This window comes from uncultured Metabacillus sp. (assembly GCF_947503125.1).
GTDB lineage: Bacteria > Bacillota > Bacilli > Bacillales > Bacillaceae > Metabacillus.
This window is the reverse complement of record NZ_CANNCR010000013.1, coordinates 1-107,565: the sequence shown is the minus strand read 5'-3', so window position 1 is coordinate 107,565 and position 107,565 is coordinate 1. Positions and strand designations below refer to the sequence as shown.

Annotated in this window: 96 protein-coding genes, 1 other RNA gene, 2 pseudogenes and 2 riboswitches; of the genes and pseudogenes, 28 read left to right on the top strand and 71 right to left on the bottom strand. The window is 37.4% G+C overall.

The features are described 5' to 3' along the window. A partial coding sequence (locus Q1B07_RS11630; protein WP_299832792.1) for a DDE-type integrase/transposase/recombinase occupies positions 1–939 on the top strand: 939 nt, incomplete at its 5' end. A gap of 360 nt (positions 940–1,299) precedes the next feature. Here Q1B07_RS11630 and Q1B07_RS11625 read toward each other — a convergent pair. Both Q1B07_RS11625 and htpX read right to left on the bottom strand, forming a co-directional pair. Further along, complete coding sequence (locus Q1B07_RS11625; RefSeq protein ID WP_299089324.1) at positions 1,300–2,649, bottom strand: TrkH family potassium uptake protein; 1,350 nt, start codon at positions 2,647–2,649, stop codon at positions 1,300–1,302. A 260-nt stretch (positions 2,650–2,909) separates the two neighbouring features. After that, complete coding sequence (htpX, locus tag Q1B07_RS11620; RefSeq protein ID WP_299089326.1) at positions 2,910–3,788, bottom strand: protease HtpX; 879 nt, start codon at positions 3,786–3,788, stop codon at positions 2,910–2,912. A gap of 152 nt (positions 3,789–3,940) precedes the next feature. On the opposite strand from htpX, the gene Q1B07_RS11615 reads away from it, so the two are divergent. Together Q1B07_RS11615 and Q1B07_RS11610 are read left to right on the top strand one after the other, a co-directional pair. Next, positions 3,941–4,675: a DUF1836 domain-containing protein gene (locus tag Q1B07_RS11615; protein WP_299089438.1), complete on the top strand. Its 735-nt coding sequence runs from the start codon at positions 3,941–3,943 to the stop codon at positions 4,673–4,675. An 80-nt stretch (positions 4,676–4,755) separates the two neighbouring features. Further along, entirely contained in the window at positions 4,756–4,956 is a 201-nt protein-coding gene (locus tag Q1B07_RS11610; protein ID WP_299089327.1) for an alpha/beta-type small acid-soluble spore protein, read from the top strand. 76 nt (positions 4,957–5,032) lie between these two features. Here Q1B07_RS11610 and Q1B07_RS11605 read toward each other — a convergent pair whose 3' ends face one another. Together Q1B07_RS11605 and sigI are read right to left on the bottom strand one after the other, a co-directional pair. Continuing rightward, complete coding sequence (locus Q1B07_RS11605) at positions 5,033–6,229, bottom strand: anti-sigma factor domain-containing protein (protein WP_299089328.1); 1,197 nt, start codon at positions 6,227–6,229, stop codon at positions 5,033–5,035. Next, complete coding sequence (gene sigI, locus Q1B07_RS11600) at positions 6,226–6,972, bottom strand: RNA polymerase sigma factor SigI (protein ID WP_299089329.1); 747 nt, start codon at positions 6,970–6,972, stop codon at positions 6,226–6,228. Before sigI ends, Q1B07_RS11605 begins: the two co-directional genes overlap by 4 nt. Before the next feature lie 635 nt (positions 6,973–7,607). Between sigI and Q1B07_RS11595 the strand changes: the two genes are divergently transcribed. Both Q1B07_RS11595 and Q1B07_RS11590 read left to right on the top strand, forming a co-directional pair. Next, complete coding sequence (locus Q1B07_RS11595) at positions 7,608–8,387, top strand: undecaprenyl-diphosphate phosphatase (protein WP_299089330.1); 780 nt, start codon at positions 7,608–7,610, stop codon at positions 8,385–8,387. 185 nt (positions 8,388–8,572) lie between these two features. Next, the gene (locus Q1B07_RS11590; protein ID WP_299089331.1) at positions 8,573–9,475 is read left to right on the top strand and encodes a Ku protein; all 903 of its coding nucleotides are present in this window, start codon (positions 8,573–8,575) and stop codon (positions 9,473–9,475) included. A gap of 323 nt (positions 9,476–9,798) precedes the next feature. On the opposite strand, the gene Q1B07_RS11585 is transcribed toward Q1B07_RS11590, so the two are convergent. Continuing rightward, positions 9,799–10,320, bottom strand: coding sequence for an HAD family hydrolase (locus Q1B07_RS11585; RefSeq protein WP_299089332.1), 522 nt, complete (start codon positions 10,318–10,320; stop codon positions 9,799–9,801). Between the two features lie 76 nt (positions 10,321–10,396). Here Q1B07_RS11585 and Q1B07_RS11580 point away from each other — a divergent pair, with 76 nt between their 5' ends. Then, positions 10,397–12,229 (top strand): DNA ligase D, encoded by a 1,833-nt coding sequence (locus tag Q1B07_RS11580; RefSeq protein ID WP_299089333.1) that lies wholly within the window; start codon positions 10,397–10,399, stop codon positions 12,227–12,229. Positions 12,230–12,396: 167 nt separating this feature from the next. Here Q1B07_RS11580 and Q1B07_RS11575 read toward each other — a convergent pair whose 3' ends face one another. The 3 genes from Q1B07_RS11575 to Q1B07_RS11565 all read right to left on the bottom strand — a co-directional run bounded on the left by Q1B07_RS11575 (position 12,397) and on the right by Q1B07_RS11565 (position 14,257). Then, complete coding sequence (locus tag Q1B07_RS11575; RefSeq protein ID WP_299089334.1) at positions 12,397–12,855, bottom strand: MarR family transcriptional regulator; 459 nt, start codon at positions 12,853–12,855, stop codon at positions 12,397–12,399. Between the two features lie 186 nt (positions 12,856–13,041). Then, on the bottom strand, positions 13,042–13,812 hold the full coding sequence (locus Q1B07_RS11570) for a nucleotidyltransferase domain-containing protein (RefSeq protein WP_299089335.1): 771 nt from the start codon (positions 13,810–13,812) through the stop codon (positions 13,042–13,044). Between the two features lie 226 nt (positions 13,813–14,038). Further along, entirely contained in the window at positions 14,039–14,257 is a 219-nt protein-coding gene (locus tag Q1B07_RS11565; protein WP_299089337.1) for a Fur-regulated basic protein FbpA, read from the bottom strand. Positions 14,258–14,428: 171 nt separating this feature from the next. Between Q1B07_RS11565 and Q1B07_RS11560 the strand changes: the two genes are divergently transcribed. The 5 genes from Q1B07_RS11560 to thiC all read left to right on the top strand — a co-directional run bounded on the left by Q1B07_RS11560 (position 14,429) and on the right by thiC (position 18,758). After that, a complete protein-coding gene (locus Q1B07_RS11560; protein WP_299089338.1) occupies positions 14,429–14,683 on the top strand; it encodes a hypothetical protein in 255 nt (84 codons plus the stop codon). A gap of 226 nt (positions 14,684–14,909) precedes the next feature. Then, positions 14,910–15,248, top strand: coding sequence for a MerR family transcriptional regulator (locus Q1B07_RS11555; protein ID WP_299089339.1), 339 nt, complete (start codon positions 14,910–14,912; stop codon positions 15,246–15,248). A gap of 384 nt (positions 15,249–15,632) precedes the next feature. Beyond that, on the top strand, positions 15,633–15,803 hold the full coding sequence (locus Q1B07_RS11550) for an aspartyl-phosphate phosphatase Spo0E family protein (RefSeq protein WP_299089340.1): 171 nt from the start codon (positions 15,633–15,635) through the stop codon (positions 15,801–15,803). A 105-nt stretch (positions 15,804–15,908) separates the two neighbouring features. Beyond that, complete coding sequence (locus Q1B07_RS11545; RefSeq protein ID WP_299089342.1) at positions 15,909–16,556, top strand: MOSC domain-containing protein; 648 nt, start codon at positions 15,909–15,911, stop codon at positions 16,554–16,556. Between the two features lie 195 nt (positions 16,557–16,751). After that, positions 16,752–16,867: riboswitch (TPP riboswitch) on the top strand. 136 nt (positions 16,868–17,003) lie between these two features. Beyond that, positions 17,004–18,758 (top strand): phosphomethylpyrimidine synthase ThiC, encoded by a 1,755-nt coding sequence (thiC, locus tag Q1B07_RS11540; RefSeq protein WP_299089344.1) that lies wholly within the window; start codon positions 17,004–17,006, stop codon positions 18,756–18,758. A gap of 117 nt (positions 18,759–18,875) precedes the next feature. Here the strand turns inward: thiC and Q1B07_RS11535 are convergent, their stop codons facing one another. Then, positions 18,876–19,304, bottom strand: coding sequence for a YmaF family protein (locus Q1B07_RS11535; protein WP_299089345.1), 429 nt, complete (start codon positions 19,302–19,304; stop codon positions 18,876–18,878). A 172-nt stretch (positions 19,305–19,476) separates the two neighbouring features. Between Q1B07_RS11535 and Q1B07_RS11530 the strand changes: the two genes are divergently transcribed. After that, the gene (locus tag Q1B07_RS11530) at positions 19,477–20,028 is read left to right on the top strand and encodes a class D sortase (protein WP_299089346.1); all 552 of its coding nucleotides are present in this window, start codon (positions 19,477–19,479) and stop codon (positions 20,026–20,028) included. Positions 20,029–20,135: 107 nt separating this feature from the next. On the opposite strand, the gene Q1B07_RS11525 is transcribed toward Q1B07_RS11530, so the two are convergent. Further along, positions 20,136–21,776 carry a thiamine pyrophosphate-binding protein gene (locus Q1B07_RS11525; RefSeq protein WP_299089347.1) on the bottom strand — a complete coding sequence of 547 codons (1,641 nt, stop codon included), beginning with the start codon at positions 21,774–21,776 and terminating at the stop codon, positions 20,136–20,138. Positions 21,777–21,827: 51 nt separating this feature from the next. Then, positions 21,828–24,602, bottom strand: coding sequence for an EAL domain-containing protein (locus tag Q1B07_RS11520; protein ID WP_299089348.1), 2,775 nt, complete (start codon positions 24,600–24,602; stop codon positions 21,828–21,830). Positions 24,603–24,979: 377 nt separating this feature from the next. Here Q1B07_RS11520 and Q1B07_RS11515 point away from each other — a divergent pair, with 377 nt between their 5' ends. The 3 genes from Q1B07_RS11515 (at position 24,980) to Q1B07_RS11505 (ending at position 26,422) form a co-directional block, all read left to right on the top strand. After that, positions 24,980–25,495: a hypothetical protein gene (locus tag Q1B07_RS11515; protein WP_299089349.1), complete on the top strand. Its 516-nt coding sequence runs from the start codon at positions 24,980–24,982 to the stop codon at positions 25,493–25,495. A gap of 211 nt (positions 25,496–25,706) precedes the next feature. Further along, positions 25,707–26,144, top strand: a complete 438-nt coding sequence (locus Q1B07_RS11510) for a hypothetical protein (RefSeq protein ID WP_299089350.1) — start codon at positions 25,707–25,709, stop codon at positions 26,142–26,144. After that, positions 26,132–26,422, top strand: coding sequence for a YxcD family protein (locus tag Q1B07_RS11505; protein ID WP_299089352.1), 291 nt, complete (start codon positions 26,132–26,134; stop codon positions 26,420–26,422). The genes Q1B07_RS11510 and Q1B07_RS11505 overlap by 13 nt, the downstream gene beginning before the upstream one ends. Before the next feature lie 121 nt (positions 26,423–26,543). Here the strand turns inward: Q1B07_RS11505 and Q1B07_RS11500 are convergent, their stop codons facing one another. Continuing rightward, positions 26,544–27,587, bottom strand: coding sequence for a M42 family metallopeptidase (locus Q1B07_RS11500; protein WP_299089354.1), 1,044 nt, complete (start codon positions 27,585–27,587; stop codon positions 26,544–26,546). A gap of 144 nt (positions 27,588–27,731) precedes the next feature. Here Q1B07_RS11500 and Q1B07_RS11495 point away from each other — a divergent pair, with 144 nt between their 5' ends. Next, positions 27,732–27,953 (top strand): hypothetical protein, encoded by a 222-nt coding sequence (locus Q1B07_RS11495; protein ID WP_299089355.1) that lies wholly within the window; start codon positions 27,732–27,734, stop codon positions 27,951–27,953. Positions 27,954–28,056: 103 nt separating this feature from the next. Here the strand turns inward: Q1B07_RS11495 and Q1B07_RS11490 are convergent, their stop codons facing one another. The 9 genes and pseudogenes from Q1B07_RS11490 to Q1B07_RS11450 form a co-directional block, all read right to left on the bottom strand. After that, entirely contained in the window at positions 28,057–28,842 is a 786-nt protein-coding gene (locus Q1B07_RS11490; RefSeq protein ID WP_299089356.1) for a DeoR/GlpR family DNA-binding transcription regulator, read from the bottom strand. A gap of 23 nt (positions 28,843–28,865) precedes the next feature. Further along, positions 28,866–30,047, bottom strand: a complete 1,182-nt coding sequence (locus tag Q1B07_RS11485; RefSeq protein WP_299089357.1) for a saccharopine dehydrogenase C-terminal domain-containing protein — start codon at positions 30,045–30,047, stop codon at positions 28,866–28,868. Further along, positions 30,044–31,156, bottom strand: a complete 1,113-nt coding sequence (gene phnW / locus Q1B07_RS11480) for a 2-aminoethylphosphonate--pyruvate transaminase (protein WP_299089358.1) — start codon at positions 31,154–31,156, stop codon at positions 30,044–30,046. Before phnW ends, Q1B07_RS11485 begins: the two co-directional genes overlap by 4 nt. A gap of 17 nt (positions 31,157–31,173) precedes the next feature. Then, entirely contained in the window at positions 31,174–31,980 is an 807-nt protein-coding gene (phnX, locus tag Q1B07_RS11475; RefSeq protein ID WP_299089360.1) for a phosphonoacetaldehyde hydrolase, read from the bottom strand. Positions 31,981–31,995: 15 nt separating this feature from the next. Then, on the bottom strand, positions 31,996–33,756 hold the full coding sequence (locus Q1B07_RS11470) for a putative 2-aminoethylphosphonate ABC transporter permease subunit (protein WP_299089361.1): 1,761 nt from the start codon (positions 33,754–33,756) through the stop codon (positions 31,996–31,998). Between the two features lie 2 nt (positions 33,757–33,758). Further along, positions 33,759–34,784, bottom strand: coding sequence for a putative 2-aminoethylphosphonate ABC transporter ATP-binding protein (locus Q1B07_RS11465; RefSeq protein ID WP_299089362.1), 1,026 nt, complete (start codon positions 34,782–34,784; stop codon positions 33,759–33,761). Between the two features lie 93 nt (positions 34,785–34,877). Continuing rightward, positions 34,878–35,957 (bottom strand): putative 2-aminoethylphosphonate ABC transporter substrate-binding protein, encoded by a 1,080-nt coding sequence (locus Q1B07_RS11460; RefSeq protein WP_299089363.1) that lies wholly within the window; start codon positions 35,955–35,957, stop codon positions 34,878–34,880. Positions 35,958–36,523: 566 nt separating this feature from the next. Then, positions 36,524–36,598: pseudogene (locus tag Q1B07_RS11455) on the bottom strand (YjcZ family sporulation protein); the annotation flags it as partial. Positions 36,599–36,703: 105 nt separating this feature from the next. Next, on the bottom strand, positions 36,704–36,796 hold the full coding sequence (locus Q1B07_RS11450; protein WP_299089364.1) for a YjcZ family sporulation protein: 93 nt from the start codon (positions 36,794–36,796) through the stop codon (positions 36,704–36,706). Between the two features lie 220 nt (positions 36,797–37,016). On the opposite strand from Q1B07_RS11450, the gene Q1B07_RS11445 reads away from it, so the two are divergent. From Q1B07_RS11445 to Q1B07_RS11435, 3 genes are all read left to right on the top strand, one after another. Further along, positions 37,017–37,574, top strand: a complete 558-nt coding sequence (locus Q1B07_RS11445) for a copper resistance CopC family protein (RefSeq protein WP_299089365.1) — start codon at positions 37,017–37,019, stop codon at positions 37,572–37,574. 3 nt (positions 37,575–37,577) lie between these two features. Then, a complete protein-coding gene (locus tag Q1B07_RS11440) occupies positions 37,578–38,660 on the top strand; it encodes a CopD family protein (protein ID WP_299089366.1) in 1,083 nt (360 codons plus the stop codon). A gap of 242 nt (positions 38,661–38,902) precedes the next feature. Beyond that, positions 38,903–40,297, top strand: coding sequence for an amino acid permease (locus tag Q1B07_RS11435; protein ID WP_299089368.1), 1,395 nt, complete (start codon positions 38,903–38,905; stop codon positions 40,295–40,297). Positions 40,298–40,363: 66 nt separating this feature from the next. Here the strand turns inward: Q1B07_RS11435 and Q1B07_RS11430 are convergent. The 5 genes and pseudogenes from Q1B07_RS11430 to proC all read right to left on the bottom strand — a co-directional run bounded on the left by Q1B07_RS11430 (position 40,364) and on the right by proC (position 45,566). Next, positions 40,364–41,681: pseudogene (locus Q1B07_RS11430) on the bottom strand (ammonium transporter). Position 41,682: 1 nt separating this feature from the next. Next, positions 41,683–42,045 (bottom strand): P-II family nitrogen regulator, encoded by a 363-nt coding sequence (locus Q1B07_RS11425; protein ID WP_299089370.1) that lies wholly within the window; start codon positions 42,043–42,045, stop codon positions 41,683–41,685. A 192-nt stretch (positions 42,046–42,237) separates the two neighbouring features. Continuing rightward, positions 42,238–43,503: a glutamate-5-semialdehyde dehydrogenase gene (locus Q1B07_RS11420; protein WP_299089371.1), complete on the bottom strand. Its 1,266-nt coding sequence runs from the start codon at positions 43,501–43,503 to the stop codon at positions 42,238–42,240. 13 nt (positions 43,504–43,516) lie between these two features. Further along, positions 43,517–44,647 (bottom strand): glutamate 5-kinase, encoded by a 1,131-nt coding sequence (proB, locus tag Q1B07_RS11415; protein WP_299089373.1) that lies wholly within the window; start codon positions 44,645–44,647, stop codon positions 43,517–43,519. Between the two features lie 67 nt (positions 44,648–44,714). Next, positions 44,715–45,566 carry a pyrroline-5-carboxylate reductase gene (proC, locus tag Q1B07_RS11410; RefSeq protein WP_299089376.1) on the bottom strand — a complete coding sequence of 284 codons (852 nt, stop codon included), beginning with the start codon at positions 45,564–45,566 and terminating at the stop codon, positions 44,715–44,717. A gap of 346 nt (positions 45,567–45,912) precedes the next feature. Between proC and Q1B07_RS11405 the strand changes: the two genes are divergently transcribed. Beyond that, positions 45,913–46,704 carry a GNAT family N-acetyltransferase gene (locus tag Q1B07_RS11405; RefSeq protein WP_299089378.1) on the top strand — a complete coding sequence of 264 codons (792 nt, stop codon included), beginning with the start codon at positions 45,913–45,915 and terminating at the stop codon, positions 46,702–46,704. 160 nt (positions 46,705–46,864) lie between these two features. Next, complete coding sequence (locus Q1B07_RS11400; RefSeq protein ID WP_299089379.1) at positions 46,865–47,647, top strand: SurA N-terminal domain-containing protein; 783 nt, start codon at positions 46,865–46,867, stop codon at positions 47,645–47,647. Between the two features lie 94 nt (positions 47,648–47,741). Here Q1B07_RS11400 and Q1B07_RS11395 read toward each other — a convergent pair whose 3' ends face one another. The 6 genes from Q1B07_RS11395 to Q1B07_RS11370 all read right to left on the bottom strand — a co-directional run bounded on the left by Q1B07_RS11395 (position 47,742) and on the right by Q1B07_RS11370 (position 53,561). Next, the gene (locus Q1B07_RS11395) at positions 47,742–48,764 is read right to left on the bottom strand and encodes an ABC transporter substrate-binding protein (RefSeq protein ID WP_299089380.1); all 1,023 of its coding nucleotides are present in this window, start codon (positions 48,762–48,764) and stop codon (positions 47,742–47,744) included. After that, entirely contained in the window at positions 48,761–49,513 is a 753-nt protein-coding gene (locus Q1B07_RS11390) for an ABC transporter permease (RefSeq protein WP_299089381.1), read from the bottom strand. The genes Q1B07_RS11395 and Q1B07_RS11390 overlap by 4 nt, the downstream gene beginning before the upstream one ends. Further along, positions 49,510–50,274, bottom strand: a complete 765-nt coding sequence (locus tag Q1B07_RS11385; RefSeq protein ID WP_299089383.1) for an ABC transporter ATP-binding protein — start codon at positions 50,272–50,274, stop codon at positions 49,510–49,512. Before Q1B07_RS11385 ends, Q1B07_RS11390 begins: the two co-directional genes overlap by 4 nt. Further along, positions 50,267–50,941, bottom strand: a complete 675-nt coding sequence (gene tenA, locus Q1B07_RS11380; protein ID WP_299089384.1) for a thiaminase II — start codon at positions 50,939–50,941, stop codon at positions 50,267–50,269. Before tenA ends, Q1B07_RS11385 begins: the two co-directional genes overlap by 8 nt. Before the next feature lie 45 nt (positions 50,942–50,986). Further along, complete coding sequence (locus tag Q1B07_RS11375; RefSeq protein WP_299089385.1) at positions 50,987–52,267, bottom strand: acetylornithine deacetylase; 1,281 nt, start codon at positions 52,265–52,267, stop codon at positions 50,987–50,989. Positions 52,268–52,394: 127 nt separating this feature from the next. Then, positions 52,395–52,498: riboswitch (TPP riboswitch) on the bottom strand. Between the two features lie 82 nt (positions 52,499–52,580). Continuing rightward, positions 52,581–53,561 (bottom strand): bile acid:sodium symporter family protein, encoded by a 981-nt coding sequence (locus tag Q1B07_RS11370; RefSeq protein ID WP_299089387.1) that lies wholly within the window; start codon positions 53,559–53,561, stop codon positions 52,581–52,583. 473 nt (positions 53,562–54,034) lie between these two features. Between Q1B07_RS11370 and Q1B07_RS11365 the strand changes: the two genes are divergently transcribed. Together Q1B07_RS11365 and Q1B07_RS11360 are read left to right on the top strand one after the other, a co-directional pair. Next, a complete protein-coding gene (locus Q1B07_RS11365) occupies positions 54,035–54,883 on the top strand; it encodes a hypothetical protein (protein WP_299089389.1) in 849 nt (282 codons plus the stop codon). A 31-nt stretch (positions 54,884–54,914) separates the two neighbouring features. Then, complete coding sequence (locus tag Q1B07_RS11360; RefSeq protein ID WP_299089391.1) at positions 54,915–55,832, top strand: VanW family protein; 918 nt, start codon at positions 54,915–54,917, stop codon at positions 55,830–55,832. Positions 55,833–55,917: 85 nt separating this feature from the next. On the opposite strand, the gene xylB is transcribed toward Q1B07_RS11360, so the two are convergent. Next, positions 55,918–57,417, bottom strand: coding sequence for a xylulokinase (xylB, locus tag Q1B07_RS11355; RefSeq protein ID WP_299089393.1), 1,500 nt, complete (start codon positions 57,415–57,417; stop codon positions 55,918–55,920). 288 nt (positions 57,418–57,705) lie between these two features. On the opposite strand from xylB, the gene Q1B07_RS11350 reads away from it, so the two are divergent. Beyond that, the gene (locus Q1B07_RS11350; protein ID WP_299089394.1) at positions 57,706–58,863 is read left to right on the top strand and encodes an ROK family transcriptional regulator; all 1,158 of its coding nucleotides are present in this window, start codon (positions 57,706–57,708) and stop codon (positions 58,861–58,863) included. Between the two features lie 93 nt (positions 58,864–58,956). Here Q1B07_RS11350 and ssrS read toward each other — a convergent pair. The 12 genes from ssrS to Q1B07_RS11290 form a co-directional block, all read right to left on the bottom strand. Beyond that, positions 58,957–59,144: non-coding RNA, 6S RNA (ssrS, locus tag Q1B07_RS11345), on the bottom strand. Between the two features lie 93 nt (positions 59,145–59,237). Continuing rightward, entirely contained in the window at positions 59,238–59,501 is a 264-nt protein-coding gene (locus tag Q1B07_RS11340; RefSeq protein WP_299089395.1) for a DUF6171 family protein, read from the bottom strand. 71 nt (positions 59,502–59,572) lie between these two features. Next, positions 59,573–61,060 carry an alpha-N-arabinofuranosidase gene (locus Q1B07_RS11335; protein WP_299089396.1) on the bottom strand — a complete coding sequence of 496 codons (1,488 nt, stop codon included), beginning with the start codon at positions 61,058–61,060 and terminating at the stop codon, positions 59,573–59,575. Between the two features lie 118 nt (positions 61,061–61,178). Next, positions 61,179–62,663 (bottom strand): L-arabinose isomerase, encoded by a 1,485-nt coding sequence (gene araA, locus Q1B07_RS11330; RefSeq protein WP_299089397.1) that lies wholly within the window; start codon positions 62,661–62,663, stop codon positions 61,179–61,181. A gap of 22 nt (positions 62,664–62,685) precedes the next feature. Then, on the bottom strand, positions 62,686–63,399 hold the full coding sequence (gene araD, locus Q1B07_RS11325) for an L-ribulose-5-phosphate 4-epimerase (protein WP_299089398.1): 714 nt from the start codon (positions 63,397–63,399) through the stop codon (positions 62,686–62,688). Between the two features lie 88 nt (positions 63,400–63,487). Then, the gene (gene araB / locus Q1B07_RS11320; protein ID WP_299089399.1) at positions 63,488–65,188 is read right to left on the bottom strand and encodes a ribulokinase; all 1,701 of its coding nucleotides are present in this window, start codon (positions 65,186–65,188) and stop codon (positions 63,488–63,490) included. 426 nt (positions 65,189–65,614) lie between these two features. Beyond that, positions 65,615–66,574, bottom strand: coding sequence for a family 43 glycosylhydrolase (locus tag Q1B07_RS11315; RefSeq protein WP_299089400.1), 960 nt, complete (start codon positions 66,572–66,574; stop codon positions 65,615–65,617). A gap of 199 nt (positions 66,575–66,773) precedes the next feature. Continuing rightward, on the bottom strand, positions 66,774–68,276 hold the full coding sequence (locus tag Q1B07_RS11310; protein WP_299089401.1) for an alpha-N-arabinofuranosidase: 1,503 nt from the start codon (positions 68,274–68,276) through the stop codon (positions 66,774–66,776). A 97-nt stretch (positions 68,277–68,373) separates the two neighbouring features. Continuing rightward, positions 68,374–68,778, bottom strand: coding sequence for a hypothetical protein (locus Q1B07_RS11305; protein ID WP_299089402.1), 405 nt, complete (start codon positions 68,776–68,778; stop codon positions 68,374–68,376). A 67-nt stretch (positions 68,779–68,845) separates the two neighbouring features. Further along, a complete protein-coding gene (locus Q1B07_RS11300; RefSeq protein WP_299089403.1) occupies positions 68,846–69,688 on the bottom strand; it encodes a carbohydrate ABC transporter permease in 843 nt (280 codons plus the stop codon). 51 nt (positions 69,689–69,739) lie between these two features. Next, entirely contained in the window at positions 69,740–70,618 is an 879-nt protein-coding gene (locus Q1B07_RS11295) for a carbohydrate ABC transporter permease (RefSeq protein ID WP_299089404.1), read from the bottom strand. A 122-nt stretch (positions 70,619–70,740) separates the two neighbouring features. Then, entirely contained in the window at positions 70,741–71,985 is a 1,245-nt protein-coding gene (locus tag Q1B07_RS11290) for an extracellular solute-binding protein (RefSeq protein ID WP_299089405.1), read from the bottom strand. 277 nt (positions 71,986–72,262) lie between these two features. Here Q1B07_RS11290 and Q1B07_RS11285 point away from each other — a divergent pair, with 277 nt between their 5' ends. After that, positions 72,263–73,165: an ArsR family transcriptional regulator gene (locus Q1B07_RS11285; protein ID WP_299089406.1), complete on the top strand. Its 903-nt coding sequence runs from the start codon at positions 72,263–72,265 to the stop codon at positions 73,163–73,165. Between the two features lie 116 nt (positions 73,166–73,281). Here Q1B07_RS11285 and Q1B07_RS11280 read toward each other — a convergent pair whose 3' ends face one another. From Q1B07_RS11280 to Q1B07_RS11260, 5 genes are all read right to left on the bottom strand, one after another. Next, positions 73,282–73,980, bottom strand: a complete 699-nt coding sequence (locus Q1B07_RS11280; RefSeq protein ID WP_299089407.1) for an HAD family hydrolase — start codon at positions 73,978–73,980, stop codon at positions 73,282–73,284. Next, complete coding sequence (locus Q1B07_RS11275; protein WP_299089408.1) at positions 73,973–75,199, bottom strand: sn-glycerol-1-phosphate dehydrogenase; 1,227 nt, start codon at positions 75,197–75,199, stop codon at positions 73,973–73,975. The genes Q1B07_RS11280 and Q1B07_RS11275 overlap by 8 nt, the downstream gene beginning before the upstream one ends. Before the next feature lie 133 nt (positions 75,200–75,332). Next, positions 75,333–76,472, bottom strand: a complete 1,140-nt coding sequence (locus tag Q1B07_RS11270; RefSeq protein WP_299089409.1) for a GntR family transcriptional regulator — start codon at positions 76,470–76,472, stop codon at positions 75,333–75,335. 127 nt (positions 76,473–76,599) lie between these two features. Further along, positions 76,600–76,752, bottom strand: a complete 153-nt coding sequence (locus Q1B07_RS11265) for a hypothetical protein (protein WP_299089410.1) — start codon at positions 76,750–76,752, stop codon at positions 76,600–76,602. A gap of 141 nt (positions 76,753–76,893) precedes the next feature. Further along, entirely contained in the window at positions 76,894–77,124 is a 231-nt protein-coding gene (locus tag Q1B07_RS11260) for a hypothetical protein (RefSeq protein ID WP_299089411.1), read from the bottom strand. A gap of 137 nt (positions 77,125–77,261) precedes the next feature. Here Q1B07_RS11260 and Q1B07_RS11255 point away from each other — a divergent pair, with 137 nt between their 5' ends. Beyond that, positions 77,262–77,519, top strand: a complete 258-nt coding sequence (locus Q1B07_RS11255) for an alpha/beta-type small acid-soluble spore protein (protein ID WP_299089412.1) — start codon at positions 77,262–77,264, stop codon at positions 77,517–77,519. 68 nt (positions 77,520–77,587) lie between these two features. On the opposite strand, the gene mmsB is transcribed toward Q1B07_RS11255, so the two are convergent. The 19 genes from mmsB to rocF form a co-directional block, all read right to left on the bottom strand. Continuing rightward, on the bottom strand, positions 77,588–78,793 hold the full coding sequence (gene mmsB / locus Q1B07_RS11250; protein ID WP_299089413.1) for a multiple monosaccharide ABC transporter permease: 1,206 nt from the start codon (positions 78,791–78,793) through the stop codon (positions 77,588–77,590). A gap of 6 nt (positions 78,794–78,799) precedes the next feature. Continuing rightward, complete coding sequence (mmsA, locus tag Q1B07_RS11245; protein WP_299089414.1) at positions 78,800–80,335, bottom strand: multiple monosaccharide ABC transporter ATP-binding protein; 1,536 nt, start codon at positions 80,333–80,335, stop codon at positions 78,800–78,802. Between the two features lie 52 nt (positions 80,336–80,387). Then, positions 80,388–81,470 carry a multiple monosaccharide ABC transporter substrate-binding protein gene (gene chvE, locus Q1B07_RS11240; RefSeq protein ID WP_299089415.1) on the bottom strand — a complete coding sequence of 361 codons (1,083 nt, stop codon included), beginning with the start codon at positions 81,468–81,470 and terminating at the stop codon, positions 80,388–80,390. A gap of 472 nt (positions 81,471–81,942) precedes the next feature. Beyond that, entirely contained in the window at positions 81,943–82,584 is a 642-nt protein-coding gene (locus tag Q1B07_RS11235; RefSeq protein ID WP_299089416.1) for a protein kinase family protein, read from the bottom strand. Between the two features lie 524 nt (positions 82,585–83,108). Then, positions 83,109–84,323, bottom strand: a complete 1,215-nt coding sequence (locus Q1B07_RS11230) for a response regulator (protein WP_299089418.1) — start codon at positions 84,321–84,323, stop codon at positions 83,109–83,111. A gap of 14 nt (positions 84,324–84,337) precedes the next feature. Further along, positions 84,338–86,146: a sensor histidine kinase gene (locus tag Q1B07_RS11225; protein ID WP_366945183.1), complete on the bottom strand. Its 1,809-nt coding sequence runs from the start codon at positions 86,144–86,146 to the stop codon at positions 84,338–84,340. A gap of 27 nt (positions 86,147–86,173) precedes the next feature. Beyond that, a complete protein-coding gene (locus Q1B07_RS11220) occupies positions 86,174–87,190 on the bottom strand; it encodes a substrate-binding domain-containing protein (protein WP_299089419.1) in 1,017 nt (338 codons plus the stop codon). A gap of 240 nt (positions 87,191–87,430) precedes the next feature. Continuing rightward, positions 87,431–88,282: an MBL fold metallo-hydrolase gene (locus tag Q1B07_RS11215; protein WP_299089420.1), complete on the bottom strand. Its 852-nt coding sequence runs from the start codon at positions 88,280–88,282 to the stop codon at positions 87,431–87,433. A gap of 238 nt (positions 88,283–88,520) precedes the next feature. Beyond that, a complete protein-coding gene (locus tag Q1B07_RS11210) occupies positions 88,521–89,639 on the bottom strand; it encodes an acetyl-CoA C-acyltransferase (protein WP_299089440.1) in 1,119 nt (372 codons plus the stop codon). Further along, the gene (locus Q1B07_RS11205) at positions 89,635–91,098 is read right to left on the bottom strand and encodes an AMP-binding protein (RefSeq protein WP_299089421.1); all 1,464 of its coding nucleotides are present in this window, start codon (positions 91,096–91,098) and stop codon (positions 89,635–89,637) included. The genes Q1B07_RS11210 and Q1B07_RS11205 overlap by 5 nt, the downstream gene beginning before the upstream one ends. 37 nt (positions 91,099–91,135) lie before the next feature. Further along, positions 91,136–91,699, bottom strand: a complete 564-nt coding sequence (locus Q1B07_RS11200) for a biotin transporter BioY (protein WP_299089422.1) — start codon at positions 91,697–91,699, stop codon at positions 91,136–91,138. A gap of 188 nt (positions 91,700–91,887) precedes the next feature. Continuing rightward, entirely contained in the window at positions 91,888–93,696 is a 1,809-nt protein-coding gene (locus tag Q1B07_RS11195) for an IucA/IucC family siderophore biosynthesis protein (RefSeq protein WP_299089423.1), read from the bottom strand. 26 nt (positions 93,697–93,722) lie between these two features. Next, positions 93,723–95,021, bottom strand: coding sequence for a lysine N(6)-hydroxylase/L-ornithine N(5)-oxygenase family protein (locus Q1B07_RS11190; RefSeq protein ID WP_299089425.1), 1,299 nt, complete (start codon positions 95,019–95,021; stop codon positions 93,723–93,725). Beyond that, positions 94,991–95,596: a GNAT family N-acetyltransferase gene (locus Q1B07_RS11185; RefSeq protein ID WP_299089427.1), complete on the bottom strand. Its 606-nt coding sequence runs from the start codon at positions 95,594–95,596 to the stop codon at positions 94,991–94,993. Before Q1B07_RS11185 ends, Q1B07_RS11190 begins: the two co-directional genes overlap by 31 nt. After that, positions 95,586–97,388: an IucA/IucC family siderophore biosynthesis protein gene (locus Q1B07_RS11180; protein WP_299089428.1), complete on the bottom strand. Its 1,803-nt coding sequence runs from the start codon at positions 97,386–97,388 to the stop codon at positions 95,586–95,588. The genes Q1B07_RS11185 and Q1B07_RS11180 overlap by 11 nt, the downstream gene beginning before the upstream one ends. After that, positions 97,366–98,889, bottom strand: a complete 1,524-nt coding sequence (locus tag Q1B07_RS11175) for an aspartate aminotransferase family protein (protein WP_299089429.1) — start codon at positions 98,887–98,889, stop codon at positions 97,366–97,368. The genes Q1B07_RS11180 and Q1B07_RS11175 overlap by 23 nt, the downstream gene beginning before the upstream one ends. A gap of 12 nt (positions 98,890–98,901) precedes the next feature. Continuing rightward, positions 98,902–100,266: an aspartate aminotransferase family protein gene (locus Q1B07_RS11170; RefSeq protein WP_299089430.1), complete on the bottom strand. Its 1,365-nt coding sequence runs from the start codon at positions 100,264–100,266 to the stop codon at positions 98,902–98,904. 286 nt (positions 100,267–100,552) lie between these two features. Next, a complete protein-coding gene (locus tag Q1B07_RS11165) occupies positions 100,553–101,755 on the bottom strand; it encodes an ornithine--oxo-acid transaminase (protein ID WP_299089431.1) in 1,203 nt (400 codons plus the stop codon). 69 nt (positions 101,756–101,824) lie between these two features. After that, on the bottom strand, positions 101,825–102,727 hold the full coding sequence (gene rocF, locus Q1B07_RS11160; RefSeq protein ID WP_299089441.1) for an arginase: 903 nt from the start codon (positions 102,725–102,727) through the stop codon (positions 101,825–101,827). Between the two features lie 383 nt (positions 102,728–103,110). Here rocF and Q1B07_RS11155 point away from each other — a divergent pair, with 383 nt between their 5' ends. Continuing rightward, entirely contained in the window at positions 103,111–103,443 is a 333-nt protein-coding gene (locus Q1B07_RS11155) for a helix-turn-helix domain-containing protein (RefSeq protein ID WP_299089432.1), read from the top strand. Between the two features lie 95 nt (positions 103,444–103,538). On the opposite strand, the gene Q1B07_RS11150 is transcribed toward Q1B07_RS11155, so the two are convergent. Further along, entirely contained in the window at positions 103,539–105,254 is a 1,716-nt protein-coding gene (locus tag Q1B07_RS11150) for an ABC transporter ATP-binding protein (protein WP_299089433.1), read from the bottom strand. Between the two features lie 218 nt (positions 105,255–105,472). Here Q1B07_RS11150 and Q1B07_RS11145 point away from each other — a divergent pair, with 218 nt between their 5' ends. Continuing rightward, positions 105,473–106,519, top strand: a complete 1,047-nt coding sequence (locus Q1B07_RS11145) for a lactonase family protein (RefSeq protein ID WP_299089434.1) — start codon at positions 105,473–105,475, stop codon at positions 106,517–106,519. 134 nt (positions 106,520–106,653) lie between these two features. On the opposite strand, the gene wrbA is transcribed toward Q1B07_RS11145, so the two are convergent. Then, a complete protein-coding gene (gene wrbA / locus Q1B07_RS11140) occupies positions 106,654–107,322 on the bottom strand; it encodes an NAD(P)H:quinone oxidoreductase (protein ID WP_299089437.1) in 669 nt (222 codons plus the stop codon). Positions 107,323–107,565 lie beyond the last annotated feature (243 nt).

Below are 107,565 nucleotides of genomic sequence, written 5' to 3'. Positions count from 1 at the left end.
TGTCCTTATTATCAAAAGAAGCTAAATGGCATGTCTTCGAAAGAAAAGAGCCAGTTTAAGAAAGACCCTCAAGCCTTTAAGCTAAGATACATTTTCCGGCAGTTTCGTATAGATTTTCAGCCATTGTCTAAATCTTCTCCCAAGAAACCGAAGGTTGACCTAGCCAGGCTTTATGTTTCGCCACATACATTGGGGCTCATTTTAACTTATCACGTCAACTATGGCCTTTCGGCCCGTAAAACAGCTGCCCTTATGAAAGATGTTCATGGAGTATCGATTTCGCATCAAAGCATTTTGAACTACGAGAATGCCGTAGCTCTTTACCTCAAGCCTTACGTTGATAACTATCCTTACGAACTATCAGATCAGTTCTGTGGAGACGAAACCTATATCAGGGTGAATGGGCGTTGGCACTACTTGTTCTTCTTCTTTGATGCCGTAAAAAAGATAATTCTGTCTTACCCCGTATCACCTAATCGGGATACTGGGACAGCAATCCGTGCCATTGATGATGTCTTAATAAAGCTCAAAAAGATACCCGAAGACCTAACATTTGTGGTGGACGGCAATCCAATTTATCTTTTAGCACAGCACTTTTTTGCCCAACATGACATTCACTTCGATATCACACAAGTGATTGGGCTTACCAATGAGGATCCAGTGTCAAAAGAGTTCAGACCACTCAAACAAGTGATAGAAAGGCTTAATCGCACATTTAAAGGCAATTATCGCTCTACACACGGGTTTGGTTCTGAACATGGCTCCGTGTCTTTTGTGACCTTGTTTGTGGCTTACTTTAACTTTTTACGGCCACATGCGGCTCTAGAAGGTAAGGTGCCTGTGCTCAATCCTGAGTTACTGCAGCTCCCAAATATGCCAGCAAGATGGTCCAAACTTATTGGTTTGGCACAAAAATGGCTTATTGAACAATCAGCCTAACTTTTTGTTTGGCAGAGCCCTTGAGCAAAACAGCAATCGGCGAAGCGAACTCTTGACAAACCGAACTTGCCAATGGTTTAAAATGGAAATAACCAAGGGCTATTTAGCATACCTTCTTTTTGTCCCCGTCGCCCTTGTTAAACAGACCGTAAACCATTGGCGTGTTTGTCAAGAGCGATTGTGTGGCCTTTCCACCAAATAAATGGAAAAGCGACTACCCACCTATTGAGTTTTCATAGAACTTTTGACACTACCATATTGTCCCAATAAAGTATAGCATAATAGCTTATTTGGAACAGTGATTCTGCTAAAAAAAGATTGACAATCACCGAAAATGGCGGTTATCAATCTTTTCTAAAACTAGCCTATAATTATTCTTTCCTTTGGATAATGGTAATTGTCCTTTTTTCGTTCCTTTGTTCCTAATAAATACAAAAAGGTAAGTATTCCAACCCTTCCAATAAACATTAATATCATAATAACGATCTTTCCTGCTGTGCTAAGATCTGCAGTAATTCCCATTGAAAGTCCAGTTGTTCCAAAGGCTGAACAAACCTCAAACAAAATTTTCGTAAATGAAAATGGTTCTGTAATCGATAAGATGACAACTGCCAAAAAACAAATTAAGAAAGCAAACATTGTCACAACAACCGATTTCATTAAATCCTCCTCATGAAGTTCCCGTTTAAAAATTTTAATGGATTTATTTCCTCTGGCAAAATGAAAAAGGAACAAGAGATTTAATGCAAAGGTTGTCGTGCGGATTCCTCCTCCAACTGAACTCGGAGAAGCGCCAATAAACATTAATGCACACATAATAAGGATGGTTGTTTCTTTGAACATACTTACATCCATTGTTGCTAACCCGGCGCTTCTGGTCGCGGTGGATTGAAACAATGAATAGAAAAACGTTTCATGCCAATTCATCCCTTTAAAAAAATAGGCATATTCCAAACATGCAATGGCAACTGTACCACCGATAACTAAAGAGAAGAAAGTAATCGATGTTATTTTTGTGAATAATGAAAATCTGTAACGCTTTTGTTTATTGAACAAAAAATCCTTTACTTCAATTAAAACCGGAAATCCAATTGCCCCAAGGATAATTAGAATAATGACAATAAATTGAATAAAGTAATCATTAGCAAAAGGAATCATTGACTGCCCGGTAATATCAAAGCCGGCATTTGTTGTTGCACTAACAGAGGTAAAAATACCGTGCAAAAATGCATCCTGCCATGTATCAAAATAATTCAGAAAGTAGACTCCTAATATCAGTCCGCCAGTTAGTTCAATCAGAAGGATTAAAATAATTATCTCCTTAATTAATTTAACAATCCCAGATAAATTTTGCTGATTTTGGTCAGCCATGATCAATTGTCGTTCTTTCAAACCAATTTTTTTCCCCATAATTAACCATACGAACGTACCGAGAGACATGACACCGATCCCTCCGAACTGGAGAACAAATATAAGAATAAAAATGCCTGTTACACTAAATGTTTCAGCTGGTGAAATGGAGGTTAATCCGGTTACACTTACTGCACTTACCGCAGTAAACAGCCCATCAATAAATGTCCATTCCACCCCAGGCTTATGTGCGACGGGCAAGCTTAATAAAATGACTGAAACTGTAACTGCTATGAAGTAATAAGATACAATCAATTGTACGGGTGTTAATGCTTGCAGCCGAAGCTTCCATTTGTTCATTTCTCATTCATTCCTTACATTTCTTTCTAAACTTTAATAATGCCACATAATTTAACCATTCCCTTTATCTTAAAGAAAAAACACATAAATTTAAAGAGTTTTTAACTTTAAAGTTGGACGCCAAAATTAGATAAATAAGAGGGGTTTCACAAAACAAAAGGGTCAGACCTTCCTAAACACAATATATAGGAACTAAGCTGTCGAAAGCTCCATATATTGGTGCATGTAAGAGAGGTCAGACCCTTTTGAAAAAGTTATAATTATTTTGCCTCTAAACGCCTAATACGATCATCCAAATCAGGATGTGTAGAAAATAAGGACATCCCTTTTTTGCTATTAATTTTCAAGGTAGCTAATGAGGATTGCTCATCCCTAACACGTGAAGAATAGTGTTTCAATGCACGTAAGGCATGTATCATTTTATCCTTGCCCGCTAAGTCTGCCCCTCCACGGTCTGCGTGGTATTCTCTATATCTTGAAAAGGCGAAAACAACAAGGCTTCCTAGTATGGAAAAGACAAGTTGGAAAATAATCACGGCAATAAAATGAACAATTGGTGCAAGATCCTCCTTTGCAAACCTCGATACTGCCCAAGCAGCAATACGGGCCAGGAAGACCACAAATGTATTGACAATCCCTTGAAGCAATGTCATCGTCACCATATCTCCATTTGCAATATGTGCAACCTCATGGGCTACAACACCCTCTATGGCGTCATCATCCATTTCATTTAATAGACCGGTTGATACAGCAACAAGGGAACGACGTTTAGAAGGTCCTGTAGCAAATGCATTTACTTCTGGAGATTGATAAATTCCTACCTGCGGCATTTTTGATAATCCCGCTGCTCTTGATAATCGTTGAACTCTTTCCACTAAATCCCGTTCAAATGGTGAGAGTGATGATTTGGGATTTAACACCTTTACTCCCATCATCTTTTTCGCCATCCAACGGGACATGGCTAATGACATAAAAGAGCCTGTAAACCCAATTACTCCGCTAAAAATAAGCAGATTTACTAAGTCAATTTGACCGGTTACAGACTGATAAGGTGAAACATTTAATAATGATAAAACAAGCCCAATCGTTGTTAACACGAGAATATTAGCTAACAGAAAAAGAAAAATACGTTTGGCCATGGCAACCTCCATATTTCAAGTTCTTTTGAACTTATATTATAATAAAATTATAGAAACTCTTTCACTACATTTCAAGAAATATTCAGGATGTTTACAAAATGCTTCACATTGGAAGCTTCACGATTGTAATTATAAATTGATCGGGGTGTCACATCATGACCATTCAATTAACGCGTAAACAAATGACAAGGTTATTATATTCATTAAAGGGAGTGTCTACCCACCTTCCTATAGATATTGTAAAGCAAGCATTAGGTACTACGATGATAAATGAGATGGAAATTCCTTCATTTTTATCTAAATCGAACAAAAGGCGCAATAGCAATCAAGAATATGGACTATCTACAAATGAGATTGTCGCACTGGCAAATTTATGTGAGCTTACTTCACTCAAGTCAACATCGATTCAAAACTGGATTAAACGAGATGTTAAAGAATTGATTGGGACACCAGAGCTTGGTAAAAAATATTCAATTGATCAAGCGGCTATGCTATTAATTGTCAAAGACTTAAAAACAGTTTTCGAATTTGAAAAAATACGTAAGCTCTTAATTGTTGTTTTTAATACTTTATCAGATCGTAGTGATGACTTAATTAGTCCAATTACCTTTTATGAAATATATGCTGACGTCATCGATTCCATTGAAACCTTGCCTTCGTTAAGCTTAAATGATCAAAAGTTGGAAATAAGAATTGTTGATATAATAAATGCTATGTCAAAGCGGTTTTCTGAGCTTTCAGAACAAGAATGGTTAAAAATTAGAAATGTACTGGTCGTTACTGTTTTATCTGTTTTAGCTTCCCATTTCCAAACAAGGGCACAGGTATATTTAAATACCCATTTTGATGAACTAAACATTACCAGTATAGAAAATCTTCGCAAATGAAACCTTATGATTAAAGCTGAAAAATAAACGCAGAGATACAATTATCAGCTTTTTAATTCTAATAAGGAGTGAGTTTTTTTATGACTAGAAGCAGTAATAAGCTACTTGTTCCAGGGATCGAACAAGCTCTGGATCAAATTAAATATGAAATTGCAAATGAATTTGGTGTTCAATTAGGATCAGATACTGTTTCACGTGCGAATGGGTCTGTTGGCGGAGAAATTACAAAACGATTAGTAGCTCAGGCTCAATCACAATTGAACGGACAAAGAACCGAATAAAAAAATATGGCAAAAAGGCTGATTCCCCTAATCAGCCTTTTTTACTATATTTAGTCCGGACCATTTCTCATAATGATTAATCATCGTCATTATCATCGTCCCGGTCTTTTTTATTTTCTTTCTTTTGCTTTTTATCTCTATTTTCTTCTTTATTATTTTTGTTTTTCCAATTCTTCTCTTTTACATCGTCGCTATTATTTTGATCACGATTTTCTTTCCGATCATTTTCATCGTCCTGATTATCGTCTTCCTGGTCATCATTTTCGTCTTCCCAGTCATCATTTCCTTGTTTTCGATCTTTTTTTTCATTATTTTTTTGATTATTCCTGTTGTTACGATTTATGTTAACTTCTTTATGTGAAGGGTTCTCTTTCTTTGCATTTTTTATATCTTGTGTTTTATTAACATTTTTTTCATTATTTGTAATGACCGTGGCATCTTTTGAATTAGATAATTGGTTGTTTCCAGGTGTAGCTTGTTGGTTTGTTTCACTTATTGTTTGCTCTGCTGCAGCTTTCTTTTCATCTTGATTCTGTTTATCAATCTGCTCACCACTGCTTTCAATAGGAGCTTTTTCTTTCTCAATCAGCTCTAGGTATTTACCAGTAGATATTCCTTGTTGTTGAGCCTTTTCTCTCGTATCAATGTCAGATTCAATTGCTTTCACTTCAATTTCGTTATGTTCAAAGGAGGTGCGGATCTCTTCAATATTTTCTGATAGTTTTGTATTACTTTTACTAACCTCATTCTTTATAACTGTAGTAATTACAATTTCTTTGCCTGGATAAACGTAGCCCTTTTCCTTAGATTCTGCTACGATAGAATCAACCACTAACTGAAAATGTTTGTTTTCCCACTCAGGAAGCTGGTCAATAAGCATTTCGGCTTCTTTATTTAATGGTTCTAGTGAAATAACCTTTAAGTTATCATCAATAGCCATTTCAAAGCTGGGATTAATATCAATTGACATATAGGCATAAACTTTATCCTGATTAAAAAAAGGGATAAAACTGATCATAAATAACATGATTGCCAAAACAGATAAAGTGCCTATCCTTACCTTACGAGATTGAAAATATGCCAATAGATTTCGTTGTTTCATTATTGATACTCTCGTAGCTGCCTCTTCACGTTTATCCATTAGAGGGAAAAAAGAAATTTCTTCTCCAATTTCGTAATTACCCTCTTTATTGCTAGCTTTTAAAAATTGCCCATCTGGGGTAAGTAGTGTAACAAAGTCATCATTATATTCTACGACGACCCCTCTTTTCATGAATGTAACACCCCTTTAATATATTCTTTTAAATAGACAAATTCCCCTGACATTATGATAGCCATTGCAATAATGTATTTTCTATTTCTCTCAATTGTTTTTCGACTTACTGCAACCTTCGCTTCAAGTTGTTTTACAGGAAGCTGTCTTTTTTGGAAAAGAAATTCCCTTAATTCGTCATCTTCTACTAATTTGGTCGCAACTAAAATGGCATTTTGTCTTGCATCAAAATGCTTTGGAGATTGTTCGACAATTTCAGCAAATGTTAGTTTAAAATCTTTTAAGCAATGCTGAAAATAGGCAATCTCTTCTCTGCGATGCTCCTGCTCAATCAATTTCGTATATTCATCAATTGATAAATCAGATTCAATTTTACTTTGAGAGAATTCACCCTCTTCATGCTCCTGCAGTTCAAAATTGACTGTGTAAGGATGACGAACTTCTTTACGAATATAATCGATTACCTTACGTTTAATGACCAATTCAGCAAAAGCAAACAATGAACTGCCTTTATCTGTTGAATATTTTTCAATAGCATCATTAAATGCAATTAGACCTATACTAAATTCATCATCATTTTCATTTATATATCGTTTACAAACGGATGAAACCGTCTTTGCAACAAATGGTTTATATTGTTCTATTAATTGATTTTGTAACTCTTTATCACCTTGTTGAATCAAAAGAACGGTATCTTCTAGTGTACGTTTTTTCTTACCTAGTCCAAACAAAAGGCTAAGCATTGAGGTTCACCTCTGTTTCCCCTATATTACTTTGTTTATCATAGCTAAATTACATAGGGTTCGCAAAGGAAGAAATATGAAAATACCTTTCTAGTTTTCTACAGAATGAAGACAATTATTACAAAACTTCATACTTTATACCTATGGTATAAAAATAGAACAACATTCTTCAACTTTTCAAATAAATTTATTTTATAGTCTAATCGAACGAAAGATCGAACATAAAAAAATGGAAATATAAAAATTTCATATCTAAAAAACCTTACTCTAATCGTATATTTTCACTGTTTCATTTACCATCTCCTTTTTTATCCCCCCAATAAATTTTCCTTTTCACTACATTGTTTCGAATCAATTTGTTTTATTAAGGGTGTATAATCAAAAAAAGTGAAACGTAAGAATTTATACCTATTTTCTGTTACGAATTTGACATAAAACTTATCGTTTTTACATAAATCGAGTCATTTTTTTATCATTTCTGTTCATATAAGTAACTTTGCTCAGGGAACCGAGATGCTCCTGCTAAAAAAATCAGTATACCATGAACATTTTAATCCATTAAGTTCTAGTATCCCAGTCATCCTACATATTCTGTAAACAGACAACCCTTGTTTATTGGATAGGAGGATGATGAAATGGATTGGCTTCAAGCCATTATTCTAGGGATCATACAAGGACTCACTGAGTTCATTCCCATAAGTAGTACCGGTCATCTCTATCTAGGACGAAAACTTTTCGGGCTAGAGGAAGCAGGTCTATATCTCGATACAATGCTCCATATTGGTACCCTTATTGCCTTAGTTGTTTTCTACAAAGATATCCTAATCAATTTATTGAAAAAACCATTTAGCAGGCCAACAGCATTACTTATTGTTGGAACAATCCCTGCAGTGATCGCAGGTGTTTTATTTAGTGATTTCTTTGATGAAATTTCAAAAACAGGTGTGACAATTGGTTGGGAATTTCTATTAACAGGCATCTTTTTATGGTTCGCCGATTCAATAAAAAATGGAGCGAAGAAAATAGACGACATTTCCCTTTTTGACTCCTTTTTTATCGGAAGCTTTCAAGCATTTGCTATTTTTCCAGCGATTTCAAGATCTGGTATGACAATCGTTGGTGCACTAATTCGGAAAATGGACAAAGAGGCAGCCGCCTATTTCTCCTTTTTACTTTCAATACCTGCAATATGTGGCGGAGTAATTTTTCAGTTGAAGGATGTCTTTTCAGGCGATGTCCCACAAATTAGCTTGTTGTCGATGCTTGTTGCAACCCTAGCTTCTGCGTTTTTTGGTTATCTTGCCGTAAAATTCATGATCTCATTTGTTAAGCGGCAATCCTTAAAAATATTTGCAGTATATGTTTGGGTACTTGGCACTCTCATTATTACCTTGCAGCTGTTAGGCATTTTTTAATTAGGCAATTTATAAGGGTCATCCCCTACTTTATATGAAGCTTTACTAGTTAAGCTTCTATATTGTGTGTAGGGAAAGACCCTTCATTTTTAATACCGGAATTTTTTGGTATCTATTACTACACATGAAAAAGCCTTAAGAAACTTATCCTAAATATAACTAGTCAATGGAGAGGAAGGAAATCTATGCATACGATGTGGAAAGGTTCAATCAGTTTTGGGCTCGTCAATATTCCGGTTAAACTTTATGCAGCAACAGAAGATAAAGACATTAAGCTCCGAACCCTTCATAAAAAATGCCATACACCGATCCAATATGAAAAAAAATGCCCAAACTGTGACGAAGAAATCAACAACGATGAAATTGTCAAGGGTTATGAATATGTAAAAGGAAAATATGTTGTTCTTACAGATGCAGAGCTTAAAGAATTAAAAGACGAGCATGAAGATAAAACCGTTGAAATTATTGATTTTGTAAAAATGGAGGAAATTGATCCGATTTATTTTAACCGTTCTTACTATATTGGACCTGGAGAAAATGGTGGAAAAGCTTACGGCTTACTTCGAGAGGCCCTGAATAAATCCGGTAAAATCGGGATTGCTCAAATGACTATTCGTTCAAAGCAACAGCTTGCTATGGTTCGTGTTTATCAAAACTGCATCGTAATGGAAACCGTTCATTACCCTGATGAAGTAAGAAATGTAAAAGAAGTACCTAGTGTTCCAGAGCAGGTCGAAGTCGGCGCTAAAGAACTTGAAACAGCCATCATGTTAATTGACCAGTTAACAACCACGTTTGATCCTGAAAAATACAAAGATGATTATCGTCTTGCCCTTCAAGATTTGATTGAACAAAAGGTTAACCAAAATGAAGGCAAAACGCCAACTGAAACAACACCAAGACAAAATGTAGTCGATTTAATGAGTGCACTACAAGCAAGTATTGAAAAAACGAAAAAGCCTCAAGGAAAAACAAAAGCTAAACCAAAAGCTCAACCGGCTAAAGCTGCAGGAGAAAACACTGGAACTATTCAGCCTCCTCCTAGTACAACAGGCAAAAAGACAAAAACAGTTCGGAAGAAAGCTTAGAAACTTTCAACTAAAAAAAGCGCAAGGCGCTTAGCATTCGGCGACAAGCATAAGGCGAACAGGAATAGAAGGTGTTCTTTACCTTCAATTCCTGTTTGACTAGACCCAAGAGGCAGTTAAAAACTAGGGCGGCCTTATCTCTTAACTGCACTTGCACGTCCTGTGCTTCGCCGATGGCGCCTGGAGCTAGATTCAGAAACGCAAGCTATGTTAAGAAAATATATAATTTTTTTCTGATATTATTAAAAAGAGGCTGTCCCTAGGTAATCACCATATGGGGACAGCCACATGTTTTTGCTAGGGAAACCTTCAGTCATCGGATCCTATTCAGCTTTCGTTAACCATTTTGCAGCCTCAAGTAATGATGCGAATTGGTAATCTGCTTCCCCTTCCTCCTCACCAATTAAGATCGTTTTTGTACCTGCTTGTTTTCCTGCCATAATGTCTACATCTCGATCACCGATCATAATGCTTTCGCTTAAATTGACATCATGCTTTTCAGCAAGCCTGCGGAGCATCTCCGGCTCAGGTTTTCTACAAACACAGCCAGCGTGAGGTTTATGCGGACAGTAAATAATATCGTCAATTTTACCCCCATGCCTGCCAATATCCTGTTTCATTTTTTCATGAATCTTCCATAACATTTCTTCCTTCATATACCCGAGTCCTATTCCACCTTGATTTGTCACAACAAATACGAAAAATCCTGCCTTATTTAATAGCTTAATGCCTTCACCAACGCCATCTAGTAAATGCATTTGTTCCGGTTTATTGACAAACTTGACTCGCTTACTTAAAACCTCATTTATAACTCCATCACGATCGAGAAAAACAGCTTTATTCAAAATTATCGCCATCCTTTCATGATTTATTGAAGAACTGTCCATATTACAAATAAGACATAATTTAAGGGTGAAGTACATGAAACCAATGCTGCCAATATTACATAGTGAAATCCCTGAGGGTGCCGATTGGGTATATGAAACCAAATATGACGGTTTTCGCGCCCTACTATATATCACGAAACAAACCATTGAATTAATCAGCAGGAATGAAAAGTCTTTAAACGATACATTTCCTGAAATCATTATTGAAGTACGTGAGCTTCAGCAAAAGCTGGAACCCTTTTTACCATTAATACTCGACGGTGAAATTGTTTATCTTACATCTATGCATTTTTCTCATTTTGAACAATTGCAAATTAGAGGCCGTTTAAAAAACAAAGAAAAAATTAACGAAGCTTCAAAGGAGTTTCCCTGTAAGTACTTAGCATTTGACCTTCTCGAAATCAACGGCAAGCCGCTTTTTAATCAACCATTAAAAGAGAGAAAAGAAAAGCTTCAAAAGCTGTTTCAAGCGACCCAACTTCCAACAACAGTTGCACCGGAACTTTCTAATCTTCTACAGTATGTTCCATATAGTAACCATTATGCAAAGGTTTGGGTAGAAATGAAGCTTGAGGATGGTGAAGGAATCATTGCTAAACAACTTAATAGCAAATGGGAGGTCGGCGTACGTACAAAGCAATGGATAAAAATAAAAAATTATAAGTATGCCTGCTTTTTTATCACAGGTTATGATAAGAAAAACGGCTATTTTCATGTAGGAGTATTTAAAGGAGAGGACATCATCCAAGCAGGAATCTTTTCTCATGGAATTTCAAGTGAAGAGCGAGAGGCATTAATAAAAATAATCAAAGATAATAAATCCAGTGAAACTCCTTCCTTTGTTGAGATTACTCCAAGCATTGTTGTTGAGATTCAATTTTTATCTTTATATAAAGGCCAATTACGGGAACCATCTTTTCTTTCTTTCCGTTTTGATAAAGGGTTTGAGGAATGCACCTGGGATCAGCTTTTATTAGCCACTGCTCCCATTCATGAAGAGGTTGTGTTTACTCATCCTGATAAACCACTATGGGAAACAATGGATGTGACAAAAGAACAGTTTTTAAGTTATCTATACCAGCTATCACCTTTTATGCTTCCATTTTTAAAAAATCGTTATTTAACAACAATCCGCTTCCCGCACGGAATGTTTGGTGAAGCCTTTTATCAGAAAAACAAGCCTGATTATGCACCAAGTTTTATCGAATCAAAAAAACATGAAAACATTGACTACATTATTTGCAATGACTTATCTACTTTGCTATGGCTTGGGAATCAGCTGGCTTTTGAATTTCATACTCCATTTCAAACAATTGATTCGAATCATCCTATAGAAATAGTTTTTGATCTCGACCCGCCGTCTAAGGAGTATTTTCACCTCGCCATTAAAGCAGCAACCGAAATGAAAAAGATTTTTGACCATTTCGGGTTAAAATCATATCCAAAGCTCTCAGGAAATAAAGGCTTACAAATTCATATACCCATTTCAAAGGATTCACTTAGCTATGATGAAACTCGGATTTTCACTTCATTTATTGCTGAGTTTCTTGTCACAAGCTTTCCTGATGACTTTACAATCGAACGAATGAAAAAAAATCGGGGGAACCGGCTATATGTTGATTACATTCAACATGCAGAAGGGAAAACGATCGTTGCCCCTTATTCCCTCCGCGGTAAAAAAGAGGGGGCCTATGTTGCTGCACCATTGCTTTGGGAAGAAGTAAATGCAGAGTTGTCCGTAAAAGATTTTACAATGGATAATGTCATTAGCCGCTCAAAGACAATAGGCTGTCCTTTTCATGACTATTTCACTTCCCCGCAAGATGAGACATTGAGGACATTAATAAAGGGTCTGACTTCAAAGTAAACCGCTCAGACCCTCATACAGTTTTCATTTTTGATAAGATAATAATCTGTTTAATCTGTTTGCAATATTGCTATTAAAATCTAATCAAGAAGCCGTCACTAAAAACAATTTGAGACAGCTCCCTTTTTTATTTCAAAGAGAATTCTCCTTCATTCTTTTCTATCAGTCTACCTAAATAGCAAATGTTGACTATGAATACCCGCCTTTTTTAATAGCGCTTTCAATTCTTTTTGCTCTTCAGCAGTAAGGCCGGAAAATGCTCTGGCCATACGAATTGCGTGAATAGGATAAATCTCATCCAAATATGCTTGACCTTTATCCGTTAATTTTGCATAAACAGAACGTTTATCCTTAGGGTCTTGTTCCCTGTAAATAAATTCATTTTTTTCAAGCTTATCAATCACATATGTAACATTACCGCTTACTAATAATAGCCTTGAACCGATTTGTTGCAGCTTTTGTGGTCCTCTCGTAAAAAGTAATTCTAATACAGCAAATTCTGTCGGATTAAATCCATGTTCCTTGCTATCACGTATAGAATGCTCTGAGATGCTTTTGAAAGCCCTTGCAAAAACTCGAAACAAATCTAACGCATTTTGTAATTCTTCTTCCGTGTATGATCTCATTCCATCGCCCTCTTGTATTCAAAATTATTCAAGGATAAACTTTTTGTCATTAAAAACATTAAATATTTTTAGTGCAAATTTTATTTTACTATGAATTTCAAAATATTTGAAGGTTTTTAACTATAATAATTTAAATAAAAATATACTTTTTCTTTGCTGACAGCAAACTAGGGTGGTTCTGCTGCATTAATAAAGCTTAATCCCCCATACTTCATATAATGTATCCAAGAAAATCCCGTTTAACAAAGGAGTCGGATTTTCAATGGTTTCATTTATATTTTTTGCATCTTCCATTAAACGCTTTATCTCACACTCAAAAAATTCATGAAGTAATGTTATATTAGTAACCTTCTTCTCACCCATTCTTTTTTTGGCTAAGATCGATGCTATTTCAGCTTTAATAGAATGATGTAATGCCGTCTTCTCAACAAGTGTTGTAAAATCCACAGGCGGAAATTTCTTATATGTTTCAATCCATTTTGCCGCAAGCAGAGGTCTAAGTACATTTAAATAATGTTTAACCTCATTACTTACCATTTGTTTTTTAGCGTTTTTTTGAGCCATATGAAGATAATGATAGAAACATGCTCTCTGTGAGAAGACATCTTGTGTATGTTTTCTTAATTTTTCAACCGTCGAGAAAGGCTGCATATAGTGGTAACGACTATGTATATATTCTAAGACGGACGGATTAGATTTCCGGTATAATTTAAGACATTTTTGTAAATCCCAACCATTAACATCAAGCAAATTATTAACAGGTAATTCTATAACATCTTTTTGTCGATCAATGGTTAAATACCAACATGGGCGATGTATGTAAATAAAACGAACATCAAAATCACTGTTCTCATTTGAATATCCCCATGCCCGAGACCCCGCTTCACATGCATATATTATTTTAATATCCTTTTCTGCCTCAATCTGCTTAAGAATCTCGTGTATTTTTTCCTTCATGATCATCACCTGCTTTACTATACACTATTCTATCCTCATTTTTATTTTTCCTTCCAGAAATCCGGCATCTTTACCAACTACTAATAACAATACCTCTATCTCCAGTATGGCCATGATAGCCCAGATACATTTTTATTAATACTAAGTAAGGACAAAACCCTTTAAATTTTGTCCTCACTGTATAACCCGTATTTTACCAATTACTCCTTTGTAAAGGAAGCATGAACTAAAAGCAGTTTTCTCCAAAATCTAATTCATTTCTATTAGATGTTGATTTTTTACGTGTTACTTTAGGAACATTGTGATAAAAATAGTTATATTCATTCTTTAATTCAGTAAGTGTCATATTCGTCAAAACTTGTGAATCATATACACCGATTGCAAGTAATTTTTGAGAGTAATATTTTCTTTGCTCATCCAGAGCATTTTGCAACATTCTGCTCATGGCGATCATCTCCATCTTCTTATTTTCTACCTCTAACTTACCTTATAATTGTTAGCGAACGGTTAACTAAATGTTAAGATTTTCTTTCGAGTTATTAAGATTGTTTTAATTCGTTTAAACAGAAGAAATAATGTCGACACTAGTTTCAACATTTAAAAGGAGTTGAAACTAGTGTCTATAAGAGTAGTAGCAAAAGAGGATCAAAATAAAACGACAAAAATTTATTTTTTAAATTTAACAGAGCCAAAGCATCAGCAATTATATATGGCCATTTTTGATGGTACAATCATAAACACCCTGACGGTTTACAACCTTAAATCAAATATGTATGAAGATGTTACTTGTTTATTCTCACAACCTTTTTTACTTAGCCTTTCCCATCAACTTTTGAAGCAGCTAAAAAGCCCTCAAGCAAAAGCTTTATGATTATTTTTTCCTCTTGTATGCGTATCGGTTGCGAATTTGCGAATTAATCCCACCTAATTTTTCATTGTCATTTCCTCACCTTTATTATATATTTTAAGCGTAATGAAACCTAACACAATTCTAACACGAAATATTTCCTTGTTAGATTTTCTAACAAAAATAAGGCGAAATCTTACATGTAAAGTTACACTTGAAACAAGAAGTTTCTTTAACAAGGGGTGGAAGAATGAATCAGCAAGACCGCTCTTATAAGGATAAGAAGGTAATTTCAATTGGAACAGTTAGTGAATTAACCGGGCTCACCTTGAGACAAATACGTTATTATGAAGAACGTAAATTAATCGCTCCGTATCGGAATGATCGAGGTACTAGAAAATACTCGTTTAACGATATTGAGACATTGATGGATATTGCTAATAAGCGTGAGGACGGTGTACAAACGACTGAAATATTAAAGGAAATGAGGCTAAAAGAAAAACAGCGTGAAAGCGAGGCTGAAATAAAGAAAAAAATGCTTCAAGGTCAATTAAATGCTCAGTTTCGATTTGGCCGAGGCAGAAATTAACTTAATGCTGCAGCATTACACTCTCATTCGTGCTGCAGTGTTAACCCTTTCCTCTCAAAAGTTCTTCGCAAAGTATTTTCTTTCCTTAAAACCACAAAAATGAAACTCGCCTAAAATCCCATGACGATCTAGTAAAATTTACCGAAAGCTCATTTTCACATCTATTTTCAGGCAAACTTATTTTTTCACGTTTTTAATAAAACGTTTAACCACAAAATATATTATTCTTTCTTCCAACCAACTACAAAATGTAGTATTTTTTACTCAATTTTTTATAAAAATCAGAAAAAAAATACCTTAAAACCTTTACAACAGGAAAAAATATCCGATAATAGAAGTACTAGGACTTTTCCACCTAGTAAAGCCTAATGCAAGGTGGTTTAATTGAAATCAATTGATGCAGTTATCGAAGAATATCGAAAAAGAATGTTTATCATCGCAAAAGAAAACGGGATAGACTCGCATCGAACTTTAATTGCAAGCCAAAACCTAGATCTGCTGTTAAATATAAAAATGAGTGAAGATCAAAAAAACGTATTAGATAAAAAATATTAGTATGTTTAAATACACCTTTGAAATACTACTGTCAAAATAGGGTCTGACTCACAACATATTTGGGTCTGACCTTTTGTTTTGAACATTGGAATTGGATGTGAAGAAATGACGACTGAAATTATTTGGTTAAGTAAAGGCAAACCAAAAACCTTGCTTCATAAAGGAAGAGAATATCGATCAGGTATCTCAAAAGACCAAGTTGAAAGCTTCGAGGTCACTTTCGAGCGTGTTTCTGGTGATGATGTAGAAAACCACGAATTTCACGGTGGAGCTGATCGAGTTGTATGTTTATATCCATATGAACACTACGCTTTTTGGGAAAGCACCTATCAAACAACATTGCGAAAAGCTGCATTTGGTGAAAATCTTACTGCGAAAGGGATGATAGAAACCAATGTTTGTGTTGGTGATGTGTACAAAATAGGTGATGCCGTATTACAGGTTGCACAGGGCCGATTTCCATGTGCAACAATCAATAAACATACAAACATCAACACCATCCTTAATAAAATGATCGAATTGGGCTATACGGGCTTTTTCTTCCGTGTGCTTAAAGAAGGAACAATCACTGCCAAGTCGGACATTAAGCTGCTTGAAAAGCATCCTAAGCAAGTGTCGATTGCAAGCATTCACCATACATATTTTCATCAGCAAGATCTCTCGAAAATTGAAACAATTCTCTCTGTTGATGAACTTTCTCTTGAATGGAAAAAACGCTTAATAAAGCTGTATAATCAATTACTTTCAAAATAATAAGAAAAGCGCAAGCGCCTTGATCAGCCTAGGGGCTAGGCGGTGGAGCTGGATGTCGCAGTGCTTATCCACAGTTCAATGAATTTTATAATTTCCTAAACGACGAGAAATAGTTCAATATGATCAAATATTAAATTAATAGTTGACTACTTTTTTCTTTATGATATAGTTAAAACTGATTTTAATAGTATTTCCATATTCTACTAGGGGAGTCCATTAGCCTGGACTGAGAGAGGAACGCGTTTGAAGTTCTTTGACCCTTCGAACCTGATCTGGATGATACCAGCGTAGGGAAGTAGTAACAGTTGCTAAGGAGTTCTTCTCATATAAACACCTTACAATTATTACCTTCATTAATCGGGTTCTGATATTCAGAACCCGTTTTTTATTTACCTTCCGCTGTGATCTGAAAGAATTCTTGTTCATTTATTTTGAGGAGGAGAATTTATGAAGATTAACATCAAACAGCCATTCCCAGGAAGTAAAAAGGTTTATGTTCAAGGAAGCACCTCAGAAATTCAAGTACCAGTTAGAGAAATTTCTCAAGGAATCACAAAGAATTCATATGGCGAAGAAACAAATCCCCCAATCCAAGTGTATGATACTAGCGGTCCTTATACAGATGAAAATGCTCAAATCGATATCCGAAAAGGCTTGCCAAGAGTTAGAGAAAACTGGATTCTTGCTCGTAACGATGTTGAACGCTATGAAGGCCGTACCGTTAAGCCAGAGGATAACGGCTATAAGCTTGCAAGCAAACAATCCGATATCGAGATATTCCCTTCACAAGGTATTAATCCTTTAAGAGGGAAAGACGGGAAAAGAGTGACCCAGCTCCACTATGCACGCAATGGAATCATCACTCCAGAAATGGAGTTTATCGCAATTAGAGAGCAAATGGAAGCTGAATTTGTCCGCCAAGAGGTTGCTGCAGGACGAGCAATAATTCCTGCAAATATCAACCACCCAGAAAGCGAACCAATGATTATCGGGAAGAATTTCCACGTGAAAATTAATGCGAATATTGGAAATTCTGCTGTCTCCTCTTCCATTGAAGAAGAAGTAGAAAAAATGACATGGGCAACTCGCTGGGGAGCAGATACGATTATGGACTTATCAACCGGGAAGGACATTCACACAACAAGAGAATGGATCATTCGCAACTCTCCTGTACCTGTAGGGACTGTCCCTATTTACCAAGCTTTAGAAAAAGTAAATGGCATTGCCGAAGATTTAACATGGGAAGTTTATCGTGATACATTGATTGAACAAGCTGAACAAGGCGTTGATTATTTTACAATTCATGCTGGTGTTCTGTTAAGATATATCCCACTTACTGCCAAGCGTACAACAGGAATTGTTTCGAGAGGCGGTTCGATTTTGGCACAATGGTGTCTTGCCCACCACCAAGAAAATTTCTTATACACTCATTTTCATGAAATCTGCGAAATTCTATCAAAATATGATATTTCGATTTCACTTGGGGACGGTTTACGACCTGGTTCTATTGCTGATGCTAATGATGAAGCACAATTCGGTGAGCTTGAAACGTTAGGTGAATTAACGGAAATTGCTTGGAAATATGATGTTCAAGTCATGATCGAAGGACCTGGCCATGTCCCGATGCATTTAATTAAAGAAAATGTAGAAAAACAACAAGAAATTTGTAAAGAGGCTCCTTTCTATACGCTGGGACCTTTAACAACAGATATTGCTCCAGGCTATGATCATATTACATCAGCGATCGGCGCAGCAATGATTGGCTGGTTTGGCACAGCGATGCTTTGCTATGTAACACCAAAGGAACATCTTGGTTTACCAAACAAAGAGGATGTACGAGAAGGAGTTATCGCCTATAAAATCGCAGCACATGCTGCTGACTTAGCAAAAGGACATCCAGGAGCTCAAACACGTGATGATGCTTTATCAAAAGCACGCTTTGAGTTTAGATGGCATGATCAATTCAATCTTTCACTAGACCCTGAAAGAGCAAGAGAATACCATGATGAAACCTTGCCTGCCGAGGGGGCAAAAACCGCTCACTTCTGCTCAATGTGCGGTCCAAAATTTTGCTCTATGAGAATCTCACAAGATATTAGACAAATGTCAATTGAAGAGAATCTCTCAGTAGAAGAGATTAATAAAGGTATGCAAGAAAAGGCACAGGAATTCGTCGAAGGCGGCTCTGTGATTTATCGATAATAAAGATAGATAAGCTTCTTTTTTAAGCTGTTCTATTTTGTACTGAAACATTTTAATTAGTGAAAGAAACCACTAATTTATTTATGAGATAAATTCAATAAAAGCAGTGTGATTTTCTCATTTACATCCACTGCTTTTATTCATGATAGATTTACCGTTAATGAAAGGATCCTCCCCTACAATATCGGAGGTTTTCCAACTGAACCGATGATTGTGTTTCGGATAAAAGGCATCCATTTCTTCTTGCTCCCCTAAAGTAATTTTTAGAGGTTCATCAAAGTTAACATACGTCTCCCCTGCAAACATATGATAATGACTGCCATCAGGTAAAGGAATTGCTGGTCCTGTTTTTCCGTAAAAACGATGAAAATGCTTGTTATCATATGAAGTAACCCCTCGATACAGATGGAAATGCCGATCAAGACTATTACCATTTACAGGCCTTGTAAAACCAGTTATTGTGTGAAAATGTTTTTTACTAACAGTTGTTTTTGCGGTAAACAGATGGGCATGATGAGGTTTTACGGCACCTATAATAAAGTCCATTCAAATCCCTCCATTAAACAATCGTTCCAGTTAATTCTTTCTATGTTGGTAACAAGTTATTGGTAAGTTGTCTACTGAAGGTCTTTTTTCATGAAAAATCCCCCGAATAAAAAGGAAATATCCACAAATAATACCAACATAATCAATAACTTACAACTTGGAGGAAATTACATTGCGCTCGACCAATGATGTTACATCCGAAAAAACCTATATGGTCTCACCAAATAATGGGGAACCCTTTCAACCTGTTGCTGTCCCAACACCAAAGGAAGGAGCAATGATCGGCACGCTTTCCATTCCAAAACTAGAGCAAACCGTTTCAATCTTTCATGGCTCAAATGAAACCATCTTAAGAAAAGGAATTGGACATGTTAAAGGCACAGCATTGCCAGGAGAAGCAAGCAATTCTGTTTTAGCGGGACATAGAGATACCTTTTTTCGCAAATTAGAACAATTAGAACAAGGTGATAAACTGATTGTCCATAGATCTGAAGCGAAGTATCTATACAAAATCAATAAAATTCGTATTGTTGATAAAGATGACAGAACCGTCATTGTTCCCAAACCAAGAAGCACTTTAACATTAACAACCTGCTATCCTTTTACATTTATCGGTCCTGCCCCTCAACGCTACATTATTGAGGCTGAGCTTATCAAAAAGCCCCAAAAAGGCAACCATTCACATAAGAATTCTAAATTCGTTTCCGGTCCCAGGTCAAATTGAATGGGTCAGACCCCTCTACACTATATATTAGAATTAACATAGCGTTAAATCCAATATATGGGTGTTAGTTGGAGGAGGCTGACCCTTGTTGCTTTGCAGAGATTTTATTATTTCCCAAAAGAAGAAAGAAACTTCACTCGGTCTCCCATTGGCGGTATGTTTTGGTCGACTAACTCAACCTCTAAAACAGCTGGTCCACCATCTGCGCGAAGATATTCAATAAGAAACGGATTGATGTGATCTAATTGTTGGATTCGAGCGCTTCGAATACCAAATGCTTCTGCCATAGCAGAAATATTAACAGGCTCCTGTTCAAAACAAGAATGCGAACGCTGATATTGAAGATTATGACCATGATAGACCATCCCTAAACGGGCATTGTTCATTACAACAAATATGATTGGAAGCTGATACTCCTTTGCAGTCAATATCTCCATTCCATGCATAAAAAAGCAACCATCGCCAGTTATACATACAACATCACGCTCCGGCTCAGCAAGCTTGCTTCCTATTGCAGAACCAATCCCCGTTCCCATGGCTCCAAAATGAACATTGATATCAAACGTATGTGGTGCTTTTACATTCATATAATGGATGACATAGGACATAAATTCACCAATGTCAACAGTGTATCTTGTTGTCTCAGGCAGCAGCTTTTGCAAAGCACTTAATACATTTTGTGTATTAAATTCCTTCTGATCCTCATCTTCATGAATGGTTTCTTCTTTTGGAAAATAAAAATGTTTATCTGTCACTCGTTTTTTTACTTTTTCAATAATCGCAGTTAGACTAAGATCTGCATCACCAACAATCGGGAGATCCACTTGATACTTTCTATTAAATACAGACTGGTCAATGTCCAACTGAATAAAATAACGATTTTTTGTCAGATTACCATTCCAATTATTTGTTGCGGTTTCACCAAGACTTGAACCAATGACAAACAGTGTTTCTCCATATCCCTCATTAATTAACCTTGATGCTTGCTCATGACCCGCAAAACCAAATACTCCTTTAAATAACGGATGATCATCCCTGATTAGTCCTTTTGCTTGCGGAGTTGTGATAATAGGCATATTTACCAGCTCTGCTAATTCAAGCACTTCATCAACTGCATCCCTTGCACCTTGACCGACAAACATGATCCCATCCTTTTGGTTAATAAGTTGATCAACTGCTTTATGTATTGCAGCAAGATCAGGCTTATGTTTCATTACGTTCGGAAATGCGGGAATTTCTGCCTCCTCAATCAAATCAAGCTGAACATTAATAGGAATGGCAACATGAACTGGTCCTGGTACCCCGGTTAAAGCAATTTCAACCGCCTTCACAATCGTTTCCAATAGCTCTGCAGAATTCTTTACTGTTGCACTATATTTCGTTACAGACTCATAAATTGGTTGTGCGTTAAGTTCCTGTGATGCATTAAGACCATTTGTTTGAACTGGGACTGCACCCGTTATAAATAAGATTGGTAAATGCTCACGCATGGCATTTGTAGCACCTGTAACTAAGTTCGTTCCGCCTGGACCGCTGCAGCCAATACAAACACTTAAAGATTTTGAGTACTTTGCATAAGAGGCCGCCATATAGGAAGCGGCACCCTCATGTTTTGTCACAATCGGCGTAATTTCCGGTATATCATAGAGCTCATCAAAAAAGGCATTTACAGAACCAGCAGGAATCCCAAAGACATATTTTACTTCGCCATTTTTCAAATAATTAAGTACTGAACGTATTGCTTTCATTATTAACGCCTCCTGTTTAGATAGATTGAATTTCACATCTATATAAAACTATTAAAAATAGTTTGCTACTAAGTCATCAGGCTTAATTGGGCGTGAATAATAATACCCCTGTATACGATAGCAGTTATTTGAAGATAAGAATTCAATTTGCTCGATAGTCTCTACGCCTTCTGCGATGACATGGAGATTTAAATTATGGGCAAGCGTAATAATGGTATTAGTGATCGCTGCATTTTTAGGGTCATGACAAACTTCATTGATGAACGAACGATCAATCTTCAAGGTGTTTATCGGAAAATTTTTCAAATAACCTAAAGATGAATAGCCTGTGCCAAAATCATCAATTGATATTTTAATCCCTAATTCTTTTAATCTGGACATTTTATGAAGGGTCTCTTCCGTATTTTGGATAATTAAATTCTCGGTTAGCTCTAATTCTAAATAGTGAGGTGATAGCTCTATTTCTTCTATAATCTCTTTTACCATATTGACAAAATTAGGCTTGTTAAATTGTTGGGCTGACACATTTACTGATACCGTCATTTTAGGATATCCCTGCATTTGCCATTCTTTTATTTGCTTGCAAGCGTTTCTAAGCACCCACTCTCCAATTGGAACAATTAAACCAGTTTCCTCTGCTAGAGGGATAAATTCCCCTGGTGAAATCATCCCCTTTGTACGATGATCCCAGCGAAGCAGTGCTTCAACACCAAAAATCTGTTTATCTTTTATATCATATTGGGGCTGATAATAAATTTGCAGTTCATTTAAATCCAACGCTTTATATAAAGAATTTTCAAGTTTTACATGTTCAAGTGAGCGATAATCCATTGCAGTTGTGTAAAATTGATAGTCATTTCCAGCTAATTCCTTCGCTTTATACATAGCAGTATCAGCTTTTTTAATTAAATCCTCTGCATCCTCACCATCTTGGGGAAACATGCTAATCCCGATGCTGGTTTTCACAAAGACCTCATTCCCTTTTAAATCAAACGGGTCTTTAAAAGCAGCAATGACTTGTTCCGAAAACGTTCTTACTTCGTTCTCACATCGGACAATTGGCAGAATAATTGTAAACTCATCCCCTCCTTGACGAGAAACGGTACATCCTTTATAGGCACAAGCATTTAAACGCTCAGCTACCTTTTGAAGCAGAAGGTCACCATAACTGTGTCCTAACGTATCATTAATCGTTTTAAAACGATCCAAATCAAGAAATAAAACCGCCAGCTGCTCATTATGCAACTGCGCATAGGCCAAGCCCTGATTTAAACGATCATGTAATAAAAGACGATTAGGCAAATTTGTTAAACTATCATAATAAGCATGGTAGTTTATTTTTTCTTCCAGCTGTTTTCGAACGGTGATATCTTTAAAAGTAACAACATAACCAATTACTTGATTTTTTTCCTTAATCGAGGTAATAGCATACTCAGCAGGGAATTTTGTTTTGTCCTTGCGAATAAACGTTTCATCCGTATAAATGGTATCTTTTTCAGAGCTTTTTAGAAAGAAAGCCTGATTGAAATTTTCACTGGAATAAAAGGACCTATACGATTTTCCGATTAATTCTTCTGAACTATAGCCTAAAATCGTTTTGGCTGCAGGATTGCAAAACGTAATATACCCTTCTATATCCAACCCCACAATACCATCGCCAGCAGAATTTAAAATTAACTCTTTTTCGCGACTTAATCGTTGCAGTTCTCCTACTACATTCTCAAGCTCCTGATTTTTTTCAGTAAGCTCCATCGTCCGTTCCTTTATAATAAGCTCCTGTTTTTCCATATAAATGATATTTGATAACACTGCTGCAGTCGCTTCTACAATCGATTGTGCTAATTGGATATCAGCTTGTGGATAAACATGATTTTTTTCATCTAAATTTACGATAGCTAAAAGACCTAATATCTCTCCCATTGTAACGATTGGAAGCATAAGAACCCCTTTAATTCCAAACGTTCGACAAGCCTCATGATTTGGTCGAGGATCTGAACTGACATCTGGAACTAAAACAGCTTTTTTTGTTTTAATTACCTCTTGAAACAAACGATCTGTCGTTTGATCAATTCTAATGATTCTATGTGTCTTCTTCCATGCTTCTTCCGTCCAATCACTTTCCTTGCTCAAGCTTACCGGCTTCAATACTTTACCTGCAATCGGGTCCAATAAATGTGCCCCAATGTTTGTATTCTTTAATACCCTGCCAACATAATAGAAGCATTTATCAAGAACCTCATTCATGGTTGAACATAAGGAAAGCTCCCTTGTTACATCTAATAATAATTGTTTTTCTGAGATAAGGTTCTCTTTTCTCGTTAAATTTTTTGTGTTTTGTATGGCAACCGCAGCCATATTTACATACGCTTCTACTGATTGAATTTCAGCTTTTGTTAAATTCATATGAAAACCGTGATTAAATAAAAAAACGAGCCCGTACACCTCATCTTCATAATTAATCGGTAATACGAATAATGAATTGATTTTAAAAGTCTTTATTGGACCTGGGTCTGGCCTGGGATCTTTAAAGGTATCGGGAATATAAATGCTTTCTTTTGTTTCAAGAACCTCTTTCGCTAATAAGTCAGTTTCCGGATTTATGACCATCATGTTTAGAGTCTTGCCATTTATGACATCCGGTTTACCTACATAACCACGATATGTTCCATCTCCTTGAGGCAAATAAATCCCTACGGAATCACAGCGAAATATTTCATCAGAAATGGCAGTCACAACGTGTTCTAGCACTTCTCGCAACTCTAATTTTGTATTTATTAGCTTAGTAGTTTGAGCAAGACGTGAATATCTCGTGTGTTCTTCAATCATTCCTTCCCCTCCAACGGTATGTGAACTTTCTCCAAAAATATTTTAATAGGCTTTTCATCCTTCTTTGTCCAAGCAACCGACAAAATCATACAATTTTCCTTAAATTAAGCATATTATATAAGAACCAACAAAAAAAAGGTCCTAAGGACCAAATTTTCATTTTGATATAGGTTAAAAGTCATGTATATAAAGGGATATTTTTCCTAATGATGGTAAAACAAGATTTTCTCGTTTGTTTTTCAAAGAACACATTGAAAAAATAGTACATATCCTGTATAATTATTGACTGTTTATTGCAAAATTTACCTTTTAAATAAGTAGTAAACAAATGATTTACCATTTTAATAGAGTAAAAAGTACAAAGAAAGGAGTTTATCATGTTTTATCCATTACTCGAAAAAGATTCACGCACCCCTGCGGAATTAAAGGAGGAGTTAGAAGAATTAGAAATTCAGGTGTTTCGCCTGCAAGATAATCTAAAAGAAATTGCCAAAAAGAGCAAGGTACTAGGTGTTGACCATGCAAAAGATGATAAACTCGTTATTGTTTATACACCTGAAGACAGCCAATCTTGTAAAATTATGCTAAGTGATTGTGAAAGCTCCTACAATGGCCAATGGGATTTTTCTATCCATGCAACCTATACTGAAGACAACAAGATTCATATAGGTGATATAAAAGGTCCAGCGAATAGAGGCTATGGTTCCATTTGCATGGATTATTTAAAAGAGCTTGCAGTCGAACAAAATATTCCTGAGATAACAGGTGACATCGCAGAAAGAGATTGGGATCATGTTGATCGTCTCGTCCATTTTTACGAGAAGCATAACTTTGAAGTAGATATCGATTACCAGGATAAATCCGGTGAAATAAAATGGGTATGTGACAGATAATAAATGGATCATTTTGAATTAGTTTCGTCTTCAACTTATTCAAAATGATCTATTTTTATAGACTCATAACCCCCCTGTTATCTCTCCAATCAAAATAGTGCTATAATCAACAATGAGTTTGATCATTATAAAAAAAGCAGATTTTTTGAAACCTTTATCTCTTCTTTTCGTATTACATAAAGATACAGTATATTTAGGAGGAAATTACACCATGTTCAAAAAACTATTTTCTGCAATGCTTGTACTTACTTTGCTTTTCACACCGGTTAGCGGCTTTTTAATTGGTGATCAGGTGACAACTGTAAGTGCGAAAGGCTATAAATCTGGTAAAAAATCTTTTAATTCAAATTCTACCAATAGTCCTTCCCTTTTTAAAAAGGAAGATTCCCAGCAAAAATCATCTACAGCTACTAAAAGCAGTACAACCTCTAAGCCAAAGGCTGGAGGCATTATGAAGGGTTTATTTTTAGGTGGACTAGCAGGTCTATTACTTGGGGGATTGCTTAGTAATTTAGGTATTTTAGGTTCAATCATCGGCTTATTTGTCAATATATTTGCTATTGTTGCAATTATTTTTATTGTTCGTAAGCTATTTACCTTTTTCAAAAACAAACGCAAGCATGAGGATAAAACAGTATGGGGAAAATAAAAATAACTGAGCAGGACATTGTAAACGCACTTTGTTTACACATTGCCCACAAAAGACAAATCACACCTCAGGAAGTAGAAATCGAATTAATGTATGATGATGATTACGGATTTTCTGCTGAAGCCTATGTGAATGACCGCAAGCAAATTCTCATAACGGCAAATATCATTGAAGCGATACGATTTTGGCTTGATACCGTAATGAAGGTAGACCCCTTTTCAGCGGCTCTTGAGCTCGTGCTTGATGATGAAGAAGGCGTTATTGCTTATGTAAAATAATAAAAAAAGTGCAAGGTGCTAAGCATAAGGCGACAAGCATAAGGCAAATAGGAATTGAAAGTTCTTTATCATCAATTCCTATTTGGCTAGTCCCTAGAGCAAACGGGATTTTCCTTCCTTTTTAACATGTCATTTCTGATTGCACATAATAATACAGCAGTCTGGCGGTATTTTCCAATGAAGAGGCGTGGGTACGCTCAAATGCATGTGAAGCATCTATTCCTGGTCCAATTAGTCCGTGAACTATATCATGTCCGGCTCGAATGGCTGCTGAAGCGTCTGATCCATAATATGGGTAGATATCTATTTTATAATCGATATTGTTTTCTTTTGCAATCTGTACTAATTTTTTACGCAACGCATAATGATATGGTCCGCTAGCATCCTTTGCACAAATGGATACTGTGTATTCATCAGTTGCTTGCCCATCACCAATGGCCCCCATATCTACCGCTACATATTCAACCGTTTCGGGAGGAATATTTGAATTTCCGCCATAACCAATTTCTTCATTATTTGAAATTAGGAAATGAGTCGTATAAGGCAGAGTTACTTTTTCAGTTGAAATACGTTTCATCAGCTGCAGTAATAGTGCAACACTTGCTTTATCATCTAGATGGCGAGACTTAATAAATCCATTTGGTGTAACCTCTACTCTTGGATAGAACGAAATAAAATCTCCGACATCGATTCCAAGTTGACGAACATCCTCAGCATTCTGTACTTTTTCATCAATTCTTACTTCCATATTCTTTTGATTGCGCTCAAGCTTACCTGCTTCTTTATAAACATGGACAGAAGTTTGATGCATAAGAATTGTACCAGTATAGATTTTGCCGCTTGCGGTTTCAATTTGACAATACTCACCTTCAATAGAATTAAAATTAAAGCCGCCTATTAAATCAATCATCAATCTGCCTGTGGATTTAATATCTTTTACGATGGCTCCTAATGTATCGACATGTGCTGTCAGCATTCGGTGCTGACTTTTATCATTACCAGGAATCGTAACGACTAAGCCGCCCTTTTTGTTTCGTTTCATCTCAAATTGAAAACGGCTTAAATAGTTTTCAACAAATGTGATCACCTGATTCGTATTCCCTGATGGACTCGGTATTTCGACAAGCTCTTTAATTAGCTGGATCGTTTCATTTGCGGTTGTCACGAAAAAACACCTTCCTTATTAAATAATCACTATATTAGTGTACCAAATTCTGAGCAAACCTTCGAAATGAATCTAAAAAAATGGATAAATTATGAAGGAGTGGGAAATTTAAAGAAGGATATTATTAAATGGAGGATGGCTAGCATGGAACTACACGACAATATGGAGTTTAAACTAAAAGGAAGCTTTATTCCAAATATCAGTAATTCAGATAAACTAAAGATTTTAGAAGTGACTGGTAGAAGTGTTGTGATCCAAATGAACAACTCGAAACGGAGAGGTGTCTTTCCTTTAGACAGTTTTCAATATTGGATTAAAAGAAACTCATTAATCCATATTGATGGGAGCGAGAAGAGAACTTCTTAAGCAACCTAAGGTGCTGTCTCAAAAGTTTGCGACAGCACCTTTTCCCTTGATTCTGATTCAGTACCGTTTCACTTAACCGGCTACCATACTCCCACTTAAAGCTTCAAGATTGACAAAAAATCCACTTGTTAACAGAAATTCCTTCTTTACTCCATGCTTCTGGCATTGGTACATCACTTAATATATAATCAATCTCGTTTATACCTGCAAGTCGATAACTCGCTTTTACGTTAAGCTTTGAATGATCAATCAATAAAAAGCTCTTCGTTGCGTTTTCCAAATAAATTTGCGAAAGCATCGTTTTTTCCATATTATAGCTCATGACGCCTTTATTTGGCAGGAGGCCATCAGCTGATAAAAATACTTTATCAGGAAAAAATTCCTTTGCCATTTTTTCCGATAACGAGCTTGAAGAACGGTAATGATCAAATTGGACCTTTCCTCCGATGAAAATGAGCTCACCATTAAACAATTGCCTGTTCGCATATGAAATTAATAAGGAAGAAACAGGGAATGAATTGGTAATCACGGTTACTCCATTTTTTTCACAAAGGCCATTCACCATTTGGTAAGTGGTTGTTCCTTCGTCAATAACAATAACATCACCATCTTCTATAAACTCTAATGCCTTACGTGCAATTTGCTTTTTTTCTTCAACTCTTAATATTTCTCGTTCATATAAGGTTGGTTCTTCATTTTCATTCTCTATTTTTACTGCTCCGCCATAAACCTTTTTTAGTTTTTTTTCGGATTCCAACTCTTCTAAGTAACGGCGGATGGTTTCGGTTGAAACGTCAAATTGATACGCTAAATCGGCTACTTTTACCTGTCCGTTTTCTTCCAGCAATTCAAGAATGATTTTTTTTCTCTCTTCAGCTAATAAAGACATCTCTGTCCCCCTAATGACAAAAGTTAAACTCTAGCGGGTTCTTGTAAGATTTCGATTTTCTCATGTACAAGTATACCACGCTTTTCCAGTTCTTTAAAAAAGTCCTCAGGTACGATAAAGGCTTCCTCAGGAATAACAATACCTGTTTTCACTACTTTATTAGTTGCGATCATTTCTGTTGCAATGGCAAATGGAATCGCAACATTTCTAGTATATGCACGCAAGCCTTCCCATCCCTGTACAGAGCCATCCGATTTAGGATGTGTATGTGTAAGAACATGCTTCATTTTTTGACCATTTTTTTCACCAATTACTTCAATGTGAAGGGCATAGCCGTATAGCTCTGTTTCTGAACCTTCCTTTGATTGATATAAATACTGTGAAATACAATCCATGATTCCGATATCAGTTCCATTGATCTTAATTTTGTCATTGCGTAAAATTCCATATTCAAATAATGCTCGAACTAGCCTCATATTTTGTTCCGGCCATGTTCCGCGAACTTCAATTAATTGAACACCTTTATCCTTTAACGCTTTAGCCAAGGTTTTTGTCTCGGCATGTGGAATGATATATTGGATTCCTTTTCCGTAAGGCTCATGGAGATCAATTTCTCTTGGTCGGGCAAAAGGAGGAACTTGAACAAACTCACCATTTTCATAAACAACCCTTCCAGGCAATTCAGGATCATATTCATAAGTTGTTGTTTCCGTTATAGATTTAGAGAATGCGATCGGACGGTAAGAACCATGGCTTACTCTTACACTCTCGACTGCATCAAGCTGATTTGCAGCGTGCATGGCCATAAGCTGTGTTAAACCAGGAGTCATTCCAAAGCCTGGTAAGCATGTTTTTCCGTTTTTTACAAATTCTTCGTGGTATGCATCCTCTTCACCAAATCCATTTAAATTGATACCATGACAGCCTGCTTCAGCAATACAAGCGGTTGTTTTACCATTTAGGGTAATCGTTGTCCCATCCATGACAATGTTATAGCCTGTCATTTTTTCAACTGTATCTTGGTGATCATGGACATTCACTTTAACAAAATCTACTCTTGGATCATTCAACCACTCTACAACCTTACGGCCTTCTTCTTCATTGTAGTCTGCAACCGTAATTTTTTCAAAGCTTGAAAACTTCACTAAATCCAATACCGCTTCCCTTGCAATTTTCCCTGCACCACCTAAACAAAATACCTTCATTTTTCTGTCTCTCCTTGTTTATCTTTTATTTTTTTAATAGATTGGATTAATCTGCTAATGTCATATTTATCTACTTCACCAATTGTTCCAATGCGGAATGTTAATACCTCCGACACCTTTCCAGGGTAAATAACAAACCCTTCCTCTTTAAGGTGCTGATAAAAAGCATTAAACTCAAAATCATCATTTGGATGTAAAAAGGATGTTATTATTGGTGATTGATATTCTTGTAGAACGAATGGCATAAAGCCACACTCTCTCATTCCTTCAACTAAGATTGTCTGATTTTCACGATACCGTTTATTCCTTGCTGTTACCCCACCTTCTTCTTCTAATTCGATAAGCGCTTGGTAAAAGGCTCTTACTACATGGGTAGGTGAGGTAAATCTCCACTTCCCATTTGAATCCTCCATTGTTTTCCACTGATCATACAAATCTAATGATAAAGAGTGGGAAATCCCTTCACATTTTTCAAGTTCTTCTGTTTTGGCAATGACAAATCCGAAACCAGGAACACCTTGAATACATTTGTTAGCACTACTAATTAAAAAGTCAATTTTCCATTCATGTACATCCAATTCAATCCCGCCAAAACTGCTCATTGCATCAACAATTGTGTTTTTGTTATACGCTTTAGCTAATTTACACACATCTTCAACCGGGTTTAGAATACCTGTTGTTGTTTCACAATGAACAACAGCTACATGCGTGATGGCTGGGTCTGCTTGTAAGAACTTTTCGATTTCATAAAGATTTGTCGGTTCATTCTCCTTTGTCCGGCTTATCACCGTCTGAATTCCGAGAATTTCTGCCATTTGAATAATCCGGTTTCCGTATGCACCATTTGTAGCAATTAGCAGCTTTGAATATTCACGCGGAATAACCGATCCAATTACTGACTCAACTGTGAACGTTCCACTTCCTTGCATTAAAACGGAGGTATATTCGCTGCGTTGATGTGTCGCCAGGTTAACCAAGTGTTGCCGTATTTTTTGAACTAAAAGCATGTATTCATGATCCCATGTACACCAATCTTTTCTCATTGCTTCCCTTACTGACTCAGATGTGCTTAATGGACCTGGTGTTAATAATAAATATGGATTTTTCATGGCGGACCTCCGTATGGTTAAACAAGAACTTCTTGTTTGCTCTCTTCAATTTTTTCGATTAATTCAGGCAGCTCAATGATAGAATCGATCACAAAGTGGGCTCCTGCCTCAAATAATTTTGTTCTTGCTGATTCCATTTTTTCCGATAAGAATTGAGGATCCATGGAATGAACCTCTTCTTCTGTTAGACCTAGTGTGCTGCTGCCTAATACAACTCCAACTGTCCACATCCCTGCATTTCGACCTTCTTGCATATCTGTCGTTGTATCTCCTACTTTTACGAGCCTATTCATTGGGAATATCCCTAATTCCATTGCACAGTAATAGCACATCCATGGATACGGTCTTCCCTCTTTAACAAGCTCTGAAGTGACGATTACATCAGGGGCATAGCCCTTTTCCTTTGCATTTTTCGCAACAATTTCGATCATTTCTTTTGTATAACCAGTTGTTGAACCAATTTTTAACCCTTTACTACGTAATTGATTAATTACTTGTAATACTCCTGGTATCGGTGTTGTAAATGTTGCTAAGCTTTCAAAAAGCTTGTCCTCGAACTTTGGGTACATGTCAAGAACATCATCTTCTGATGGCGCTGCTCCATGTATGTTCTCCCATTCTTGTCTAACCCGAGGCATGCTCATAATTGCCCGAATATGTTCAATCTTTAATAATCCCATCGGTTTTCTTGCTTCATCTAATGTTATCTTGACTCCTTTGTCTTCAAATACTTTGAGAAAAACATGTAATGGTGCAAAACATCCATAATCAACTGTAGTACCTGCCCAATCAAAAATAATTCCTTCAATTTTATTCATCATCATCATCCTTTCAGTTTTTTAAGCGGCTTCCTGAGACTTCCATTTATCAGTTTTTGATTTAAATCTTTTTACAGCTATTTCATACAGTACTCTCACGAAAATATTTGTTAGCACAATTAAGACACTCATTGCAGCAGCAGATGCTAAATTTCCTGCATCATCCATGTTTACAATAGATATAGCCGCAAGCTTAAAGTCTGCCGAGTATAAAAATACAACAGCTGAAATTGTCACCATTGAATTAACAAAGAAATACATCGCCATTTCCAAGATGGCAGGAAGGCACATAGGAACAGTTACTCTAAAAAATGTTTTATAAAATGGTACACCCATTGATTCTGATACTAGCTCGAACTCTTTATCTAACTTTTTCAAGGCTGTTGTTGCTGTCACAAAGGTAACTGAGTAAAAATGCAAAATATTAGCTATGACAATAATAGCGATCGAGCCATAGAGGAAGTGTAATGGGTTCGCAATGGTCGTGCCAAAAAATGAAAATTCAGGTTTACTAAAGAAAAAGATATAGCTAATCCCAATAACTAGTCCTGGAAGTGCTAATGGTATAATAGAAAACAGATTTCCGACTTTCCTTAACCCAAGATGTTTTCTTGATTTTTCGATTATATAAGCAAAAATAAAGGTAATAATTGTTCCAAAAACAGATGTCAATGCTGCCGCAATGAAACTATTCTTGTATGCTATTAATCCATCTCCTGACAGACTAGTAAATGTGAAATGATCCAAAGTAAAGCTTAAGTTATATGGCCACATTTTCGCACAGGCGGCGATGACAACAGCCAGAAAAATCAACAGGAAAAATCCTGAAATACCTAAGCAATAAAGCAAGGCAATTCGATCTCTTAATTTGTTTTTCACCACTTTAAATGGAATTGATTTTGCTGATACATAAGAAGACTGCTTTTGCTGTGTCAGTTGATCAACCAGAAAGGCAAATAGCGCTGGAAGCATTAAAATAACACCAACAGTCGCACCCATTGGCAGGTTTTGCTGACCTACCACTTGCTTATAAATATCTGTTGCAAGTACATTGTACTGTCCACCTACTACTTTAGGCGCTCCATAATCCGTAAAACTTAAAGTAAAAACAATAAACAACGAGCTAATCAATCCATATTTTGCACTAGGTAAGGTGATGGTTAGAAATTGCTTCCCTTTTTTCGTACCTAAAGTATTAGCCGCTTCATACAAACGATAATCCGTTTGATGCAATGTGATATACAAAATAAGAAAGGCTTGCGGAAAGGTATAAATCACTTCCGCGATAATAATTCCAGTCGCACCATATAATTCAATATTCACGCCAGGTAAGTAGCCAAAAAATCCATTTGTGATGATTCCTTGATTGCCAAACAAGTACATCAAACCAATTCCATGCATCATAGTAGGTGCAAACAATAGTAATAGCGCCAAATATCTGAAAAATGTTTTCCCAGCTATTTGTGTTCTGGTTAGCGAGTAAGCATAGAAAAAGGCTAAGCTAACTGAAATAACCATTGTCATCGTTGAAATGAATAGGGTGTGTTGCAACGATGTAACAAGTGACGCCGTTCGAAAATAGTCAATAAAATTTTGCAGCCCGACAAACTTTCCCTGATTATCAAAGACTGTCTGTGAAAACAACGCAACTAAAGGTAAAACTAATGATGCAAAAAAGGTTAACAAAACAAAGACAATCAATAATGTTTGCAGCCTCTCATTTGAACCATTCTTTTGCTTTACCTTCCTTTCTCTTATCACTGTTGCTGAGGTGAATTCCATATTTAAATAACCACCTGTTCTTCATAGGTTAATAAATAAGGCTCAGGGAATTGAATAAATACAGTTACATCTTTCTTTAGTCTGTATTCACGAATCATTGACGCTGAAACATCTGCTTTAATAATTTGTTTATTCAAAGAAGATGAACAGTCTTCCACGCTCAACTGAAGGCGATAACTTGACCCTCTAAATTCGAGATTTTCGATACGTGCATTTACTCCTTCAGTATGGGAAAGCTGAATATGTTCTGGGCGAATGCCAATGACTTTGTTTATTCCAGGACCTTGTTTTTCAGGCTTAAACATATTGATGGATCCGATAAAATCCGCTACAAATGGATGTCGCGGTTGATTATAAATTTCCTGTGGACTGCCAACTTGCATAATCTTTGCATTTTTCATAACAACAACTTTATCTGCCATCGTTAATGCTTCTTCTTGATCATGAGTAACCATTATCGTGGTAATGCCAATTTTTTCTTGTATTGAACGAATTTCATAACGGAGTTTGTCCCTTACTTTTGCATCCAGCGCAGACAATGGTTCATCTAATAATAAAAACTTTGGTGAAAGAGCAATTGCCCGCGCTAAAGCAACTCGCTGTTGTTGGCCACCTGATAATTGTGCTGGATACTTATTCTGAATAGGCAGTAAATCAACCATCTCAAGAGCTTCTTTCACTCTCTCTTGTCTTTCTTTTTTCTTTATTTTTCGATTTTTCAAACCATACTCAACATTCTGGTAAGCCGTTAAATTTGGAAATAGTGCATAAGATTGAAAGACAATCCCAAAGTCTCGTTTTGCTGGTGGCAAACTGGTTAAATCCTTACCTTCTAATTGGATACCCCCATTACTCGGTGTTTCTAATCCAGCAATAATTCGTAACAAGGTCGTTTTTCCACAGCCGCTTGGACCTAATAAGCAAACAAATTCATTTTTTTTGACCGTAAAATTTATATCATCAAGTGCTTTAAATGAGCCGAATTCTTTTGAAATGTGGCTTATTTCCAAAAATGGTTGGTGTTTCATGAGGACGATCCTCCTTAATGTCTTTTCAAAGTAAATCTATTTAAGCGTCAATGCAAGAACAGGGGGCTTTCCTTACATTGACATTAGGACACACTATTCTTCTTTGGGCTCAGCTTTAGAATTAAACTTAGCATCCCAGTTTTTTAAAATGACATCGCGATTTTGAGCTGCCCAATTTAGATCATTATCAGGATACATTTTATCTTCAGCTCCTATTGGGAACCCTTCAGGTTTTGCAAAATCATTTTTCATCGTGGAAAATCCATTTGCTTCATAATACTTCTTCATTACTTCATCTGAAATTGCCCAATCCAGAAACGCTTTTGCCAATTTTTCATTTTTCTTATCTTCTTTATTGATTAAGGCATTGGCTTCAACTTCCCAGCCAAGTCCTTCAGAAGGTAATATAACCTCTACCGGTGCTCCCTCTTGTTTTTGTTGAACACCGCTATAAACTAATGAAATGCCGATTGCATATTCACCTGTAGCTGCTAATTTAGCAGGTTTTGAACCTGAATGTGTGTAGGTAGCAATGTTTTGATGTAAATCGTTCATAAATTGCCAAGCACCATCTTCACCCATCATTTGCAGCCAAGCTGATACAGTTAGAAAGCCTGTCCCAGATGAAGCAGGATGCGGCATGACAATCAAATCCTTGTATTCGGGTTTTATTAGATCTTCATAAGATTGCGGGATTGGTAGATTTTTTTTCTCCAGTTCCGCTGTATTTACGACAACTCCAGTCATAAATGCAGTGTTTCCAACCCATTTATGAGGTTTATTTGAATCCTTGAAAGCTGGGATAATTTTGTCACTTCCTTTAGGTGTATAGCCTGCCAGCATGGCCTTTTGATCAAGCGCAAGAAGACTTGATGCTGCCAGTCCCCATACAACATCAGCTTGTGTATTTTTCCCTTCAGATAGAAGCTTTGCTGTAATGATACCAGTTGAATCTCTTACAATATTTAGTTTAATATCAGGATATTTTTCTTCAAATGATTGTAAGTATTGAGGAATCAACTCTTCCTCTATTGCTGTGTAAACTGTCAGTTCTCCAGATAATCCATTGCTTTGGTTGGTAGTTGAAGCCTGATTAGAAATTGCTTGTCCCCATGCAACTAGTAAATGAAGTGTCACTAAGAGAATAACAATTTTCAAAATGTGGTTTTTCATTGTTTTTATCCCTCATTCGTATTTTTATTTTATAAATACAATATAAATCCACAATGTAAATCTAGTGTGAAGTCTATGTAAAGATTTTGTATTATGTTGTTTTACAGATAAATACAATTGTTTTCTTGTGGCACTTTACAACCACAATAAAAAAAGCGCAAGGCGCCTGCCTATCGGCGACAAGCATAAGGCGAACAGGAATAGAAGGTGTACTTTACCTTCAATTCCTGTTTGACTTATGACCTCGAGCCGATGGCGCCTGGAGCTAGATTCAGAAACGCAAGCTATGTTAAGAAAATATATAAATTCTGATATTAGAACAAAAGCGCAAGCGCCTTGGTCATCGCCGTACAAACTGGAGGAGCATCGACTGAGATAAAGGAAACACGGTAAGCGAAGCGAACCGATGTTGACTTATCGTAGGGAGATGATCTGAAGTTTGTTAGGCGATAGGCGCTGGAGCTGGATGTCGCAGTGCTTATCCTCAGTTCAATGAATTTTATAATTTCAAAAAAAATGTGTAAAAAAAGAAGACTGAGAGACAGCCTCCTTTTTATTACCATCTATTAAAACCAAGCTGCACCAACAATAATTAAAAGAATGAACAATACAACAATTAGCGCAAAGCCTTTTCCATATCCATAACCGCCATATCCATAACCGCCGCAGCCGTAGCCCCAGCCACCATAACCGTAACCCATTGTAATTCCTCCTTTTAATGATATTCACTAAAAATATCTGTATTTTTAATAACAAACGAAAGCTGCTCCTACTATAATTAGAAGGATAAATAATACAACGATTAAAGCAAATCCACCACCGTAAGTTGATCCACTCATTTAACAACACCTCTCTTTCGTTGTAATACTACAATATGTATATAGGTACTTGTCCGTAAGGGCGTTTGCACAGTTCCTGGGAACTTTTCTTTTTTTCAAAAATTTTTCAAACACTTTTTTGTTTGCTAAATTGTAAGAAAGCCTTATAAAAGCAGAAAGTATTTCATGATAAAATGAGAAGGAAAAACAAGTTTTTACTAAAACAGTTAGGGTGAGAATATTGAAGAAAGTTTTATTTATATTAGGGATTATTTTGACTATGCCAATTATTGCATCCGCTCATACAACATTAACCTCTTCATCGCCTAGTGAAGGAGAAACAATTACAGAGGAATTAAAGGAACTTAAAGTTGAGTTTGCTGGAGAAATTGAAAATCAAAGCACACTAACATTGGTGAAAGATCAACAGGATATAAATTTCGATTCGATCACAGTTGGAGATAAACAGGTTGTAGGAACTTTATCAGAACCATTAGGAGATGGGAACTACACGTTAACATGGAAAATTGCCTCAACGGATGGTCATGTTATATCAGGTGATATTTCATTTAAAGTAGACCTTCCGGCAGAAGAAACCGAAGCAATCACTCCGAAGGAAAGCGGACAAGCATCTGATACCCAAGAGAATAATACCTCTACAGCTGAGGAAAATACGAATGTGGATACTGAAACAGAAGAAGTTAATGATAACAGTTCAATGATTTCAACAATATCAATCATCGTATTAGTAATCCTTCTTGTCGTTGGCGTTTGGATTCTTTTACGTAAAAAGAGGTAAGGCATGACCCCATTAATACCAATTACCGAATATATTACGTACATGCTTTTTTCATATTTAACAGGCCATGTGATATTACAATTTATACCTGTTGATAAAAAGCCAGCCATCCAGGTTTCAAAAAGCAGTTTATTATTATCCGTATTAGGAATCATCATTTTCACTTTTTTTCCAGTCCTTCAAGTTATTTCATACTTTTCGACAGAAGGTTTTTTAAGCTTAAGAGCATATGCCATACTTACTGAATTTCAAGTAGGCATCTCTTGGCTTTATGGAAGTTTTTTTGCTGTTTTTTTATGGATGGTTATGTATGTAGAAGGTTCAAAATATTTGCAGGCTTTTTTTCTTTTCTTGATGATGATCTCGCTTGGTTATGCAAGCCACTCAGCATCTCTTGATTTAGTGCCAGGGCTTTTTTCCCATTCTATTCATTTCTTAACAATCACAATTTGGGTTGGCGTTTTGATTCACATTGGCTGGCTTGCAAAAAGCATTGAAGACTGGCACGGTTTTTTACGATGGTTCACCCCGCTCTCTATCGTTTTATTTTTGATAACAACAGTGACAGGGATCTTATTGATGTTTTTTGTCTTTCATCCAAGAGACTATGCTAATGCGTGGGTTTTACCATACGGTCAGATGCTCTTATTAAAGCATCTTAGTATTATCCCTGTGTTAATGTTTGCACTTGTAAATGGAATTTTATCAAGAAAAGCTAAAGTGGATTCAACATTTGATGCAAAAAAATGGATACAGGCAGAGACTGTTATTCTTATGATTATCTTTTTTATAACAGGTGTCCTAGGGACCTTAACTCCGCCGCATCAAGTAAATGCCACTGTCATTCAAGAAGGAGCTGCTTTTTGGGTAGAATACTTCATCGGCCATAAAATCGCAGCCCCTTTTATCGTACAGCTTAACACTGGGTTTGAAGGAATTGTTTTACTTTGTATTGCGATATTATTTTTGGCTTTAATTGTAATAAGCTTTTATAAAAAGGTATCCGCCTGGATCCCTTTAAGCTTTGGTATCCTCTTTATTATTTCAGCATACCTAGGCCTGATGATGTCGGTTAGCATTGGATAGGGTTCACTACATGACAACGGGATAAAAGGAAGCAAAAAAAGGAAGTATACTAAAAGTACACTTCCTTTTTTGTGGTTTGTAGAATTTTTTATAAAGTTGACGTTTTTGTGTTTATTATTTAAATATAATGAAAAGTTGATGTTAATTGTCAGATAAGTATTGACATCTAAAATATTCGACAATATACTACAATTTGTGTGTTTTTACAGAGAGACTTTAACCATTTTCATTTTTGAGGATTTATGAGTTCACTACTTAGAAAAAAATCAATTACACAATTAATCCAACAAAGCAAACAAAAATCACTTAATCGCACACTTAGTGCATTAGATTTAACTTTGCTAGGGGTTGGTGCAATAATCGGTACAGGTATTTTTGTCTTAACAGGAGTTGTGGCTGCAGAATCAGCTGGACCTGCGTTAATTCTTTCGTTTGTTTTGTCAGGGATAGTCTGCGCTTTAGCTGCCTTCTGTTATGCAGAATTTGCTTCAACTGTGCCAATCTCCGGCAGTGTCTATACGTACACGTATGCAACTCTTGGAGAAATTTTTGCCTTTATCATCGGCTGGGATTTAATGCTGGAATATTTATTAGCAACAGCAGCCGTTGCCACAGGATGGTCAGGGTATTTCCAAGCGCTTCTTGAAGGTTTTGGAATTATGCTGCCTGCAAGTTTTACCTCTGCTCCCGGATCTGCTGAAGGCGGAATAATCAACCTGCCTGCGGTTATCATTATCTTACTTATTACAGCATTATTATCAAGAGGTGCAAAAGAAAGTGCACGTGTTAATAATATAATGGTCTTTATTAAGCTGGCCGTTATTTTTGCATACATTATTGCTGGTATGTTTTATGTAAAGCCTGATAACTGGACTCCGTTTGCACCATTTGGCTTTGAAGGAATTATTACTGGTGCCGCTACAGTTTTCTTTGCCTATATAGGATTTGATGCAGTGGCTACTGCGGCTGAAGAGGTAAAGAATCCACAGCGTGATGTACCGATTGGGATCATTGCTTCTTTAGCAATTTGTACAGTTTTGTATATGCTCGTATCCTTTATTTTGACTGGAATGGTGCCATACTCACAGCTAAATGTTGCAGACCCTGTTACATTCGCCCTGCAATTTGTCGGTCAAGATTCACTTGCAGGTATTATTTCCGTTGGAGCCATAACAGGGATAACAACTGTTTTGCTTGTCATGTTGTATGCACAGGTCAGAGTATCATTTGCCATGAGCCGGGATGGTTTGTTACCGAAAAATTTTGCTACAATCCACCCAATCTTTAAAACACCTTTTCAAAATACTTGGTTAACAGGTATTATCGCTGCCATTATTGCAGGTTTTGTTGATCTAACAACTTTAGCTCATCTTGTAAACATCGGAACATTAGCAGCCTTTACATTAATTTCAGTCGCCGTGATTATTCTTAGAATAACGCATCCTGATTTGAAGCGAGCTTTCAAGGTGCCGTTTGTTCCGATTTTCCCAGCAATAAGCGCACTTTTATGTGTTTATTTAATGACAAGCTTGCCTGCAATTACATGGATCGCATTTATTATTTGGATCATGATTGGGTTGATCGTTTACTTCGGATATGCGAAACGGCGAAGTAAATTAAATCAACCAAAAGCTTGATTTATAACATGATGAGGCTGACTCAAATTCGATTTAGTCAGCCTCATCATCTATTAATATGGAAAATTAATCAACAAAAACCTTCTCAATCACCTTTTTCTGCTCAGTTTTGGCGATCGTAATTCCCGTTGATTCTTCAAAATTATAAAGACTGGTTGGTAAATCTGTAAAACGTTCTAGTTCATTATAGGCTGGAATCCCGTGATAGGACATATCAAGACCTTCTTCTTCCTCTTCATCAGTTGCACGCAATCCAACCGTTGCATCAGCTATCTTTCCAATAGCTGCACCACCGATTAATCCCCAGACAGCCACTACAATTGCACCTAAAAGCTGTACGCCAAACAATGAAACTTGCCCTGTTGTTACTAATCCTGCCGTTGAATCAAATAACCCAACAGCAATGGTACCAAACACACCGTTAAAACCATGCAGCAACCGCACCAACCGGATCATCGATTTTCATATTGTCGATTAAAAGAGTTGCATAAATGACAATAACTCCACTGATCCCACCAATGATAATCGCGCTCCATTGATCGACAAATGCACATCCGGCAGTGATCGCTACTAATCCAGATAAAACACCATTAATAGTCATACTCGGATCTGCTTTTCCGAATTTTTTCATGGTCATTAATAAAGTAACTGTTCCGCCGCTAGCTCCTGCAAGCATCGTATTAATGGCGATCGAAGCTAAAGAAGCATTTGATGCATCTAATGTACTGCCGCTGTTAAAAGCAAACCAGTCAAACCATAAGATAAATGCTCCACTTGATGCCAGGGGAATATTACTTGGCGCAAATACATTTACACTGCCATCAGAGTTAAATCTCCCTTTCCTTGCCCCTAATAGTTTTGCCATTGCCAACGCAGCGAAACCGCCAACCGCATGAATGGCTGCCGAACCAGCAAAATCCTTCATCCCCAGCTGTGCGAGCCAGCCTTCACTATTCCAAATCCAATGTCCTGATAATGGGTAAATGATAAGTGTAACAAGAGCGGCAGTGATTATGTACGCTTTAAAATTCATGCGTTCTGCCACAGCCCCGGAAATGATCGAGATACACGCTACCGCAAAGCCCATTTGAAAAAGTACAAATGCTTCGCTGGGTAGTTCCATATTTAGTGAGATTTTTTCTGGACTTCCAAACAGACTTGTCCCAATAAAGCCAAAGGCATCTTGACCAAACATGATCCCAAACCCAATCATCCAAAAAACAAGAGCCCCGATCGTTAGATCAACAAAAATTTTCATTGTTACATTTACGGCATTTTTTGTTCTGACTAAACCTGCTTCTAACAAGCTAAAGCCACCTTCCATAAACAAAACCATCGCAGCAGCAATCACAATCCATACCGTGTTTAAATGAATCAGTTCCACTCTACTCGCCCCCCTTAGCTGAAAGATCATCTATCGTGATATCCGGTTCACCTGTCCGAATGTTATATGCTTCCAGAATTGGATAAACATATATTTTTCCGTCACCATCTTCACCAGTTTGTGCAGTCGCTATAATCGTATTAATCGTCCGGTCAACCATGTGATCTGAAAGTACAATTTCAAGCTTGATTTTAGGATGGAGAGTGACATGATAATTTTTACCACGATATACCCCCTTGGTATCCCTCTGCTTCCCCCTTCCTACAACTTGAGAAACAGTAAAGCCGGTAATCCCGATCGTTTTTAATTCTTTTATTGTGTCAGTTATTTTCTGCGGCCTGATAATCGCTTCGATTTTTTTCATTGTAATCACCTTTAGCATTGTTAGGTTTTCTAACATTAATATGTTAAAGATTATTACATTATCAAAAAAAGAGTCAACCATTTTTATTGTGAAAATTTTTAGAAAAATAATACAAAGCCTCTCATTCTGTTAAAGGTCAAAAAAAGATGATCGACAACATTACGTCGATCATCTTTATTAGTTAATCATGCTTTAACGTGTTTGCCCATTACCTGACATCATAAATTTTACAGTGGTTAATGCCGGCAATCCCATTGGTCCTCTGGCATGGAGCTTTTGTGTTGAGATCCCGATTTCAGCTCCAAAGCCAAGTGCTCCGCCATCTGTGAAACGTGTTGAGGCATTATGATAAAGTGCTGATGCGTCTACTAAACTCATAAACCGTTTAGCTGTTTTACCGTTTTCAGTAACAATAGCCTCAGAATGCTTTGTACCATATGTTTCAATATGGTCAATCGCTTCCTCTACATTCTCTACAACCTTTACAGCTATATCTAAACTTAAATATTCATTTGCCCAATCGTCTTCATTTGCTAAGATTGCATCTGGTAGAAAGGATAGTGCTGCCTCGTCCCCATGGACAGTAATCCCATATTTTGTGAAGGTCGCATGTAACACTTTATGATTTTTCTTTAGCCATTCCTTATGGATAATCACAGTTTCCAGTGCATTACAGACAGCTGGACGGTCTGTTTTGGCATTGATTAAAATGTTTAAAGCTTTATCAAGATCCGCTTCACAATCTATATATAAATGGCAGTTGCCAACACCTGTTTCAAGCACTGGTACAGTGGCATTATTGACTACAGCATTTATTAATGAACCACCGCCTCTTGGAATGAGCACATCAATATGCTCCTTCATGGTAAACAGCTGCTGTGTCGCTTCACGATCTGTGCTTGCAATGAATTGAACAGCTTCCATCGGAATTTTTGTTTTCTTCAAGGCCTCGTGCATAACTTGCACGATTGCTTTATTTGATGATAAAGCAGATGAACCACCTTTTAGCACAATGGCATTGCCCGATTTAAGCGCAAGACCTGTCGCATCAACGGTTACGTTCGGGCGAGCTTCATAGATCATCCCGATCACACCTAGAGGTACGGTGATCTTTTCAACAAGCAACCCATTATCAAGAGTCCAGCTTGATTGAATATTTCCGGTTGGATCTTCTAACCCAGCAACTTGACGGAGCCCTTCGGCAAAGTCTTCAATCCGTTCCGTAGAAAGGGCCAATCGGTCCATAAACGCTGCCTCATAGCTTTTTTCTTGGCCTGCTTTTAAATCCTGTTCATTTGCAGTCAATATTACATCTGCATTCTTTACCAACTCATCAGCTAAAATGTGTAATGCTTCATTTTTTTCTTCTGTTGTTAATAAGGCTAACTTTTTCGCTGCTTTCTTTGCTGCAATTGCTTGTGCTTCAACATTTGTTTTGACAACTTTTGTAACAGACATCCAATTCCTCCCTTTATACTCCGACAGGCAAAGATAATTCAAGCTCACAAACAAGATCATCAAAATGGACAACCTCTAGTCTCTCAACCTCTTTACCTGAAATTTTATTCAATCTTTCTAAATCTTCATTTGAATAATTAACAACACCCAAACCAATTCTTTCACCCTCGTGATCTAGTATGCGAATAACAGCACCTTTTTCAAACTGTCCTTTGACTTTGGTAATATCTGAGGAAAAAATACTGTGCTTATGATCTGCAATTGAGGTTCTTACATTTTGATTGATCACAATTTCTCCTTCTGGTCCCGAGTGGAAGGCAATCCATTGTCTTTTTTGATTTAAATTAATTGATTCATTTGTTACTTCAAAGTAAGTCCCTCTTGCCACTCCTTTAACGGCGTCACCTAAAATATTCTGAATGCTAGCTTTACCTAGAAAGGTTGAAATCCCTGAAGCCATCGCAATTTTCACAGCATCAATTTTCGATTTCATTCCGCCGGTTCCAACATTGCTGCCAGAATCTCCGGCACCTTCCTCAATTTCAGGTGTGATCTCATATACTTTTTCAAGCAATTTTGCCTTTTCATTTTTGCGCGGATCGGAATCATATAGTCCATCGATATCAGATAAGATAATCAATTGATCTGCCTCAACAAGTCCTGCTACTTTAGCAGATAATGTATCATTATCCCCAAACTTTAAGCGATCAACTGTAACCGTGTCATTTTCATTTACAATCGGAATGATTCCGCGTTCCAATAATACATTTAATGTGTTTCGAACATTGTGATATCGATATTCATCTGAAAAGTCACTGCGCGTAATCAAAATTTGTGATGCCACATAGCCGTGTGATAAAAAGATTTCCGAATAAGCTTCGATTAATAATCCTTGACCAATGGATGCTGCAGCTTGTTTTTCTGGTAATGAGGTTGGCCGTTCAATACAGCCCAGCTTTCTGTAGCCCGCAGCCACTGCACCAGAAGATACAAATACAATTTCGTGGCCATCATCCTTTAATAAAGCAATTTCATCAGCTAATTTCTCAAGTTTTCGTCGACTTATTTCTCCATGTCGACTTGTTAACGAACTGCTTCCTACTTTTATTACAACCCGTTTTTTCTTATGTTGTTGGGTCGGCATTCTATCACTCCTGAATATGTTTTCTCTCTATTTGCGCTTTGTTTTTTTATTTAGGAAACAAATATACCTATTTTAAAGAACCTGCTAATAGGCTCTCTTGAATTTGCTCACTGATTTGCTTAGAGCGTTTCGCAGCATGCTCAATAGCCAGTGCTATCGCATGACCTCCGCCATTTTTATCAAGCGCTGCTAGCCCGGCAGCTGTTGTGCCATTAGGAGATGTAACATTCTCCCTTAAAACAGCAGGCGTTAGATCTTGTTCCTGAACCATTTTTGCTGCGCCTACTATCGTTTGTGCAATAATCTGTCTTGTTGTTGCAAGATCTAAACCAGCAAGAACCCCTTGCTGTTCCATATGCTCCATTAAATAATAGAAATAAGCCGGCCCGCTTCCTGCTATACCTGTAAAAATATCCATACTTTTTTCATCAATCTTAAATACCTCTCCAATACATTTAAGCAAGCTTTCTGTTAACTTAATATTATTATCGGCTGTTTCATGACCTGGGGAAATGGCTGTAGCTGATTCTCCGATCATACTTGACGTATTCGGCATGACTCGAACTACTTGCTGGCCTTTATGAAGGTTTTGTTCAAGGTATGAAGTTGTAATACCTGCTAAAACAGATAGTATGAGCTGATTTGGCTTGATATGACTTTTAATGTCGGTTAATGCCTTATCGACATCTTTCGGCTTCATTGCCAAAATGATTACATCTATTTGGTCAAACTGTAAATTTTTGCGTTTTTTTGCTTTTATTCCATATTTAGTTTGCAAGTCAGCTAATCGTTCTTCATTGGACCGATTGGTTGCAATGATTTGTTCCGATCGAACTTTCCCTGATTTAACCATTCCGGAAATCATTGCTTCTGCCATCGAACCTGCACCTATAAAGGCTATGGTTTTATCGTTTAACATCTCATCTCTCCAATACGTTCATATTTTTGTTCGCATTTTTCATTAACGATTTAATAGTAACATGATGAACTTCATAATCAAGGTCTTAAGGAAATGTTGTGAGTATATCTGTCAAATAGTGAGTGTAAACGTTGCCATCAACAGTTAGTTCTTCTTAAAGGCTTCTCAAACGGTTTAAACGCTCCTCATCCCTTATTTTCAATCATTATGATTACCGACTTTTCTAAATTTTTATTTAATTAATACGGATAAAATAATAAATAACATTACCAAAAAATGTTTAAACTTTTTGAAAACGATTGTATAATTACCACTAAATACAGAGACGGAGAGAGGATGTATGGGCATGCTTAAAAAATGTACATCAGCTGATCATGATCAGGTTATGGAATTTTTAATAGAAGAAAAAGCTTTTAATCTTTTTATTATCGGCGATATTGAAAATTTCGGTTATGATGCTGATTTTCAGGACATTTTTGCTCAGTACAATAATAATGGGGAAATCGAGGGTATCTTGCTTCGTTATCAACATACTTATATTCCTTATACGAAAACGAAAATTGATTTAACTAAGATGGCAAACCTCATATCGTCAGATCCCGAGCTGGTGATGGTATCTGGAAAAAATGAAATCGTCAAAAATATGCAAACACTCACTCCATTAAAACGAGCAAAGCTAACCTACTTTGCCGAGCTAAAAGACAACGAAGCACTACAAGATCAACCCCATGACTCTATTGTAAAAAAGGCATCATTGGAGGATGTTGAAAGAATCTGCGTCCTAAAGGAACAAATCAGCGAATTTGATTTCAATTCCTCTACAAAACAAAGCTTTAAGCGAACAATTGAGACAAAATCAGGTCGTACCTTTTTTATTGAAAATGCCAAGAGAGAAGTGATTTCCATTGCCTCTACAACAGCTGAAAATCAGTATTCCGCCATGATAGTTGGTGTTTGCTCACATCCTGCCGAGCGTCAGAAAGGCCTTGCATCGGTTGTGATGCAAGAACTTTGTAAAGAGTTGTTAGCCGAAGGAAAAACTCTGTGCTTATTTTATAATAATCCAAATGCTGGACGGATCTATAAAAGGCTCGGTTTTAACGATATCGGATTATGGCGGATGGCTTATCCAAAATAATATGAGACTAAAAAAACAGGGATACGGGATAGATGATTGAATAGTTATTTTATGCTATCTTTCTTCTATCCCCTTTCATTTTTCTCATAACTGTTATACAATTCCAACTATGCACGCCTTATAGGAATATTTCTTCCTAATAGCGAAAGGAGAACAATACATGAAAAAATTACTACTTACATTATTCATTGGGCTGCTCGCATTTTCACTAGCTGCCTGCAATAATGATGAAGACAAAAAGGACTCTGCTAACGCTAATGAGTCAACTGAGGAGAAAGCGAAAGCTGACGAAGAGAAAGCTGACGAAAAGCAAGCTGCTGCTGATGCAGAAGAAATGCAAAAAAAACTTGATGCCCAGAAAGTAAAAGAAGATACTGTTGTAGCAATTGTCAATGGTCAGGAGATCAAGGGAGCTGAGTATAATGATGCACTAAGTATTTCGCAAACTCAGTTTCAGTCAATGGGACAAGATCCCACTTCAGAGGACATTGCTAAACAACTGAAAGATTATACTCTTGAAAGCCTTGTTGGCCAAACCTTGCTCATGCAAGAAATAGATAAAAAAGGATATAAAGCAACCGAAGAGGCTATTAATAAGGATTTGGAGACATTAAAGGCACAGTATAAGGATGAAAAAGCTTTTAATGAAGCACTTAAGCAAAACAATCTCACACTTGATGAGCTGAAAACACAGATTTCTGATAAAGTAAAATACAGTCAATATATCGAAAAAGACTTAAATATTGAAGAAGTAACCGAAAAAGAGCTAAAGGAATATTACGATTCAATGGCTAGTCAGGCTGAAGAAGGTACTGAAACACCAAAATACGAAGATGTAAAAGAACAGCTGAAACTGCAACTTGAACAGCAAAAAACACAAGAAAAACTTGCCGCAAAAGTCGAAGAGCTTCGCAAGGGCGCAAAAATTGATTTGAAAATATAAATCTAAACTTTCAACAGTTGAATTTTACTGCCCATTAAGATTTGGATAAAATAAATAAAGGACGTGCTCCAAACAGGATGCACGTCCTTATTTATTACTCAGCAATATTTACAAAAATATCATCCACTGCCGGTTCCTTTTCAATCAAGCCTGCTTCCTTCATCCAGCTAATGGTTTTTTCCCATTGTTCTTTGCTTTGACTGCCAAAGCCTTCCTCTGACTTCATAAGCGGTAATAAAATGTCCAAACTTTCCGTCTCTACTTCTTCTACTAATGGAAAGTTTGCTTCATCTTGATTCGTTAATAAGATGTTTAGCGCTTCTTCAGGATTTTCTGCTGTAAATTCATATGCTTTTGTTGCGGCACGCCAGAAAGCTTCAATGCTTTTTTGTTCTTCCTCCCATGTTTTATCACTTGTTACTGCGATAAGCTCATTGTAACTTGGAATACCGTAATCTGTAGGGTTTAAATTACGAGTTTCATGGCCTTCATGCTTTAATACAGGTACCTCATGATTAATATATGCCCCAATCACGGCATCTACCTTTTTACTAACGATGGATGATCCTAGCTCAAAGCCAACATCAATCATTTCTACGTTTTCTGGATTCCCGCCATCTGCCTTCACCATTGATTGAATAAGAGACTCATTAAGCGGTATTCCAGGATACCCTACTTTTTTCCCTTCTAGATCCTTAGGTGATTGAATTTCGCTGTCCTCAAGAAAAACCACGCGATTTAAAGGTGAACGGACAATTGCCCCTACAGATTTAATCTTCACATCTTGATTTGCACGCGCAATAATGACATCTGGCTGATAGGAAATACCGAGTGTCACTTGACCGGCAGCAGCCAAATTAATGGGATCTGTCGGGTTTGCTGGAAATTGAATGTCGACATTTAAGCCTTCTTCTTCAAAATATCCCTTTTCCTGGGCAACATATAAAAAGCTGTGTACGGCATTTGGATACCAATCCAGCATAATGCTTATATCCTTTAACTCTTTCGTTTTTTCCCCTTCTTCGGCACTTTGTGTTGAAGTACCATTCTCTCCACCTGAACATGCTGTCAACAGTCCAATCATCATACATAATAGTACAACTAAATACTTTTTCATTTTGTTTTCCTCCATCTTAATGTTCTTCTTTCAATCCAACCAACCAATAGAAAAAATAAAACGCCTACTGCTGATAACAAAATGATCGGAGCAAAAACACCTGCTCCATCAAATTGTGTCATCATTCGCCGGCTAAAATAACCTAAACCTGCTTGAGCACCGATCCATTCACCTATTGCAGCCCCAATGACGCTAAGTGTAACGGCAACCTTTAATCCTGAAAAAAAATGCGGCGCACTTGCAGGTACTTGGAGTTTAAAGAATAAATCCTTTTTACTTGCGCCCATTGTTAATAATAAATCTCGATAATCCTTGCTTGTTGAGCGAAGCCCATCATAAGTATTAACTGTTATTGGGAAAAATGTTATAAGGACAGTTACAACAACCTTACTCCAAATCGTATAGCCAAACCAAAGGACGAAGATTGGAGCAAGAGCAATGATCGGAATGGTTTGTGACGAGATAATGATCGGATAAAAGGTTCTCTCAGCCGTTTTACTTACGCTCATCCAAACAGCAAGGCCCACACCGAAAACAATTGAAATAAAAAGGCCAATAACAATAATTACTAATGTTGATGGTAAATGTTCGAGAAATAAGGGAGCTTTTATTTCCCATAGCTTATAAGCAATATCTGAGGGAGCTGGTAAAATAAATCCCAAATCAACAAGCCTTGCACAGACTTCCCACATAATGAGAAAACCGGTAACAAGTAGACATGCGGCAGTATACTTTTGGAAAAACTTCATAACTTTACCCTCGCTCGAAGCTGGTCAATTAAATAATCCTTTAGCTCGATCACTTCAGGTTTATTTAAATCCTTTAAATCTCTCGGGCGGTCAAGCGGAACCTTGATCACCTCAAGTTCGCTTGACGGCACATCTTTAAAAATAAAAATTCGATCAGATAGAAACAAAGCTTCATTGACATCATGTGTAATAAAAAGAATCGTTTCCCTGCGTTTTTCCCATTGAGATAAGAGCCACTCCTGCAAGGAAATTCTTGTGATGGCATCAAGTGCACTAAAGGGTTCATCCAAAAGCAGAACCTCTGCGCCGCTTAGTATCGTACGCAGAAAAGACACCCTTTGCCTCATACCGCCAGATAAGTCACTAGGGAAGCAGTCTTCCACACCTTTCAGACCGAACTCCTCAAGTAATACCAATACTCTCTTGTGTGCTTCTTTTTTGTTAACTCCTTTTATTTCTAAAGGAAGTGCAGCATTTTCGACAATTGTCCGCCATGGCAGCAGCAAATCCTGCTGGGGCATATACCCGACCTTCCCAAGTCGGTTTGAGTTCAGATTATTCCGCAAGAAAATTTCACCTTCTGTTGGATGCTCCAGTCCCGTAACCAACTTAAATAATGTGCTTTTCCCCGATCCACTTGGACCTATAATACTAACGAACTCTCCTTCATTAATCTGAATATCAAAATCTTTTAAGATGGGCGTTTTTGCTTCATCATAACGAAAGGTTACATGTTGAAATTTCAGTACTGGGTCACTCATCGATTGGCCACATCTCTTCGTTATAAGCCATATCCCAAAACATGTATTCGAATCGAGTTGTATTGAGGAAGATCTCCTCCAATTTTTCCAGCTCTGCCTCCGGCTTTCCCTCTGCTACCTGATCCAATAACTCTATACACCATGTTGCAAGCTGCCCAAACTCATCTGATGCATACATATTGATCCACTCTCCATAAAACTCGTGCTCGCTTGCACCCTCGATTTTTTTTAGCTCCTTGCCAATTTCCCAATAACTCCACATACAAGGAAGCAAGGCTGCAACAAGCTCTGCAAGTGTACCATTTTGGCTCACATGTAACATATAATGTGTGTATGCAAGTGTGGTTGGCGATGGTTTTGCTGTTTCCAGCTCCTCAACAGAAATATCAAATTTTTTTGCATATTGCCGATGAAGCTCCATTTCTTCATTTAACGTTGCATCTAGTAATTTGGCAAATTTCCCCATTATCTTAAGGTCTGTCGCTTTTACAGCACCTAAAGCAAAAACCTTTGCATATTCAATTAAATACAAATAATCCTGAACCATATAAAACCGGAACTTTTCCTTTTCCAACGTACCATTTCCCATTTTTTGAACAAACGGATGGGCATGATTACGATTCCATATTGGCAGTACCTTGTAATAAAGCCTTTGACTAAAATTCATCCTTTAACCTCCTAAATTTCATGAGCTTTACCTCTTGAAGCTTAATCAAGCTCGTTTAGTATGACACCATTCATAAATAAACCGTAAAATAACCTTTGTATAAGAAAGAAGCTGGTCAATAGAAAGCTTCTCATTTATGGCATGGGCATTTTGCAAATTGCCAGGTCCATAAATGGCTGTCGGAATTCCTGCCTCACCTAACCAGCCGCCATCTGTTACCGAAGGGGAAACATCGACAATTGCCTGATCGTTTAATATAGCCTGGTGTGCCGATGCTAATTGCTTTACACCGAGATGGTTAGGATCAACCTCTAGTGATGGAAAGATTTCCCCGCGATCAACAATCATTGACTTCCCGCCCCATTCAAATGAAGGCGGATTTACTCTAAGCCAAGGATCAGCGTTTGCCACATGCTGTATATGTGTTTCAATTTCGTTGATGATTTGCTCATACGTCTCATTTGGATAATAGTGTACCGTGATCCAAAGCCTGCATTCGTCAGCTATGAAAGCCGCATGCCGCCCACCTTCAATAACTGCAGGGTTTATCGTATTCGTTCCAGGCATAAAACCCGGATAGCTTTTCGTCACAGCCCAATGGCGTTCAAGCTCTTGCAGTCCTTGAATAATGTTTGTCATTTTCTCGATTGCACTCGCACCAAAGAGCTTTCCTCCAGCATGAATCATCTGCCTTCTTGTTGCATCATGAAAGGTTTGCGGGCTCTTTACTGTAATCCATCCAGTAATGACTCCACCTTGACCTTGAATATGTAAATCACTTGTGTCTACCACAACAGCAAAATCAGCCGCATACCCCTTTTTGCAACATTCTAATGTACCTGCCTCACCAACCTCTTCGCCAATGACCGACTGGAAAATTAAACTGCCAGGCAATTCAATCCCCGCTTCATGTATTAACTGGATGGCGAACAAAGCACCGGCTAAACCGCCTTTCATATCAGCTGCACCTCGACCGATGATATTCCCGTCTTTTACAACCGGATAAAAAGGGTCAACCTCCCATACTTCATCCTCACTGACTTCAGCTACGTCCATATGTCCATTAATGATCAAGCTGTTATACAGGTCTGATGAAGTCCCTTTACGAACACCTACAACATTTGGATCATTGGGGTAAACATCCCACATATCGATTGTGAAGCCTTTATCACTTAAAAAATCAGCAACAAATTGTTGGGCATCCTTAGTGTTTCTTGCAGGCGGTGCCGGTGTTTTATACTCGATTAGCCTTTTGAGCAATTCAATCAGCTCATCTTTTCTGGCATCAACTTGTTCAACTAATTGCTGAATATGATCTGCTGTCATTTTTTTCCTCCCCATCCTTTTCTCAGCTATAAAAAAACCACTTCTTATTTGAAGAAGTGGTTTGAACATACATACAAATTTATGTATAAACATTCGAAAAACATCGGGTTTTCCGAAGTTTCAAATATATTTTCAAACACCTCTTCCCTACGCTAGTATTATCTAGATCAGGTAATAAGGGTCAAGGCACCATGCCTCTCTCAGCTTTTAAAAGCTCCCCTAGTGGTGAAATCTATTAACTTAATTTCTAAATTGATTATATTATTTTTAACACAATCTTTCCTTTTTGGCAACAGATTAAAATAAATCCCCTTTATAAACCGCTAACATTGTTCACAAACTGTTTATTTGCATGAAAAATGCGATCCTCATATCTTTTAAATAAATATCCAAAGATCGATGCCAATACTTGCTGAAACAGCATCCCAATAATAACTGGAACAGCGACAGCAGCTGGAAAATATTGCACGGCAATAACAGCCCCGGCACTGATATTACGCATTCCGCCAGTAAAGATCATCGCTACTTTTGTTTCACGATCTCTTTTTAACCAGTTTGCTACTATCCATGTAAGTAAATATCCAAAGAAAGCAAGAATAAAAACTGTGACAGCAATAATAACCAACTTCACTGTTATATCTGATAAATATGGTGCTACTACAGCTCCATTAATCATGACAACAATTGCAAGACCCAACTTAGAAAAAGGAGCTAGTGTTTTGCTTACTTGAACGCTTTTCTCTTTAAATAGATGATTCAACAACATTCCTACTAATGATGGTAAAACGACCATATATAACAATCCGTACATAATCGATAACGTACTAATGTCTACTTTCTGCCCAACAAGGAAAGAAAGAGTATGCGGCACAAGGAATGGAGAAAGAATCGTATCAAGCAAAATAATCGAAAGGGCCAATGCAATATTTCCTTTATAAATCGTTACCCAGATGAAGCTTGTTATACCTGTAGGAATAACAGCAGCAAGTACAAGACCGGTCAATATTAAAGGATCATTTGCAAAGATAAGATGTCCTCCCCCCCAAGCAATAACTGGCATTCCTATATGCAAAACAAATAAAATAATTAGTAATGGAAGCGGACTTTTTAATACACCTTTAAGGGAAGAAAAGTTCGAGTTGAGACTACCAGAGAAAGTAATAAAAGCAAAAATCCAAGGGATTAAAAATGAAAAAAACGAAAAATGATTAGCAAACATCACGCCCAAAATGACGCTTACAGGCGTAAGAAATGGCATAAACCTTTCAAGCTGCCGATTAAAAGTTTGAAGCATTAAGCATTCTCCTATTCTAATAAAGAACAATTATTTGAGTAAATTTGTTTATTTCCTTTGTCATTTCCTTCCCCTAGTGAATATTTCTTTACGTAAATTTTAACACATTACACAAAAAAAGTAGCCTCTTTATCCTTTAAAGAGTCGCTACTTTATAAGATCACTGTTTGTTAAAGAAAAAAATTAATGGTCAATTGCATCACAGACCAAACTGCTAAATGGTTATTAAAAGCGTTATTTTTATATCACTCATTAATTTTTTCAATTCAAGAATATTGTAAGATAATTAACAATGTAAGTCAATTTATTTTTACCAATTAACCAAAAAATTTGAAATCATCATAGCTTCAGTTAGGACGATCATGTTGTTGATCTTCTTTCATTTTCCATTTTTATTCAAGTAATGTTTTCTCTAACAAAGCACAAACTAAGCTTACTAAAAAAGAAACTAGTTACGGAGATGACATGATATTGTGAAAAGTTATGTTTTTAGCATTGGATTATTCTTTTTTATGATTGGTTTTTCAGAAGAAAAGACATTTGCTGCTTCTATCGAAAATAGACAAGCTCCAATAAGTTTCCAAATAACCCTTCAAAATTGGGAAGCTGTCAATCATATTTTGCAGAAAAAATCAACCTTTACTGTTATTGATGTGGAAACTGGTAAGAGCTTTGAAGTACAGCGAAGGGCTGGCAGCAGGCATGCAGATGTACAGCCCATTACCAAAAAAGACACGAAGATTATGAAAGAAATCTATGATGGAAGATGGAGTTGGCGAAGAAAAGCAGTCTTAATTCTAGCCAATGACAGCTTAATCCCTGCCTCTATGCATGGAATGCCGCACGGTGCTGGAGCGCTTCAAAATGGATTTCCCGGTCATTTCTGTATTCATTTTCCTGGAAGCACAACTCATCGGTCGGGGAAAGCCGATCTCTCTCACCATGTGATGATTTTAAAGGCTGCTGGGAAAATTGACGACTATTTTACAAGTCTTCAAGCAGAGCAATTAATAAATGTATTTCTAGTAACGATTAAAAACCAGGACCAAAAATTGGCAGAAAAAATCTCGATAAGTAATCAAAAAAAATGGAAACAAAAACTTAATAATATTGAACAAATCGAAGCCATACAGTGGTCGCTACCACAAACAACAAATAAAGAAACTCGCTACTCATTAGTCACTCAAATTCCTGTTGAGATAAAAATGTTTATTAAGGAACGTGGAGCTGTTAAAACAAACTTAGTTTTTACATTGATGAGAACATCTCCTCTTTCACCATGGAAAGTAAATATTGATCCATTGCTATCTTCCATTAACTAATTTTAAGAAAACAAAAAGAGGTGGGGCATAAATGAAAATGATTTTGGTGCTATTATTGCTGGCTTTACAGCCTGACACTATTTCTGAAGAGATTTCATTAACCTTTGAGGGTGAAAAAATAAGCAGTATTCATCGCTCAGAATATGCTCTGCCTCCTTTTGGCCAATCCATGATCGATCACCAAAAATATAGTGAACTCGAGAAAAAACTTGAAGCAGCTGTTTTTAAAATGCCAACAAATGCAACCATTGATGAACATGGACATTTAGTAAGTGAAAAAATGGGCTATCAGCTTAACAAGGAGAAATTCAAGGAAGCGTTTTATCAGTCGTTTTATATGAAAGGTACTACTTCTATAGATATTCCTGTCAAGACAATTTACCCAAAGGTTGACAGTGAATTATTAACATGCATTAGTTCAAAAAAAATCAGCCAATATATTACCTTTTTTAATAGCAGGAATAAGGAACGTTCACATAATATCAAATTAGCATCTGATGCGATCAATAACTATGTTGTGTTTCCGGGAGAGACTTTTTCATTTAATGCTGCTGTTGGAAAACGGACAGTTGAAAAAGGGTACCTGCCAGCACCTGTAATTGTAAGAGGAGAATTATCAGAAGGTGTTGGCGGCGGAATTTGCCAAGTTTCCTCCACTCTGTTTAATACAGTAGACCGTGCGGGAGTTAAAATTCTTGAGCGGTATTCACATAGCAGAAGGGTGCCTTATGTTCCGCCAAATCGAGATGCAACTGTAAGCTGGTATGGTCCAGATTTTGTCTTTAAAAACCAGCACAACCAGCCATTGCTTATCCGTTCAAAAGTAATCGGCGGTCAGTTAATTATTATTATCCTCTCTTCTGATACATTTTCTGATTATAAACGAGAGGTTCCAAGTGCGCCAGATACTTTGCCTAAAGAAGAATCTATAGATAAAGATAATACTTAGAAAAGTATGAAACAAAACAAAAGGGTCAGACCCTTAGGCGCCATATAGTTTCTACTATTGCCATGGTCAGACCCTTTACATTAGTTTATTTTCTAAATTTCGCTAAGCCTTCATTTAATCCTTTCGTGTGTTGATAAACTTCTTTATAAAGAGTAAAAAGTTCCTGATACTTTGCAACATTATCTGCAATTGGCTCATATGTTTTAGCTGGCTTAATAAAGAGATCAGCAATTTCTTTGAGAGAACTTGACCACCCTGCACCGTATGCTGCAAGAATGGCAGCTCCGATACCTGGTCCTTGCTCGCTTTTTAATTTAACAATTTTTGTATTGAAAATATCAGCTTGAATTTGAAGCCATGTCTCATTTTTGGCACCACCGCCAATTGAAATAATCGTATCGATTTTCTTGCCGCTGTCACGGAAAATCTCAATGGATTCATGCAAAGAAAATGTAATTCCCTCTAATACCGCACGAGCAAAATCCTTTTTAGTATGGGATCCTTCCATACCTATAAAGCTGGCACGAATGGTTGGATCAGCGTATGGTGTTCTTTCCCCAACTAAATATGGTGTGAACAATAATCCATTTGAACCAACAGGCACTTCTTCTAATCCATTCAATAATTCTTCATATGACTCATTTTCAGCAAACACATCTTTAAACCAGTTCAAGCTATAGCCAGCTGCTAATGTGACGCCCATGGTATAAAAGGCATTTTCTTTACCATGATTAAAATAATGAACCTTTCCAGCAAAATCACGATCATTTCTCTCTTCGTATGATAAAACAACCCCAGATGTTCCAACACTGCATAGCGTATTTCCCTCTGATAAGATTCCAGAACCAATTGCTCCGCAAGCATTATCTGCTCCCCCTGCAAAAACCTTAGTAGCAGGAGATAATCCTGTTTCATTTGAAAATTGTTCTGTTAACGTCCCCACACACTCGTGTGATTCGACGAGCGGCGGACAAAAATCATGCTTAAGCTCAAAAAGAGCACATATTTCCTGACTCCATTCTTTTTCTCCAACGTTTAATAATAACGTTCCAGCAGCATCAGAATATTCACTATGAATTTGTCCGGTCATCCGGAAACGTAAATAATCTTTTGGAAGGAGGAATATGGCTGCTTGTTCAAAAATATATGGTTCATGCTCCTTTACCCATAATATTTTTGGCAAGGTAAAGCCCTCTAATGCAGGATTTTTTGTAATCTGAAGTAATTTATCCTGACCGACAACATCATAAATTTGCTTACATTGAGGTGTAGTTCTCACATCATTCCAAAGGATAGCATTTCGTAACACCTGGTGTGATTTATCTAATAGAACAAGTCCGTGCATTTGTCCTGAGAAGCTGATCCCCTCAATATCATTAACATCACCATTAAATTCTTTTACAAGCTCTGCAAGACCTTCACGCGTTTTTTCTACCCATAACTCGGGTTCCTGTTCACTATACCCGGATTTTTCATGGATTAAAGGATAAGATTTCGAAATTTCATGAGCAACATTTCCGTTTTGGTCCATTAATAAAATTTTTACTGCGCTTGTACCTAAATCAATCCCAATCACATATTTCATTCTCAAAACCCCTTATAATAGAAGATACGGATTTGCGTTTTAGCAGACCCATGCAAGTAAACCCTTTCAAAAATGAAGTGTTTTTTTACTATCTGAATCTAGTACTTTACATTTCTATAAAATAGTAGAAAACTAATTAAAATTATATCATTGGGAAAAATGTTTGTCTATTCAATAAACTAAGTTTATACTTATAATAATAACGTTTATAATGAAGGAATACATCATGATTAAGATTTTGCTCCACCGAGAAAAAATAAAATGAGATGTTGAAATTAGGTGACATATTTGAAATCAATAACTTGGAATCAGCAGGTAGTTAAGAAAAACAACACATCATTAGTCTTTCAAACCATCACAGAGCAAGAACCCATTTCACGGGCTGATATTGCACAAAAATCCGGATTAAATAAAGCAACTGTATCCTCCCTAGTAAATGAATTACTGGAAAAACAGCTTGTATATGAATCAGGACCGGGAGAATCCAGCGGAGGCCGCCGACCAGTCCTCCTCCATTATAATCGTGTTGCAGGATATTCAATTGGAATTGATGTAGGAGTAAATTATATTTTAGGGGTTGTAACTGATTTAAAGGGAAAAATCATAACTGAACATCATGTACGAATGAAAAGTTCATCTGTTGAAACGGTAATGGACCAGGTAAAAACGATCATAAAAACCTTAATCAAGGATATCCCTAAAAGCCCATATGGGATTATTGGAATAGGAATCGGGATCCCTGGTATCGTTGATAAGCAAGGAAAAGTACTGCTTGCGCCAAATTTAGGCTGGAAGAATTGCGAAATCAAACAATCGATTGAGGATGAATTCAATCTACCTGTCATCATCGAAAATGAAGCAAACGCAGGAGCCTACGGTGAAAAGCAATTCGGTGCAGGGCAATCATATAACGATATAATATATGTTAGCGCAGGGATCGGAATTGGTGTGGGACTGATTTTAAATAACCAGTTATACCAAGGTTTAAATGGCTTTTCTGGTGAAATGGGACATATGGTTATCCAAATGAATGGCGCACCATGCAGTTGTGGAAGCAATGGCTGCTGGGAAGTATATGCATCTGAACATGCCCTGCTAAACAAGGCAGAAGATGAACATACACTGGAATCATTGATTGAATTGGCTAATAAGAAAGATAAACAAGCGATCTCATTATTCAAAGAAATCGGGCAATACTTGGGATTTGGCATTAATAATATTATTAACACCTTTAATCCTGAGCAAATTATTATCGGAAACCGGTTGGCAATGGCAAAAGAATGGATTGAGCAGCCATTGTTAGAAATCGTCTATTCTCATGCTCTTTCATTTCAGCAAAAAAATCTGCAAATTAGTTTCGCTAAACACTTAACCCATTCAGCAGCTCTAGGTGTTGCGGCTTTTACAGCAGAGAGTTTTATTAATCGAGAGTTAAAAGAGTATTAAAATTTGAAGCTGGATTGTGATCAAAAAACCAACTTTTTTGAAGGAAATATAAAAAATCCGGCATCCATACAGGAGCCGGATTAATTATTGAGATAAGGTGCCGCGATTGCCGCATCTACATTATAGAGTTTTAGACCACCACTCCTACAAGTGGGTGTTCGCAGAAGCTTTCGTATCTTCCTCTACATAATGGAGGCTTGATATTCCGTCTTCAATGTAAAACTCCCTATTTCAGCTTAAAGGTTAAAACTTTATAAAAAATGCGTACAGCGCAGCTTGTATTGTTATAATACTAGATTTATACACTAAATGCAATAGGGAAATCTCCAAATAACATAGAGCGGAGTCTAGCGATTATTTAGGTTAATGCTAGATTACCACCTAGAACCGTTTGGGTTTGGACATGTTTTCGTAGAAAATTTCGCTCGGTATTCAACAAGACATCCACTATGTGAACAAGTTGTGCCGTAAACCAAAGATGTACAGCCTTTGCAGGAATTCAATCTTTGTTCGTAAATTGTTTTTGACACCATGACAGATGGGTTACCTTTGCTTTTTGAAAGGATCTCATCCACTTCTTGTCTTTTTATTATGACGTTTCTTGTACAGCCCTTACAAATGGTTGCGTTATCTCTCATTATAGCTCACCCTTTATTAAAAAGGGCCTGACCCATATTTGTGATAGACCCTTGCTTTGAAAAACTTCGATTTATTCAATTGTAAGTAACACTACAGCCATTGGTGGTAATGTAACATTTAATTGGTCATTTTCGATTGACGCTTGAGTAAACTCAGTTGGCTTTACAACCTCTGGCTGTTCAAACGTGTTATGAGCATCAATTGTATCAGCTGTAAGAATTTTACCTGACAGGCTTGAAACTTGTTCCTTTAATCCGCGCAGCTGAATGGAAAGGGATGCAGATTCTTTATGGTCGATATTACACAAGCTAATGTTTATTTTGCCTTCTTTGTTTTTTGACGCAGAAACAGTCACTTGTGGAAGCTTTTGATCATTGTATTTGTAGGTACCAACAGCTGCTTCAACTGATAAATTTGTCGCATCCTGATGAACCTTATACATATCAAATACATGATACGTCGGAGTTAGAATCATTTTTTCTCCTTCTGTCAGCACCATTGCTTGTAGAACGTTTACAGTTTGTGCAATGTTTGTCATTTGCACACGATCGCTATGCTTATGGAAAATGTGGAAGTGAACCGCTGCAACTAATGCATCACGAATCGTATTTTGTTGATAAAGGAATCCTGGGTTTGTTCCCTCTTCGACATCAAACCAAGTTCCCCATTCATCAATAATCATGCCAACACGTTTTTCAGGATCGTATTTATCCATAATTGTGCTATGCTTTGTAATTAACTCGTCCATATGAAGAGCTTTTTTCATGGTAATAAACCATTCATCTTCCGGGAAATTGGTCGCTGAACCTTTTCCTAACCAGAAATCTCCTGGAATTGTGTAATAATGAAGACTTAGTCCATCCATGAAACGACCAGCCTCACGCATAAGAACTTCTGTCCAATTGTAGTCATCTACATTTGCTCCGCCGGCAATTTTATAGATTTTGTTATCACCATAGTTTCTTACATATGTTTGATAACGGCGATAAAGATCTGCATAATATTCTGGGCGCATGTTACCACCGCAGCCCCAGTTTTCATTTCCCACACCAAAGTATGTTAATTTCCAAGGCTCTTGTCTGCCATTTTCCCCACGCCAGTTTGCCATTGGAGATTCGCCATCAAATGTCATATATTCTACCCATTCAGACATTTCTTGAACAGTACCGCTGCCTACATTTCCACAAATATATGGCTCACAGTTTAACATTTCACATAACATCATAAATTCATGTGTTCCGAAGTGGTTATTTTCAACAACACCACCCCAGTGTGTATTTACCATTCGTTTACGATTTTCTCTTGGCCCAACGCCATCTTTCCAATGATATTCATCAGCGAAGCAGCCGCCTGGCCAGCGAAGAACTGGAATTTGAATTTGCTTTAGCGCTTCCAAAACATCGTTCCGAATTCCATTTGTGTTAGGAATTGGTGAATCCTCGCCTACCCAAATCCCTTCATAAATACAACGACCTAAATGTTCAGCAAAATGACCATAAATATTGCGGTTAATCGTTCCTTTTTCAACATCTGCATTAATGACGATTGAATTTTTCATATCAAGATCATCCTTTACAAAAGATTAAAAAACGAGGTTAGACCGAAAGCTCTGCTATTTTCATAGACTTAGTGTTTATTTCATTTGCTCTAGTCAACCTCGCTGTTTTTAGCATAAATTATTTATAGATAACGTCGTTCCAACGTAATTCATTAATGAAAGCATGTTTGTTTGTATCATTATTAATTAATACACACTCAATTCCTACTAAGTCTGCCCAGTCTCTTAGCTGTTCTGTCGTTACTTTATATGAGTATACAGTATGGTGTGCTCCGCCAGCGATAATCCAGTTTTCAGCTCCTTCACTTAAAGAAGGCTGTGGAGTCCATAGTACTCTTGCGACAGGTAAATTTGGCAATTCAATTTCAGGCTGTTTCGCATCAACTTCGTTTACAACCAGGCGGAAACGATGGCCAAGATCAATGATTGAGGCGTTTAGGGCTGCACCGCTTTTACCGTCAAAGATAAGGCGGGCAGGATCTTCTTTTCCGCCAATACCTAATGGATAGACAGCAATTTTCGGTTTTGTTGCTGTAATAGTTGGACAAACCTCAAGCATATGTGATCCAAGCACAAGCTCATTGCCTGGCTCAAAGTGATACGTATAATCCTCCATAAATGAAGTGTCTTCATTATCAGCAATGATTTTAGAGATGCGAACAAGTGCAGCTGTTTTCCAGTCACCTTCACCAGCAAAGCCATAACCTTGTGCCATTAATCGTTGAACAGCAAGACCTGGTAATTGCTTCATCCCGTGAAGGTCCTCAAAGGTAGTTGTAAATGCCGTATAATTGCCTTCCTCTAAAAATGCCTTCATTCCCAGCTCAATTCTTGCTTGATAACGAATTGACTCACGAACAGGACCATCTTCAAGACCTTCAGGAACAATATCATACTCTGCTTCATATTCCTTCATTAATGCATCTACTTCTTGTTCAGATACATCATTCATTCTCTGCACTAAATCGCCGATACCGTATCCATTTACAGTCCAGCCCAACTTAATTTGCGCTTCTACTTTGTCGCCTTCTGTAACAGCAACACGTCTCATGTTATCACCAAAGCGAGCAACTTTTAAATGCTGGCTTTCAGAGAATGCAACTGCTGTACGCATCCAGCTGCCAATTTTGCTTCTAACCTCGCTATTTTCCCAATGTCCAACAACCACTTTACGTTTAATATTTAATCTTGTTGCCATGAAACCAAATTCGCGGTCACCGTGTGCAGATTGATTGGTATTCATAAAATCCATGTCAATGCTGTCCCAAGGAATATCACGATTAAATTGTGTGTGTAAATGCAGCATTGGCTTTTGCAATGCAGAAAGGCCAGCGATCCACATTTTAGCCGGAGAGAATGTGTGCATCCATGTAATGATACCTGCACAGTTTTCATCAGCATTTGCTTCTAAGCATAATCTGCGAATGGAATCCGCTTCTTTTAATACTGATTTAAACACCAATTTGTACGTAACTGCAGGATCACGATCAAGAGCTTCTGTAATCACTCTTGAATTTGCTTCAACCTCTTTTATTGTTTCTTCCCCATATAAGTCTTGACTTCCTGTAACAAACCAGAATTCATAAGGTTTTACTGTTAACATATCGGTTCCCCCTTGTGATTAATTAAAGATTTACCTTTGGAGTTGTTTGGCCATAATAAGCATTAGCTCCATGCTTACGAAGATAATGCTTGTCCAATAGATATTGATCGATCGGCTTGACATCCGGGTTTAATTGGAATGTGTGTAAAGCCATTTTTGCCACTTCTTCTAACACCACTGCATTGTGTACGGCTTGCATCGCATCTTTTCCCCAGCAAAATGGTGCATGACCTGATACTAGTACTCCTGGCATAGCTACTGGATCAAGACCTGCTTTTTCAAACGTTTCGATGATAACATGCCCTGTTTCCAACTCATATGCACGAGTAATTTCTTCCTCTGTTAATGGTCTAGTACAAGGGATTTCCCCATAGTAATAATCAGCATGTGTTGTGCCTAATGCAGGAATTGTACGGCCAGCTTGGGCCCAGCTTGTTGCCCACGGTGAGTGAGTGTGAACGACACCACCTATTTTTGGAAATGCTTTGTATAAAGCTAAATGAGTCGCAGTATCTGATGAAGGACGTAAATCACCTTCTACGATTTCACCTTCAAGATTAACAACAACCAAATCCTCTGCCTTTAACTCATCATAAGAAACTCCGCTTGGTTTGATAACAACAAGACCTTTTTCACGATCAATGCCGCTTACATTCCCCCAAGTAAAGGTGACCATTTCATATTTTGGTAAAAGTAAATTTGCTTTCAGTACTTGCTCTTTCAATGCTTCAAGCATCTTTTCCTCTCCCCTCTTTTTTAGGTCGAGCAATGGGGCAGAAACCCTTTTTGCCCCACCGCATCATTAGGATCGTTGCTGTATTCCATTATTGTGTAACTTCTGTTTTTTCTTGTGTTTTAGAAGTACTAGCTTTCTTAATTTTCTTTAAGTTCTTCATGACATTATTTTCGCCGCGTCCGAAATAATCATATAAACGTGAGTACTCGGCAAACAATTGATCATATACTGCTACATTATTTTGTTTTGGCTGATAGACCTCGTCTTTTAATCTAGCCATTTCTTTTGCAGCATCTTTAATGTCATCGTAACCGCCGCGCTCTTTACCAGCTGCAACAGCACCAAACATGGCTGATCCTAATGCAGGAGTTTGTGAAGAGGCTGAGATTTTAATTTCCATATTTAAAACGTCAGAGTAAATTTGCATCATTAGTGCATTCTTTTCAGCAATCCCGCCGCATGCATAAACTTCATTAATCGGAACGCCGCTGTTTCTGAAAGCTTCAACAATTGTACGTGTTCCGTACGCAGTTGCTTCAATAAGAGCGCGATAGATTTCTTCAGGTTTTGTGAGTAAAGTTGCTCCTAGTAAAACACCAGTTAAATCTGCATCAACTAATGTTGAGCGGTTTCCATTCCACCAGTCTAAAGCGATTAAACCGCTTTCACCAACCTCAAGCTGAGCAGCCTTTTCGGTCAATAGCTGGTGAATGTTCACTCCTTTTTCCTCCGCCTCCTCGTAGTAGCTGGCAGGAACGCAATTTTCAGTAAACCATTCAAAGTGATCTCCTACACAAGATTGACCTGCTTCATATCCCATTAATCCAGGGATAACACCATCTTCAACAACCCCGCACATACCAGGAACAACCTTTTCCTCGTCACCTAATAATATATGGCAAGTAGATGTCCCCATGATCATGAGCAGTTTTCCAGGTTCCGTAATTCCTACAGCAGGGACCGCAACATGGGCATCAACGTTTGCAATTGCCACTGCAGTACCAGGGTTAAGACCAAGCAACTTCGCAGCTTTTTCTGTTAATTCCCCAGCTTTTGAACCAATTGGGAAAATTTCATTTGATAACTTCTCTTCTACAACATTTTCTAAGCGTTCATCTAAAGCCTTAAAAAACTCTTTCGTCGGATATCCTTCCTGCTTATGCCAGATTGCCTTATAACCTGCTGTACAACTATTGCGTTTTAATTCACCAGTTAATTGAGAAATAACCCAGTCAGTAGCTTCAACAAATTGGTCTGTAGCTTCATAAACTTCCGGTGCTTCATTCAGAATTTGCCAAAGCTTCGGTACGAGCCACTCAGAAGAAATTTTCCCGCCATATCTTTGCAGGAACTTCTCCCCTCTAGCTTCAGCAATCTCGTTTAAGCGATTTGCTTCATCCTGTGCTGCATGGTGTTTCCACAACTTAACATAGCCATGTGGATGATCTTTAAATTCCTCAGTTAAGCATAAAGGAGTTCCCTGCTGATTAATTGGTAAAACGGTACAAGCTGTAAAGTCAATACCAAGGCCGATTACCTCATCTGGAGAAACATTTGCCTGTTTTAATACATCTGGAATTGTTGTTTCTAATACTTCCATATAATCTGTTGGGTGCTGTAAGGCCCAATCATTTTCAAGCTTTGTTACGCCATCTGGTAAAAATTCATCCATTACTCCATGTGTATACGGTTTAACTGCTGTAGCAATCTCTTTTCCAGTTCCAATTTCGACAAGCACTGCTCTTCCAGATTGTGTCCCGTAATCAACACCAATTGAATACTTTGCCATTTTAATCCCCCCAACCTTTTTCTATTAATCAATTAATCTTTTAGTTTTTAGTTGATTCACTTCACATTATCCGTACAAGTTACAAGACACAGAAACATTTATTGGAAAAAATCCGCTTTCATTTTGTGGAATTTTATAAAAACACTCAACTTATACGTATAACCTTAAGTTCATTTTAGCACTTATCTCATTTTTTTCAATACAAATTTTAGATTTATTTTTGCAAATTTGTCCTTTTTTATATGTTAACTTTCAACTTATCCTTACAAGTTAGTTTGTAGTTGTTTAAAGACTCAACTGTGTCTATTTCCATCATTTTCAATATCAACAAACGTAGGTTTTGACTGCTGCTCCTATTCCTTATTGTTCAAAAGCGTAGGAAAAGGCTGACTATCAGCAATAATCAGCCTTTTCTTATTTCTTCACTTAGTTTGTATCAGGTCTTGGCACTCCAAAGTTTGGCGTTCCATCTTCGTTCCACTGAATTACTTGAACACGAGCATGGCGATTTGGATCATACAACGGATCACCGACAATTTCCTTATAGCTTCTGGCATGATAAACAAGAATATCCTGCTTGCCATCCTCAGAAACGGTAAAACTATTATGTCCTGGTCCATATTGGCTGTTTTCCTCAGAAGTAGAAAAAACAGGTTCAGGTGTTTTTACCCACGATGCCGGATCCAATAAATTACTGTTTTCATCTGCTGTTAATAGTCCCATACAATAGTTATAATCGGTGGCACTTGCAGAAAATGTCATAAATATACGACCATTTCGTTTAAGGATTGCCGGACCTTCATTAACTAAATATCCGATTTTTTCCCAATTATATTCAGGTGTGGTGAGACAAACCTGTTCACCTTTAAGTGTCCATGGATTCTCCATTTCTGAGATATAAATATTAGAATTTCCTTTTATTTCAGGATCCTTTTGTGCCCATACATAATATCTGATTCCTTTATGTTCAAAAGATGTGGCATCTAATGCAAAGGTTTCCCACTTCGTTTTTACTTGTCCTTTTTCGATCCATTCCCCTTCAAGCGGATTTTCGGATACATTTTCTAACACAAACATACGATGATCAAATAAGCCATCTTTTGTTTCTGATGTTCGTGCCGCTGCGAAGTAGACATACCATTTTCCATCAATAAAATGAATCTCAGGAGCCCAAATATTAGCACTCATTAATCCTTTTTGATGCTTAACCCAAATCGTTTTCCCTTCCGCATCTGCTAATCCTTGAATGGAATCAGAACGGCGGAGTTCGATTCTGTCATACTTTGGCACAGATCCTGTAAAATAATAATAACCATCTGTATGTTTATAAATCCATGGGTCCGCACGTTGTTCAATAAGCGGATTTTTCACGGTAAAATCAGACATGATGACAACTCCTAAATTCATTTTTTCATAATCCAATAAGGTTCGTTTTATAATTAGTTCATTTAAACTGAATGTGCTTCATTTCTCAGTTTGCTTTTAACATGCTAAAAGCAGTTAAATTTCAATAGAAATTTACTGCTTTTGCTTGTTAGGCAGATTTGTTTTTAATAAGTAGTTAAAAGTAAAAAGTAACCACTTTTTATTTTGCGAGACGAATCACATTCCACGAAAGCTTGGATAAATTCGCTGCTAGATGTCCATTATCGACACTCGCATCTCCATTGCTATGTGGTGAAACATTTGTATGATTAAACTGATTTGTTGCTTTAACATCATCATTTTCAAGAACGATATGTTCGTTCACTCTGTAACCTTCGAAGCTTCTAATATCTGCTTCAAGACTAAGTGTTTCAGATTGGTGACGGTTTACGGCAAAGATTGTCAATGTTTCATTTTCTTCATCATGAACCGAAACAGTATCAAGATATGGAACATCTGTGAAATCCTTGCTATCATATTTTGGAGAAGAGACAATCGAATGTAATGCTGTTCCTCTACCAAATACAGATGCATGCATATATGGATAAAAGATTGTTTGTTTCCACGCTTCTCCGCCTTTTACCGTCATAATTGGCGCAATAACATTAACTAGCTGTGCAAGACATGCAATTTTCACACGGTCGGCACGCTTTAACATCGAAATTAGCATACTTCCTACTAATAACGAATCCTCAAACGTATAAATATCTTCTAGTTGTGGCGGAGCAATCGACCATGGTTCAATCTTTTTATCTGCTTCATTTGAATGGAACCATACATTCCACTCATCAAATGATAGATTCATTGTTTTCTTTGAGCGTTTTTTCGCTTTAATATAATCTGCCGTTGAAATAATCGAATAAATAAACTGATCCATATCCAATGATTGTGCTAAATAGTTGCCTAAATCATTATCACGGTTTCCATAATAAGTGTGCAGGGAAATATAATCGACATGGTCATACGTGTGCTCTAATACAGTTGCCTCCCAGTCAGCGAAAGTTGGCATATGGCGATTTGAGCTGCCACATGCAACTAATTCGATCGTCGGATCAACCCATTTCATTGCTTTTGCTGTCTCAACTGCAAGGCGTCCGTACTCATCCGCTGTTTTATGACCAATTTGCCACGGACCATCCATTTCATTTCCTAAACACCATGTTTTAATTTTATGAGGCTCTTTATAACCATGTGAGATACGAAGATCACTCCAATAAGAGCCTGATGTATGGTTGCAATATTCTACTAGATTGCGAGCAGCATCAATCCCGCGAGTTCCTAGATTAACAGCCATATTCACCTCAGCATTAATCTTTTTTGCCCAATCCATAAATTCATTTGTGCCAATATGGTTTGTTTCCGTTGTTCTCCATGCTAGATCTAATCTTCTCGGCCTATCGGCAACAGGACCAATGCCATCTTCCCAGTTATAGCCGGAAACAAAGTTACCGCCTGGGTATCTTACCAATGGGACTCTTAATTGCTTCACAAGTTCGATAACATCTGTTCGAAATCCCTGTTCATCTGCTGATGGATGATCAGGCTCATAAATTCCTTCATATACAGCTCTACCTAAATGCTCGATAAAGGAACCGTAAATTCTTTCATCGATTTGTCCGATTTTAAATTCCTTATCAACCGTCATTTTTGCTTTAACTGCCATGATTCCAACTCCTTTTTTTAACTACATATAATAGTAGATTTTTAATCTATAATGATTTACATCAATAAATAGATTTACGTTATTAAATACTTTCAAATTATGCTTGAGATAACTTAATCGCTTTATTTTTTGCTGTGTAAATAACATATGCGACCAAAAACAATACGAATCCAACAATGTCCATGACAAACAATTGAAGTAATCCCCAGAAAGCAATCCAAAGTAAAGCCTTCTTTTGAATTTCATTATCTTTTAGGTTTCTAGCAATGAGGAAATTCACAATAGCACCTACGAAAATGAATAAGCCAAATGTCAAAATCACACCTGAAACCTCATCAATTAATACAGTTCCAACTACTTTTGTATCAACAGAAGTGCCTTGCAGCTCTTTTGCCCCTGTATTTTTAAACCAAGTAGAGTAACCAAAAATAGTTATAAGTCCAGTGATGATGTTCCATATCGACCCTGCTATTAACAATTTCCTTTCCAATCCTCTGCTCATGACCATCCCTCACTTTTCATACAAGTTCCATGTTCTATGAAAATCCTAATAATTTAGGAGACATTTCTTACCCTTTAATACCTGAATTCAAGTTAATAGACTGGACAAAATACTTTTGTGCGAAAACAAACAACAGTAGGGTTGGAATAATCGCTAATATCGCTGACCCCATTAATTGCCCAATCATGCGGTAGTTCCCATAAATATCTTGCAATAAAAGCAAACCAGCTGTAACCGGCATCTTATCTACATCGGTATAAACAATGACTGGCCAGAGGAAATCATTCCAAGAGCCGGTAAAAGAAAACAGACCGCAAACAATTAATACTGGTTTTATCAGCGGCAATATAACAGAGTAGTAGATTCTAAAATCACCTGCTCCGTCAACACGGGCTGACTCGTCCAATTCTTTTGGAATACCCTTCATAAATTGTCTAACTAAGAATATATTGCCCATTCCTGCTAAACCTGGAATGATCATCGCCCAAGCAGTATTCACCCAACCTAAGGCGTCAATTATTTTATAGGAAGGAATTAAGTTAACGACCCCCGGGAAGAAGGAAATCCCTAATAAAGTAAAGAACAATGTATCTCTTCCTTTAAAATTCATCCGTGAATATCCATATCCAGTTATTGAGATGACAATAACGACTAATATTGTATGCATCGTTGCAATAAATAAAGAGTTCATTAACCAGCGTAAAATTGGTGCTGTTGATGTATTTTCCAAAATGGCAACATAGTTATCAACGATCCAGTTAACAGGTAATAGCCTAAAACCAACTGAGACAACTTCTGTTTGTGAGCGAAATGATGTTGTAATCCCGAAAATGACCGGAACTGCCCAAATGATACAAAGAACAATTAAAAATAAATATGCACTATATTTTGACCAACTTATCTTTTTCATTTATTACACCTGCCTTATCCGTTTCCATTCAAATACAAGCTAACATAACTTCTATGAAGCATTTCGGTTCATCACATAATATTGTATTGCTGATATAACTAAGATGACTAATCCAAGCAATACCGCCATTGCGGAAGCCATCCCTGCAATTGATTCTCCGTGGCTAAATGCTAATTGGCGAATATACATCATCAGTACATGTGTGCTTTGCTCCGGGCCGCCATTTGTCATCATTAATGGCTCACCGAAAACATTAAACGTTCCAGCGGTCGTCATGACAAATGTATAAATTAATGGAAAGCGAATAGATGGTAAGGTAATACTAAAAAATTTCCGAATTGGTCCTGCACCATCAATATCGGCAGATTCATATAAATCCTTCGCAACACCATTTATAGAGGCACGGTATATGATCATATTTCCTCCAACGCCGCCCCAAATCGTTAAAACAATAATGATGATCCAAGCGTATGGTTGGTTACCAGCCCAAACCGTTTCAGAACCAAACACATTTCCAGTTATCCCCAATTGCTTATTGAAGATTAGCGACCAAATTAACGCCCCAGCTGAGATCGAAATTAATCCTGGAATATAGATAATGGATTGAAAGAAGCTTTTCATTTTTACTTTTTTATGCTCTAAGGCAACAGCAATTAAGAGAGGTATGATGATTAAGAATGGAACACTTAATCCAACGAAAATTAACGTATTTTTTAACCCATTCGTAAATTGAAAATGAAAGGTTGATTTTTTATCAAATAAGATTGTCTTATAATTTTCTAAACCTACCCACACTGGATCACCGATTAAATTCCATTGGGTGAAGGATGCGTAAATTCCATAAATCGTAGGTAAAAAAATAAAAACAGCAAATAAAATCACATGGGGACCTACAAAGAAAAGAGGTGTTAAATTCACTTTTTTATTCATAGCCTATTTCTCCTTTATAAGAGACTGTCTCAGAGGGCCTGTCCCCTTTAAGTTAGCACCATATAAAAAGCTTTCTATTTAGGGGATAGACCCTTAGGTTTTGAGACAATCCTATTTTCTAACTATTTTGCTGCTTCACCGCCATCACCTTCAGCAATTTTATCTTCTACAAATTTCTGCATTGTTTGTAGACCTTCATCAATATCCACTTCTCCGCGAACAATATCTGGAACATACGTATCTAGAGCTTCAGCAACATATGGGTAGTATTCATATGTGTAAATGTATAAAGATTCAGTCTGTTTTTCACTTGAAGTAAAGAAGGATTGGATATATTGATCATAATCCGGACTTTCGATTACCTCTTTACTAGCAACAATTTGTCCAGCTTTTGCCCACTCAATCGAATTTTTGCGAATGAATTCAAGGAAACTAGCAATTCCTTTTTCTTTTTCATCTGTTCTGTTCTCATTCTCTAACATAGCGAATAAATGTGAGGACGCTCTGTTCGTAAACTTATCCGGTGAGAATGCATAAATATTTGTTACACCAAAGTTTAGACCTTCAACTGCTGCGTGTGCTGTAGAACTCCAAGTTCCATCAGTAGAGAATAAAACGTTTCCAGATTGGAACATTAAGTAACCATCTTCACCATAAGGAGTCATTAATCCAGCTTCATCAATTTGTTTAATAGCTTCTATCGCTTGTTTCATGACTGGTGTATTAACAGCAGGCTGACCATCTTTTTGAATGTCACCGCCAAGGTTTTGAATTTGTGCAAAGATAACCCAGCTTATTAGCGCATCATTGACAACATAATCACCTTCATCCAATTTTCCTTGGAGAGATAAAATTTCATCAAACGTAACGACATTATCATCTAAGAAATGCTCTACATTGTATTTCTTAAGTAAATCTTTATTGTAATACATTGCATTACTATGAATATCCAATGGGATTGTATATTGAGTTCCGTCAATATTACCCGAGGTCCATGCTTGTGGCAGATAATTTTCTTGCTTAAGCTCAGGTTGACTTTCCATAATACTTGTCATTGGTTCTAAAACACCTTGTTTTGCATAACCAGGAACACGGTCAGCGTGAATAATCGATAAATCCGGAATCCCTTTACCAGAATTTAACACCGTAGACATTTTCGTATACATATCAGCTGTAATGACATGTTTTACTTTGAACTCTGGATCTGTTTCATTGTACTCTTTGACAAGTTGATCCATATAAGCACCATCTTCACCTGTTAAGGGTGTCCAAAACGTAATGGTATTCTTGTCTTCGCCGCTGCAGCCAGCTAATATAGTTGCTACTAAAAATACTAGAATTAATGAAAAACTAAACTTCTTTTTCAATGCTTTTTCCCCCTAATTCTGTTTATTTTGAAAATTATTATCGAAGAAAATCCATCGCGGATAATTAACTTCAGCATCAGTATACACTTGATATGGAAACGTTGTCAATAACCTTTTAATTAAATTTATTAACTGTTTTTTTATTTCAATTAACTTAAAAGTTAATCAAATAGTTTAAATTCTTGTTATATATTTACAATGATTAATTAATATGTTATTTTATAATTACTTAGTTATCTTTTTTATCAATTAAATAATATTGAAAGAAGGGAAAATAATGCAGCTTGAAATAGACAAGTCCTCTATCGTCGTGTATGAGGCATTGGCTAGTGAGGTTCGGATTAAGATTATTCAGTTGCTTTCAAAAAATAAAATGAACGTCAAGGAATTAGCTGAGGAACTTGGAATAAGCAGTCCGATTGTGACAAAGCACATTAAAAAGTTAGAAAATGCAGGAATTATTAAAACGGAGAAAGTCCCTGGAAAATCAGGCCTTCAAAAAGTTTCTATCTTAAAAGTCGATCATATTGAAATCAATTTTCCTAAAAAAATCTTTCATTCTTTTGCTTCCTATGAAACATCCGTGCCGATCGGCCATTACACAGATTATGAGTTAAAACCAACCTGCGGTCTTGCCACCGATAAGGAGTTTATCGGAAGAGTTGATGAACCGAAATACTTCATGGATCCTAAAAGGGTGGATGCAGAAATATTATGGTTTACCCAAGGGTTTGTTCAATATAATATCCCTAACTTCTTAAAAATCGACGAAAAATTACAACAGTTTGAAATCAGCCTAGAAATTTCTTCTGAATTCCCATTCTCAAACGATGTTTGGCCATCAGATATTACCTTTTCACTAAACGGGATCGAATTGGGCACATGGCAAAGCCCTGGTGATTTTGCCGATACGAGAGGAAAGTTTACTCCTGATTGGTGGCCAAATAATATTAACCAATACGGCTTGCTGAAAACAATAAGGATTACAAGCCATGGCACTTATATTGATGGAGATCCATTATCAGATCTATCAGTTGAGGATTTAGATACAACCTGTGATCGCTGGACGTTTCGGGTCGAAGTTAAAGAAGATGCAAAACACGTTGGCGGAGCCACCATTTTTGGAAAGAAATTTGGAAACCATGACCAGGACATCATATTTAAATTATATTATTTATGATCAATCATTCCGTTAAGAGTAAAAAGAGGCTGGATCAAATGTTAAAAACCCCCTCTGTATTCATTGTATTGAGGAGTTTCTAACAATATTGAAGCAGTCTCTTTTTATCCTTCCCTTTATGAAAAAACTCCAATGTAATCAGTAATGATTTTATTTGGGGTATGAATGGATTGCGGCTCTCGATTGCGGTGATTAAACCAAATACAATTCCATCCCGCCTCAATCGATGGCGCAATATCATTCTCCCACGTATCCCCTATATAGCAGCATTTATCAGGCTTAATCTTAATCTGCCTTTGCACATATTCAAAAATTCTCTTATCAGGCTTTGCGATTCCAATACCATCAGAGATAAAAATCAACTCCTTTGGTATTACCTGATCAAGTTTAAGTGCAATAATTTTATTCATTTGATGATGTACAGGACCGTTTGTTAATATGCCGACAACCGATTTGTTTTTCTGTAAATCTTTTATTATTTCTATAATTCCAGGAAAAGCTTGTATCTGTTGCTGCTCATATTCATAACGTTCCTGTATCGCCAATGCTTGTTCCTTTGTTATATTAAGGTCAAAATCTTTAAAAGCATTTGTTAATCTCTCAACTCTTAATGCTTCTAAGCTCATTTGCCCTTTCGTGTGAAGCTTCCAAAGAACATCACTAAAATATCGCACTCTCTTAAATAACTCCTCGATATTCAGGGTTGATGCCTCGACTTTACAAAATTCCAATGCAAGCCCGAAAGGTGTTAATTGATCATATAATGTGTCATCTAAGTCAAAAAAAACAGCCTCGATTTCATTAAACTTAAGCATAATGATGATTCCCTACATGTTCATTCCAGAAGGCCAGCATCGTATAACGATTTTTCCTTAATAGGTGTGCTTCATTTAAGCTGTTCCGTACAAGGTCAGAAGGAATTCCAAGATGGGTCGGACGGAGAGGGCCCCCTAATTTTTGCAACAAGCCAGAAAGAACTTTTGCCTCTGGCAGTGAATGTAATACTTCAAGGACTGCATGCTGCTGCTGAATCACCATGTCAAGTTTTTCCTTTGATTCCCCTCTTAGCTCCTCTAATTGTGCTGAATTTGAAACAAGCTTTAACACATCATTTTTATATAAATCTAAAATTAATTGTGCGGAAACACCAACCTTAGCCCCGTGCAGTACTTGCGATTTGTTTTGCTTTAGGAACTCCATTTCCCAATAATGTGATAAATGATGCTCCCCTCCCGAAGCTGGTGAAGAATGGCCAACTAAGAGCATAGCTAGTCCAGATTGAATAAGGGCTTCAATTAAGATTTTTATTCCTTCCTCATCCACTTCAGAAATTTGCTCAACATGCTTCACGCAATTTTCCAATGCTTCTTCAGTTAGTTTCGCAGAAAGCGGACAATACGGTTCACCTGCAATAAGATGAGAAAACTTCCAATCTGCTAATGATGTATATTTGCCGATCATATCCCCAAAGCCAGCAGCAATCATTTCTCGCGGCGCACTTTGCAAAATCCCAATGTCAGCAAATAAAGCAATAGGCGACTGCATTTGAAAGGTTGTTTTTACTCCTTTAATAACAACAGGGGCTCCCATTGAATTAAATCCATCAACAGATGGTGCAGTCGGAATGGAAATAAACGGTTTACCCATCTTAAAGCTTGCAAATCTCGTAATATCATGAATGGTGCCAGAACCTACCGCAATAGCCACTTCCGCATCTTGCGAAATCCCTAACATAGCCTCTATTAACGCTGCTTCATCTGCCACAACATCATTTTGTTCATTAGGCTGAATAATCACAACCTCATAGTTAATCTTTTCTTCTTCTATGAGGGCTGACAATCTTTTACCAGCGATATCATAGGTAGTTTGGTCAGCGATGATGGCTGCCTTTTTAAATGATTTTTTCTGCAAATATGCAACCACATCATCTAATGCATTTTGGCTGATGACAATTTCATCAATCGAAATCGAAAAGTGCTGGTTTCCACAGGTACATGCTTTGGATAGGTTTAATAATTCATTTAAAGCGATCATTGATACGTCCTCCTACTATTAAAGTACTATCTAGAAAACTTTTAAACTACCTAAACTTCCTACCACTTTACTCACTAGTGTAAAGTGGTAGACCATGATTCGGGTCACCCTCTAAACAAATGTGAATGAAAAATTAAATCTCTTGGTTGATCATTGGATGAATTTCTTTCAGTGAACTTGTAGAGTTTCTAATAACTAACTCAGGTTCATAAATCTTCTGCCTGTTTTCAACTAATTTATTGTCGCTATTTTCCACGGCAGCAACAATCCATTTAGCCGCTTCAACTCCCATTTCCATTTTAGGGTGTGTAACAGAAGTAATCTTAATTTCTGAAGCCTCTGCTAAATAGGAATCATCGTAACCAACAATGGAAAGATCTTCAGGTACCTTAATCTCAAGCTCTCTTAATACATTTAAGACATTGATTGCAATTTCATCATTATAGCAAATAATTCCTGTTGGTCTATCATCTTTTGACATTAGAAGATGTTTTAACTTGTGCAGTAATCCAGTCTCTTTTTCCTCAGTTGTAAACGTTACGATCATTTCAGGGAAAAAGGGGATCTGATTTTCCCTAAAAGCCCTGATAAAGCCTTGCATCCGGTTTAACCCTTGGATATCATCCCTTTTAAACAAACCAATAATTTTTTTATGGCCTAGCTTAATTAAATGATCAGTTGCAATAAACCCTCCTTTTTCATCATTTAAAATAATGTTTGGCGGATTTAATTGTGGATAATATTGATTTATCATTAAATATGGAATTTTATTTTGTTCCATTTCCAAGTAGTAATGAAGATTTGGATTGTAACTGCTGCTTCTCGTAGGCTCTACGATTAGCCCATCGATATTGCGATTCAACATCGCCTCCAAGCATTGCTTTTCTTTTTCGGGATCATTATCAGTACAAGCAAATGTCAAAGAATAACCGTGTGAGGATAAATATGATTCAATTCCCTTTATAATCGAGGGGAAAATATAATCTGAAATATAAGTTGTTATGACCCCTATATTTTTTCCCGCTGAGCGCATTGGATTCATTTGAGCTTGATTCGGTCTATTCGCTACAAACGTACCTGCTCCTTGCTCTCGATATAACCAGCCTTCATGAACTAGATCGCCGACAGCTTGGCGAACAGTATGCCTGCTAACCTGAAACAATTTCACCAGCTCATTTTCCGAATAAATTTTTTCACCTGGCGATACGGTTCCTTCGGTAATCCAGTCTTTAATTTTTTGTTTCACCATACTGGCTTTTGTTTGTTGAGCCATTATGTCACCACTTTCAGCTTGTATGTTACTAATTCAACTTATTCGTACAACTATATTTATTATACACTATGTACATACAAATTTAAAATGGTCTTTCAATTGAATGGTAAAAAAGATGTTTGTTCTATTATTCCATCAACTCATGTTTTAATTTCCTTTCTAACTCCTTCAGCAAATGCTCTCCAGTAACGATTTTATCACCTCCGCCTTGGGCAAAGGATTCGTTTCCTCCTCCTTTCCCATTGATCATTGGCAGAACCTTTTTGACTATTTGGTTCATTTTTAATGTTTAACCACTTGAACATACAAGTACTAATTTGCTTTCATTTTCTGTAACAAATAAGACAACATTCTCGTTATTTTTTGTTGTGATCATCCTACATCATTTTTAACTTTACTATAGCACAATGGCTCTCATGGTTTACTCACCAATATTGTTTTCAAACCATTCCTGAAGTTCTTTTACAGATGTAAAGCTAAATATCTCTTCTCCATTTTGACCATTGTCAAAGCCTGTATTTCCTCTTAACGTAATTTGTCCTTCCGTATCTGAAATCAGGATTGCATAAGGATGATCAATATTGATAAATCTACCATCCAGATCGGTATCAAGCCAGCTTTTGCTTTTTAAAAATTCGTGACAATTCTTCATGTTTTACCTCCTCACTTTCTTATATTGTTTCTTTTACATAAAAAAACATGTGCTGTAAAACAGTTCATAAAGCGCAGCTTCGATCAGGATAAAACCTGCATGTAACAGATAAACTAAGGGTAAGGAGGGATGGTTTCATGGAAAGAAGAAGAAATAATATACTTGTACCTGAAGCAAGAGAAGGGGTCGATCAATTAAAGGCAAAAGTCGCTAACACTGAAAGACCTGAGGATGCAAAGTTTGAAGTGGCCAAAGAAGTAGGTGTTCCCCTGCAGGATGGCTATAACGGAGGCTTAACCTCCAGAGAAGCAGGGAAAATTGGCGGAAACCTCGGCGGAAATGTGGTTAGAGAAATGGTGAAGATGGCTGAGCAGCAATTAAAAAACCAACAATAAAAAGAATCAATGTTTTAAACGGGGACAGAGCTGACGAATGAATGTCGTCAGCCCTGCTTATTAACGTATTATGAAGCTTTGTTTTTATTATAAATATCAAAGGCAACAGCTGCTAATAATACCAGCCCTTTAATTCCTTGCTGCCAGTCGATACCTAATCCTAGCAGGGACATACCGTTATTCATGATCCCCATTACTAGGCCGCCGATGATTGCTCCAGGAACAGTACCGATACCGCCATATGCAGAGGCACCCCCGATAAAGCAAGCGGCAATCGCATCTAATTCAAACAGATTACCAGCCTTAGGTGTTGCTGCATTTAAACGCGCTGCAAATAACAAGCCTGATAATGCCGAGAGAACTCCCATATTGACAAAGACCCAAAAGGTCATGCGTTTTGTTTTGATCCCAGATAATTGTGCTGCTTTTTCATTACCACCAATCGCATACACATGGCGGCCTGCTTTTGTTTTATTTGTTACAAAAGTATAAATCACAATCAATACTGCAAGGATGATTAAAATATTCGGAATTCCTTCATATGAAGCCAACACATACGTAAAGATATTCAGCAACGCGATCATGCCGATTAGTTTTATAATAAACATGCCGTTTGATTCAACATCAAAGTTGTATTTTAGCTGTGAGCGTCTATTTTTCACCTGCGTGAAAATAATAATAACCGATAAAACAAGGCCAATGATCATCGTTAATAGATGAAGGGATCCGCCGCTCGATACATCAGGGATAAAACCTGAGCTTATTTTTTGGAATGATTCAGGGAATGGCGCAATTGATTTCCCCTCTAGTACGATCATTGTTAATCCTCTAAATAAAAGCATTCCTGCTAAGGTTACGATAAACGCCGGAATTTTTACATATGCAACCCAAAATCCCTGCCAAGCTCCGATAATGGCACCTACTAATAACGAGATAATAACAGCTAAGAATGTTGGCATTTCATAGTTTACCATCAGGATTGCCGAGATCGCTCCAACAAATGCTGCCACCGAACCAATAGACAGATCAATATGGCCGGTAATAATAACTAATACCATTCCTATTGCTAAAACAAGGATATAACTATTTTGCAAAATAAGATTTGTAATATTTAAAGGTTGTAATAACAGACCATTTGTTAAAATTTGAAACAGCACCATAATAAAGATCAGAGCAATGACCATGCTATATTGCCGCATATTATTTTGTATCATTGATTTGAATGCTGATTCTTTTTTCAAGGTTGTTTGATTGTTTTGTATCTGTGTTTGCATAATGAACTACCTCCTTACCTTACTTTTGGTCATGTACGTCATTAGTTTTTCTTGATTCGCTTCTTCCCTTGTTACCTCACCAGTGATGCTGCCTTCATTCATAACATAAATACGGTCACACATTCCAAGCAGCTCTGGAAGCTCTGAAGAAATAATAAGGATGCCTTTACCATCCATCGCTAGGTCATTAATAATCGAGTAAATTTCATATTTTGCCCCAACATCTATCCCGCGGGTCGGCTCATCAAGAATTAAAATATCAGGCTCTGAGAAAATCCATTTGCTTAAAACAATTTTTTGTTGATTTCCGCCGCTTAAATTGCCTGCTTTTTGAAAGATGCTAGGTGTTTTAATTCTTAATTTTTTCCGGTATTCTTCCGCTACGATTATTTCTTTGTTTTTATCCAATATCGCTTGCTTTGATATTTTTTCAAGGCTTGCCAGCGTAATATTTTGTTTAATGTCATCCATTAAAATGAGACCGTTTCCTTTTCTGTCCTCAGATACATAGGCCATACCATGGTCAATTGCTGTTTTGACATCTGTAAATTGAACCTCTTGTCCATCTTTAATGATTTGTCCGCTTATTTTTTTGCCATAGGATTTTCCAAAAATACTCATCGCCAGCTCCGTGCGGCCAGCACCCATCAGACCGGCAATCCCCACAATTTCGCCTTTGCGGATATGAAGATTCACATCATCAATTACTTTGCGATCTGCATGCAATGGGTGATACACATTCCAATTTTTTATCTCAAAGAAGGTCTTGCCAATATTAGGTGTTCGATCTGGATATCGGTTTGTCAGATCCCTTCCGACCATCCCTTTAATAATGCGATCTTCTGTTACATTGTCTTTTTTCATATCAAGCGTTTCGATTGTTTGGCCATCTCGTAAAATCGTAATGGAATCGGCAACTTTTTCTATCTCATTTAATTTATGAGAGATGATAATTGCAGACATTCCTTGTTTTTTAAATTCTAATAATAAATTTAATAAGTTTTCACTATCGTCTTCATTTAAGGAAGCGGTCGGTTCATCTAAAATTAAAAGCTTAACTTTTTTTGATAGCGCTTTAGCAATTTCGACTAATTGCTGCTTTCCAACACCAATATCATCAACCTTTGTATTAGGTGATTCATTAAGACCTACCTTTTGAAGCAGCTCTTTCGTCTTGATTTTGGTTAGATTCCAATTGATAACACCATTGTTTGCTATTTCGTTGCCCAGAAAGATATTTTCAGCAATTGATAATTCCGGTATAAGCGCAAGCTCCTGGTGAATGATGACAATCCCTAGTTCTTCACTTTGCTTAATATCCTTAAAGCTGCAAACTTGTCCATTAAACAAAATGTCTCCAGAATAGGAGCCAAATGGGTATACCCCGCTAAGCACCTTCATTAGCGTAGATTTTCCTGCCCCATTTTCACCGCATAAGGCATGGATTTCTCCTTCTTTCACCTTTAAGTTAACGTTTTCAAGAGCTTTTACACCTGGAAATTCCTTCGTTATCTTTCGCATTTCTAGTATGATGTTTGACATTTTTCACACACCTACATTCGTCGTTTTTACTAGAATTTTAGAAATTCCATCATTATTGTCCAAGCTGTTCCTTCGTATAGTAACCGCTGTCAACCAAGACAGATTCATAGTTTGTTATATCAACAGAAACTGGATTCAATAAAAAGGCTGGTACGATTTTCTTGCCGTTATTGTACGTCTTCGTATCATTAACTTCAGCTTTTTCTCCATTTAATAAGGCATCCGCCATTTCAACAGCCTTTTTAGCCAGCTCGCGTGTATCCTTAAATACAGTTTGTGTTTGTCGTTTATTAATAATCGATTTGATCGAAGCAAGCTCAGCATCCTGGCCTGTGATGACAGGCATCGGTTTATCTTCACTTCCATAACCTACACCTCTTAATGAGGAAATGATTCCAATACTTATCCCATCATATGGAGAAAGAACAGCATCCACTCTCTCTGAGGAATAATAAGCGCTTAAGAGATTATCCATTCTTGATTGTGCCAGGGCTCCATCCCATCTAAGTGTGGCACCTTGGTTAAACTTTGTTTGGTTGCTTCGAACAACTAGCTTTCCAGATTCAATATATGGCTCAAGGATTGACATCGCCCCATCGAAAAAGAAGTAAGCATTATTATCATCTGGTGATCCTGCAAATATCTCAATATTAAACGGACCTTCCTTTTCCTTCAGCCCTAACTTTTCTTCAATATATGTTCCTTGTAAAACCCCTACCTTGAAGTTATCAAAGGTTGCATAGTAATCGACATATTTACTATGCTGGATTAAACGGTCATATGAGATAACCTTTATCCCTCGTTTATGTGCTCTCTCTAGGACACTGGTTAAGCCTGAACGGTCATCAATTGGTGCGATAACTAACACATCAACACCTTTTGTTATCATATTTTCAATTTGTGCTGTTTGGTTTTCAATGATATCTTCTGCATATTGTAAATCTGTTTTATATCCCAGCTCCTCAAAAAGCTTTTTCATATTTTGGCCATCATTCACCCATCTTTCTGATGATTTTGTTGGCATTGATATTCCGATAAACCCTTTAGACTCTCCACTTGTTTCTTTGACGCCACATCCGGTCAAAGCAACTACCAGTACGATTAAAAGAAAAAGTGTAAACGATTTCCTTTTCATCTAGTTGTCCCCCTTTCTTATTTCTCACATGGCCAATTCAATTAAGGAATTAGTACTAAAAATATAACATTATAAAAAATAACCGTCTTTTTAATAAAACAACTATTTTTATAAAAATTTAACTTAATTTAAACCGCTTACAAAGAAAAGCGGAAGCGCCTTGCTCAGCGACGTAGAAAAAAGAGCACTCCGTATGAGATAAAGGAAGAGCGTAAGCGATTCGATGTTGACTTACGCATGCGAGGAGGGGGAAGTTCATTAGTCGCTAGGCGCTTGAGCTAGACACTGAAACTACGTTCAAAATTTATCCTTTTATATTTTTAAAATGCGGAAGTGCCTCGTTCAATATTTGTTTTTCTGCCTGTTACATAAATCAAAACGAAAAAAAGGTCTGCCCCTCAATCACAATGTAGAGAGCTTTGAACTCTTAACATCATGGGTTGGAGAGGGACAGACCTTTTCAACTATTCTACTAATATTCATTTGGAACTTTCTTCTTTGCAGAAACATTCATAGAGATTAAATGTCTCTTATACAATGCTGCAATCCCATTAAGTACACCTTCTGGCAATTTCTTCGGAAAAAGAGGATGGCGATAAAAGCGGTAATAGGCACTTTTCAAGTCTCGCCACTGGGTGCAATTCTTTATTTGTTTAAATCTTGCCACATCAATCATTTTAATATGATCGTCAGGAGTGATAATGATATTCCGCAGGTGGATATCCGATGGATTCAGCCCCGCTTGTCTAACTAAATCCAATATATAATCCACTTCCTTAATATGACGCTCTTTAATAACGATTCCTTTCGTTAAACAAGAAAATAAGGTATTTCCTTTTATAAAATCCATCGTGATAAAATTTTCTCCCGTTTCATAAACAGCAGGAAAATAGGGAATATGCGGGATCTTCTGATAAATCTCTATTTCTTCCTTCGCAATATGAGTAAACTGTGGCGGAAAAACTTTTATCACCTTTTCAGAATCTTTTATTTTGAAAACACAGGCACTTCTGCCTGTTCCAATTAGTTTTAGATCCTGATGGTGCTGTTTTATATGAATTTTTCCTTTATTCATCTCAAACACAATACTTTTTGCATAATCATAACTAGTCATTTATACTACTCCTTTCAGGAGAATAAATCGTACCATAATTTTTAATAGATAGTCAGCTTACTAGAAGAATATAAAAAAGACCTCACCAAAAAAAGTGGTAAAGGTCTCGCAAACAACGATTGTTGCCAACAAAGCCGAGGTAAGTAAAACCCGTATTGACGACTTTCCTGTAGAGCTACTCCCCTTTAAAAGGAATCGAAAATGAAGTTATCATTATTATAATTTTTATTCAAATTGTGGTCAATTAATAACTATCATTCCAGTTTTTCTACCTAATAGATAAAAACTTTTTAATAAAGTAAAAAGTTCGGTATCAATACCATTAGTAATGGTTTTACTGGGTTAAAATTAGGATTAATTACCATAAAATATAGGGATCAATAAAAAATGATTTAATGAATTACAACTGTTGAAGTTTCTGTAGCGGATCAACAAAAGACAAAATCTTTTTGGACAGAAAAGGCCTCTCAAAACCAAAGGGACAGCCCCTCGAACACAAAGTTATGTTGAGGGAGACCCCTTTTTTATATATTTTCCACAAGTCCTTTTCGATATTTAATCGGGGATACGCCCATCACCTTTTTAAAAGCAGTACTAAAATAGTGCTGAGTATCATAGCCAACTTGCTCTGAGATCTCCACAATTGGCAGATCTGTAGAATTTAATAGCTGGATCGCTTTTTTAATTCTCAAATTAGTTACCAGACTTACAAAAGACATACCAAGCTCCTGTTTTATTACTCGACTTAAATAAACAGGTGATACTTGTAATGTTTGTGCGACAGTTTCCAATGTAATGGAAGGCTCTGTGTAATGCGCTTCGATAAATTGCCTTGCTCGTCGTACAACAGGAGAGATAACTGATTCTTGATCAACAGCATCTTTGCAAAGTCTATACACCTCAGGAATCGATTCTAAGCTGCCATCAATTGTTTCTACGTACAAATGAACAATCATTTTTAGACAATCTTTAATTGTTTCTTCCACTCTTTTAACCAAAGTGTCAGAAACTTCTTCCCATACAATTAAGTTGATCCGTCCAGTTTCGTCCCGAAATACGACAGGAATATAAGGTTCAAGTATTTCAACGACAATATTTTCAATTGAAAAGAATAACATTTGCTTGTCTTTATCGTTTAATAACGGCTTATTCGCGTAGTATTCTGGGCTTTGCATGATGGCAAATAACGTTGGAACTTTTAAAGGCAGCTCCAGAAATTCTAATTGCTTTACAATCTCTGTTTCTTTCAAACGTCCTTCCACCCATTCTCGACAAAATCCTTCCCTTAATATAGAAAGATTTTTTGTTATTTGGTTGGAAGCCATTTTTAAATATTCATCCTGCTTTACTGTCTTTTCAAGCTCTTTTCGTACACCATCTAATACTTGTTTTAATTGATCAGGATCAGCCGGCTTTAAAATGTAGTCTGTGACATTTAATCTTACAGCTTCTTGTGCATAAGAGAATTCGTCATGTCCAGTAATAATCACTATTTTACAATGTGGCAGCTTTTCACGTAGTTCCTTTATTAAGGTAATTCCATTCATAATCGGCATATTTAAATCTGCTAAAAGAATATCAACAGAGTGCTCCAATGCCAGTTCTAACGCTTCCTCTCCGTCTTCGGCTTCAGCTTTTACTTCCATTTGAAGTGATGACCAATCCACAGAGTCCCGGATCCCTTCACGAATGACTGGCTCATCATCAGCAATTAATACTTTCCAAACGGTTTTGTTCATCGCGTTCCCCCCTTTTAACTTTTTACACTCATTCTTTGAATTGGCAGATGAATCATGACAACGGTTCCTTCACCTAGTATGCTGTCAATTGTTAGGCCATATTGGTCTCCGTATGTTAACTTTATTCTCGCTTGGACATTCATCATTCCATAACCAAAATCTACTCGTTTTCCCTTTTCCTCTTTTACCGTATAGAGGCTGTCCATTTTTTCTCTTAATGCTTCAAGTTTATCTGATGGGATACCTTTGCCGTCATCCGTTACCTTTAAAACTAATTGGTCTTGTTCTTCTTTTGCATGGATATGAATATGTCCAGGTCCTTTTCTTTCTTTTATACCGTGATAGATGGCATTTTCCACAATCGGCTGGAGAACAAGCTTTAGAATTGTGACATCATGGATTTCGGGTTCAAGCTTGATTGAATAGTTGAGTTTATCGCGATATCTCGCTTTTTGAATGCTTAAATAGCTTTGGATATGGGTAATTTCTTCCGTCAATAGGATAATGTCATTACCTTTACTCAGGCCAATCCGAAACAATCTTGATAATGAGGCAACAACCTCTGAAACATCATCCGCACCGCGTTTTCGTGCCATCCAACTGATTGTGTCCAATGTATTATAAAGAAAATGCGGCTTGATATGTGCTTGAAGACTCCTAAGCTCAGCTTCTCTTTTTTGACGTTCTTGCTGTTCAGTAAGTGAAATCAAATCATTTACTTTTACAATCATATGGTTAAAGCTTCTGCCAAGCATCCCAATTTCGTCTTTTCGATCACCCTTATAACGGATCGAGAGATTTCCTGATTCTACCTTTCTCATAAATGACATCAGCTGAACAATTGGCTTGGACATTGAGTTAGAAAGATAGTAAGAAGCCGTGATCCCAAATATACAAACAAAAAAGACAAACGATATAACATATAAATGAATCGTTTTTACTTCAATAATGGATTCATCAGTGGAAAAAATGCCCACTGTCGTCCAATTCGTAAACGGCTGTTTTTGATAAATAAACTGCAACGTGTTCCCTTCCACTTCCTCAGAAAAATAACCGGAATCATCGCTGTTAAGTAACCGCTTAGGAATTTCCTTCACTAATGGATTTGCCGGCGAATAAATTTCTTCGCCATTTTCATCAATAACCATTAAATATCCATATTTTCCCAACCTTACATTCTTTGTCGCCTCAGCAATGACTCGCAATTTTAAATCAATTAATACAACACCTTTCACCTCTTGTGTTTCAGGTTCAATGATGGCACGGACAACCGTAACGACTTCACTATTTTTATAATTAACATGACTGGTAATGGAGCGATTAGCAGGATGGCCAATAATTTTAAAAATTCCCTCATTTTGAACAGCTTCCTTATACCAAGATTCTTCAGTCAAATTCTCATTAGATCTTGAGTAAAGCTCATTACTTACATAATTTCCGTGGCTATTAACGACTAAAATCCCAGCAACTTCGGGATATAACGTTGAAAGCCCTTGCATGAATTGTCGAATTGAGTATACCTCATCCTCTGTTTGATTGGTAGTTGGTTGTTTCTGAGAAAGAAATGTATTTATTTCTAGGTCCATTGAAAGCAAATAACTAATATTCTGCATGTTGCTTGCATAGGACTCCAATGTTTTATTCACTTGTCCGATTAACTGCAGTGTATGCTGTGTTGCCTGGTTGTCGATGATTCGCTCAACTGTATAACCAGTTAATAAACCGAGACCCATGGAAGGCAGGATACTAATTAATAGCAAGAGCGTAATAATTTTATAGCGTATAGGAAAATTATTTAATTTAAAGACTGGTTTCTTCATCATACTTCAACTCTCGTCCTCTTGAAGTTTTTAGTCTGCATAATACTCTTCAATATTCTCTTTTGTAACAACCGAAATTCCTGTATCGACATATTCAGGTAAAATCGCAGAATGCTCTCCTTGCTTTGTGGGTGATAATGAAGAAGTCCCATGATTATGCTGGAAAAGGAACTGCATGGACCAATGTCCCATATTCCAGGTGCCTTGAGCCAGTGTGGCCGAAATAGCTCCTTCCTTTATTTTATCAAGTGTTCGTTTATCAGTATCAAAACTAATAATTTTAATTTGTTGCTCCTTATTTAATGATTGTGTAGCTTGGGCAATGCCCACACCGCCATTTGCTTCTGTTGTAAAAATCCCTTGAATATCTGGATGTTCCTTAATAATGTCTAATGCTGCTTGTTCTGAACGCAGCTGGTCACCTTTTCCATCTTTTATTTCCACGACCTCCATTCCAGGATAGGCTTCCTCTATCGTCTCAACAAAACCATCTGTTCTTTCCTGATGATTCAACTGATCCGGAAGTGTGATTACCGCTACTTTTCCTTTACGATTCAATAAATCAGCCATTTTATGAGCTCCAGTCTCGCCCGCAACATAATTATTTGTTCCTAAAAAGGATAGTGCCTTGCTTGAAGGAGCATCAGAATCAAATAAAACAACAGGAATTCCTGCTTCAATCGCTTTATTAATCGTTGTGTTTAATTCATAAGGATTTATGGCTGATATCGCAATTCCCGCCGGTTTTTTGGCAATGACTTGCTCCAAAACAGTAATTTGTTCATGGGAATCATACTGGGTTGCTCCACGGTATTCAACTGATACATTCAACTCATTGGCCGCATCCTCAAATCCTTTAATGGCACTTTTCCAATAATCAATCCCTGCTAAAAACGTGACCATTACATATTTTTCGCCAATATCTCCTTGTAATTGCTCTTCATTTTTTCCAAAAGGATATAAATAGGATTCCTTTAAGTAATAGTTATATAGATAAATGGAAAAGATCGAAAATAAAATGACATAGACAATGAAAAGCTTTTTCACATGTCATCACCTCTAATGAAAAATTGTAAAGAAGGACTAAAATGCTAGTATGTTTAACTATTATACACATGTACGTACAATCTGCATATTAAAAATTATGCATTTTTTATTATTGTACACAAATATCATATGAATCATTTCACAACCACAAAAAACCTCTCCCATTTTACTAGGAAAGGCTTTGATCTCCAACCTTATTTCGTTGAGTTATCAAGATTATCCAAACTATTCTTTCATCCGTTATTTATGATAAATAAATCTTTCACCTGGAACCATCATATGGAATTTCTGTGCTGGATAATGATGAAAGAGATAGTCAACAAAATAAGCAGGATTATCTCTGTTATTTGGAAACATATCAAAATGAATCGGGATGACAAGGTCTGCTCCAACAGCTGCAGAAAAGTCAGCTGCCTCACGGAAACTCATATTGCCGATAATTCCTCTAGATGTCCGGAAATAATCGCCGCCATTAATAGGCAGGAACGCAACATCTGGATTAAATGCTTTCACCTTTTCGACAAGCAATGGAGTGACGACTGTGTCACCGCTATGATATAGTTTGACGCCGTTTACCTCAATGAAATAACCTAAGAAAGCGTGATCATTATTTTCGTCTACATCATATTCTGTATGTGCTGCCGGTACCGGCGTAATGGAAAAACCTTTAATTGTAAAGGGCTCATCCGCTTTAGCTAAGTGAAGTTTCATTTGTTCCACTTCCTTATATACAGAAGCCTCACAAGGTGCCGGGACAATTAAACACGTCTGTTCTGTCACCTGATCAAGTTCCTTTAATGTTGCTAAATCAAGATGGTCACCATGATCATGTGTAACAAGAACACCATCAATATTTTTTAACAATGCTGGCTCTATTACTGGGGGAAATGCTCTTTTAAATTCTGATTGTTGATCTGCTTCTTCAATAATTGCTGTTAAGTATGGGTCAATACAAATCCACCCATCTTGCTTATCCTCTTTTATTAACACACCTGCCTGTCCCAGGCTCCAAAATGCAATAGTATGATCCATTAGCTTTGTTTCAAAAACCTCTTTCAATAAAGCTTTACCACTTTTATAAAGCTTTTGCACGATGATCCACATCCTTCTTCTTATATGTACTCCTTACTAAAAGAGTAGATTGATAAGATGTAAGTGTCAACTTATCTTTTATAATGATTATGTAAAATAGATTTGAATAAATGTGCCTACATTCTATCGATGCGGGAAGGTCGTGTATACAGAGTTGTAATCTTTTTACTCGCACTTTGCCGACATTTATCGCTTCTTACCTTTTATTACGGACATATCGACCCAATAAGGGGCTATCCTAAGACAGCCTTTGCTTTTTCTCACATATCACTTCAAACAAGACAGCCAAACCAATCCCCCCGCCGCTTCCAATCGCGGCTAAAACATAGTTACAATTTTTTCTTCTTTGCACCTCATAAAACAACCGGGTAATCAGCATTGCACCTGATGCACCATATGGATGTCCAATCGCTAAAGCACCGCCGTGGACATTCAGCTTGCTATACGGAATGGATAATGCCTTTGAACAGGCGACAACCTTTGCAGCAAAAGGCTCATTTAATTCAACTAAATCAATTTCTGCAATTGTTAGGTTATTTCGATTGAGTAATTGTTGAATGGCTGGGACAGGGCCAATTCCAGGATAATCTGGGTGAACTCCACATACTACACTATCAAGATAGCGCAGTACAGGCTGCAGACCCATTTCTATTGCTAGCCCTTCTTCCATAACTAATGCTACACAAGCACCATCATTAATACCACAGCTGTTAGCAGCTGTAACCGTTCCATTCTCTTTATTAAAAACAGGTCTCGCACGCCTTACTAGTTTCTCAATGTTACGCTCTTTCAAAAATTCCTCATCCTGATTATATTCGTTTACAGCAAGGATTTCTTGCGAAAACAGTGAATGTTTAAACGCATGTATACTTCGTTCATAGCTTAATAGCGTATATTCATCCTGGAGTTTCCTAGTAATACCATATTTGCTGGCTACATTTTCTGCGGCAGCTCCCATGTCGGGATCACCTATTTTATCAGGAGAAAATCGTGCTCTTGATTGAAATGGAGATGTACTCGTACTTTCTACACCACCCGCAATATATCCATTACCTGCTCCCGCTTGAATAAGACAGCAGGCTAGTCGGATTGCATCTAATCCAGCACTGCATTGCCGATCAAGCGTCAAACCAGGTATGCTTATTGGGAGCTCTGCTTCTAATGCAGCTAAACGCGCTACATTGCCCCCTGGTCCAACCACATTTCCAATGATCACATCATCAAGTTTATTTTGAGACATTCTTGCTGCATGTTTAAGAAGGGGGGAAAGTAATTCATCTGCTCCAAACTGCTTAAGCATCCCATCCTTCCTGCCAATCGGAGTTCGTTTCGCTTCTACGATGACCGCTTTGTTAATCATCTTGCACCTTCCTCTCCAACATCTCGATTATTTTAGGACGTGCAATTTTACCACTTGTCGTAAGCGGAATTTCATTAAGGAAATACCATTTACGTGGAATCTTATAGGCTGCTAATTTCATTTTACATAGCTTTCTTAATTCCGCTTTTGTGGCACTTCCTTGGATCACGGCTGAAACAACCTGTCCCCAATAGGGATCAGAAGTTCCGACTACAGCTGCAGCATCTACATCAGGGTGTGAAGCCAGTACAGTCTCAACCTCCTCAGCGTATATATTTATTCCTCCGTATAAAATCATGTTTTTTTCTCGTCCAATTATATATAAAAAGCCCTCGGCATCAACATATCCCATATCATCAACGGTCATCCAGCCATCTTCAGTCTGAATAGGTTGAATGCCTGACATACCGGCCTGAAGATAACCACTAAAAAGCATTTTACTTCTTACATAGATTTTTCCAATTTCATTTTTTTCTGCAACCACCCCAGTTGATGTACGTATTTGAATTTCTACGTTATGACAAGGCTTTCCGACTGAACCTGGTTTTCGCTTACTGTCATCATCTGGTAAGACCGTCACAAAGCTTAGCTCACTCGCACCATAAAATTCATACATATACGAATTTGGGAACATTTCCATAATCCTCTGTTTTGTGATCTCCTCCCACTTTGCACCAGAAGAGATGATTTTTAGTTCCTTATTCGACTGACATCCTTCCTTTAGAAAAGCTTCCAGCATGGTAGGAACAACATATATAACAGTAATCGGCTTTGTTTCGATAAATTCTAGCGATTGTACAGGTGAAAACTTACTAAGTAAATAGACAGAGCCGCCAAAATATAAGGTACTAATTGCACCAAATAAAAAATGAGAGTGGATCAGTGAGCCTGGTATTAGTACATGATCATTCTTATTGATGTGAAAATCAAACTGAGTGCAAGCAAAGCTTTGTACCCATGATCCATGAGAACGAATAAATGCTTTCGGCTCACCTGTTGATCCTGAGGTAAACCCCATATAAAAGGGCATTTCTCTCTTTATTTCTGTTTCACGATGAAGCGGCATTCTATTTATCTCAACTAAACATTCCTCCCATACCATGACATTTAGATCTAGTTCCTTTAGCTTTTCGAATTGATCTTTCATTGTAATAATGATGGATGGCTGAGAGAGTATAATACGTTTCTTGATTTCTGCTGTTGTCCATTTTATATCGAACGGGACAATCACTAATCCGGCCTCTGATGCAGCTGAAAATAGCTGTAAAAAAGGCAAGCCATTTTGCATATAAACCCCTACAATGTTATTTGCTCTCTGCAGTGATGCAAGCCAATTAGCTGTTTGACAAATAAGCTGATACCAATTCCGGTAACTGAGGCTTTCATCCGCTGTTTGAATCGCTATCTTGTCCGGAAAATGTCTTGCATGCATTTCATAAGTAGCAGTGATTGACATCTTTCTTCTCCTTTCTAAATATGAAAAAAGTGAGACATTAAAGTGTCTCACTAGATTTAGCTAGTTTCCTTGAAATGATCGGGGATTTCCGTAATTGGTAGACCAAATAGGAAGCAATGATTGCCTTCAAAACATCGCCAGGAATATAGACAAGGCTTAGTTTTATTGCTTGGAAAAGTGATATTTCCATTATAAATGCTTGTACAGGTATGCCTATAAAATAAATCAATAAAATCCCTACTGTAAGATTAATAAATAAAATCGATTGTAATGACTTTGCCTTAAATTTAGTGAGCAAATAGCCAATGATAAACGCTGTTAAAGGATAGGCAAGCAAGTATCCGGCACTAGGTCCAAAGAAAACACCAATTCCACCGCGTCCTCCTGAAAGAAGCGGCATTCCTGCAGCAACGAGCAATAAAAATAAGATTTGACTAAAAGCTCCTAATCTAGCACCAAGCACTCCTCCAGAAAGTAAGACTCCTAATGTCTGAAGGGTAATTGGAACTGGTGTAAACGTGAGCATAATTGGCGGAACAAGTCCTAACGCACCCATTACGGCTGTGAATAACGCTATGTATGTCATTTCCTGTACTTTCATTTTAGACCTCCAATCCATTTTTCGCAAAACAAGTTTCTAGTTTATTTTATTAGCAAAAATAAATATATGTCAACGATATTTTACTTTAAGTTAACATATAAGTTGAGGTCTAAAAATTTTTTGTAAAAGGAAAAGGCTATATCCAAAGGGTCAGTCCCTTGAAACAGCCTTCCTCAAATAATTGTTTTTCATTCCGATAGTGTTTTCTCGGCCGTGATCGAATAAAGTGCATTTGAAACTACTCCATACTCGCTTGCATGTGGGCGATCTTCTCCGTCACTATACCCGTAATCAAACATTCGGTTTCGATTAAGTGTTAATTTCGTAAATGTCGGACGCAGCAAGTCAAACAGCTCAAAGCGTTCCTTTAAGTGTGGGAATCTTTGCTGATACGAAATGATTTCATCGCGGACAATCTCCCAAAAGCGGTGTTCGCTAAATGCTTCTTTTTCTTCAAGCAGACTGCTTAAATAACGGAAGTGGCATATAAATAAGCCCGTAAAAATAAATTGTGTCAACCCTTCTGGCGGCTCACTGCGTAACACGCTTTTCAGGTCCTTTGAAAGAACGGAAAGCTCTTGCAGCGGTTGATCACTAATATTAACATCATCAACAAAATCCTTCATAATGGTACGTTCAGGTATATAATCTTTCAGAACAAGCACCGTGTTTTGACCATGAGGTGAAAAGACGGTTCCATATTGGTACATGTAGTGAAGCAATGGCGGCAGAATCGCTTTTACTAATTTTCCCACCCATTCTTCGACCGTCAATCCGGATTTTTCAATAAGCTTTGAGACAAATGGCGTTCCCTCATGATCGACATGAACTAATGCTGCAAGGGTGATAGCTCGCTCTTGGCTCGTTAATTGATTATAAATACTCTCCCTCCAGACAACGCCAAGTAATTCAAGATATTGATATGGTGCGCCTTTAACATTCTTGAATACCGGTTGATCAACATTCATCGTTGCTACTTCACCTAATAACCCCAAGCGGCATTCATCCTTTAAAAACGGGTCATTGTCGAGAATGTTTTTCATAAATGCTGTTACTTCAGGTGCAATAACCGTTCGCTCGCCTGGTAATCCGCGATAGACAAGTGTGTTTAAAATGCTCATCGGCAATTTCACATGAAACTTTTCTTTGTTTTTGACATTCACAAAGGTTCTGATCGATTGCTGCGGCAAGTAAAGATCATCGGCTTCTCCTAACGGAATCATCTCGTTTTTCGCTATCTCTGCGGCAAACATTGTGACAATTGAATGATTCCATTGCCATAGATGAATTGGCATAAAATAATAATCCTCAGGCTGAAGATTCAGCGCTTTTATACGATTGTTGAACTGAATGCGAGCATCCTCTGCCAGTTCCTGCTGAATCACCTTGTGATAATTCAGTTCTTCCACAGAATGAAAGGTTGCCAAATTTTTATGTACGGCAATCCAGGATAATTGCACCGGCTTCTTTTGCTCTGGAGCAAATTGTGTATAATCATTGTAGCCAAACCCAATCCGGCCTTTATTATAGGTAATCCACGGATGACCTGTCATTTCTCCTTCAAGCTCTGCATAATCAAGCTCAACCAGCTCTTCAGATAGCTTTGAACGTTCCTGTATATGTGTGTCTGCAACCAATGTGTGCAAATACTCTCGGACTAAATGGCCTGCCGTTGATCCCGATATTTTCCCCTCGCCTTGGATACTGATTAAAAGCGAAAGTGATAAGGGGATATGCTCTTCAAATGGGATCACTACAATCGAATCTGAGATTACAGAAACACTGTCAAATAGCCGTTTTTTTGCTTGAAATCGATAAACCCTTCCACTGCTATCTTTCCATTCATATTGCCCAACTCCATTTTGTTCAGTTATTAGCTGGGGGCTAATAATTTCTTCATAAATAAATTCTTGAAGCATTTTTGCGATCAACTGCTGATCAGCTAGTTTCCAATTTTCCTTTGTTAGCATGGTTAATGGTGTATCACAAATTTTCACGATATCCAACTCCTTTTCGTTATTAGCTACATTCCAAATTGCTGAAATACATTATGCTGATAGGTTTTATACACGGTTTTTCCAGCAAGCTGATTGATGATTTTTGCACTTCGGAATGCGCCCATCCCTAAATCTGGTGCACCAACACCATGTGTATGAAGCTCACCGTTCTGAACAAAAACATGATTACCGTTGCTATTCTTCGTCTGAAGCTTATAGTCTTCTTCGACCATTAATTGTCCATTATCATCCCATTCCAGCAAATCCTCAATCCCTTTTAAACATTTAGGTATATACGGCTGATACCCTGTAGCAAGGATGACAATATCACTCTCTGTTTGCTTGGCTGCTTCTTGTTCAATCTGATAGAGTGATAGACGCAAAATATCCTCCCACTCTTCGATTGCAACAAGCTCAGTTAACGCCTGCAGATGTACGTTTGGTTTACTAGCGCCAATCGATCTTTCATACAATAGATCATAAATATCAGCAATGGTTGAAAAGCTAATCCCTTTATAAAGCAATGCCTGATTTTTAAGAACAGCTCTCTTCTTTTCTGCAGGCAAATGGTAAAAATATTTTGTATAATCCGGTGAGAAGTGCTCTAATCCCAGCTTAGAATACTCCATTGGATAAAACCCTTTTGACCTTGTATACCATGACAATCGATAGTCATGATCAGGCTGTCTTGAGAGTAAATCATAAAATATTTCCGCAGCACTCTGTCCCGAACCAATAATGGTCACTGACTTAGCTTGCAGGGCATCTTTACGTCTTGTTAAATAATGTGAAGAATGAAAAATGCGGTCACTAAATTCGGAAAATTTTTCAGGTATATACGGTTTCGTACCAATGCCTATAACAATATGCTTTGTATTATGTATTTTTTTAACACCTTGACTCACAGAATGGACCGTCACCCGATAATGACCTTCGTCAGTTTTTTCAATCATTTCTACCTCATGATCAAACTGAAGCTGCGACAGCTGTTCAGCAACCCACTGGCAATAATGATTGTACTCATTGCGCGGGATATGGAATCTTTCTAAAAAATAAAACTGATATAAACGCTTATGCTCATGCAAATAATTTAAGTAGCTAAATCGGCTCGTTGGGTTAACCATCGTGACCGCATCAGCCATAAATGGCACTTGTAAAGTCGTCCCTTCAATCAGCATGCCTGGATGCCAATCAAATCGCGGTTTTTTATCAAAAAACATTGCTTTACATTGCGTTTTTTCAAGCAATGCCGCTAATCCAAGATTAAAAGGACCGATCCCTACGCCAATGACATCTAAAATTTGTTTTGCTGCCAATCGGCCCATCTCCTTTCAAAATTTTCTCGTTCACAGAACATCAATAGCCCTGTTTTATCAGGAAGCTCTACCTCCTTTATTGGGATAAAACCGCATTTTTTAAAGACATGAATCATTTTTTCATTACGAATATCCGGTTCTGCTATTACTTTATTTGTTTGTGAAACTTGAAATTTATGAAATAAAATCGTTAGCAGCAAAGGATAAATAAACCCTTTCCCCAGATAGTCCTTATTTCCAATGAGCAGATGAATACCCTGGTCAAATGGTTCAAACTGATAACATGTTTCCATGATATCTCCTTCCACCCAATACGACTCCCAATAACTGACAGGTACTCCATTAATCTCGCCGATCAATAGAGTTTGATGATGATCATTCAAAAAATTTTGTAAATGGAGCTTATATGCTTCTAACGAAATATTCAGCTTCCAATAGGGTATGACATGCTTTTCATGCATCCATGAATGCAGTAAGGTGACATCCTTCTTATAGCTTACATGACGAAAAGAAATCGTCGTTTTAGAAATAGGATCATCATGCTTAAATGGGTATGCCGGTTTTGCTGTTAGTTTAGACACCATGCAACTCACCTACAATATTGAATAACGGATTGTGCACCCTAGTGTATACAGATTGTGTTTCAAGGGAGCCGACAAGTTCGTCCATATCATGAATTCTAGTCAACAGATTGGCTTTGCACGGCAAGGTTTCCTCGTTTACTAAAGAGTTCAATAAATTCGTCGAATCGCCATAATCTTTCTGCAAATCATGTAATTCATCCTTGAGCAGTTGCAATAAACGATCTTCATCAATCAAACGATTGACGCCAAACGCATTAATGAGCCCGAATAAGTGGTTAAAAAAGAAATAATAGCGAAAACGTTCTTCTGCAACATTGTCAGCACATATGGTGTTGCTCTTTTCATTTAAGTCCGGGAGCACCTTTCTTAATTCCTCTGCTTTTGATTCCATGAAATAATAGCCCTGGTTATCCCGGTAGTAAAATGCTGCTGGGTACCCCTTTTCATCGAATGTTACAAGTGAATTTTGCTGATGTGCTTCAAGGGCAATTCCATATGTAGCATACATCCAATAAAGCGGACGCAGACTAATGGTTAAATAGCGGCGAAACCATTCTTCACACACATCTGTGACTGCTTTTTGCTCCTTATCAGCTAAACCATGAATAAGGTTTGCAAGATGGGATAAACCTCCATTTATATGGTCCTGACATAAACCGGCAAGCAAAGTTGTTCTTGCTCCCTCGTTCTGCTGAAATGGATTTTCACGAATGACCACTTCAAAGCCGGATTCTTCTGTGTCAAGCTTAACTGTGATATAAGCAGGATCTTGAACAATTTGAAAGTTAGGATGAAGAGCTGTTAGTTTATCCTTAAGCACCAGCCCTAATATACGGCTAACCTCCACTCCGCGATCAAGCTCTTTTCGTTTATTGATCCGCAGTGAATTGGTGATTTTCACTGGTATCGAAAACTTATACATATAGTCAGCATCTTGATGGTAAACAGTACGCACCGATGACGTAGGGTAATAGCTTCTGCCATGTGGACCAAGATAGGTTAGCTTGCCGGCTTGAATTAGCTCACAAACCGCTTCTTTTCCCAATAGCTTTCTTGCCTGTAAAGGATGAACAGGGATCAAGGAATAGCCATCCTCTTGGCAATACTTCTCTTTAAAAGATCCAGAAACAAAAGGATCTTTCTTTAATTCTTCCTTGATAAGAGCTGTAGCTGTTTTGGAAAGGATCGAGTCCTCTTCCACAATGTCATTTACTGCCTGAAAATAATGTAGCTTAAACGATCCTTTTCGTTCAGGAGCAAAGATATGCTCCTCCTCATCATCAATTCCTTGCCTGCTTTTCGGGGTTGGATGAACTTGATGCCCAATTAAAAGGGACTGTTCAGCTTGCAAAAAATTCTTTTCAGCTTGATAGCATTCCTCATAATCCTCATTACGGTGTAAAAGGATGCCCTTCATATTTTGATAGCTTAAGATCGTTCGTAATATTAGCTCTTCGGAATCAACAGGCTTTTCAGCTGCTTCAGCTAAATCCTTTTGCAAATAGATAACTAATGTTAAGTAATCCAGCTGCTTAACATTATCCATTTTCCATTGATAATACATAAATGGTGAAAATAAATGCCGTCCTGTAATAGAGTAATAGCGAACGGGCACGTATAATGTAACTGACTGACTTTTCAAGGGAATCACAAATACATGCTTGCATTCCGGGTCAGCTAAAGGAAAAGTGATGTCTGCAGCCTCCTTCAGCACACCTTTATCCGTTTCCTTTATGTAACAATTAATCAGATTTTGCATGGTAAGATGATTAGAAATGAACGGAATATTCATTGCTTCTCTCTCCTTTCTTTTCTGTTATGATGTCACCTATCTTTTTTATGTTTTCAATCTGAATCTCCATGTTGCGGAGTGTATTTAATGGATTCAACATCGTAAATTTCAAATATACTTTGCCATTTTGCCTTGTTTTAGCCATGATCAGCTTGCCGCTTTCGTAAAAATAACGCTGAAGCTCAAGATTGACTTCATCAACAAAGAGCTGATTTTCTACATGCCGATCAGGAAGATAACGAAATAGGACAGCGTTTATGACCGGTTCATTCAGGACCTCAAATTGTGAACTGCACTGCAATAGCTCAGCAGTGTCCTTCGCAAGCTGAATAGTAGAGTCAATCATCTCGCCAAACACATCGGTTCCAATAAGCTTAAAGGTCATTAAGACCTTTAGCGCATCAAATCGTTTTGTCGTTTGTACGCTTTTCTCAACAAGGTTGATAATGCCGTCCTTCCGATCCTCTTCAGGGTTTAAGTAATCAGCATGAAAGGCAATATGATGAAAATACTTACGATCCTTAACAAAAAATGCCCCACAGCTAATCGATTGGTAATAAAGCTTATGAAAATCAATAGTGATGGAATCTGCTTCCGATAAATCATGAAGCAAATCTCGATATTGATGGGAAAACAGCAAAGCCCCTCCATAAGCTGCGTCAACATGGAGCCATAAATGATTGTCATGTGCCATCTTTGCTAGCTCCGTTAGATTATCGATACTTCCAAAGTCAGTCGTTCCCGCTGTAGCAACAATCATAAATGGAATAAGATCTTGCTCATGCAATTCAGCCACCTTTTTTTGGGCATCCTTTAGGCAAATCTGGTGATTTTCAGTGGTTCTAACCTTGACGACTGAGTTGATGCCAAGTCCCAGTTGTGCCGCAGATTGCTGGACAGTGAAATGGGCATGCTCTGAACAAAGAATCCGTAATCTGCCTGCGTTGACAGGAAGACCATGCTCCCCGACATTTATCGAAAAATGCCTTTGACAAGCGTGGTTCCGTGCAAGCAAAAGTCCCATATAATTAGACTGTGTCCCACCGCTGGTAAATACGCCATCAGCATTCTCCCCATACCCGATTTTGTGGATGAAATACTGAAGAACCTCTTCTTCAACATATGTAGCTGAAGGACTCTGGTCCCATGAATCCATTGATTGATTTAACGTGCTTATCAGAACCTCAGCAGCGATTGAGGGTAAAAGCGGCGGACAATGAAGATGTGCCATCGCTGAAGGATTGGAAATCCATAGAGAGTTTCTTACGACCGTCTTTTTGATTTCGTTCATTACTGCATCTGTCTCTTGGCCGCCAGCAGTAATGTTTGTTATCTCCTTCACCCTTGCTTCGATATCTTTTCGTGTTGCACCCGAATACGGATTAGTCGCTCTGTAATTTTCTTCTATAAGTAATTTTACGGTCTTATCCATTAATTCCATAAACGACTTCTGACTTTCCTCGCTGGAATTTAGGAACCACTGCCGAACCTTATTTTTCATTTCCTTCACCTTCTATCGCAATCCAAAGTGGTCTTCTGCGCTTTTAATTGCTTCGTAGAACCGCTGCAGGACATCGTCGATTTGCTCCTTTGTGATAATTAGCGGCGGTAGCAATCGAATCACTGTACTGAATCTGCCGCCAACCTCTAAAATGAGTCCTCTGTTAAAGCATTCTTGTTGAATTTTACTAGCCAGCTCAGGAAATGCCGGGTAGCTTCCAAGATGATTGGCTGTTTTTGCAGGGTTAATGATTTCGATCCCAAGCATCAAGCCGCGCCCTCTAATCTCTCCTATAGAAGACATACTCTTTTGTATCGAATGCAATTGCTGCTTTAGATAGGCTCCAATTTCATCTACCTTATTTGGTAATTGATTTTCCTTTATATACTTTAATGTTGCTTTCCCTGTTGCCATTGCCATTTGATTGCCTCTGAAGGTTCCAATATGTGCACCAGGCTCCCAATGATCGAGACGGCGATCATAGATCAAAACTGAGAGCGGGAGACTGCCGCCAATCGCTTTTGATAAAACAAGGACATCTGGTTCAATTCCCGCATGCTCGAATGCAAACATTTTTCCAGTACGGCCAATTCCTGTTTGGACCTCATCTATGATTAAAGGTATATTTCGTTCTTTTGTGATCCTGCGCAGTTCTTTTAACCACTCAATTGGTGCGGGTATCGAGCCACCTTCACCCTGAACGACTTCGACAATAATTCCAGCAGGACGAACGATTCCGCTTTCCGGATCATCTAATAAATTCTCAATATATGTACTGCTGACTTTATGACCATCCTTTCCAATTCCAAAAGGACAGCGGTATTCATATGGATATGGCAGAAAATGCGTATCCGGGACAAGAGCGTGAATCTTTTGTTTAGGACTTAATGTTCCGCTAATACTTAAGGTTCCATGTGTGGATCCATGGTAGCCTCCTTGGAACGCTAAAATCGCCCGATTCCCAGTTGCTGTTTTTACCAGCTTTAACGCTGCTTCGATTGCATCTCCGCCTGTAGGACCGCAGAATTGAATTTTTGCTTTTTCTGCAAAAGACTTTGGCAGTGCTTCAAACACCTCGTTAACAAATGCTTCTTTAACCGGAGTTGTTAAATCAAGGGTGTGCAATGGCAAGTATGATTCGAGGACTTCCTCAATTGCTTCCCTGACTACGGCATGATTATGGCCAAGAGCTAACGTCCCTGCTCCTGCTAAACAATCAATATAGATTTTGCCATCCATATCTGTTACATAAACACCCTCTGCTCGTTTTATGGCCAATGGTAATCTTCTTGGATACGATCTTGCATTTGATTCTCTTATTTCCTGCATAGTCAATAATGTTTGATTGTCCATTGATGTCGTCAACACTGCTTCCATCATGTTCCACTCCTTTTTTATGATTCGAAATTTACAATTGATAATGATTTTCATTTTCTTTTACAATGAACATCTTAAATGATAATGATTATCATAGTCAATTGTTGTTTGCAATTTTAATGATATATACCTAAAATAAAATCTCTTTGTTTAATCAATTATGGTTCTATAGATCTATTCAATAGGCCTTCTGGTTCTAAAAGTCTTTATTCAATGGAAAAAGACCACACACTTTGTGTATGGTCTTCTATAGTAACAAGGGATATCATTTTTTAGTTTTCTTTTATTATTCAGGTTCTTCCAAAACCCGTTTAATTCGTTCTAATGCCCAAGCTATCTCCTCTTCCGTAATGATAAGAGGCGGCGCAAAACGAATAACATTATCATGTGTTTCTTTACATAATAACCCGTTTTCCTTAAGCTTTTCACAGTATGGTCTTGCAGCTTCTGTAAGCTCAATACCAATAAATAACCCTCTTCCTCTAATCTCTTTTATTTTTGGATTCTTGATTTCTTTTAAGTTGTTTAATAATAACTTACCTAATTTATATGAACGCTCCACAAGTTTTTCTTCTTCAATAACGTCGAGTGCAGCGATCGATACGGCACATGCAAGCGGGTTTCCCCCAAATGTTGAGCCATGTGAACCAGGATTAAACACATTTAAAATGTCACGATTTGCTGCCACACAAGAGATTGGGAACACACCACCGCCAAGGGCTTTTCCTAAGATATACATATCAGGAACAACATCTTCCCAATCACAGGCAAACATCTTTCCAGTACGGCCAAGTCCCGCTTGAATTTCATCTGCAACAAAGAGAACATGATTGCTTTTACACAACTCAAACGCTTCTTTCAAAAATCCTTTCGGCGGCAACAAAATCCCGGCTTCTCCTTGGATCGGTTCAATAAGAAATCCAGCTGTACTCGGTGTAATGGCTGCTTTTAAAGCATCAATATCTCCATATGGAATCAATTTGATACCTGGCAGCATAGGGCCAAAGTTTTTCCGGTACTCCTGATCAGATGATAGGGAGACTGCTGCCATCGTACGGCCGTGGAAATTGCCTGTACATGCAATAATTTCTGCTTGATTGTCAGGAATCCCCTTTACCTGGTAGCCCCAGCGTCTCATTGCTTTTATTGCGGTTTCAACTGCTTCAGCTCCTGTATTCATTGGCAATGCCATTGCTTTTTTAGTTATTGTTGTAATTTTTTCGTACCATGGTCCTAATTGATCATTATGAAATGCTCTTGATGTAAGGGTTACCCGATCTGCTTGATCCTTCAGGGCCTGAATGATTTTTGGATGGCGATGTCCTTGGTTGACAGCTGAATAAGCACTTAACATATCCATGTAACGAGTGCCTTCTGGATCCTCTACCCAGACACCTTCTGCTTTGGTAATAACGATTGGAAGCGGATTATAGTTATTTGCACCATATTTTTCTGTTTGGGTAATAATGCTTACTGTTTTATTCTTCATCCAGCTATCTCCTCCTTATTGTTATTAATCACGAAACAAGCAGTAAACCTCCCACTGATAAGAGCCTCATTATAATAATTTTTCTCCTAATAATGAGCCCATTAATGCAACTGCAACAGAGGCTGTTTTGTTTCTTTCATCCAAAATCGGGTTCACCTCTACAAATTCAGCTGAGGTAATGATTTTAGATTCCTCTAAAATCTCCATTGCCAGATGGCTTTCCCGGTAACTAATTCCGCCTATGACAGGTGTCCCCACTCCTGGAGCATCACTTGGATCAAGCCCATCTAAATCTAAAGAGAGATGAACGCCGTCCGTCTTATCCTTTAAATAGGCAACCGTTTCTTCCATCACTTTTGTCATCCCGAGTCGGTCAATTTCATGCATTGTATACACTCTGATGCCTTTCTCACGGATCAACTCTTTTTCCCCATCATCTAAAGACCGGGCACCGATAATGACAATATTTTCAGGCTTTACTTTTGGAGAATAGTTTGCAATAGCTGTTAATGCCGGGTGACCAAGCCCTAAGCTTACAGCTAACGGCATTCCATGAATATTCCCCGATGGCGAGGTTTCAGCCGTATTTAAATCACCATGTGCGTCATACCAGATCACTCCAAGGTTTTGATAATGCCTTGAAACCCCAGCCAATGTCCCGATTGCAATGCTATGATCGCCTCCTAGAATAAGAGGAAAGGAACCAGCCTCGACAACATGATCTACAGCAGCCGCAAGCTCCTCGCTCGCCTTTGTTACCGCTTCCAAATATTTTAAATTCCCCTCAGAATCCACTTCATTTTTACCAGGTCTGCCAATCTCTATATCTCCTTTATCATGAATCTCATAATTTAGCTTTTCCAGCCTTTCGATAACTCCAGCATACCTCATAGCACTTGGCCCCATATCTACCCCTCGCCTTGATTGTCCTAAATCCATTGGTACACCAATAATCGAAATATGCTTTTTCATCATTTTGTTTCTCCCCCTTTGCTGATGCCACAATTGTATCTTACGAATAAAGGATGACTCAACTGAACATATTTACGTATAAATATTCATAGTTATTCAGAAAATAATTTATCGGAATAATAATATCCTTTTCGAAACCATGTATAAAAAATGATTAACAGATTAATAACTTCATTTTTTACTTTTTCATTATAATTTAACTCCAACAAAAAACTAGTTACCTTTTTCTTCATTTTAAAAATTTTTTTAGAATAAAATATATCTTATTTAATAAGTAACTATACTTTTGTAAATATATCGCTTTTTGTAATTAAATAATCTTTCACAATTATATTATTTGAAATAATTTGGTATAATATCATTTAAACAAGGAGTGATACTACATGAATAAATCGCTAATTTGTCCAAGGTTTGAAAAGGCAATGGGCATTTTAAGCCAGAGATGGACTGGACTTGTTATTTATCAATTGCTTAACGGCCCCCAGCGATTTTCAGAAATTGAAGCTGCAATTGGGATTACAGGGAGAGTTCTTTCAGATAGATTAAAGGATCTTGAAACTCAAAACATCGTTAAAAGGGAAGTTTATCCAGAAACACCGGTTCGCATCGAATATTCTCTAACCGAGAAAGGGTTATCATTAGAACCGCTCTTACGGGATATTGAAAAATGGTCACAAACCTGGCTGGAAGTAGAAGAAGTTGAAAATAAGGAATAGCAAAGAGGCTGTCTCGGAATGAAAGGGATAGCCCTCCAACACATATTGTGCTGGAGGGGTCAGTAATCCTTTTGAGTCAGCCTCTTACTCATTTCCTACCTTTGATATTGCACGCGATGAAGGTTTGCAAAAATACCATTTTGTTCGATTAAATCATCGTGTTTTCCTTCTTCAGCAATTCCGTTTTCGGTTACGACAACAATCCGGTCTGCATTACGGATCGTAGCCAATCGATGGGCAATCACGAGTGTTGTACGGTTTTTAGAAAGCTCTGTTAATGCCTTTTGAATAATCAATTCTGTCTCCGTATCCAATGCAGAGGTCGCTTCATCCAAGATAAGGATCGGAGGATTTTTTAAGAACATTCTTGCAATAGCTATTCTTTGTTTTTGACCGCCGGACAGCTTTAAACCTCTTTCCCCAATCTGTGTCTCATAACCAAATGGAAGTGAATCTATAAAACTCTCTAAATGTGCCCGTTTTGCTGCTGCTTCTATTTCTTCTTGTGTCGCATCTAATTTGCCATAGGCAATATTTTCTCTTAATGTTCCCGTAAATAAAAACACATCCTGCTGTACGATGCCAATTTGCGAACGAAGAGATTGCTTTGACATATCGCGAATATCGATCCCATCAATTTTAATCGAACCTTCATCCACATCATAAAATCGAGGGATAAGTGAGCATATAGTTGTTTTCCCCGCACCAGAAGGGCCAACAAATGCAACCGTTTCCCCTGCCTTTATGGAAAGATCAATCCCTTCAAGCACTCGTTTATGCTCATCATAACCGAAGGTCACACCGTCAAATTCAATATCTCCGCGAAGTTCAGCCACTTCAACAGCATCCTTTACATCCACAACATCTGGGTCCGTATCCATCAGCTCTGTAAATCGCTTGAAGCCAGCCATTCCTTTTGGATACAGCTCCATTAATGCACTAATTTTATCGATTGGTTTAAACAGAACATTTATATAAAGAACAAATCCAACAAGCTCCCCATAGGAAAGCTGATTGTTATAGCTTAACCATGCTCCGACAACAAGAACCGCCAGTGTTACAAAACGAGTCATCATGTAAATACCTGACAGGCTAAAGGACATGACCTTATATCCACCAAGCTTTGCTTTCCGAAATTTTTGATTGTTTGTCTGAAATCTGTTATTTTCAAACTTCTCATTTGTAAACGACTGGACAACACGTACACCTGAAACACTATCCTCTACCCTTGCATTCACATCAGCAATTTCACTATACATTCTCTTCCAGGCTTTATTCATTTTCAAATTGCTAACGACGATCAGCCAACCGAGAAATGGCAAGATGATTAATGCCACTAATGCCAGTTTTGCATTAATCGAAAACATGATCCAAAACGCACCGATAAACGTCATAAACGATATAAATAAATCTTCAGGCCCATGATGCGCAAGCTCACCAATATCCATAAGATCATTAGTAATTCGGCTCATGATATTTCCGGTTTTTGTATTATCAAAAAACTTAAATGATTGCTTCTGAACATGCTGAAACAGCTGCCTTCTCATATCTGTCTCAATATTAATTCCAAGCATATGTCCCCAATAGTTGACGATAAATTGTAAGAATGTTGATAAAACATAAAGCAGCAGCAACCCAATACTTACAGATACGATTGCAGACCAATTTTCACTTGGCAGCAGGGAATCAATAAACCATTGGACAGCAAGCGGAAAGGCCAGTTCCAGAACTGCTACAACGATGGCACTGCTAAAATCAATGATAAAAAGCTTTTTATGTGGTATGTAATAGGAAAAAAATCGCCTTAGCATCTTTGTTTCTCCTTTTTGTTATTTAGACTTTGTTAAACCTACTTCTGGATTTTTTCAATAAAAGCATCATCGTGGTAAAAACAACAATGGGTTTAACATAGCTTTTATTTTAATACTATTATATTCGCATTACGAAATAAAATATAGATGAAAATGTTGTTGATTTTTTATTACAAACGATATAATGAAAGGTATCGAATAGGAAAGGAGCAAATATCTTGTCAAAACTAATCGGTTATATTGGTACATACACAAAAGGAGATAGTAAAGGCGTTTACAGTTTTACACTTGATACTGACAATGCCAAGCTTGGAGAGGTGAAAGCTGTTGCTGAATTGGATAACCCAACTTATGTAAACATTAGTCAAGATAACAGTACGCTTTATGCAGTTGTAAAAGAAGGTGCTAATGGAGGTGTAGCTTCCTTTACAATAAACCATGAAACTGGTGATTTAACAAAGCTGAATCAGCAAGTACTTGAAGGTGCTTCACCTTGCCATGTAAGTGTTGACAGTCAAAACCGTCAAGTTGTTACAGCGAACTACCACAAAGGAACCGTTGAATCTTACTTAGTAAATGCAGACGGCACCATTAATCCTGCTGCTGCGATTATTGAACATAACGGAAATGGCCCGCATGAACGACAAGAAAAACCGCACACACATTTTTCAGGATTTACTCCTGATGAAAAATATGTTGTTGCTGTTGATTTAGGAATTGATAAAGTCATTACATACAAACATTCAAATGGAAAATTGGAGGAGGCGCACAGCTTATTAGTAAAAGCGGGCAGCGGTCCAAGACATATTTCCTTCCATCCTAATGGAAAGTTTGCCTATGTGATGACAGAGCTTAGTAATGAGGTAATTGCGTTAAGCTATAATAGTGAGAATGGAATTTTTACTGAGCTGCAATACGTACCAACGATCCCAGCTGATTTCACAGAAAACAGCCAAGGAAGCGCTATTCATATTTCTTCTGACGGACGTTTTGTTTATGCTGGCAATCGCGGTCATGACAGCATTGCTGTCTTCAGTGTAAATCAAGATAATGGAGAGCTTACCTTTGTTGAATACACATCAACAGAAGGCAGCTGGCCGCGTGACTTCGCAATCGATCCAACAGGAAAATTCGTTGTTGCGTCTAATCAAGAAAGCTCAAATCTTGTCTTATTCTCTAGAGATGCCGATACAGGCAAGCTAACATTGCTACAATCCGATATTACTGTGCCCGATCCTGTTTGTGTGAAGTTTTTAAATGTATAGTCATGAAGGAATAATTTCTTAATAAACCAAAAAAGGGGCTGCCTAAAGGCTAGCCCCTCTTTTATGAACCAAACATGCTATTTAAAGGAATCAGTCCCATTGAGACAGACCCCTTGATAGTTTCCTATCTCTATTTATTGATTTCCCTTTTTCACCCATTCAGCAATAGTTACTGTTCGTTTCGCCTGATGTTTTACAGCAGCCTCAACATTTTCAACCATTTTTCCGTTTTGGTCAACTGTTACACTTGTTCCATATGGATTTCCGCCAGCACCAAACGTAACAGGATCAGTGTAGCCAGGTGCTGCTACAATCGCACCCCAATGGTACATGGTTGTATATAAAGATAAAATGGTAGCCTCTTGCCCGCCATGAGAGTTTTGTGCTGAAGACATCGCGCTTACTACTTTGTTTACAAGCTTTCCGTTAAACCATAAGCCTCCTGTTGTATCTAAAAATGATTTCATTTGTGAAGGCATATTTCCAAATCTGGTAGGTACACTAAAGATAATTGCATCTGCCCATTCCAAGTCACTTAACGTCACTTCAGGGACATTGCTTGTCGCATCTACATGTGCTTTCCAGGCTGGATTTGATTCAATTGCTGATTGTGGTGCTGTCTCAGGTACTTTTAATACTTTTACTTCTGCACCTGCTTCTTTTGCACCAGCTTCTGCCCATTGCGCTAATTGATAGTTTGTTCCTGAAGAACTGTAGTAAATTACTGCTAATTTTACATTTGCCATTTGATTCGACTCCTCATCATTTGTTTTTTCCCCGAATAATTTGTCCAAAAATCCCATAATTTCACCTCTTAATATCTTTCCGTATTGTCAAAACTTATATATTAAAAAGTTAATAATTCCTTGATTTAAAGGGCTTTAAATGCAAAAAACTTGCCACCCCCTGAATTTTAGGTATAGTGAGGTTACCACACAACACTAAAACCCTAAAATAGGATGTGACAAGTTGTACCCTCAATTATTAACTTATTTAATGGAATTTATCAAGTATCAAGATCAGGTAATTCGAACATTACTTACTCT

Bases quoted from the DNA above. Each gene is read 5' to 3' on its own strand.
- Q1B07_RS11495 (WP_299089355.1), top strand. From the start codon at position 27,732: ATGGAACTACACGACAATATGGAGTTTAAACTAAAAGGAAGCTTTATT.
- Q1B07_RS11450 (WP_299089364.1), bottom strand. From the start codon at position 36,796: ATGAGTGGATCAACTTACGGTGGTGGATTTGCTTTAATCGTTGTATTA.
- xylB (WP_299089393.1), bottom strand. From the start codon at position 57,417: ATGAAATATGTGATTGGGATTGATTTAGGTACAAGCGCAGTAAAAATT.
- Q1B07_RS11520 (WP_299089348.1), bottom strand. From the start codon at position 24,602: ATGATTGAAGAACACACGAGATATTCACGTCTTGCTCAAACTACTAAG.
- Q1B07_RS11260 (WP_299089411.1), bottom strand. From the start codon at position 77,124: ATGAAGAATTGTCACGAATTTTTAAAAAGCAAAAGCTGGCTTGATACC.
- Q1B07_RS11385 (WP_299089383.1), bottom strand. From the start codon at position 50,274: ATGAGTGACCCAGTACTGAAATTTCAACATGTAACCTTTCGTTATGAT.
- phnX (WP_299089360.1), bottom strand. From the start codon at position 31,980: ATGATGATGAATAAAATTGAAGGAATTATTTTTGATTGGGCAGGTACT.
- Q1B07_RS11490 (WP_299089356.1), bottom strand. From the start codon at position 28,842: ATGTCTTTATTAGCTGAAGAGAGAAAAAAAATCATTCTTGAATTGCTG.
- Q1B07_RS11440 (WP_299089366.1), top strand. From the start codon at position 37,578: ATGACCCCATTAATACCAATTACCGAATATATTACGTACATGCTTTTT.
- Q1B07_RS11280 (WP_299089407.1), bottom strand. From the start codon at position 73,980: ATGCTTAAGTTTAATGAAATCGAGGCTGTTTTTTTTGACTTAGATGAC.
- Q1B07_RS11170 (WP_299089430.1), bottom strand. From the start codon at position 100,266: ATGGAAGCAGTGTTGACGACATCAATGGACAATCAAACATTATTGACT.
- Q1B07_RS11155 (WP_299089432.1), top strand. From the start codon at position 103,111: ATGAATAAATCGCTAATTTGTCCAAGGTTTGAAAAGGCAATGGGCATT.
- Q1B07_RS11235 (WP_299089416.1), bottom strand. From the start codon at position 82,584: ATGACTAGTTATGATTATGCAAAAAGTATTGTGTTTGAGATGAATAAA.
- Q1B07_RS11205 (WP_299089421.1), bottom strand. From the start codon at position 91,098: ATGTCAATCACTGCTACTTATGAAATGCATGCAAGACATTTTCCGGAC.
- Q1B07_RS11555 (WP_299089339.1), top strand. From the start codon at position 14,910: ATGAATCAGCAAGACCGCTCTTATAAGGATAAGAAGGTAATTTCAATT.
- mmsA (WP_299089414.1), bottom strand. From the start codon at position 80,335: ATGTCAAACATCATACTAGAAATGCGAAAGATAACGAAGGAATTTCCA.
- Q1B07_RS11395 (WP_299089380.1), bottom strand. From the start codon at position 48,764: ATGAAAAAGTATTTAGTTGTACTATTATGTATGATGATTGGACTGTTG.
- Q1B07_RS11590 (WP_299089331.1), top strand. From the start codon at position 8,573: ATGCATACGATGTGGAAAGGTTCAATCAGTTTTGGGCTCGTCAATATT.
- Q1B07_RS11595 (WP_299089330.1), top strand. From the start codon at position 7,608: ATGGATTGGCTTCAAGCCATTATTCTAGGGATCATACAAGGACTCACT.
- Q1B07_RS11310 (WP_299089401.1), bottom strand. From the start codon at position 68,276: ATGGCAGTTAAAGCAAAAATGACGGTTGATAAGGAATTTAAAATCGGA.
- Q1B07_RS11435 (WP_299089368.1), top strand. From the start codon at position 38,903: ATGAGTTCACTACTTAGAAAAAAATCAATTACACAATTAATCCAACAA.
- Q1B07_RS11525 (WP_299089347.1), bottom strand. From the start codon at position 21,776: ATGAAAGCAATACGTTCAGTACTTAATTATTTGAAAAATGGCGAAGTA.
- Q1B07_RS11370 (WP_299089387.1), bottom strand. From the start codon at position 53,561: ATGCTTCAAACTTTTAATCGGCAGCTTGAAAGGTTTATGCCATTTCTT.
- Q1B07_RS11375 (WP_299089385.1), bottom strand. From the start codon at position 52,267: ATGACAGCAGATCATATTCAGCAATTAGTTGAACAAGTTGATGCCAGA.
- Q1B07_RS11175 (WP_299089429.1), bottom strand. From the start codon at position 98,889: ATGAAAAATAAGGTTCGGCAGTGGTTCCTAAATTCCAGCGAGGAAAGT.
- Q1B07_RS11460 (WP_299089363.1), bottom strand. From the start codon at position 35,957: ATGAAAAACCACATTTTGAAAATTGTTATTCTCTTAGTGACACTTCAT.
- Q1B07_RS11315 (WP_299089400.1), bottom strand. From the start codon at position 66,574: ATGTCTGATTTTACCGTGAAAAATCCGCTTATTGAACAACGTGCGGAC.
- Q1B07_RS11625 (WP_299089324.1), bottom strand. From the start codon at position 2,649: ATGAACAAATGGAAGCTTCGGCTGCAAGCATTAACACCCGTACAATTG.
- chvE (WP_299089415.1), bottom strand. From the start codon at position 81,470: ATGAAAAGGAAATCGTTTACACTTTTTCTTTTAATCGTACTGGTAGTT.
- Q1B07_RS11200 (WP_299089422.1), bottom strand. From the start codon at position 91,699: ATGAAAGTACAGGAAATGACATACATAGCGTTATTCACAGCCGTAATG.
- Q1B07_RS11515 (WP_299089349.1), top strand. From the start codon at position 24,980: ATGTTTTATCCATTACTCGAAAAAGATTCACGCACCCCTGCGGAATTA.
- Q1B07_RS11575 (WP_299089334.1), bottom strand. From the start codon at position 12,855: ATGAGATCATACACGGAAGAAGAATTACAAAATGCGTTAGATTTGTTT.
- Q1B07_RS11300 (WP_299089403.1), bottom strand. From the start codon at position 69,688: ATGAAAAAGATAAGTTGGTCAAAATATAGTGCATATTTATTTTTAATT.
- Q1B07_RS11335 (WP_299089396.1), bottom strand. From the start codon at position 61,060: ATGAAAAATTCAATCGTCATTAATGCAGATGTTGAAAAAGGAACGATT.
- Q1B07_RS11400 (WP_299089379.1), top strand. From the start codon at position 46,865: ATGAAAAAATTACTACTTACATTATTCATTGGGCTGCTCGCATTTTCA.
- proB (WP_299089373.1), bottom strand. From the start codon at position 44,647: ATGCCGACCCAACAACATAAGAAAAAACGGGTTGTAATAAAAGTAGGA.
- Q1B07_RS11485 (WP_299089357.1), bottom strand. From the start codon at position 30,047: ATGAAGGTATTTTGTTTAGGTGGTGCAGGGAAAATTGCAAGGGAAGCG.
- Q1B07_RS11295 (WP_299089404.1), bottom strand. From the start codon at position 70,618: ATGAATAAAAAAGTGAATTTAACACCTCTTTTCTTTGTAGGTCCCCAT.
- araA (WP_299089397.1), bottom strand. From the start codon at position 62,663: ATGTTAACAGTAAAACCTTATGAATTCTGGTTTGTTACAGGAAGTCAA.
- Q1B07_RS11340 (WP_299089395.1), bottom strand. From the start codon at position 59,501: ATGAGAGATAACGCAACCATTTGTAAGGGCTGTACAAGAAACGTCATA.
- araB (WP_299089399.1), bottom strand. From the start codon at position 65,188: ATGGCAAAGTATTCAATTGGTGTTGATTACGGGACACAATCTGGAAGA.
- Q1B07_RS11470 (WP_299089361.1), bottom strand. From the start codon at position 33,756: ATGGAATTCACCTCAGCAACAGTGATAAGAGAAAGGAAGGTAAAGCAA.
- Q1B07_RS11255 (WP_299089412.1), top strand. From the start codon at position 77,262: ATGGAAAGAAGAAGAAATAATATACTTGTACCTGAAGCAAGAGAAGGG.
- Q1B07_RS11305 (WP_299089402.1), bottom strand. From the start codon at position 68,778: ATGAGCAGAGGATTGGAAAGGAAATTGTTAATAGCAGGGTCGATATGG.
- Q1B07_RS11535 (WP_299089345.1), bottom strand. From the start codon at position 19,304: ATGGACTTTATTATAGGTGCCGTAAAACCTCATCATGCCCATCTGTTT.
- Q1B07_RS11265 (WP_299089410.1), bottom strand. From the start codon at position 76,752: ATGAACCAAATAGTCAAAAAGGTTCTGCCAATGATCAATGGGAAAGGA.
- htpX (WP_299089326.1), bottom strand. From the start codon at position 3,788: ATGGCCAAACGTATTTTTCTTTTTCTGTTAGCTAATATTCTCGTGTTA.
- Q1B07_RS11285 (WP_299089406.1), top strand. From the start codon at position 72,263: ATGCAGCTTGAAATAGACAAGTCCTCTATCGTCGTGTATGAGGCATTG.
- rocF (WP_299089441.1), bottom strand. From the start codon at position 102,727: ATGAAAAAGCATATTTCGATTATTGGTGTACCAATGGATTTAGGACAA.
- Q1B07_RS11610 (WP_299089327.1), top strand. From the start codon at position 4,756: ATGACTAGAAGCAGTAATAAGCTACTTGTTCCAGGGATCGAACAAGCT.
- Q1B07_RS11510 (WP_299089350.1), top strand. From the start codon at position 25,707: ATGTTCAAAAAACTATTTTCTGCAATGCTTGTACTTACTTTGCTTTTC.
- Q1B07_RS11165 (WP_299089431.1), bottom strand. From the start codon at position 101,755: ATGAAGAATAAAACAGTAAGCATTATTACCCAAACAGAAAAATATGGT.
- Q1B07_RS11190 (WP_299089425.1), bottom strand. From the start codon at position 95,021: ATGGGCCGATTGGCAGCAAAACAAATTTTAGATGTCATTGGCGTAGGG.
- thiC (WP_299089344.1), top strand. From the start codon at position 17,004: ATGAAGATTAACATCAAACAGCCATTCCCAGGAAGTAAAAAGGTTTAT.
- araD (WP_299089398.1), bottom strand. From the start codon at position 63,399: ATGCTTGAAGCATTGAAAGAGCAAGTACTGAAAGCAAATTTACTTTTA.
- Q1B07_RS11230 (WP_299089418.1), bottom strand. From the start codon at position 84,323: ATGAACAAAACCGTTTGGAAAGTATTAATTGCTGATGATGAGCCAGTC.
- mmsB (WP_299089413.1), bottom strand. From the start codon at position 78,793: ATGCAAACACAGATACAAAACAATCAAACAACCTTGAAAAAAGAATCA.
- Q1B07_RS11275 (WP_299089408.1), bottom strand. From the start codon at position 75,199: ATGATCGCTTTAAATGAATTATTAAACCTATCCAAAGCATGTACCTGT.
- Q1B07_RS11420 (WP_299089371.1), bottom strand. From the start codon at position 43,503: ATGTCTGTTACAAAAGTTGTCAAAACAAATGTTGAAGCACAAGCAATT.
- tenA (WP_299089384.1), bottom strand. From the start codon at position 50,941: ATGAATTTTAGTCAAAGGCTTTATTACAAGGTACTGCCAATATGGAAT.
- Q1B07_RS11565 (WP_299089337.1), bottom strand. From the start codon at position 14,257: ATGAGCAGAATGTTGCAAAATGCTCTGGATGAGCAAAGAAAATATTAC.
- Q1B07_RS11185 (WP_299089427.1), bottom strand. From the start codon at position 95,596: ATGGTGTCTAAACTAACAGCAAAACCGGCATACCCATTTAAGCATGAT.
- Q1B07_RS11270 (WP_299089409.1), bottom strand. From the start codon at position 76,472: ATGGCTCAACAAACAAAAGCCAGTATGGTGAAACAAAAAATTAAAGAC.
- Q1B07_RS11360 (WP_299089391.1), top strand. From the start codon at position 54,915: ATGAAAATGATTTTGGTGCTATTATTGCTGGCTTTACAGCCTGACACT.
- Q1B07_RS11545 (WP_299089342.1), top strand. From the start codon at position 15,909: ATGACGACTGAAATTATTTGGTTAAGTAAAGGCAAACCAAAAACCTTG.
- sigI (WP_299089329.1), bottom strand. From the start codon at position 6,972: ATGCTTAGCCTTTTGTTTGGACTAGGTAAGAAAAAACGTACACTAGAA.
- phnW (WP_299089358.1), bottom strand. From the start codon at position 31,156: ATGAAAAATCCATATTTATTATTAACACCAGGTCCATTAAGCACATCT.
- proC (WP_299089376.1), bottom strand. From the start codon at position 45,566: ATGTTAAACGATAAAACCATAGCCTTTATAGGTGCAGGTTCGATGGCA.
- Q1B07_RS11605 (WP_299089328.1), bottom strand. From the start codon at position 6,229: ATGAAAAGAGGGGTCGTCGTAGAATATAATGATGACTTTGTTACACTA.
- Q1B07_RS11570 (WP_299089335.1), bottom strand. From the start codon at position 13,812: ATGAAGGAAAAAATACACGAGATTCTTAAGCAGATTGAGGCAGAAAAG.
- Q1B07_RS11505 (WP_299089352.1), top strand. From the start codon at position 26,132: ATGGGGAAAATAAAAATAACTGAGCAGGACATTGTAAACGCACTTTGT.
- Q1B07_RS11580 (WP_299089333.1), top strand. From the start codon at position 10,397: ATGAAACCAATGCTGCCAATATTACATAGTGAAATCCCTGAGGGTGCC.
- wrbA (WP_299089437.1), bottom strand. From the start codon at position 107,322: ATGGGATTTTTGGACAAATTATTCGGGGAAAAAACAAATGATGAGGAG.
- Q1B07_RS11180 (WP_299089428.1), bottom strand. From the start codon at position 97,388: ATGAATATTCCGTTCATTTCTAATCATCTTACCATGCAAAATCTGATT.
- Q1B07_RS11465 (WP_299089362.1), bottom strand. From the start codon at position 34,784: ATGAAACACCAACCATTTTTGGAAATAAGCCACATTTCAAAAGAATTC.
- Q1B07_RS11425 (WP_299089370.1), bottom strand. From the start codon at position 42,045: ATGAAAAAAATCGAAGCGATTATCAGGCCGCAGAAAATAACTGACACA.
- Q1B07_RS11150 (WP_299089433.1), bottom strand. From the start codon at position 105,254: ATGCTAAGGCGATTTTTTTCCTATTACATACCACATAAAAAGCTTTTT.
- Q1B07_RS11405 (WP_299089378.1), top strand. From the start codon at position 45,913: ATGCTTAAAAAATGTACATCAGCTGATCATGATCAGGTTATGGAATTT.
- Q1B07_RS11225 (WP_366945183.1), bottom strand. From the start codon at position 86,146: ATGATGAAGAAACCAGTCTTTAAATTAAATAATTTTCCTATACGCTAT.
- Q1B07_RS11390 (WP_299089381.1), bottom strand. From the start codon at position 49,513: ATGAAGTTTTTCCAAAAGTATACTGCCGCATGTCTACTTGTTACCGGT.